Below are 115343 nucleotides of genomic sequence, written 5' to 3'. Positions count from 1 at the left end.
GAGGGCGGCGCTACGAAGGCCTGCGCCTCAGGGGCGGAGGGTGGGCGAACCGGGGTCTCGTTGGCCGTGGGCGCGGGAGCGAAGGGCGCGGGAAGCGGCGACGCGGGAGCGAGAGGCAGGGGAGGCAGGGGCGCGGGAATCGGAGGGGGAGCCGGAAGCTCAGGGGGCGCCGACGCGGGTATTCGTGCCTGATCCGGCGGAGGCTCGGTCGCACTCGGACGATCACTGCCGTCCGGCGAGGAACTCGTCGCGCCGCCTGTCGCCGGCCTTCCCACGGGACGAAGCGCGGCCAGCCGACTGCCTTCCGTTGCCTCTTGCTCGCCGCCCGGGGGCGTCTCCGGCTGCTTGTGCGGCTTGAACCAGCCGCCCCCGCCGCTGCCGCCGGAAGTGCCGTTGTCGGCCGACGTGGTGGTCGGAGCGTCCATGGTCTGCCTCGCCTCGAACATCTTTCGGTCGGTCTGCACACTTCCCCGGTCGGAATGTGCCCGCGTCCCCCGCTGACGGCTTACATTTCCCCGTTCGGCCCCCGTCCAATGCGGCCGCATTCAACCCGGATCACCACTCCGTACGGACGAGTAAGGCCAGAGTGTGACATTGCCCGCAGTGCTCTCACCGCAGCGTCCCACCGTGGACGAACGCCTCCACCGTGTAACCGGAAATGCGAGTCTTCGATCTCTCCGTCCCGTTAGGCTGCATTGCCCCGCTCTTGCCCCGTGCGCGAGATACGCACCCCCGATGCGGACAAGAACCGGAGTCGACCATACCGGCCGTCGCCACGCGCACAAGTCCGGCCCTTCCTCACCCGGGAAAGTACAAAGGGCGAGCCGTCGATTCTCTCAATTACCAGGCGCCGCACACCAATTCATAGGCATCCCACAAATCCCGCCCGGCGTAGGTGTGGGTCGCGAGGCCCGCCAGATGCCGGTCGGCGTTGACCGCCACGGAGACCGGCACGGCACCGAAGAGCTCCGCGTCGGAGAGCGAATCGCCGTACGCCACGCAGTCGCCGCGGGTGAGCCCGAACTGCCCGCAGAGCCGGTCCGCGATCTCCACCTTGGCCTTGGGCGTCAGGATTCCGGCGGGATCCAGCGACTCCATGAAGGGCACCGCGGGGAAGCGCGAGCCATGCGCCGCATGGGCGCCCCAGCCCCTCAGCCGTTCGACGAAGAACGACGGCGACAGAGAGACAACGGCGCAATACTCCCCTCGACTTCTGATCTCGGCCCATGTCTCCCTGATCCGCCGCAGCCAGGGCGCTCCCTCGAAGGCCGCATCCCCATGGGCAGGGGTCAGTTCCGCCCAGAGGAGATGTACCCGTCGGGCGTACTCCGCAGGCTCGACACGGCGTGTCACGAAGGCCCGTTCCAACTCGGCTATTTCGCGGTCGAGCCCCAGTTGCCGGGATATCTCGACGGGAGCAGCCGAGCCATACAGCAGTGTGCCATCGAGATCGAAGAGATGCAGTCGCGTCATGACTGCTGAGGCTAGGTCCTGTCGCCCGATGACCGATGCTCAGCGTTTCACGTGAAACATCTGTCCACGCGCTGCACGGACCGGCGCGACATGGCCGAATGAGTGTGCGTTCAACCGCAAACAGGTGGACGGCGGGGGTGTGGGTCGGACAGCCTGACCTGCGTGCCGACTCCTTCCCCTGCTGATCTACCCATCCGCCGTCTGACGCATCGCGACCTCGCCGCCTGCGCCGACCTGTCCGAAGACCGACGTTGGCCTCGTGAGGAGCACAAGTGGGGTCTCCTGCTCACGGCCGGGAAGGGCTATGGCATCGACGACCCCGGCGGCGGGCTGATCACCGCATGCGTCGTCACCGAGTACGGACCGTACGGAAACCCCGATTTGGGGGCCATCGGCATGGTGCTGGTCGCCGAGCGGCATGCCCGGCAGGGCGTCGGACGGCGGCTGATGCAGCACGTCGTCGCCGCGATGGGCACCACGCCCCTGACACTGCACGCGACTCCGAACGGCCGCCCGCTCTACGAAGAACTCGGCTTCAAGGTCACCGGCGGAGCTGAGATGGTGCGCGGACACTTCACGCCGCACGGCTTGGCGCCGAAGGTCGGAACGCGCGCGGCCACGGCCGAAGATCTCGCCGGGATCCTCCAGCTCGACGAGAAGGTGTTCGGCACCGACCGCACACACGTGATCACCCGGCTGCCCGCCTTCGCCGACCTGTTGCGCGTTGCCGAGGAGAACGGCCGGCTCATCGGCTACGCGGCAGCCTGGCCCAACATGGACACCCACGTCGTCGGTCCGCTGATCGCTCGTGACACGGAGACAGCGAAGGCGCTCCTCGCGTCTCTCGCCGCCCACAGCGACCGTCCGTTGCGCACGGACATCGATGTACGGCACGAGGAACTGCTGGCCTGGGTGAAGGAACACGGGCTGGCGCCGGTGGGCTTCAACGCGGTGATGACGTACGGGATGACCGAACTGCCAGGTGACTGGACACGACGGTTCGCGCCTCTGACCGTGGCCGCGGGCTGAAAGGGCTGCATTCGAGGGCCGGTCTCGGCGCGACGGCGATGACGGCAGCGGAGCGGGGCCATGCGGCCGATCTCGTCGTGGAGTCGGTGAACCTGCCCGCATAGGCTGTGATCATGGGAGATCTTGAGATACGCGCCGCGACGGCGGAAGACGTTCCCGCGATAGTCGGCATGCTCGCCGACGACCCGCTGGGCGCGCGGCGCGAATCACCGGACGACTTGACCCCGTACCTGACCGCGCTGGACCGTCTGGCCGCCGACCCGAACCAGCACCTGGTCGTCGCGGTCCGTGAGGGTCGCGTGGTAGGCACGCTCCAGCTCACGACGATTCCCGGACTGTCCCGCAAAGGGGCGACCCGGTCGATCATCGAGGGCGTACGGGTCCACGCCACCGAACGCGGCAGCGGCCTGGGCACTCGACTCATCGAGTGGGCCATCGCCATGTCACGCCGGGAGAACTGCCAGTTGATCCAGCTGACTTCGGACATCACCCGTACGGACGCCCACCGTTTCTATGAGCGGCTCGGATTCACGCCTTCACACGTGGGCTTCAAACTCCAGCTCTGAGCACTCCTGGAAGCGTCATGTTTCACGTGAAACATGACGCTTCGCCACGGCCAGCGACTACCTGATCCCGCGCCACCCTTCCGGATCCACCCCACCCGGTACAGACGCCCCCTCGTCGTACGGCTGACGCACGAAAACAAACGACCCGAGGTCCAGGTGGTCCACGGCTCCGTTCGGCCGCCGTACGGCCCGCAGAAGCTCTCCGGCGAAGTAACCGTCGAGGCCCGTCCAGGTGCCGTCACCGTTCGCCCTGAAGCGCGAGCGGCGGCCACTACCGGCCAGGGGCCCCAGTGAGACGCCCCCGTCGACCGACAACCGCAGGGCGTAGGAGGCGGTCCCCCAGTACCACGGGCCCGCCAACTCCAGTACGGACCGGTCGACTTCAGGCAACGGGCGCCACGGCTCGGGAATCCGGGGTTCGGCCTCCGCGACGATCTCCACAAGGTCGCCGGCGACTTCGGACACCAGCGGGCCAGAGGTGCAATTGGCCAGGACCACTGCCGCGAGGTCATCCGCCACACTGATGGTGAGGCTCGCCAGGAAGCCGGGCAGCGACCCCCCGTGTCCCACGAGCAGACGGCCGTCCCGGTACTGGACCTGCATACCGAGGCCGTACGCCGAGCCGGCAGCCACGTCATCCGGTTCGGCCGGAGCAGCCGGCATACGCATCTCCGCCACGGACGCAGCGCTCAGCACCCGGTCGTCCCCCTCGGTGAGGAAAGTGGCGAAGCGCGCCAAGTCTCCTGCGGTGGACCAGAGTTGACCGGCCGCCGCCATTCGTCCGAGGTCCTCGGCCGGCTCCGGCAACAGCACGTCGGCCCACGGATGCACCGCCCAGCCGCCCGCCTGTGGTGCCTGCGGCTGTCCGCTGGTCCGTTCCAGCCCCAGGGGTTCGAGCACCTCACGCCGCAGTACTTCCTCCCACGGAGCACCGCGCAGCTCCTCGACCAGCGCACCGAGGATGCTGTAGCCAGGGTTCGAATAGTGGTGGCGCCGGCCCACGGGATGCAGCAACGGCCGCTCTCCGAGTACGTCGGCCAGCTCGGGCCGCAGTGATCCAGGGGTCCGCTCCCACCACGGCGCGGGCGACTCTGCCGCCAACCCACCGGTGTGCGCGAGCAGTTCGGCGATGGTGGCCTCCCCCGCACCGGTACCCGGCAGGTATTTCTCCAGCGGATCGACGAGATCGAGAAGCCCTTCGTCGCGCAGCCGCATCACGAGTACGGCGGTGAAGGTCTTGGTGATCGACCCGATCCGGTACTGAACGTTCGCATCGGGCGCATGCCCGTCCACCGAGGTTCGCGCCCCCATCCACACCGTTTCACCGCCACGCACCACCGCCGCAACCAACGACGGCGCCCGCCCTTCACGCTGCGCGACAGCGATTCGATGCAGCAACGCTCGCCGCGTGCCGGGAAGAAGCTCGTCCTGAGGTGTTGTCATGAGACAAGTTCATCGGTCGGGCCGCGTTGAGTCGAGCGTGTTTCGGCTCCGGCATGGGCGCCGCCTCACGTCTGGGCCATGTCCACGAACCGCGAGTAGTGGCCCTGGAAGGCGACCGTGATCGTCGCCGTCGGGCCGTTTCGGTGCTTGCCGACGATGATGTCCGCCTCGCCCGCGCGCGGTGACTCCTTCTCGTAGGCGTCCTCGCGGTGCAGCAGAATCACCATGTCCGCGTCCTGCTCGATCGAGCCGGACTCTCGCAGGTCGGAGACCATGGGTTTCTTGTCCGTGCGCTGCTCGGGACCACGGTTCAGCTGCGACAGCGCGATCACCGGCAGCTCCAGCTCCTTGGCCAGGAGCTTCAAGTTTCGCGACATGTCGGAGACTTCCTGCTGGCGGCTCTCGGAGCGCTTGCCTCCGGACTGCATCAGCTGGAGGTAGTCGATGACCACGAGCTTGAGGTCCGCGCGCTGCTTGAGGCGGCGGCACTTGGCGCGGATCTCCATCATCGACAGGTTCGGAGAGTCGTCGATGTACAGCGGAGCTGCCGAGACATCCGGCATGCGGCGGGCGAGCCGGGTCCAGTCCTCGTCGGTCATCGTGCCGGAGCGCATGTGGTGAAGGGCCACGCGGGCCTCGGCGGACAGCAGACGCATGGCGATCTCGTTGCGGCCCATTTCGAGGGAGAAGATCACGCTGGGCATGTTGTGCTTGATGGAGCAGGCACGAGCGAAGTCAAGTGCCAGTGTCGACTTACCCATGGCAGGGCGCGCGGCGATGATGATCATCTGACCGGGGTGCAGACCGTTGGTGAGCTGGTCGAGGTCGGTGAACCCGGTCGGCACACCGGTCATCTCCCCCGAACGGGACCCGATCGCCTCGATCTCGTCTAGCGCACCCTCCATGATGTCGCCGAGCGGCAGATAGTCCTCCGTGGTGCGCTGCTCGGTGACCGCGTAGATCTCGGCCTGGGCGCTGTTGACGATCTCGTCCACATCGCCGTCGGCCGCGTATCCCATCTGGGTGATGCGGGTGCCGGCCTCGACCAGACGCCGCAGGACCGCGCGCTCGTGCACGATCTCCGCGTAGTACTCGGCGTTCGCCGCCGTCGGCACCGTCTGTACCAGCGCGTGCAGATAGGGTCCGCCGCCGACCTTGGTGATCTCGCCCCGTCTGGTGAGTTCGGCCGCCACCGTGATGGGGTCGGCCGGCTCGCCCTTCGCGTAGAGATCGAGGATCGCCCCGTAGATGATCTCGTGCGCGGGCCGGTAGAAGTCATGGCCCTTGAGTACCTCGACGACGTCGGCGATCGCGTCCTTGGACAGCAGCATGCCGCCGAGGACGGACTGCTCGGCGTCGAGGTCCTGCGGCGGCACTCGCTCGAAAGACGTGCCGTCGCTGTCCCACTCGCCGTTCTCTCGACCGCGGTCGTGCTGTTCGTCGCGACCCCGGCCCCCTTCGCGACGCTTTCGGGAGGGGGGCAGACGATCACTGGGACCGCTGTCGGCCCATGGATCGTCCAAGGGCTCGGAAATACTCACCGAGCCACCTCCTCCCGTCCGCCGAGCGGACCTCGCCGTGCCCCTCTTTTCTACGGCACGGCACTGACAAATAAGAGGCCCAACTCCGGTTCTGGAGCGTCCGTTTTGTGACGTTTCCGAGGCCGCAGAACAGAGTGGGCGTCGAACCACCGTAGGCCTGTCGGCACCGTCAGCCAATCTGGTTATCCACAGGCCATGTGGACGACGGCCCGGATGCTGTGGAGAACTCGGCAAAACCTGTGCACGACCCGGTGGACAGCCCTGTGAACAAGCTTTCGCGACTTCCCGTGCACCACCTCTGACCAGTACTTATCCCGTCCACCGGCTGTGCAGAAGAAAAACTTTCCCCATCCGGCCAAGATCTCCACGAGCGGCACGCGGAAGCATGCACGTCAAGGCGGGAAGTAATGGTCACATGCGCATTGCATCTCTTACCTGTGGAAGATTAGATTGGTGCTCATGACACAGGCTCCCGCTGGACTCAGGACGGCCCGGCGCCGGCACGACCGAGAGATCGTCGCGCTGGCCGTTCCCGCCTTCGGGGCGCTCGTCGCCGAGCCCCTCTTCGTCATGGCCGACAGCGCGATCATCGGCCACCTGGGCACAGCTCAACTGGCCGGACTCGGCATCGCCTCCGTCCTGCTGACCACAGCCGTCAGCGTCTTCGTATTCCTCGCGTACGCCACCACGGCCGCCGTCGCCCGACGCGTCGGCGCAGGCGATCTCCAAGCCGCCATCCGCCAAGGTGTGGACGGCATCTGGCTCGCCCTGCTGCTCGGCACCGTGGTCATCGCCGCCATCCTGCCCTCGGCACCCGGACTCGTGGGCCTCTTGGGTGCCTCGGACACCGCGGCCCCGTACGCAGCCACCTATCTGCGGATCTCGGCGCTCGGCATCCCGGCCATGCTCGTCGTCCTCGCCTCCACCGGCGTTCTGCGCGGCCTCCAGGACACCAGAACCCCGCTGTACGTCGCCATTGCGGGCTTCGTCGCCAACGCCGTCCTGAACGTGGCCTTCGTCTACGGAGCTGACCTCGGCATCGCGGGTTCCGCCTGGGGCACCGTCATCGCCCAGTGGGGCATGGCGGCGGCCTATCTCACGGTCGTCGTTCGCGGCGCGCGCCTGCACGGCGCCTCGCTGCGCCCCGATATCGCGGGAGTACGCGCGTCCGCCCAGGCGGGCGCGCCACTTCTCGTGCGTACGCTCTCCCTGCGCGCGATCCTGATGATCGCCACGGCTGTCGCCGCGCAGCTCGGAGACGCGGATGTCGCCGCACACCAGATCATCCTGTCCTTGTGGAGCCTGCTCGCCTTTGCCCTCGACGCGATCGCCATCGCCGGGCAGGCCATCATCGGGCGCTATCTCGGCGCGAACGACATCCGGGGTGCCCGAGAGGCCTGCCGCCGCATGGTCGAGTGGGGCATCGCCACCGGACTCTTGCTCGGCCTGCTGGTGATCGTCAGCCGTCCGCTTTTCCTGCCCCTGTTCACCAGTGACCTCGTGGTCAAGGACACCGCGTTGCCGGCCCTCTTCGTGGTCGCGTTGTCGCAACCGATCTGCGGGATCGTCTTCGTCCTCGATGGCGTACTGATGGGCGCAGGCGACGGCCCCTACCTTGCTTGGGCGATGCTGATCACCCTGGCCACGTTCGCACCGGTGGCCCTGCTGGTGCCGGCCTTCGGCGGCGGCCTCACCGCCCTCTGGGGAGCCATGGCACTCATGATGATCGTCCGCATGCTGACTCTGTGGCTGCGAGCCCGTTCGGGTCGCTGGCTGGTCCCAGGCGCGGTGCGCTGAATGCACTGGGTCCGTGGGCGTTCGCTACTCCCTCAGCTCTCCTCCTGTTTCACGTGAAACATCGACCAGATTTCTGCCGTTTCACGTGAAACCTCGCCCCGCCCCACGCAGAAGGGCCGCACCCCCGAGGATGCGGCCCTCAAACTGCTTCAGCGAGCGCAGCGCTTAGGCGGCGACGACCTCGATGTTGACCTTGGCGGCAACCTCGGGGTGCAGACGCACCGACGTCTCGTGGGCGCCGAGCGTCTTGATCGGCGCACCGAGCTCGATGCGGCGCTTGTCGACGTCGGGGCCACCAGAAGCCTTGATCGCCGTGGCGATGTCGGCCGGAGTGACGGAACCGAAGAGACGACCGGCGTCGCCGGAGCGGACGGCCAGACGGACCTTGACGCCTTCGAGGCGGGCCTTGATGTCGTTGGCCTGCTCGATGGTCTGGATCTCGTGGATCTTGCGAGCGCGACGAATCTGCTCGACGTCCTTCTCGCCACCCTTGGTCCAACGGATCGCAAAGTTCCGCGGGATCAGGTAGTTGCGAGCGTAGCCGTCCTTGACGTCGACGACGTCGCCCGCGGCACCGAGGCCAGAGACCTCGTGGGTGAGGATGATCTTCATTTTTCGGTCACCCTTCCCTTATCGCGCGGTGGAGGTGTAGGGCAGCAGCGCCATCTCACGGCTGTTCTTGACAGCCGTGGCGACGTCACGCTGGTGCTGCGTGCAGTTGCCGGTCACGCGGCGGGCACGGATCTTGCCGCGGTCGGAAATGAACTTCCGCAGCATGTTCGTGTCCTTGTAGTCCACGTACGTGACCTTGTCCTTGCAGAAAGCGCAGACCTTCTTCTTAGGCTTGCGCACAGGCGGCTTCGCCATGGTGTTTCTCCTGTGTGATCAAGAAGTGTGGGTAGGCCCCACCCCTCGGCCCGAGGGCCTAGAAGGGGGGCTCGTCCGAGTAGCCGCCGCCGGAGCCGCCGGAGTTTCCACCCCAGCCGCCCCCACCGCCACCGCCGCCGCCCTGATTGCCACCGGCGGGAGCGCCGGTCGCCCAGGGGTCGTCGGCCGGAGCGCCGCCGCCCTGCGGAGCGCCGCCGGAGTTTCCACCCCAGCTGCCGCCCTGCTGGCCGCCGCCGCCACTGCCGCCGCCGTAACCGCCCTGGCCACCTCGGCCTGCGGTCTTGGTGACCTTGGCCGTGGCGTTCTTCAAGCTGGCGCCGACTTCTTCGACGTCCAGCTCGTAGACCGTGCGCTTGACGCCCTCACGGTCCTCGTAGGACCGCTGCTTCAGTCGGCCCTGCACGATGACGCGCATGCCTCGCTGGAGCGACTCCGCGACGTTCTCCGCCGCCTGACGCCAGACCGAGCAGGTCAGGAACAGGCTCTCGCCGTCCTTCCACTCGTTCGTCTGACGGTCGAAGGTGCGGGGGGTGGACGCGACACGGAACTTCGCGACCGCCGCACCGGAGGGGGTGAAGCGCAGCTCGGGGTCGTCGACAAGATTGCCGACGACCGTGATGACGGTCTCGCCTGCCATGGGGGAACCTCTCGGCGGGTTTGCTGCTGGCTGCTTTTGTTGCTGCTACTCGAAATCCCGGGATCAGCTGAGCGGAAGGCTCAGTGGGTCTCGGGGCGGAGGACCTTGGTCCGGAGGATCGACTCGTTCAGGTTCATCTGGCGGTCGAGCTCCTTGACGACCGCAGGATCGGCCTGCAGGTCGATGACCGAGTAGATGCCCTCGGGCTTCTTCTTGATCTCGTACGAGAGACGACGACGGCCCCAGGTGTCGACCTTCTCGACCTTTCCGTTGCCCTCACGGACGACGGAGAGGAAGTTCTCGATCAGGGGGGCGACAGCGCGCTCCTCCAGATCGGGGTCGAGGATGACCATCACTTCGTAGTGACGCATGTGGAACCCACCTCCTTTGGACTCAGCGGCCACGGTCGTTCCGTGGCAGGAGGGTTGTTATGCGTACGCACGGTATCGGCGGGCACTGACAATCGGAGGTCCCCGAGGGGATTCCAGCCATGGCCTGGGCAGACACCAGTGCAGACGCTACAGACTACCCGCACAGCGGCTTCGGGTTGAAATCAGGCCCCGGTGAGCGTCAATCTGTACACGTCGGGTGTGTATGGCGCTACGATGCGCCGCCTTCCGCAGGAGGTGCCACATGGCACAGGCATTGCGACCCAATACCGCCGGTTCTCTCTTCGCCACCGACGGCAAACCCCATCCGCTCCAGGACCGCCTGCTCGCTGTGACACTGGTGCTCGGACTGACGGCCTTCGTCACGGCGATGTTCCACAGTCTGCATCTGCTCAGCTCCTGGACCGGCCTGGTGGGGATCCTCACCGGCGCGTACGGCCAGTTCGTCTCGGAGACGACCCGCGAACGCTTCGGACTGATCCTGGGCCTCGGAGCCTCAGCAGTCGGCTTCTTCCTCGGCATGGCGCACGGCGGCCTCTTCGGCGGCGTGATCGGCTGACGCGGACAGCCCCCTGGTGCCCCGGCCGGCGCGAGGCCGGGGCACAGGTGGCATACGGCCAGACGAGGCGCTCGCAGGGCGCAGTAGGCTTCGGCGCGAGAGCCGGAGCCCCTGTACCCATGGGGACACACCAGCCCGAGGAGCCCCCCGAATGAGCCTGACCCTGAGGACGATCAGCCGCGAGCAGCATCTGGCATACATCCAGAGCCTGCCGTCGGCGAGCCACATGCAGGTTCCGGCCTGGGCAGACGTCAAGGCGGAGTGGCGATCCGAGAGCCTCGGGTGGTTCGACGAGCGAACGGGCGACATGGTCGGCGCGGGCCTCGTGCTGTACCGCCAGTTGCCCAAGATCAAGCGGTATCTCGCGTATCTGCCCGAGGGTCCGGTCATCAACTGGTTCGCGCCGAATCTCGACGACTGGATCCAGCCGATGCTGGCGCACCTCAAGCAGCAGGGTGCCTTCTCCGTGAAGATGGGCCCGCCGGTGATCATCCGGCGCTGGGAGGCCACGTCCATCAAATCCGGCATCCAGAACCCGGACGTGAAGCGGCTGCGCGACATCGAGGCGGACTTCATCGAGCCGCGCGCCTTCGAGGTCGCCGACAAGCTGCGTCGTATGGGCTGGCAGCAGGGCGAGGACGGCGGGGCCGGCTTCGGCGACGTACAGCCTCGCTACGTCTACCAGGTGCCGCTCGCCAACCGCTCGCTGGAAGAAGTCCTCAAGAACTTCAACCAGTTGTGGCGCCGCAACATCAAGAAGGCCGAGAAGGCCGGGGTCGAGGTCGTCCAGGGCGGCTACCACGACCTGGAGGAGTGGCAGCGACTGTACGAGATCACGGCGGTGCGCGACCACTTCCGGCCCCGCCCGCTGTCGTACTTCCAGCGCATGTGGACGGCCCTCAACACCGAGGACCCCAACCGCATGCGGCTGTACTTCGCCCGCCACAACGGAGTGAACCTTTCGGCCGCGACGATGCTGATCGTCGGCGGGCACGTCTGGTACTCCTACGGCGCCTCGGACAACATCGGACGTGAGGTCCGCCCCTCGAACGCCATGCAGTGGCGGATGCTGCGTGACGCCTATGCGCTGGGCGCCACGGTCTACGACCTGCGCGGTATCTCCGACTCGCTGGACGAGACGGATCATCTCTTCGGCCTCATCCAGTTCAAGGTCGGCACGGGTGGGCAAGCTGCCGAGTACCTCGGTGAGTGGGACTTCCCGCTCAACAAGCTGCTCCACAAGGCGCTCGACATCTACATGTCCCGCCGCTGACGTACCGGATTTTCCGCTCATCCCTCTGAGGCAGCACAGCCACGAGAAAGGTTCCAGGTCCCGGCCATGGCGCTCACGCTCTACGTCGACACCGCGCGCTGGCGTGCGCACCACAAGCACGTGTCCGAGCAGTTCCCCGGGATCGTCCCGGTCTGCAAGGGAAACGGCTACGGCTTCGGGCACGAGCGGCTCGCGGAGGAGGCCACTCGGCTGGGCTCGGACATTCTGGCCGTCGGGACGACGTACGAGGCCGCGCGGACCAAGGACTGGTTCGGCGGTGACCTGCTGGTTCTGACGCCCTTCAGACGGGGCGAGGAGCCCGTCCCGCTGCCCGATCGCGTCATCCGCTCGGTGTCGTCGGTGGACGGGGTGCACGGGCTCGTCGGTGCCCGTGTCGTCATCGAGGTCATGTCCTCCATGAAGCGTCACGGGGTGACCGAGCAGGAACTGCCCCAGCTGCACGCCGCCATAGAGGACGTGCGGCTCGAAGGCTTCGCGATCCACCTGCCGCTGGACCGTACCGATGGTTCGGACGCCGTGGAGGAGGTCATCGGCTGGATGGACCGGCTGCGCGCGGCCCGGCTGCCCCTGCACACCATGTTCGTCAGCCATCTCAAGGCCGAGGACCTCGCGCGGCTTCAGCAGCAGTTCCCGCAGACCCGCTTCCGCGCCCGTATCGGCACGCGGCTGTGGCTGGGGGACCACGAGGCCACGGAGTACCGCGGCGCGGTATTGGACGTCACACGGGTGGCCAAGGGCGACCGCTTCGGCTACCGGCAGCAGAAGGCGGCCTCGGACGGCTACCTGGTGGTCGTGGCGGGTGGTACGTCGCACGGGGTGGGCCTGGAGGCCCCGAAGGCTCTCCACGGCGTCATGCCGCGTGCCAAGGGCGTCGCCCGCGCCGGCCTCGCCACGGTCAACCGGAATCTCGCCCCGTTCGTCTGGGCCGGCAAGCAGCGCTGGTTCGCCGAGCCGCCGCACATGCAGGTGTCGATCCTCTTCGTTCCCGCGGACGCCCCGGAGCCGAAGGTCGGCGAGGAGTTGGTGGCCCATCTGCGGCACACCACCACGCAGTTCGACCGGATCGTCGATCGCTGATCACGTAGCTGAGGTTGCGAAAGGCCGTACACGGGCTCCGTGTACGGCCTTTCGCATGACTCCTCACGCCGCGTTCGCTCAGAGCGAACGCCCGTCATCCTCGTGTGCCCGTCGGCTGCCCCACTCCACCGGCGGTCCGTCGAAGGGAGCGGCGTGCTGCGGGGGACGGGCCGCGGGGCCGAGTACGAATGCGTCTGGCGCACCGTCGAGCACACCCCCGGACGGGTCGTCGTCACCGGCCCGGCGCACCACGTCCTGCTCCGGCATGAGGATGTCCCGGACGACCACGGCACACAGGTACAGCGTGCCCACCAGGTGGGCGGCGATGGCGAATTGGTATCCCTCGGTGGGAAGGCCCTTGTGGGCGTCGCCACTGGTCGTGTAGGCGAGGTACATCCAGATCCCCAGGAAGTACGCGACTTCGCACGCCTGCCAGATCAGGAAGTCCCGCCATTTCGGGCGGGCCAGAACGGCGAGGGGAACCAGCCACAGGACGTACTGGGGTGAGTAGACCTTGTTGGTGACGATGAAGGCCGCGACGATCAGGAAGGCGAGCTGGGCGAAGCGCGGACGGCGCGGGGCGGTCAGCGTGAGTGCCGCGATGCCCGCGGCCAGGGCCAGCATCAGGAGCGTCGCGAAGGTGTTGACGGTGTCGGTGGTGAGCGGGTTGTCCGAGCGCTGGGCGAGGATCAGCCAGAAGGAGCCGAAGTCGACGCCCCGTTCCTGGCTGAAGGTGTAGAACTTCGACCAGCCGTCGAAGGCGAAGACCATCACCGGCAGGTTCACGGCGACCCAGGCGACGACGGCGCCTCCCAGTGCCATGCCGAACGGCCGCCATTTGCCCGCGCGCCAGCACAGCACGAACAGCGGGCCCAGCAACAGGAAGGGATAGAGCTTGGCGGCCGTGGCGAGCCCCAGCAGGACACCGAAGGCGAGAGTCCGCCCCCGGGACCACATCAGCATCGCCGCAGCTGTGAGAGCGACTGCCAGCAGATCCCAGTTGATGGTGGCGGTGAGGACGAAAGCGGGCGCCAGAGCGACCAGCAGGCCGTCCCAGGGACGCCGAGCGTGGGTACGCGACACGCATACGACGATGATCGCCGCGCACACCATCAGCATCCCGGCGTTGACGAACCAGTACCACTGCTCCTGGTGCTGGATGGTGCCGCTGCCGGGTGTGAGCCAGGCAGCCACCTCCATGAACACGCCGGTCAGCACCGGGTACTCGAGGTACTCCATGTCGCCGGAGATCTTGTCGAAGTACGGCACGAGTCCGTCGGCGAATCCGCGCCCCTGATAAAGGTGCGGAATGTCGGAGTAGCAGGCGTGCGTGTACTGCGTGCTGGCCCCGAAGAACCAGCCGCCGTTGTAGCAGGGCGCCTTCTGGACCAGGCCGAGGGCGAACATGCCGATCGCCACGAGCGCGACCACTCGTACCGGAGTCCACCAGGACGTCCCCAGCAGGGCACGTCGTCCGATGGGGCCGCCAATCAACTCACTGCCGGCCACGGCGATCTCGTCGTCCCTGGTCGGCCGTACCGGATCCGGCTCGCGCACGCTCGCTTGCGTCGTCTCTGCACTGGGCATGGGCCTCATCCTGCCGTACGCGCCGGGGATACGACGGGGGCCGCCGCACCTGGTCGGTGCGACGGCCCCATGTTTCACGTGAAACAGCGTGAATCGGATCGGTGTTTCACGTGAAACACACGCACCCGGCGCTGCTTCGGCCCAGCGATCGGTCAGCCGAAGATGCCTCCGTTGTCGGTACCAGGACCACCATCGCCACCGCCGTTGCCGTTCGCGTTGCCGTTGCTTTGCCCGTCGCTCTCTGTGGGACTTGGGCTGGATGTCACTCCGCCGTCGGTAGTGCCTGCGTCCGCGCCCCCCGTCGCGGTTCCGCCGGGGCCTTGGCAGTTGACGTTGAAGGGGCCGCAGGTATCACTCGGGGAGGGCGAGGGAGAGGGCTCGACCTCGGTCTCGGTGGGTGTCGGGCTCGGCGTCGGCGTCGCTTCCTCGCTCTCGGTGACAGAGGGGGTCGGACTCGGCAGCGGGTCCTCGTCGACCACCTCGCCGAAGGGCTCGGGAGTGGGGAAGGCCTCCGCCGGCTCGCCCTGGAGCGCCTGTTCCATGTAGTCGTGCCAGATCTCCGCCGGGAACGAGGCCCCGTGGATCTTCTCCTGACCGCCTGTGCCGTACATCTCCAGGAACTCGCGGTTCTTGTTGGTCTCGTCGTCGTCCATCCGGAACATGCTGATCGCGGTGGACAGCTGCGGGGTGTATCCGACGAACCAGGCCGACTTGTTGCCGTCGGTGGTACCGGTCTTTCCAGCCACGTCACGGCCGGTCAGCTGGGCCGCCGTACCCGTTCCCTTGTCGACCACGGTCTTGAGGACGTCGGTGACGTTGTCGGCGACTTGGGCGGTGAACATCCGCTTGGGCTTGGCGATCCGTGCGTGATCGAAGGTCGTGCCGGTCTTGTCGGTGACCTTCTCGACCGAATACGGGGTGTTCTGCTTGCCGCTGGCCGCGAAGGTCGCGTAGGCGCCGGCCATACGGATCGCGCTCGGGCTGGAAGTACCGATCGAGAACGACGGGAAGTCGGCGCTCGCCAGGCTGCTGTCGAGGATGCCCGCGTCGGTGGCGGACTCCCTGACCTTGTCCAGACCGACGTCCATGCCGAGCTGGACGTAGGCGGAGTTGGAGGAAACCCGCATCGCCTCACGCAGATCGATCCGGAAGCTGGGCGCGTTGTACGACTCGTCGCCGTCGTTGCGCTGCAGCCACTCCTTGTCGTCCTTGTCCTTCCAGACAGTGTTGTCGTAGTTCTTGATCTTCAGCTTGTTCTTGCCGCTGTAGATGCTTTCCGGGGAGACCTGGGTCCGCTCGTCCTGTGCCTGTTCCGGGCCCAGATCGGGGTTCCGTACGCCCCACTTCATCGCGGCGGCGAGTACGAAGGTCTTGAACGTCGATCCCACCTGGGCGCCCGTGGTGTCGGCGTTGTTCGTGAAGTGCTTGGTCGCGTCCTCACCGCCGTAGATGGCCTTGATCGCCCCGGTCGTCGGGTCCACGGAAGCGCCACCGAACTGGACGAACTTGTCGGTCTTCGGACGCTCGTCGGGCTTGATGTTCGCCCTCTCGACGTCCTTGACCGACTTCTCCAGCGCTGCGACCTTCTTCTTGTCGAAGGTCGTGTAGATCGAGTAGCCGCCCTGCTGAAGTGCGTCGGCGGTGATCCCGGTCTTGTCGGTGTTGTTGATGAGGTAGCCCTTGGCCAGGTCGACGAGGTAGCCGATCTGGCCGCTCAGCGCGGTGTTGGAACGCGGGTTCTGGATCTTCGGGAAGGCCGTGATCGTGTCGCGTTCGGCCTGGGTCATACGCCGGTCCTTGACCTCCTCGTCGAGGATCCACCTCCACCGCTCCACAGCCCGCTTGGTGTTCTTTTGCGGGGTGGCGTTGGCGGGGTCGACAGCCACGTTGCCGGCCGGGTCGTAGTACGTGGCGCCCTTCAGTACGGCGGCCAGGAACGCGCACTCGCTGGGGTTCAGGTCCTTGGCGTCCTTGTTGAAGTACGCGCGGGCGGCCGCCTGCATGCCGTAGGAGTCACGGCCGTAGTAGGCGGTGTTCAGGTAGCCGGCCATGATCTCCTTCTTGTCGACGTTGGTGCCGACCTTGATGGAGATGAACAGCTCCTTGAACTTCCGCGTGAGCGTCTGCGACTGGTCGCCCAGCCGGGCGTTCTTCACGTACTGCTGGGTGATCGTCGAACCACCCTGCGTCTGACCGCCCTTGGCCATGTTGAACAGGGCCCGGGCGATGCCCATCGGGTCCACACCGCTGTCGGTCTCGAAGGTCTTGTTCTCGGCCGACATCACGGCGTACCGCATCGACGGAGGAATCTGCTCGTAGCCGATGATCTGACGGTTCGTCTCACCACCGGTCGCCACCATCTGGCTGCCGTCGGCCCAGTAGTAGACGTTGTTCTGAGCATTGGCGGCCTTCGCGACGTCCGGCACGCCCACCAGGGCGTAGCCGATGCCGGCCACCGCCACCAGGCTGCCGACGAAGCCGATGAACAGTCCCGTCACCTGCCGCCACGACGGCATCCAGCGAGCCGCTCCGTACTTGCCCGCGCGCGGATAGTCGATGAAGCGCTCCTTGGGCGGGGGGCCGGCCGCGCGGCCTCTGCCGCGCCCGGGCCCGTTCGGGCCGTTGGGGCCGCCGCGGCGTCCACTGCCCGCGCCCTCGGCCACTCTGCGACGTCCGCCAGTACCTCTCTGGGCGGCGCGTCGGGCATCGGCCCGGCCTCCGGACTGGCGCTCTTCATCCTCTGCTCCGTAGGGACCCGACCCATAGGAACCCGATCCATAGGAGTCGGAAGGAGACTCGGTTGCGCCTCGCGGTGCCGCGCGGCGGCCGGAGGACGAGCCGGACTGGCCGCGTCGGCCCTCGGCACGTCCGCCTCCCTGCGGCTGCGGCGGTTTGCGACGGTGCTCGCTCATCGAACGATTACTCCTTGGGCAGGCGCACCCGTGCGCGCCTGGAAACGGCGGCTGGTTTCCGGTCCCCCCAAAGTACGGATGCGGCTGTGTTCGCATTCACCCGCACCGCACCAAGCACGACGACGTCCCCAAACGTCACTCGGTTCCCGGTGGACTGCATGGCCCACAGACTACGCACCGTCAAAACCTGTCTAGTCCCGAAGTTCACCCCAAATCAGGCAACTTGCTTCCTACGAATCGGTGATGTGATCCCGTTCACGACTTCCCCCCTTGTCCCATCCACAGCGCCGTTCTATCGTCTAGATGTATCGAGTCGATACATCAGCTCGGCATAAACAGTGCCGAAGACCGTCACGGTCGGACCGTGGGAGAAGGGAGGCGACGATGAGCCGACGCTCCGGAATCCTCGAGTTCGCCGTCCTCGGCCTGCTCCGCGAGTCCCCGATGCACGGCTATGAGCTGCGCAAACGACTCAATACGTCGCTCGGTGTGTTCCGCGCCTTCAGCTACGGCACGCTGTATCCCTGCCTCAAGACGCTGGTCGCGAGCGGCTGGTTGATCGAGGAGCCCGGGGATGCGCCCGAGGACGCGCTCGCCGCTCCGCTCACCGGGCGTCGCGCCAAGATCGTCTATCGGTTGACGGCGGAAGGTAAGGAGCACTTCGAGGAGCTGCTCTCACAGACGGGCCCTGACGCGTACGAGGACGAACACTTCGCCGCTCGGTTCGCCTTCTTCGGACAGACGTCCCGCGATGTACGCATGCGCGTGCTCGAGGGCCGCCGCGGCCGGCTGGAGGAGCGTCTGGAGAAAATGCGCGCTTCCTTGGCCCGGACGCGGGAGCGCCTCGACGACTACACCCTTGAGCTCCAGCGCCACGGAATGGAGTCCGTGGAGCGCGAAGTGCGCTGGCTGAACGAGCTCATCGAGAGCGAGCGGGCCGGACGGGACCTCAAGGGTGCCGTTTCCGGGGAACCCGACTCGCAGGACACCACATCTGGAGCGCCGGGCGGCCTGCCCCGGTCTCGGGAGGACGACTCCCGGACCGGTCCGTCCGACGACACCGCCACGTGAGGACCGCTCAGGTCCTCACTCGTACACACAGGGAGCAACCGAATGGGTTCCATTCGCGTAGCCGTCGTCGGCGTGGGCAACTGCGCCGCGTCGCTGGTGCAGGGAGTCGAGTACTACAAGGACGCCGATCCGGCGTCCAGGGTCCCGGGACTCATGCACGTGCAGTTCGGGGAGTACCACGTCCGTGACGTGGAGTTCGTCGCCGCGTTCGACGTCGACGCGAAGAAGGTCGGTCTCGACCTCGCGGACGCCATCGGCGCCTCCGAGAACAACACCATCAAGATCTGCGACGTCCCCTCGACGGGTGTGCAGGTCCAGCGCGGCCACACCCTCGACGGGCTCGGCAAGTACTACCGCGAGACCATCGAGGAGTCCGACCAGGACCCGGTCGACGTCGTCAAGATCCTCAAGGACAAGCAGGTCGACGTCCTCGTCTGCTACCTGCCCGTCGGTTCCGAGGCCGCGGCGAAGTTCTACGCCCAGTGCGCCATCGACGCCAAGGCCGCCTTCGTCAACGCTCTCCCGGTCTTCATCGCCGGCACCAAGGAGTGGGCGGACAAGTTCACCGAGGCGGGCGTCCCGATCGTCGGCGACGACATCAAGTCGCAGGTCGGCGCCACGATCACGCACCGCGTGATGGCGAAACTGTTCGAGGACCGGGGAGTGGTCCTCGACCGCACGATGCAGCTGAACGTCGGCGGCAACATGGACTTCAAAAACATGCTCGAGCGTGACCGCCTGGAGTCCAAGAAGATCTCCAAGACGCAGGCCGTCACCTCCCAGATCCGTGACCGCGAACTCGGCGCCGACAACGTCCACATCGGCCCGTCGGACTACGTGGCCTGGCTCGACGACCGCAAGTGGGCGTACGTCCGCCTGGAGGGTCGCGCGTTCGGCGACGTCCCGCTGAACCTCGAGTACAAGCTGGAGGTCTGGGACTCCCCGAACTCAGCCGGCGTCATCATCGACGCCGTGCGCGCCGCGAAGATCGCCAAGGACCGTGGCATCGGCGGCCCGATCCTCTCCGCGTCGAGCTACTTCATGAAGTCCCCGCCGGTCCAGTACTTCGACGACGAGGCACGGGAAAACGTCGAGAAGTTCATCAAGGGCGAAGTCGAGCGCTGAGAGGAGTCCAGCGCTGCTCAAGCCCCAACAGGCTTGTCGCTCCTGCCCGTCGAGGGTCCCCGGGTCATCCGCCCGGGGACCTTCCTCGTATGTGAGGCTTTGCCCCATGGCTGTCGCGCGTGACCTGCGGGTACTCCTGCGTCTGAGGAACTTCCGGCGCCTGCTCGTCGTGCGGCTGCTGTCCCAGGGCGCGGACGGTGTCTATCAGGTCGCGCTCGCCGCGTACGTCGTCTTCTCGCCGGAGAAGCAGACCTCGCCGGCCGCGATCGCCTCCGCGATGGCTGTCCTGCTTCTGCCGTACTCCCTGGTCGGCCCTTTCGCGGGCGTCCTGCTGGACCGCTGGCGACGCCGCCAGGTCTTCCTCTACGGCAACCTGCTGCGCGCCCTGCTGGCATGCGTGACGGCCGTCCTGATGCTGAGCCACGTACCGGACTGGCTCTTCTACGTATCCGCCCTCTGCGTCACCGCCGTCAACCGCTTCGTCCTGTCCGGGCTCTCGGCGTCCTTGCCACGAGTGGTTGACGACGACCGCCTGGTGATCGCCAACTCGCTCTCCCCGACAGCCGGCACGCTCGCCGCCACAGCGGGCGGCGGACTCGCGTTCGTCGTACGACTGGCGGCCTCCGGCTCCGACGCCGCCGTGGTCCTCCTGGGCGCGGCCCTGTATCTCTGCGCGTCGCTCTCCTCCCTCCGCCTCGACCCGGAGCTTCTCGGCCCCGACACCGAGTTGGTGCAGCCCCGACTGGGGGCGGCTCTCACCGGCACCGCTCGCGGCCTGGCCGCAGGTGTGCGGCATCTGGCCGAGCCCGGGCGCCGGGAGGCTGCCCGGTCGTTGGCCGCGATGACGCTGATGCGGTTCTGCTACGGCGCCCTGACGGTCATGGTGCTGATGCTCTGCCGGTACGCCTGGTCGGAGGACGGCTCGGACGACGGGCTGGCCCTGTTGGGCCTCGCCGTGGGCATCTCCGGGGCGGGCTTCTTCGTCGCGGCCGTCGTGACACCGGCTGCGGCCGGACGACTCGGTCCAGGCGGTTGGATCGTGGTCTGCGCCGCAGCGGCGGCGGTCCTGGTGCCCAGCCTCGGCCTGTCGTTCACCGAGGTGCCCATGCTGATCGCGGCGTTCGTGCTGGGCCTGGTCACCCAGGGATCGAAGATCGCCACGGACACGATCGTCCAGTCCTTGGTCGACGACGGCTTCCGCGGCCGGATCTTCTCCCTCTACGACGTCCTGTTCAACGTCGCCTTCGTCGGCGCGGCAGCGGTGGCGGCCCTGATGCTGCCTCCCGATGGCCGATCGGCGCCTCTCTTGGTCACGGTCGCCGTTATCTACGGAGCGATTGCAGCGACTATGGCCCGCTTTGAACGTCAGTAAGCGTCACATGAAGGCCACAGAGCCCCTTTGAGGTACAGAGTTGCCGGTGGGTCCCGGTAACTTACGGGCGTCTTACTTCACGCCAAGCGCACCCATATCCAAGGGGGACCCCAGAGTGACGACTCCGCCGCCGCAGGACCAGAACCCGGCACCCATCCAGTCGGCGGCGCCCCAGCAGCCGTACCCGCCGCATCAGGGTGCTCCGTTCCAGGGAGCCCCAGTCCCGCCGCCCGCGCAGGGAAGACCCTTCAGCAAGAAGCTGCTGCGCATAGGCGTGTTCATCGTCGTCGCGATAGCCGTCGGCGTGGGCAAGTGGTACTTCAACCAGAGTGACGCCGAGACGACGTCCGTGGGCGCCTGTATGCACAACGACGGTACGGACAGGGACGCCGACCTCAACGAGGTCGACTGCACTTCCAGTGACGCCCAGTACAAGGTCGTCAAGAAGTTCGACAACACGAGTGACGCCGACAAGTGCAAAGCCGTCACGGAGGCGACGATCTCCTACTACCAGCAGGGCGCCAGCCACGATGTCGTGCTCTGCCTCAAGGAAGTCTGAGCAGGGCACAGCACGCGCACAACAAAGGGCCGGTGTTTCACGTGAAACACCGGCCCTCTCTGTGTGTTCCGGTGCGATGTTTCACGTGAAACATCGCACCGGAACACACTCAGCCCTGCTCGGCCCACCACTCCTTGAGCGCCACCACTGCCGACTCCTGCTCCATCGGCCCGTTCTCCAGCCGCAACTCCAGCAGGAACTTGTACGCCTGCCCGATCGCCGGCCCGGGCCCGACGCCCAGGATCTCCATGATCTGGTTGCCGTCGAGATCAGGGCGGATCGAGTCCAGTTCCTCCTGCTCCTGGAGGGCGGCGATGCGCTCCTCCAGGCCGTCGTACGCCCGCGAGAGTGCCGTGGCCCTGCGCTTGTTCCGCGTGGTGCAGTCCGAGCGAGTCAGCTTGTGGAGGTGGCCGAGGAGGGGTCCCGCGTCCCGGACGTAGCGGCGGACCGCCGAGTCGGTCCATTCCCCGGTGCCGTAGCCATGGAAGCGCAGGTGGAGTTCAACCAGCTGCGACACGTCCTTCACCAGATCGTTGGAGTACTTGAGCGCCGCCATCCGCTTCTTGGTCATCTTCGCCCCGACCACCTCATGGTGGTGGAACGAGACCCGCCCGTCCTCCTCGAAGCGCCGCGTGCGCGGCTTGCCGATGTCGTGCAGCAGCGCGGCCAGCCGCAGAACGAGGTCAGGACCGTTCTGCTCCAGCTCGATCGCCTGCTCCAGAACGATCAACGTGTGCTCATAGACGTCCTTGTGCCGATGGTGCTCGTCACGCTCCAGGCGCAGCGCCGGCAACTCGGGCAGGACATGGTCGGCAAGGCCGGTGTCCACCAGCAGGGTCAGGCCCTTGCGCGGGTGCACGGAAAGGATCAGCTTGTTCAGCTCGTCCCGTACCCGCTCCGCCGAGACGATCTCGATGCGCCCGGCCATGTCGGTCATGGCCGATACGACCTCGGGCGCCACCTCGAAGTCGAGCTGGGCGGCGAACCGGGCGGCCCGCATCATCCGCAGCGGGTCGTCCGAGAAGGACTCCTCAGGCGTGCCCGGCGTGCGCAGTACCCGCCTCGCCAGGTCCACACGCCCACCGTGCGGATCGATGAACACCTTTTCCGGCAACGCCACGGCCATCGCGTTCACAGTGAAGTCGCGCCGTACGAGGTCCTCCTCGATGGAGTCGCCGTACGACACCTCGGGCTTGCGTGAGGTCCGGTCGTACGCCTCCGACCTATACGTCGTCACCTCGATCTGGAAGCCGTCCTTCTGTGCCCCCACCGTCCCGAAGGCGATCCCGACCTCCCACACGGCATCCGCCCAGGGCCGGACGATCTTCAGTACGTCCTCGGGGCGGGCGTCGGTCGTGAAGTCCAGGTCGTTGCCGAGCCTGCCCAGCAGCGCGTCCCGGACGGAGCCGCCGACCAGGGCGAGCGAGAACCCGGCCCCCTGGAAGAGGCGGGCAAGGTCGTCGGCGACCGGGGCCACCCGCAGCAGCTCACTCACGGCCTGGTGCTGCACCTGACTCAGGTCACTGGCATTGTCTTCGTTGGCGTTCGGCACAACAGAAAAGGGTACGTGGCCCTGGCGACGACCCGCGCCTCCATAAAACGTCCACGTATTCCGCCGGGGACTCCTCCATCAATACACGCACATAGAGGACACTCGACCGGTGTTCCACGATCTTGCGGAGCAGTCCGCGGCACTTCCCCTCAGCGCGCATCGTTACCATGCGTGGACGCACATTCCGACGACCACTGACGACTAGGGACGGGCGAACGCGTGGCCGAGGCGGCAGACTTCCCGGGGCTGACTCCCTCTCCCGCGCGCCGGTGGTTCCGGCGTGCCGGAGTGCTGCTCGCGGGGGCGCCCCTACTGGCCGGCCTGCTCCAGCTTCCCGCCTCAGAGCCCGCGTACGCCGCCGCCTCGGACCAGGTGGTCGTCTCCGTCGACTCCCTCACCCCCAGCGCCCCCACGGACGGGGACACCCTGACCGTGTCCGGCACGGTGCTGAACAAGGGCAAGCAAGCTGTCACGGCCGCCCATGTGGACCTGCGCGTGGGACAGAGGCTGACCACCCGCTCAGGGATCGACGACGTCGCCGCGCGCACCGACTACGAATCAGGCGCCGACGGCACAGCAGTCGGCGGCAACTACGTCGAGAAGTTCCCCAAGATCGCCCCGGGCGTCGCCCAGTCGTTCACCATCTCCGTACCGGTCGACAAGCTGGATCTCGGCCAGGACGGCGTCTACCAGATTGGCCTCTCGCTGTCCGGCGAGACCGCCGCAGTACCGTACGAGCGGGTGCTCGGGATCCAGCGGACGTTCCTGCCGTGGCAGCCGGAGGAAGCGGACACGAGGACGCGGACGACCTTCCTGTGGCCGCTGATCTCCACAGTCCACATGACGGCGGAGACCGGCCCCGGCGAGCTGCAGACGCCTGTCTTCCTCAACGAGGACCTCGCCGCGGAGATCTCCCCGGGCGGTCGCCTGGAGCAGATGGTCTCCCTGGGCAAGGACCTCGACATCACGTGGGTGATCGACCCCGATCTGCTGGCCTCCGTCGACGCGATGACCGGCAGCTACGGCATCCACAACGCGGACGACACCAACACCCCCGGCACAGGTCAGGCGGTCGCCAAGCACTGGCTCGCCGAACTCCAGGACGCCGTCGTGGGCAAGGAGGTCGTCGCCCTCCCGTTCGCCGACCCCGACCTCGCCTCCATCGCGCACAAGGGCAAGAACGTCACCGGCATCTTGAACCATCTCAAGAGCGCCACGGACGTCGCCGCCAGCACGGTGGCAACGATCCTCCACACCACGCCCAGTACCGACTTCGCATGGCCTGCGAGCGGTGCCGTCGATCCGTCGATCATCAAGATCGCCACCTCGGCGGGCGCTGACAAGGTGATCGTGCGCAGCGACAGCCTCAAGGAGACCGGCGACCTGCCGTACACGCCCTCCGCGGCCCGCCCCGTCGGCGGTGGCACCACGGCGGTGGTCGCGGACATGCGACTGTCCACGGCCTTCCAGGGCGACATGACGAATGCGGGCAGTTCCACGCTCTCGGTGCAGAAGTTCCTCGCCCAGAGCCTCACGGCCACCCTCCAGACCAAAAAGCAGCGCACCGTCGTCGTCGCCCCACAGCGCATGCCGTCCGCGAGCCAGGCCCAGACGATGGCGGAGGCGATCACCGACCTCCAGAACTCGAACTGGTCCCAGCCCCAGGACCTCACCGCGGCCGCTGACACCAAGCCGGACCCGGGCGCCAACACCAAGGTGCCGTCGGCGTCCTTGTATCCCTCCGCGCTAAAGCATCAGCAGCTCCCTGAGTCGGCCTTCACGGACATCGCGGCCACGCAGGAGACGCTCGACAAGTTCAAGATCATCCTGACCGACAAGACCCGCGTGGAGACCCCCTTCGGACGGGCCATCAACCGGGAGATGTCCACGTCCTGGCGCGGTTCCAGTGCGGCCAAGGGTTTCCGCGGAGGTGTGAGCTCGTACCTTGGCAACCTCACCCGGCAGGTCAAGCTGATCTACAAGTCCGAGACGAAGCTGTCCGGCGGCAGCGCCACGATTCCGGTGACCGTCCAGAACAACCTCGTTCAGCCCGTCGACAACCTCGTACTGCGGGTCACTTCGGGGAACCCGACCCGGCTCAAGATCGGCGACGACGACTATCAGGAGCAGTCCGTCGCGGTCTCCGGCGGACACAGCCAGTCGGTGAAGTTCGCCACGTCGTCCAACGCCAATGGCCCGATCACTGTGACCGCCCAGCTGTACACGAAGGACGGCCAGAAGTACGGAAAGGCGGTGTACTTCGAGGTACGGGTCACCGAGTTCACCGCCATGGCGATGCTGGTCATCGGCGGCGGCTTCCTGCTGCTCGTACTCGCCGGCCTGCGCATGTACACCCAGCGCAAGCGCGCCGCCGCCCGGCGCGCCGAGGAGCCCGGCAACGAGCAAGAGGACGAGGCCACGGAGGAGAACGCCGACCCCGGCAACCACGACGGCCCCGAGTGCCGTCCGCAGGGGGAATCGGACCCCGCGTCGCGGGCAGACGCCCCGGAGCAGCCGAGTGACCCGACGCCGGACACCGCTCCGGATAGCGCCGGCCCCTCCGGGACGGGTGAGAGAGTGGACCGTTGAGCGATGTCGTGCCGGTGGGCCCGGTGAACGATGAGGTGGGGTAACCATGAACGCGCCGTACGACGGTGACCGCGGCCAGGGCGCGGGCGACTCGGGCTACCCCGAGGGCCCGCCGCCCGAGCACGGCCAGGTGCCGGCGCAGCCACCCGCCGACGCGTATCTCCAGGACGCCTACGCCCAGGACCCCTACCGGGGACAGGACCTCTCCGCCCAGGACCCGGTGGCCGAGGCGCTCTACGACCGCGCCGCGCACCCCCCGCCGCCCCCCGGGTCGTATCGGCCGCAGGCCCCGCTCTACGGACAGCCCGCCCAGTCGCCGTACGCCCCCGATCCGCAGGTGTGGGCCCAGACCCCGGCCCCCGAGCCGGACGGAGCCACGCAATACCTGCCGTACGGGGACGACCCTCGCACGACTCAGTACGTGGGCGTCGACGCCCTGGTCTCCCAGGCCGGCGAGCAGCGGCACGAGCCGGACGCCTTCGCCCATCTCTTCCGGGACCAGCAGCAGGGCGGCGGACAGGGGCCCGTGGAGCCTCCGGCGGTGCCCGGCCCATCCCCCTCTCCCGCTCCGGGCCACGGCCCGGTCCCACCGCCCCAGGCGCCGGCGTCCGACGCCACGATGCAGCTCTCCCCCAAAGCGGCACCCCCAGCGGCACCGGCGGCCCCCAAGAAGGGCGGTCGGGCCGCGGGCCTCCTGAAGTCGAGCGCCGTCATGGCGGCGGGCACGATGGTCTCCCGCCTCACCGGCTTCGTCCGCTCGGCGCTGATCGTGTCGGCCCTCGGCATCGGCATGCTGGGTGACACTTTCCAGGTCGCCTATCAGTTGCCCACCATGATCTACATCCTGACCGTGGGCGGAGGACTCAACTCCGTCTTCGTCCCGCAGCTCGTGCGCGCCATGAAGGAGGACGACGACGGCGGCGAGGCGTTCGCCAACCGCCTCCTCACCCTCGTCATGGTGGCCCTCGGCGCGCTCACCGCACTCGCGGTCTTCGCGGCTCCCCTGCTGGTCCGCGCCCTGTCGGTGAAGATCGCCAACAATCCGGCGGCCAACGAGGTCGCCGTCACCTTCACCCGCTACTTCCTGCCCACGATCTTCTTCATGGGCATCCACGTCGTGATGGGGCAGATCCTCAACGCGCGCGGGAAGTTCGGCGCGATGATGTGGACACCGGTCCTGAACAACGTCGTCATCATCGTGACCCTGGGCATGTTCATCTGGGTGTACGGCAGCGCGGCGGACTCCGGCATGACGGTCACCACCATTCCGCCGGAGGGCCAGCGGCTTCTCGGAATCGGTGTGCTGCTCGGCCTCGTCGTCCAGGCCCTCGCGATGATCCCTTATCTGCGCGAGACCGGCTTCAAGATGCGGCTGCGCTTCGACTGGAGGGGACACGGCCTCGGCAAGGCCGCCATGCTCGCGAAGTGGACGGTCCTGTTCGTCCTCGCCAACCAGGCGGGCGCCCTCGTCGTCACCCAGCTGGCCACCGCCGCCGCCGGCGACAACCCGAAGATCGAAGGCACCGGCTTCGCGGCCTACGCCAACGCCCAGCTCGTCTGGGGCCTGCCCCAGGCCATCATCACGGTCTCCCTGATGGCCGCCCTGCTGCCGCGACTGGCACGCTCGGCCCATGAGGGCGACGCCGGAGCGGTCCGCGACGACATTTCCCAGGGTCTGCGCACCACCGCCGTCGCCATCGTGCCCATCGCCTTCGGCTTCATGGCCCTCGGCATCCCGATGTGCACCCTGATCTTCGGTTCCTCCGGCACCGCCGAGGCCACGAACATGGGCTTCATGCTGATGGCCTTCGCCCTCGGCCTGATTCCCTACTCCGTGCAGTACGTCGTCCTGCGCGCCTTCTACGCGTACGAGGACACCCGCACGCCCTTCTACAACACAGTGATCGTGGCCGCCGTCAACGCGACGGCCTCCGCCCTCTGCTTTTTCGTACTCCCGTCCCGCTGGGCCGTGGTCGGCATGGCCGCCTCCTACGGCCTCGCGTACGCGATCGGCGTCGGCGTCGCCTGGAACCGGCTGCGCAAGCGGCTGGACGGCGACCTCGACGGCACCCGCGTCCTGCGGACTTACGCCCGGCTGGGCATCGCCTCGGTACCGGCCGCACTGCTCAGCGGCGCCGCCTGCTACGGCATCGGCCACTCTCTGGGCCAGGGCGTCGGCGGCTCGTTCGTCTCCCTGATCGGCGGCGGTGCCGTCCTGCTCGTCGTCTTCTACGTCGCCGCCCGCCGTATGCGCATTGAAGAACTGAACTCGTTGGTGGGTATGGTGCGCGGGCGACTGGGACGGTAAGTCGAGGAAAGCGCACAACCATCGGCCCCCACCGCGTGTCGTGCAGAGCGACGGAGTGTGGGCACAATTGGGTTTGGCGTCGGAGAGCTCGCACAGGATGGGGAGGCAGGAGCGACGGTGGCGGAACGTAGCACGGCTGCCGTCGACGTGGCAGCCAACAGCGGCGACGAGCCGTTGACCGCGCAGGCGGACGAGTCCACGGCCGACGGCGTGGCCCAGAACCGGGAGCGGGACACGGAGAACGACGAGGCACAGGGGAGCGGCGGGACCGAGAGTCCCGGAAAGGCCTCACCGCCCGAACTGCACAGCGGCCACAAACTCGCCAAGCGCTACCGCCTGGAGGAGTGCGTCACCCGTCTGGACGGATTCAGCAGTTGGCGCGCGGTCGACGAGAAACTTCGTCGCGCCGTCGGCGTGCACATCCTGCCCGCGGAGCACTCACGGGCGCGTTCCGTGCTGGCCGCGGCCCGCTCCTCCGCGCTGCTCGGCGACCCCCGCTTCGTGCAGGTCCTCGACGCCGTCGAGGAGAACGACCTGGTGTACGTCGTCCACGAGTGGCTGCCCGACGCCACGGAGCTGACCGCGCTCCTGGCCGCCGGCCCGCTGGAGGCGCACGACGCCTACCAGATGGTCAGTCAGATCTCCTCCGCCATGGCCGCCGCACACCGCGAGGGTCTCGCGCATCTGCGCCTGACCCCGGGCACCATCCTGCGGAGCTCGTCCGGCCAGTGGCGTGTGCGCGGCCTCGCGGTCAACGCCGCGCTGCGCGGCATCACTTCGGACACACCGCAGCGCACCGACACGGAGGCGATCGGCGCCCTGCTGTACGCCGCCCTCACCCAGCGCTGGCCTTACGAGAACGACGCGTACGGCCTGTCCGGGCTGCCCAAGGGTGTCGGTCTCATCCCGCCCGACCAGGTGCGGGCCGGAGTCCACCGCGGCCTGTCCGAGCTGGCGATGCGCGCGCTCGCCAACGACGGTGCCACCGCCTCTCGCCACGAGTCCGCGTGCACGACGCCCGAGGAACTGGTCAAGGCGATCGGTGAGATGCCCCGCATCCGCCCGCCGGAGCCGGTGTTCACCGCCCCGCCCGACTACCAGCGCACGACGTACCAGCAGGGCTCATACGGCCGTCAGGCACCTCACCCAGGCGCCACGCAGCCCCTGCCCACCCCGCCGCCTCCGCTGCAGAGCCGTACCGGCAAGGCGCTGAAGTGGGCCGTGTCGGCGTTGCTGATCGCCGCACTGGGCCTGGGGAGTTGGCAACTCGCGGACGCGCTCATGGACGGCGGCGGCTCCGAGGACACCCACCAGACACAGACGCCGGACGACAACCACAAGGGCACCGACAAGGCCAAGCCGGTCACCGCGTTGAAGATCCAGGGTGCCGAGGAGTACGTCGCCAAGGGCAGCGCCCAGCACCCGGGAGACGTCGGCAATACGTACGACAGCGACAGCTCGACGTACTGGCGCACCGCGAGTTACAAAGACGGCCCGGACATGAACCCGGCGTACAAGCCCGGTGTGGGCATCGTCTACGACTTCGGTTCGGCCAAGGAGGTCTCAGCCGCTTCGATAGGGCTCCTCTTCGGCGGCGACCACACGACGGTCACGCTGTACTCGACGGATTCACCGAGTTCGTCGGTCCCTCTGACCTCGATGACGAAGCTCGGTACGGTGACGACCACGGGCACCACTGCGAAGGTGACTGTCTCCAAGCCGGTCAAGAGCCGGTACGTGCTGGTCTGGTTCACCGCTCTTCCGTACGCGGCTGGTGACTCGTTCAGCGATGCAGGCTACAAGCAGGCCATAACGGACCTGAAGTTCACCGGCTGACGATCCACCGAAGGGAAAGGGGCACATGGCGGAAGGCACCGCGTTCGACGGAGTGAGCGATCAGGACCTCCTCGCCCGCCATGTCGACGGTGACCCCGATGCCTTCGGTGAGATCGTGCGTCGGCACCGTGACCGCCTCTGGGCGGTGGCCCTGCGCACGCTGGGGGACCGCGAGGAGGCCGCTGACGCCGTCCAGGACGCCCTCGTCTCCGCCTACCGGGCCGCCCACACCTTCCGGGGCCAGTCGGCCGTCACGACCTGGTTGCACCGCATCACGGTGAACGCCTGCCTGGACCGCGCCCGCAAGGCCGCGTCCCGGAAGACCTCTCCGGTCGACGACACGGAACGGCTGGAGCAACTGCTCGAGCCGCACGAATCGGCGTCGGCCCCGGCCGAGCGCAACGACCTGCACCGCCAGCTCATCGAGGCCCTCGGCACTCTCCCCCCGGACCAGCGCGCCGCCCTCGTCCTCGTGGACATGCAGGGCTACCCGGTCGCGGAGGCCGCCCGTGTCCTCGACGTGCCCACGGGGACGGTGAAGAGCCGCTGCGCCCGAGGCAGAGCCAGACTGCTGCCGCTGCTCACCCATCTGCGGCCGGAGAAATCCGGCGACGGCAAGGAATCGAGCGACGGACGGAACCGGGCGGAGGGGACATCCGTCCCACCCGCAGCGGGACCAACGGATACAGGGCCAAGCGATTCAGCGGCTGTGAAGGGCGGAGGTGGGCGAGCGTGACATCCACGACTGACACGGCCGGGCACCCGGACGTCACGGAGATCTCCGACCTCACCGAAGGCCTGCTCACACCGTCCCGGACCGGGGACGTACGACGGCATCTGAACGAGTGCGTTCTCTGCGCCGGCGTGTACGCCTCCCTGGAGGAGATCCGCGGCCTCTTCGACTCCCTACCGAGCCCTGTACACATGCCCGACGACATCGCCAGCCGTATCGACGCCGCGCTTGCTGCCGAGGCTCCGGTGTCGATCGAGACCGCCGACGAGACCGTGGCCGATGTTTCACGTGAAACATCGACGCCCACCGACCGGCATACGAACCGCCCCACGGGTCACGCTCACGCGGCCACCGGGCCGGGACGAAAAGACGGCGCGCAACGCGGACGACGCCGGATCATCGTCCTGGGCACCGTCTTCACCGCCGCTGCGCTGGGCATCAGCTCCCTGCTGGTGTCCTCACTGGGAGACGACAACAAGCAGTCAGAGGCTGCGAGCACGTTCTCCGGGCAGAAGATCGAGAGCCAGGTCGCCGAACTCCTCGAGGGCAAATTCGTGGCGACGAGTCCTCGCGGTGGAGAGCCCTCCGCGGGCATCACGTCGCATTCCAGCGGGCCGAGGGCCAATGAGCACGACGGTCTCGTGAAGAGCCTTGAGACGTCGGTCCCCGACTGCGTCATGGAGGGCATCGGCCGGGCCGACACATCCGTCATCGGCGTCAAGCAGGGCACCTATGAGGGCACAGACGCATATCTCGTGGTGCTGCCCGCAGCGGGTGACAAGACTCGAGTTACCGCCTACGTCGTCGACTCGGCCTGTATGAACCAGCCGTCGACTCCTCCGGCACACGTTCTGCTGACGCGGTCCTACGCGCGTTCTTGAGCGTCGGCGCTTCGTGCTCCCGCCTCCTTGATGTCCCGTACCCAGTGGCGCCCCTGTGGGCCCGGACACAGCGGGAATGCGCGCCCCGTAGGATCCGTTGGGTGGGGTGAGAGTTCTGAGAGAGGCTCCCACCGGTCGTACGAAGCCGTCCAGAAACGAGGAAACACGCCGTGAGCGACGTCCGTAACGTGATCATCATCGGCTCAGGGCCCGCCGGCTATACGGCGGCGCTCTATACCGCACGCGCGTCGCTGAAGCCTCTGGTCTTCGAAGGCGCCGTGACCGCCGGTGGCGCGCTCATGAACACCACCGAGGTCGAGAACTTCCCCGGTTTCCAGGACGGCATCATGGGCCCCGACCTCATGGACAACATGCGCGCCCAGTCCGAGCGCTTCGGGGCCGAGCTCGTGGCGGACGACATCGTCTCCGTCGACCTGACGGGTGACATCAAGACCGTCACGGACACCGCGGGCACTGTGCACAAGGCAAAGGCCGTCATCGTCGCCACCGGCTCGCAGCACCGCAAGCTCGGCCTGCCGAACGAGGACGCCCTGTCCGGGCGCGGCGTCTCGTGGTGCGCGACGTGCGACGGCTTCTTCTTCAAGGACCAGGACATCGCCGTGATCGGCGGTGGCGACACCGCGATGGAGGAAGCGACCTTCCTCTCGCGCTTCGCCAAGTCCGTGACGATCGTCCACCGCCGGGACACCCTGCGCGCCTCCAAGACGATGCAGGAGCGCGCCTTCGCCGACCCGAAGATCAAGTTCATCTGGGACAGCGAGGTCGCCGAGATCCAGGGCGACCCGAAGCTCTCCGGACTGAAGCTGCGCAACCTCCAGACCGGCGAACTGTCCGACCTGGCCGTGACGGGCCTCTTCATCGCGGTCGGCCACGACCCGCGCACCGAGCTCTTCAAGGGTCAGCTGGACCTCGACGAAGAGGGCTACCTGAAGGTCGACGCGCCCTCGACCCGGACCAACCTGAGCGGTGTCTTCGGCGCCGGCGATGTGGTCGACCACACCTACCGGCAGGCGATCACTGCCTCCGGCACCGGCTGCGCCTCGGCCTTGGACGCCGAGCGCTTCCTCGCCGCCCTGGCGGACCACGAGGAGCAGGCCGAGCCCGAGAAGACCTCTGTCTGACCCCCATCCGCCCCACCGCAGCATCGAGTTAAGGAGCCCTCTGTGGCCGGCACCCTGAAGAACGTGACCGACGATTCCTTCGACGAGGACGTCCTCAAGAACGACAAGCCCGTCCTGGTGGACTTCTGGGCCGCCTGGTGCGGACCGTGCCGCCAGATCGCGCCCTCGCTCGAGGCGATCGCCGCCGAGTACGGCGACAAGATCGAGGTCGTCAAGCTCAACATCGACGAGAACCCGGGTATTGCCGCGAAGTACGGCGTGATGTCCATCCCGACCCTGAACGTCTACCAGGGTGGCGAGGTCGCCAAGACCATCGTCGGTGCCAAGCCGAAGGCCGCGATCGTGCGTGACCTTGAGGACTTCCTCACCGACTAGTCGACGCAGTGGGCGATGTTTCACGTGAAACATCGAGTGGGCCGGCCCGGAAGGGTCGGCCCACTTCTGTTTCCACCCCTAGAGCGGCCGGAGAGCCGGCTCCTTCTGCACTGCTCCCAGCAGCCGGTCGAGCGCCAACTCCACGTCTTCCTTCCAGGAGAGCGTCGTTCGCAGTTCCAGCCGAAGCCGGGGATGCACGGGATGGGGACGCACCGTCTTGAAGCCGACGGCCAGCAGATGGTCGGCGGGCAGGACGCAAGCCGGCTCCTTCCAACGGGCGTCCCCGAAGGCCTCGATCGCCTTGAACCCCCGGCGCAGAAGGTCCTTGGCAACCGTCTGGACCATCACGCGCCCCAGTCCCTGTCCCTGGTAGCCCGGCATGATGAAGGCGGTCATCAACTGGACCGCGTCCGGCGAGACCGGGCTCGTCGGGAACGCCGTGGACCGGGGAACGTAGGCCGGAGGGGCGTAGAGCACGAACCCCACCGGAGTGTCGTCGACATAGACGACGCGGCCGCAGGAGCCCCAGTCGAGCAGGACTGCCGAGATCCACGCTTCCTTCTCGAGCGCGGGTGTCCCCGCCTTTACCGCGGCTTCCCCGCTGACAGGATCCAGTTCCCAGAAGACACACGCGCGACAGCGCTGGGGAAGGTCCTGAACGTTGTCCAGCGTGAGCGGTACGAGCCGACGCCCCATGAACGCTGTTCCTCGCTTCCTTCGCCCGCGGCGTCGCGGGCGGCTGTCAGAGCACTCCGTTCCCTGAGCAGACTGCCGACGAACCCGCCGACGGCGCCCAGTCCCAGACCCGCGCTCACCAGTCCGGTGCGGCTCACCGTTCGCATGGCCCCCGCCTCCCCAATACCGAGGTGCTGCCAGGTGGATGCGCCATTCCCGAACGCATCGTATCCACGAAGCGATTGCATCGACACCGACTGAAAGCAAAGAGCGGGCCGTGTTCCCGCACCCACCGGAACACGGCCCGCTCTGGCAGCCGATCGAGCGGAAACCGCGCGGCCGGCCGAGGACTCACTCCTCCGAGTCCTCGGAGTCATCGTCCAGAAGGCTCTTCTGAAGAACCGGCCCCTCGCCCGGGGCGAGGGAGCTGAGGATGCGCTCGAGGTCTTCCATCGAGGCGAACTCGACGGTGATCTTGCCCTTCTTCTGCCCGAGGTCGACCTTCACCCGCGTCTCGAAGCGATCCGAGAGACGGCCGGCGAGATCGTTCAGTGCCGGAGACACCAGGGCACCGGCCCGCGGCCCCTTGGTCCTTGTAGCCGCCTTCGGCCGCGAGCCCATCAGGGTGACAATCTCCTCGACGGCCCGTACCGAAAGCCCCTCGGCCACGATCCGGTGAGCCAGCCGGTCCTGCTCCTCCGAATCGTCCACGGACAGAAGCGCCCGGGCATGCCCAGCGGAGAGAACTCCGGCGGCGACACGACGCTGCACCGCCGGCGAGAGCTTCAGCAGACGCAACGTGTTGGAGACCTGCGGACGGGAACGACCGATCCGGTCCGCCAGCTGATCGTGCGTGCAGTGGAAGTCCTTGAGCAACTGGTCGTAGGCCGCCGCCTCTTCCAGGGGGTTCAGCTGAGACCTGTGGAGGTTCTCCAGCAGTGCGTCCAGCAGAAGCTTGTCGTCGTCCGTGGCCCGCACGATCGCGGGGATCGCCTCCAAGCCCGCTTCACGGCAGGCCCGCCAGCGCCGCTCGCCCATGATGAGCTCGTAGCTCGCCGGACCCACCTGCCGCACGACGACGGGCTGGAGGAGACCTACCTCCTTGATGGAGGTGACCAGCTCCGCCAGCGCGTCCTCGTCGAACACGTCACGAGGCTGGCGGGGGTTCGGCGTGATGGAGTCGAGGGGAAGCTCGGCGAAGTGGGCTCCGATGGGAGGCGCCGGAACCTCCCCGAAGTCGTTCGCGTACGCATCCTCTGTTTCACGTGAAACAGAGGGCAGCGTAGCCACCCTTGCCGCAGCCACTCCACGCTCCGCCGTGAGTACCGGCACCGCAGCCGGTGAGGTGGAGGCCGTGCCTCCCATCGCCGGTGGCGTCGGCCTGTCTCCGGTCGGTGCCGCTGGGATCAGTGCGCCGAGACCACGGCCCAACCCCCTCCGTCGCTCGCTCACTGGATACCCTCCACGATGCTCTGTTCGCTCTGTGCGCCGATGTGGGCATGCTGCGCGTCATAGCTGACGCCGACACCCTTCAGCGCGATTTCTCGGGCCGCCTCAAGATAGGACAGGGCCCCACTCGATCCTGGATCGTAAGTGAGCACCGTCTGTCCATAGCTCGGTGCCTCCGAGATACGGACCGAGCGCGGAATGCTCGTCCGCAGCACCTCGTCGCCGAAGTGGTTGCGCACCTCGTCCGCGACCTGGGACGCGAGGCGCGTCCGGCCGTCGTACATGGTGAGCAGGATCGTCGTTACCTGCAGGTCGCGGTTGAGGTGCGCCCGCACCAGATCGACGTTGCGCAACAGCTGTCCCAGACCTTCCAGCGCGTAGTACTCACACTGGATCGGAATGAGCACCTCAGCACCGGCGACCAGTGCGTTGACCGTCAGCAGACCCAGCGAGGGTGGGCAGTCGATGAGGATGTAGTCCAGAGGCTGCTCATACGCCTGGATCGCGCGCTCAAGCCGGCTCTCTCGTGCCACCAGGGACACCAGCTCGATCTCCGCACCGGCGAGATCGATGGTGGCGGGTGCACAGAAGAGGCCCTCGACGTCGGGGACCGGCTGAACGACTTCCGAGAGTGGCCTGCTGTCGATCAACACGTCATAGATGGAAGGAACATCGGCGTGATGGTCGATCCCCAGCGCCGTGGAAGCGTTGCCCTGAGGGTCGAGGTCCACGACCAGGACGCGGGCCCCGTGCAGGGCCAGCGAGGCGGCGAGGTTGACGGTTGTCGTCGTCTTCCCCACTCCGCCCTTCTGGTTGGCGACCACCATGACACGGGTTCGCTCCGGCCGTGGCAGGCCTTCGCCGGCCCGCCCCAGAGCCTCCACCGCCATTTGGGCAGCACGACCGATGGGAGTGTCGTCCATCGGGGGCGGTGTTTCACGTGAAACATCCGCCCCGATCGACTCGGTTCGGGGACCGGGGACCGGATCGGTCATCGGTCCCGCGATGTTGGCGTTGGACCGCAAGGATTCACTCTCCTCGACTTCAGGCTCGCAATGAACAGAGCCTGCCATGCCTTCGGGGTCGTGAACCAGTGAGGCCTGGTGTTCTGTGGAGAAATCCACCTCTGTGGACAACTCCGTTACCTCTGCGGGTGAACCGAGAGGCTTTCGGTCGCGGGGAGCGGCCGCGGCCCGGCCGCGGCTGATGATGCCGTGCAGCAGTGAGCGACGTTTCACGTGAAACAAGATGCCCAGCTGTGAGCTACCTGGCCGCGCGACACTCCGAGATGCGTAGGTTTGACAGCTTGTGTGGAGTACGGCTCTTCGTCAGGACGGATCAACGAACCTGACGATCAGCGCCGCCGCCGCGCCCGTCCGACCCGGGCAGCCTTGGCCCGCTTGGCCGCGAACCGCACTCCGCCAGGGCTCTCGCCTACCTCGACCCGTACGACGGTGGACAGCGGGTCCACCACGCCCTCACCCACCTGGAGGATGGACGTCCCCACCGCCCCGAGCTTGCTCAGCGCGGTGGCCGAAGCCTTCAGCTCCTCCTCCGCGGTGTCTCCCTTGAGGGCGAGCATCTCCCCGTAAGGACGCAGCAAAGGAATGCCCCACGTGGCCAGACGGTCCAGGGGGGCCACGGCACGGGCCGTCACCACATGGACCGGCTGGAGCGTCCCCATGACCTCTTCCGCGCGGCCACGGATAACCGTCACATGGTCCAGGCCCAGCAGCTCCACGACTTCGCTGAGGAAATTGGTCCGCCGCAGCAGGGGTTCGAGCAGCGTGATCTTCAGGTCCTCCCGGACCAGCGCCAGCGGAATACCCGGCAGACCCGCGCCCGAGCCGACATCGCACACCGTCACGTTCTCCGGCACGACCTCGGAGAGCACCGCACAGTTCAACAGGTGCCGCTCCCAGAGGCGGGGTACTTCGCGCGGGCCGATCAGACCGCGCTGCACACCCGCCTCGGCAAGCAGTTCCGCGTACCGAACCGCGTCCGCGAAGCGATCGCCGAACACCTGACGCGCCTGCTCGGGCGCCGGGGGGAGCTCCGCTGCTTCCGTCACGGGGAACCGTCCTTCCGTACCGCATGAGCGCACTGGGCGCTGATCACCAGGACTATCAGGGACTGGAGCTGTCGAGGAACCGCAGGGGGAGGAGCAGGGGCCAACAGCTGCCGGGAACTACAGGCTGACAAAGTTCGGCCCCGTCTGCGCAACAGACGGGGCCGAGGGACCTACGTACCGGTCAGGCGGGAAGGACGACGACGAAGCGCTGCGGCTCCTCGCCCTCGGACTCGCTGCGCAGACCGGCGGCCTTGACCGCGTCGTGCACGACCTTGCGCTCGAACGGGGTCATCGGCTTCATCTTGACGGGCTCGCCGGAACTCTTGACCTCGGCCGCGGCCTTGGCGCCCAGTTCCGAGAGCTCCTCACGCTTCTTGGCTCGGTAGCCCGCGATGTCGAGCATCAGGCGGCTGCGGTCCCCGGTCTCCCGGTTCACGGCAAGGCGCGTGAGCTCCTGGAGGGCCTCCAGCACCTCGCCGTCCCGGCCGACCAGCTTCTGCAGGTCGCGGCTGCCCGCGTCGCTGATGATCGAGACAGCCGCGCGATCGGCCTCGACGTCCATGTCGATGTCGCCGTCGAGGTCGGCGATGTCCAGCAGACCCTCGAGGTAGTCCGCCGCGATCTCGCCCTCCTGCTCCAGGCGGGACAGGGTGTCGACACCCTCTGCTGCGGCGGAGGTGGTGGTGCCTTCCGTCACGGGATGGACTCCTTCTTACTTCTTGGACGGGGACTTGGGACGCTGCGGACCCTTGCGCTGTCCGGACTGGGCCTTGCTGCGGGTGCCGGGACCGGGCTGGGTGGCGGCCTGCTTGGCGGCCCCTCCGGCCGACTTGGCGTCCTCGGGCTCGTCGGACTTGATCAGCGACGTCGTGGGGGTGTCCGGCTCGGAACCGCCTGCGGGCTTGGCGCCCGACTGACGCTGGGACTTGCTCTGGCGCTTGGGCTGCTGACGCTTGGCGGTACCGGTGGCGGGCGTACCGTCCTCGGTCTCGGTGACCTCCGGGTTCACGCCCGTCGTCACCGTGCCGTCGGCCTGGGCCGTCAGGCCTGCCTTGTTCAGACCGTTGATGAACTTGCGCTCGAACTCGTTGCGGTCACGGCCCTTGGTGACGATGGCTTTCACGATGGCGCGCTCGCCGCGGCTGCGGGTCTTGCCGTGGTGCGTGACGTGCTTGAGGAGGCGCTCCAGGTAGGCGGCCTGAGCCTTGCTTCCCGGAGTCGGGTTGTTGCGGATGACGTACATCTGCTGGCCCATGGTCCACACGTTGGTGGTCAGCCAGTAGACGAGGACACCGACCGGGAAGTTGATGCCGAAGACGGCGAACATGACCGGGAAGACGTACATCAGCATCTTCTGCTGCTGCATGAACGGTGTCTTCACCGTGGTGTCGACGTTCTTCGTCATCAGCTGGCGCTGCGTGTAGAACTGCGACGCCGACATCAGGACGATCATGATCGCGGTGACGACGCGGACGTCGGTGATCGAGGCGCCGAGCGCCTCCACCTTCGCCGCGCTCTCGGTGAACTTCGCTGCCAGCGGAGCGCCGAAGATGTGCGCCTTCTGCGCACTCTCCAGCAGATCACCGTTGATGACGCCGATCTGCTCGTTCGACGCGATGCCGTTGAGCACGTGGTAGAGGGCGAAGAAGAACGGAGACTGCGCCAGGATGGGAAGGCACGAGGAGAGCGGGTTGGTGCCCGTCTCCTTGTACAGCTTCATCATCTCTTCGGACTGGCGCTGCTTGTCGTTCTTGAAGCGCTCCTGGATCTTCTTCATCTCGGGCTGCAGCGTCTGCATGGCCCGGGTCGCCTTGATCTGCTTCACGAAGAGCGGGATCAGGCAGATGCGGATCAGGATCACCAGGGACACGATGGACAAGCCCCAGGCCCAGCCGGTGTCGGGGCCGAAGATCGCGCCGTACACGCTGTGGAACTGGACGATGACCCAGGAAACGGGTGTCGTGATGAAGCTGAAAATGCTGGCAATCGTGTCCACTAATCATGCTCCTTGGACATGGGACGGGGTCTCGGCGGCCGGGCTCGGGGGGTTCTGCCCCTCGATGGCCGCGCCGGCGGCGGAGGTCCCGCCCTTGCGTGCACGCCAGGTGTTGCGCAGCATTTCGTGCCACCGCGGACGCTTGCGCGGGGGAACATGGTCCACACCACCCAGCGACCACGGATTGCACCGCAGGATGCGCCAACCGGTGAGTGCCGTTCCCTTGACCGCGCCGTGCCGGTCGATGGCCGTATAGCCGTAGTGGGAGCACGACGGGTAGTACTTGCACACAGGCCCGAGCAGCGGACTGATCGTCCACTGGTACAGCTTGATCAGGGCCAGCAGCGGGTACTTCATCGCGCGCCCCCTCCCAGCAGCCGCTGCAGAGCGGCGTCCAGGTCTCGGGCCAGCTGTGCATGGTCGGCGTCGCCCGCACCGGGCAGCGCTCGTACGACTACCAGGCTACCGGGGGGCAGCCCGGCGACCCGGTCGCGCATCAGATGGCGAAGCTGGCGCTTCACCCTGGTGCGGACGACCGCGCCGCCCACTGCCTTGCTGACAACGAAACCCGCACGCGTCGGGGGAGCGCTCTCCCCAGGCGCGTGCGGGTCCGTGGTACCGCTACGAAGATGGACGACGAGGAGCGGGCGACCAGCCCGGCGACCCCGTCGTACCGCGGTCGCGAAGTCCTCGCGCCGCCTCAGCCGATGCTCGGTAGGCAGCACGACGTCATGACCTGATCAGGATCAGGCGGACAGGCTCGCGCGACCCTTGCCACGGCGGTTCGCGAGAATCGCGCGACCGGCACGGGTACGCATCCGCAGGCGGAAGCCGTGGGTCTTCGCGCGGCGACGGTTGTTCGGCTGGAAGGTGCGCTTGCTCACTCGGGGGCTCCAGAAAGAATCGGTAGGTACCGGGGTGCCGTCTTGGCTGTCACCGTGCGCCCACGAGTAGCTCGCTTACGCCCGAGTGCACCGCTCGATCACTGGAAGGTGCCCTGGTAGGAGCACTGTTCGTGATCTATGCCCATCGGAGGCAGGCGGCAGCAGCCATCGACAACTCGACCTGGTCACGGTACGCGGGGCTACGCCATCCGGTCAAACCAGCGCCCAGGGCGAGACACTATCCACAGGCTGGGGACAACAACTTGAACCGCACCCGTCGCCCTGACTACCGTGGCCGGACTCCCATCCGCCTGTCCCACCCGAAGACATCCCGATACGTCCCAGAACCACACGTTCGTGGGACCCCGTGAGAGAGCGTGCCCTGTGGCTGACGTACCTGCCGATCTTGCCGCAGTGTGGCCACGAGTGCTGGAACATCTCCTCGGTGAGGGGCGTGGACAGGGCGTCGAGGTGAAGGACGAGCGCTGGATCAGGCGCTGCCAGCCGCTGGCCCTGGTCGCGGACACCGCACTGCTCGCCGTACCGAACGAATTCGCGAAAGGCGTCCTCGAAGGCCGCCTCGCACCGATCGTCAGCGAAACGCTCAGCCGCGAGTGCGGCCGCCCGATCCGCATCGCCATCACCGTGGACGACTCCGTCGGCGAGGCCATGCCGCCCGGCCCCTCCGTCCCGCAGCAGTCGCGCTACGAGGAACCCGACCTCCCGCCGGCCCGCGACCAGTACCAGGGGTACGGCCGCCACCGCGCCGACGACCACCCCCAGACGCGCGACGGCCAGCAGCCCTCCCACACGGACCAGCTCCCGACCGCCCGCCCCGCCTACCCCTCCGAGTACCAGCGCCCCGAGCCCGGCGCCTGGCCCCGGCCGACCCAGGACGACTACGGCTGGCAGCAGCCCCGCCTCGGCTTCCCGGAGCGCGACCCGTACGCGTCGCCGTCCTCGGACTACCGCCCGCAGCCACCGCGCGAGCGTTCGCCGTACGAGCAGCAGCGCTCCGAGTACGAGCAGCCGCGCTCGGACTACGAACAGCAGCGCGGCGACTACGGACAGCAGCGCGCGGAGTACGAGCAGCGCGACGGCCGCCGCGACCTTTCGGATTCCTCCTCGGCGGGCGGCCACGGACACCGCGGCGGCCCCGGGGGCGCCGTACGTCCCGGCGGCGGCTCACCCGGCTCGCCGGCGTCGAGGCAGACCCCGGCACCTGGTCCCGGCGAACCCACGGCACGCCTGAACCCCAAATACCTGTTCGACACCTTCGTCATCGGAGCGTCGAACCGTTTCGCCCACGCCGCCGCCGTCGCTGTCGCCGAGGCACCCGCGAAGGCGTACAACCCGCTCTTCATCTACGGGGAGTCGGGCCTCGGCAAGACCCACCTGCTGCATGCGATCGGGCACTACGCGCGCAGCCTCTACCCCGGCACGCGCGTGCGGTACGTGAGCTCGGAGGAGTTCACCAACGAGTTCATCAACTCCATCCGCGACGGCAAGGGCGACAGCTTCCGCAAGCGCTACCGCGAGATGGACATCCTGCTCGTCGACGACATCCAGTTCCTCGCGGACAAGGAGTCGACGCAGGAGGAGTTCTTCCACACCTTCAACACGCTCCACAACGCCAACAAGCAGATCGTGCTGTCCAGCGACCGGCCGCCGAAGCAGCTGGTCACGCTGGAGGACCGGCTGCGGAACCGTTTCGAGTGGGGCCTGATCACCGACGTCCAGCCGCCCGAGCTGGAGACGCGTATCGCCATCCTCCGTAAGAAGGCGGTCCAGGAGCAGCTCAACGCCCCGCCGGAGGTCCTCGAGTTCATCGCCTCCCGCATCTCGCGCAACATCCGCGAGCTGGAGGGGGCGCTGATCCGGGTGACGGCGTTCGCGTCGCTCAACCGGCAGCCGGTGGACCTCGGCCTCACGGAGATCGTCCTCAAGGACCTGATCCCGGGCGGCGAGGACTCGACCCCCGAGATCACCGCGCCGGCCATCATGGCGGCGACCGCCGACTACTTCGGCCTCACGGTCGAGGACCTGTGCGGCAGCTCACGCGGCCGCCAGCTGGTCACGGCCCGCCAGATCGCCATGTACCTGTGCCGGGAGCTCACGGACCTCTCGTTGCCCAAGATCGGTGCGCAGTTCGGCGGCCGCGACCACACCACCGTCATGCACGCCGACCGCAAGATCCGCGCGCTGATGGCCGAGCGCCGCTCCATCTACAACCAGGTCACCGAGCTGACCAACCGCATCAAGAACGGCTGACAGCAGCCGAGTTACGGCACGGAAGGCGCCCCGGGACGAGTCCCGAGGGCGCCTTCGCCGTTCTCCGGCACGCGTCGACCGTTGCCGGGCCGCAACCCACTGTTCGAATGCGGGTGAGGTTACGGCCACCCTCCACAGATTTGGTGACTTTCTCGCGTCCACACCCTGGGGACCGGGAAGTTGTCCAGACTGTGTCCACAGGCCGAGCTGGTGATAGATCATCAGACCAGGTCAGGTGGCTGTGGATCGGTGGACAAAAGATCTCCACAGGCTGTGGACAAAGAAATGATCCACAGGCTGTGCACGGAGTTGTCCACCGATGGCCCACAGGCTGGGACCCGTTGTCCCCAGCGATCACCGGCTTCTCCACACCTCTGTCCACTGTTCGGCAACCCAACGCGCCTCCTCACCGGGTCGAGTGAAAGGCGTCACACCAAGGGGTCTGGTTGGGCTGTGGGAAAGCTGGGTAAAGCTGGGGACGGCCCTGGGGAGAACTAGCCCCCACCTGTGCACGGGGTGTGCAGAACTTTCTGTTCTCCACAGAGAGGCCGTGTTATCCACCGGCTCCGCCCACAGGGTCGGTGGACAAAATTTGCGGCCTGAGCTGCGAAAACGGGGTTATCCACGGTATCCACAGCCCCTACTACTACTGACAACTAGAGAGAGCTGGGAATCCGTTTCGAAGTGGGTCCTGTGCACAACTCGCTCTCGGGAGCCCGACCGCCCCTCGTCACGACTTGACCCCGACAGGCACCTACTGTCAGTGCCGTGCGTCAGACTGTTCCCGGTGTCCTTCCCAGCACGGGGACCGACGACACCAGACAGACGACGAAGCCAGGCAGGCCGAGAAGCGCCGGCAACAGCAGGAGGCGGCAACAGTGAAGATCCGGGTGGAACGCGACGTACTCGCGGAGGCAGTTGCCTGGGCGGCGCGCAGCCTCCCGGCCCGTCCACCGGCCCCTGTCCTCGCCGGCCTCCTGCTGAAGGCCGAGGAAGGCCAGCTGAGCCTGTCGAGCTTCGACTACGAGGTCTCCGCGCGGGTCTCGGTGGAGGCCGAGGTCGAGGAGGTGGGCACGGTCCTGGTGTCCGGCCGGCTCCTCGCCGACATCTGCCGCGCCCTGCCCAACCGACCGGTGGAGATTTCCACAGACGGTGTACGGGCGACGGTGGTGTGCGGCTCCTCCCGCTTCACCCTCCACACCCTGCCTGTGGAGGAGTACCCGGCGCTGCCGCAGATGCCGACCGCGACCGGCACGGTGCCCGGTGAGGTCTTCGCGTCCGCCGCCGCCCAGGTGGCCATCGCGGCAGGCCGTGACGACACGCTGCCCGTCCTCACCGGTGTGCGCATCGAGATCGAGGGCGACACGGTGACGCTGGCGTCCACCGACCGCTATCGCTTCGCGGTCCGCGAGTTCCTGTGGAAGCCGGAGAACCCGGACGCGTCCGCGGTGGCCCTGGTGCCCGCCAAGACGCTCCTGGACACCGCCAAGGCGCTCACGAGCGGCGACAGCGTGATCCTGGCGCTGTCCGGTTCGGGCGCGGGCGAGGGCCTCATCGGTTTCGAGGGCGCCGGCCGTCGCACGACGACGCGGCTGCTGGAGGGCGACCTCCCGAAGTACCGCTCGCTCTTCCCGACGGAGTTCAACTCCATCGCCGTGATCGAGACCGCCCCCTTCGTGGAGGCCGTCAAGCGTGTGGCCCTGGTGGCCGAGCGCAACACCCCGGTGCGGCTCAGCTTCGAGCAGGGTGTGCTGATCCTGGAAGCCGGTTCCAGCGACGACGCACAGGCTGTGGAGAGGGTCGACGCCCACTTGGAGGGCGACGACGTCTCGATCGCCTTCAACCCGACGTTCCTGCTGGACGGCCTGAGCGCGATCGACTCCCCGGTGGCCCAGCTCTCCTTCACGACGTCCACGAAGCCCGCGCTGCTCAGCGGCAAGCCGGCCATGGACGCCGAGGCGGACGAGGCGTACAAGTACCTGATCATGCCGGTCCGCCTCAGCGGCTGAGCGATGCGAGCTGTCTGACTTTTTTCGAACAGCTGAGCGTCTCCGCCGAAACACCGCAGGTGGGGGGCATACGTCTGAGCGCGTATGCCCACAGATGTGCATGAGCGTCCGGGTTTAGGCTCGGACGTGGGCACGAGCAACAGGAGTGCCCCCATGCCACGTCGCAACCTAAGGAACAACTGATGGAGCTCGGTCTCGTCGGCCTCGGCAAGATGGGCGGCAACATGCGCGAGCGGATACGCCGCGCAGGTCTCACCGTCATCGGATACGACCGCAACCCGGACGTCGCCGATGTCCACAGCCTCAAGGAGCTTGTGGACGGGCTCAGCGCTCCGCGTGTGGTGTGGGTGATGGTCCCGGCCGGCGCCCCGACCCAGTCCACCGTCGACGAGCTCGCCGAGCTCCTGGAGCCCGGCGACGTCGTCGTGGACGGCGGCAACTCGCGCTGGACAGACGACGAGAAGCACGCCGAGCAACTGGCGGCCAAGGGCATCGGCTTCGTCGACTGCGGTGTCTCCGGTGGCGTCTGGGGCCTGGAGAACGGCTACGCGCTGATGTACGGCGGCGACGCCGAACACATAGCGAAGGTGGAGCCGGCTTCTCGAAGATGGTCCACAACGGCATCGAGTACGCCATGATGCAGGCCTACGCCGAGGGCTGGGAGCTGCTGGAGAAGGTCGACTCCGTCACGGACGTACGGGAGGTCTTCCGGTCCTGGCAGGAGGGCACCGTCATCCGTTCCTGGCTGCTCGACCTGGCGGTCAACGCCCTCGACGAGGACGAGCACCTGGAACGGCTGCGCGGGTTCGCGCAGGACTCCGGGGAGGGCCGCTGGACCGTGGAGGCCGCGATCGACCACTCCGTTCCGCTGCCCGCGATCACCGCGTCGCTGTTCGCGCGGTTCGCGTCCCGGCAGGACGACTCCCCGCAAATGAAGATGATCGCGGCGCTGCGCAACCAGTTCGGCGGCCACGCGGTCGAGGCGAAGTAATCCACAGGGCCGCTCAGCGGTCCACAAGTCCGGGGGAGGTCGGCGACGACCATGCACGTCACGCATCTGTCGCTGGCCGACTTCCGCTCGTACGCCCGGGTCGAGGTCCCGCTCGAACCGGGCGTCACCGCGTTCGTGGGCCCCAACGGGCAGGGCAAGACCAACCTCGTCGAGGCGGTCGGCTATCTCGCCACACTGGGCAGCCACCGGGTCTCCTCGGACGCCCCCCTGGTCCGCATGGGCGCCGACCGGGCGATCATCCGGGCGCAGGTCAAGCAGGGCGAGCGGCAGCAGCTGGTCGAGCTGGAACTGAACCCCGGCCGCGCGAACCGTGCCCGCATCAACAGGTCGTCGCAGGCCAGACCCCGAGACGTGCTGGGGATCGTCCGGACGGTGCTGTTCGCGCCCGAGGACCTCGCCCTGGTGAAGGGCGACCCGGGTGAGCGGCGGCGGTTCCTCGACGAGCTGATCACCGCGCGCTCCCCGCGCATGGCGGGCGTGCGCTCCGACTACGACCGGGTCCTCAAGCAGCGCAACACACTTCTGAAGTCGGCAGCGCTGGCCCGGCGGCACGGCGGTCGCACGATGGACCTCTCGACGCTCGACGTGTGGGACCAGCATCTCGCGAGCGTGGGGGCCGAGTTGCTGGCCCAGCGGCTCGACCTGATCGCCGCGATCCAGCCGCTGGCCGACAAGGCGTACGAGCAACTGGCGCCCGGCGGTGGTCCGCTGGCCCTGGAGTACAAGCCGTCGGCGCCGGGTGAGGCACACGCGCGTGAGGAGCTGTACGAGCAGCTGCTGGGCGCCCTGGCCGAGGTGCGCAAGCAGGAGATCGAACGGGGTGTCACCCTCGTGGGCCCGCACCGGGACGACCTGCATCTCAAGCTGGGTCAGCTGCCCGCGAAGGGGTACGCGTCCCACGGTGAGTCGTGGTCGTACGCGCTGGCGTTGCGGCTGGCCTCGTACGACCTGCTGCGGGCCGAGGGCAACGAGCCGGTGCTGGTGCTCGACGACGTGTTCGCGGAGCTGGACACCCGGCGCCGGGAGCGGCTGGCGGAGCTGGTGGCGCCCGGGGAGCAGGTGCTGGTGACGGCCGCGGTCGACGACGACGTACCGCACGTACTGGCGGGAACGCGGTTTTCGGTGTCGGACGGGACGGTGGAGCGCGCATGACGGCCGACCGGTCCGCGTCGGGGGAGAACCCTGGTAAGCCCCCTGAATCTCCCCTGCCGGTCCCTGAGCCCTCCGGGGTGGATCTCGCGCGGGTGGCGCTCAGGGCGGCGAAAGAGGCGGCACGCGCGCGTGGGGACGGAGCCCAGCAGAAGAGGCAGGCGCGGCGCGGGGGCGGTCTGCGTTCCGGCTCGGGGCGTGACAGGCGTGACCCCATGGCGCTCGGTGCGGCGATCAACCGGTTGGTGACGGAGCGCGGGTGGGAGGCGCCGGCCGCGGTGGGCGGGGTGATGGGCCGGTGGCCGGAGATCGTCGGTGAGGACCTGGCCAAGCACTGTGAGCCGGAGTCGTACGACGAGGACGAGCGGGTGCTGATCGTGCGCTGCGACTCCACGGCGTGGGCGACGAATGTGCGGCTGCTCGCGCCGCAGCTGGTCGCGCGGCTGAACGAGGACCTGGGGCAGGGCAGGGTGCGGTTCCTCAAGGTGCTCGGCCCCGCCGGTCCGGCCCGTCGGTTCGGCCCGTTGCGGGCGCCCGGGAGCACGGGTCCGGGTGACACCTACGGGTGAGGCCCCGCATTTCCGCGTGGGTGAGGTGTGTCACATCGAAAGCGGGCCGTGGGCGGGCGTGCGTCGGTGCGCGCGTCCGCGAATCCGTACGTGACTCCCCGGTAGCCAAGGGTTGACACCTGGAAGCGCTGAGTGCCTCTCCAAGCCTCTTGGAGCCCCGCTCCGCATATGGGGACTCGGGAGAGACCGGTTGAGGGCGGCACATGCGGACTCAGGTACCGGCAAACCCCCATCACCGTCGGCGCTACCGGTAGACTGGAGACAATCCCGCCCCATTGGAGGGGACCACCGGGAAATGGTGTGCACCGCTGACTAAGGCTTACCAACGCAACACGCCGCAGCCGCTCCGGCCACCTGCCGGGAGCTTGGCTAGTGCTGTGCCAGAAAGGGCGCTTCGTGGCCGATTCCGGCAACCCCAACGAGAACATCCCGTCCACCGAGGCCCCGGCCGGTACGGCCAAGGCCTCCGCGCCGGCGTACGACGCCAACGCCATCACCGTCCTCGAGGGTCTGGACGCGGTCCGCAAGCGACCCGGCATGTACATCGGCTCGACCGGTGAGCGTGGTCTGCACCACCTGGTGCAGGAGGTCGTCGACAACTCCGTCGACGAGGCGCTGGCCGGTCACGCGGACACCATCGACGTGACGATCCTCGCCGACGGCGGCGTGCGCGTCATCGACAACGGCCGAGGCATCCCGGTGGGCATCGTCCCGTCCGAGGGCAAACCGGCCCTCGAGGTCGTGCTGACCGTGCTGCACGCGGGCGGCAAGTTCGGCGGCGGCGGCTACGCGGTCTCCGGCGGTCTGCACGGCGTCGGTGTCTCCGTCGTGAACGCCCTGTCCAGCAGGGTCGCGGTAGAGGTCAGGACCGACGGCTACCGCTGGACGCAGGACTACAAGCTGGGCGTCCCGACGGCTCCGCTGGCCCAGCACGAGGCGACGACGGAGCACGGCACGTCGGTCACCTTCTGGGCCGACGGCGACATCTTCGAGACCACCGAGTACTCCTTCGAGACGCTCTCGCGGCGCTTCCAGGAGATGGCGTTCCTCAACAAGGGCCTGACGATCAACCTCACGGACGAGCGTGAGGTGGCGAAGGCCACGATCGGCGCGGACGAGGCGGGTGCCGACGAGAAGGACGAGGTCAGGACCGTCTCGTACCACTACGAGGGCGGCATCGTCGACTATGTGACGTACCTCAACTCCCGCAAGGGAGACGCGGTGCACCCGACCGTCATCGACCTGGAGGCGGAGGACAAGGACAAGAGCCTGTCCCTCGAGGTCGCGATGCAGTGGAACAGTGGTTACACCGAGGGTGTGTACTCCTTCGCCAACATCATCCACACGCATGAGGGCGGTACGCACGAGGAGGGCTTCCGGGCCGCGCTGACCTCGCTGATCAACAAGTACGCGCGCGACAAGAAGCTGCTTCGTGAGAAGGACGACAACCTCACGGGCGACGACATCCGTGAGGGTCTGACCGCGATCATCTCGGTCAAGCTGGCCGAGCCGCAGTTCGAGGGTCAGACGAAGACCAAGCTGGGCAACACGGAGGCGAAGACCTTCGTACAGAAGGCGGTCTACGAGCACCTCAACGACTGGCTGGACCGCAATCCGGTCGAGGCCTCGGACATCATCCGCAAGGGCATCCAGGCGGCCACCGCGCGCGTGGCGGCCCGTAAGGCCCGTGACCTGACGCGTCGCAAGGGTCTGCTGGAGACGGCGTCGCTGCCGGGCAAGCTGTCCGACTGCCAGTCGAACGACCCCATCAAGTGCGAGATCTTCATCGTCGAGGGTGACTCCGCCGGTGGTTCGGCCAAGTCCGGCCGTAACCCGCAGTACCAGGCGATCCTCCCGATCCGCGGCAAGATCCTGAACGTCGAGAAGGCGCGGATCGACAAGATTCTGCAGAACCAGGAGATCCAGGCGCTGATCTCGGCCTTCGGTACCGGGGTCCACGAGGACTTCGACATCGAGAAGCTGCGCTATCACAAGATCATCCTGATGGCGGACGCCGACGTCGACGGCCAGCACATCAACACCCTGCTGCTGACCTTCCTGTTCCGCTTCATGCGTCCGTTGGTCGAGGCCGGACACGTGTTCCTGTCCCGTCCCCCGCTGTACAAGATCAAGTGGGGCAGGGACGACTTCGAGTACGCGTACTCGGACCGCGAGCGCGACGCGCTGATCGAGCTGGGCCGGCAGAGCGGCAAGCGGGTCCGTGAGGACTCGATCCAGCGCTTCAAGGGCCTTGGCGAGATGAACGCCGAGGAACTGCGTGTCACGACGATGGACCAGGAGCACCGGGTCCTCGGTCAGGTCACGCTCGACGACGCCGCGCAGGCCGACGACCTGTTCTCGGTCCTGATGGGCGAGGACGTCGAGGCGCGCCGCGCGTTCATCCAGCGCAATGCCAAGGACGTCCGCTTCCTCGACATCTGAGTCGGTCTCAGCTGACCGCGTCAGAAAGGATCTTCACCAGCAATGACCGACGAGACACCCCTTTCCCCCACGGGTCCCGGCACTCCCGCAGAGGGTGAGATCACCCTGCGCGTCGAGCCCGTCGGGCTCGAGACCGAGATGCAGCGCTCGTACCTCGACTACGCGATGTCCGTCATCGTGTCGCGCGCGCTGCCCGACGTACGGGACGGTCTCAAGCCCGTCCACCGCCGCGTCCTGTACGCCATGTACGACGGCGGCTACCGGCCCGAGAAGGGCTTCTACAAGTGCGCCCGTGTCGTCGGCGACGTCATGGGTACCTACCACCCGCACGGCGACTCCTCGATCTACGACGCGCTGGTCCGTCTCGCGCAGCCGTGGTCGATGCGGATGCCGCTCGTGGACTCCAACGGCAACTTCGGTTCCCCGGGCAACGACCCGGCCGCCGCGATGCGGTACACCGAGTGCAAGCTGAAGCCGCTGTCCATGGAGATGGTCCGTGACATCGACGAGGAGACCGTCGACTTCACGGACAACTACGACGGCCGCAACCAGGAGCCGACGGTTCTGCCGGCCCGCTTCCCGAACCTGCTGATCAACGGCTCGGCGGGCATCGCGGTCGGTATGGCGACCAACATCCCGCCGCACAACCTCCGTGAGGTCGCGGCCGGCGCCCAGTGGTACCTGGAGAACCCCGAGGCCTCCCACGAGGAGCTGCTCGACGCCCTGATCGAGCGCATCAAGGGCCCCGACTTCCCCAGCGGCGCGCTGGTGGTGGGCCGTAAGGGCATCGAGGAGGCGTACCGCACCGGTCGTGGCTCCATCACGATGCGCGCGGTCGTCGACGTCGAGGAGATCCAGAACCGCCAGTGCCTGGTGGTCACCGAACTCCCCTACCAGGTCAACCCGGACAACCTCGCGCAGAAGATCGCCGACCTGGTCAAGGACGGCAAGATCGGCGGCATCGCGGACGTCCGCGACGAGACGTCGTCCCGTACGGGGCAGCGCCTGGTCATCGTCCTGAAGCGGGACGCGGTCGCCAAGGTCGTGCTGAACAACCTCTACAAGCACACCGACCTGCAGACGAACTTCGGCGCGAACATGCTGGCGCTCGTCGACGGCGTCCCGCGCACCCTCTCCCTGGACGCGTTCATCCGGCACTGGGTGACGCACCAGATCGAGGTCATCGTCCGGCGTACGCGGTTCAGGCTGCGCAAGGCCGAGGAGCGCGCGCACATCCTGCGTGGCCTGCTGAAGGCCCTGGACGCGATCGACGAGGTCATCGCGCTGATCAGGCGCAGTGACACCGTCGAGATCGCGCGCGAGGGCCTGATGGGCCTCCTGGAGATCGACGAGATCCAGGCCAACGCCATCCTCGAGATGCAGCTGCGCCGACTGGCGGCTCTGGAGCGCCAGAAGATCGTCGCCGAGCACGACGAACTCCAGGCGAAGATCCGCGAGTACAACGCGATCCTCGCCTCGCCCGTGCGGCAGCGGGGCATCATCAGCGAGGAACTCGCCGCGATCGTCGAGAAGTTCGGCGACGACCGGCGTTCCAAGCTGGTGCCGTTCGACGGTGACATGTCCATCGAGGACCTGATCGCCGAAGAGGACATCGTCGTCACCATCTCGCGCGGCGGCTACGTCAAGCGCACCAAGACGGAGGACTACCGCTCGCAGAAGCGCGGCGGCAAGGGCGTACGCGGCACGAAGCTCAAGGAAGACGACATCGTCGACCACTTCTTCGTGTCGACCACGCACCATTGGCTGCTGTTCTTCACCAACAAGGGCCGGGTCTACCGCGCGAAGGCGTACGAGCTGCCCGACGCCGGGCGGGACGCGCGTGGGCAGCATGTCGCCAACCTGCTGGCCTTCCAGCCGGACGAGGCGATCGCGGAGATCCTCGCGATCCGCGACTACGAGGCGGCGCCCTACCTGGTGCTGGCCACCAAGGGCGGTCTGGTGAAGAAGACGCCTCTGAAGGATTACGATTCCCCGCGTTCGGGCGGTGTCATCGCGATCAACCTCCGTGAGACGGAGGACGGTTCCGACGACGAACTGATCGGAGCCGAACTCGTTTCGTCCGAGGATGATCTGCTGTTGATCAGCAGGAAGGCACAGTCGATCAGGTTCACGGCGACTGACGACGCTCTGCGTCCGATGGGCCGGGCCACCTCGGGTGTCAAGGGCATGAGCTTCCGTGAGGGAGACCAGCTGCTCTCGATGAATGTTGTTCGACCCGGTACGTTCGTGTTCACTGCTACCGACGGCGGTTACGCGAAGCGGACCGCCGTCGACGAGTACCGCGTCCAGGGGCGCGGCGGCCTCGGTATCAAGGCCGCCAAGATCGTCGAGGACCGCGGATCCCTCGTCGGCGCGCTGGTGGTCGAGGAGACCGACGAGATCCTCGCCATCACGCTCTCCGGCGGCGTGATCCGGACGCGGGTCAATGAGGTCAGGGAGACGGGCCGTGACACCATGGGCGTCCAACTGATCAACCTGGGCAAGCGCGATGCCGTTGTCGGCATCGCACGTAACGCCGAGGCGGGACGTGAGGCCGAGGAGGTCGACGGCGACGACGCCGTGGACGAGCCGGCCGAGGGTGCCGCGAGCATCGGCACGGACGAGGGCGATCAGTCCTCGTCGGAGTAGCGCGAGGAGTGAGTCAACGTGAGCGGAGCCACGGACGCCGGTTCGTCCGGCAGTTCGTCCGGTCCCTCGACCGGTACGGGCAATGACGGCGGCGGTCGTGGCTCCGCCGCGCGGGCGACCGATGGGCAGGGTGCGAGGGACGCGCATAACGCGACAGATCCGCACACGACCAACCTGCAGGCCATCAAGCCGCGTACGAGCGGCAAGCGCCCGACCGACACACATGGATCCCAGGGGGGAACTGTGACGGACGCCAGAGGTCCGCAGACCCAGCAGTACGGGACCGGCGCGGGCCCCGCCGCCCAGAGTGCCGCCGCGCCGCCGCAGGCATCGCCGTTGCCCGGCGAGCGGCAGCCGCAGCAGCACGCGGGGCCCTATCACCCGCCGCAGGCCTACCCGTCGGCCCCTGCCGCGGGCGCCGCGGCCTCGGTGCCGGCGCCCGCTCAGGCGGGCGGCGCCGTACGGCGCCCGCGCACGGGGGCGACCACGCTGCCCCGCACGCGCAAGGCACGTCTGCGCGTGTCCAAGGCGGACCCGTGGTCGGTCATGAAGGTCAGCTTCCTGCTGTCGATCGCGCTGGGCATCTGCACGATCGTGGCGGCGGTGGTCCTGTGGATGGTCATGGACGCGATGGGCGTCTTCTCGACGGTCGGCGGCACGATCTCGGAGGCCACCGGTTCGAACGAGTCGAACGGCTTCGACCTCCAGTCCTTCCTGTCGCTCCCCCACGTCCTGATGTTCACGTCGGTCATCGCGGTCATCGACGTCGTCCTCGCGACGGCGCTGGCGACACTCGGCGCGTTCATCTACAACCTCTCAGCGGGCTTCGTGGGCGGCATCGAGCTGACGCTTGCCGAGGACGAGTGAGCTGGTGAAGTGCCGGTGAAGTGCGGGTAAGCCGCGGGTGAGGGCCTGCCCCAAACGTCGCCCGGCTATCGATTTTGGGACTGGCCGCGTCGTGCGCTAATCTTCAGAGGTCAGCGCGCGGGACATACACCGCAGAGCGCGGCGGGGCTATAGCTCAGTTGGTTAGAGCGCATCCCTGATAAGGATGAGGCCACAGGTTCAAATCCTGTTAGCCCCACAGTGAAAAGACCCCCAGCCAGTGATGGTTGGGGGTCTTTCGTTTGTCCTGGTGTGTTGGTTCTGGTGCTTCTCCGTGTGGCTTCGTACGCAAGTTCGCCGCTACAGGGGGAGGGGGGCGGGGGATCGCGCGAGGGGTCAGGAAAGCGGCTGTGCCGCCGTCTCCGCGTCCGGGGCTGTCTCCGGGCCGGCTTCCGTGTCCGTGTCGGCGGGTGAGCGGTGTCGGCAGCTCGGAGAGGAGCCGTGGGCCTCGGCTCCGATGCGCTGTTTCATCGTGGGGGGCAGGGACCGGGCGTAGGACCAGGCCCAGTCGGCTGTCGCGGGCAGCGCTGCTGGTGCGGTGCAGTTGCGCGCCGCGCGGCTCTCGGCTACCGCCGCGCCGGCGGTCGTCGTGATCAGACCGAGGGTCGTGCACAGCGCCAGGAAGGCGGTGACGATGGCGGTCCACAGCTTCATGACCTTGTTCTGGGCCATGGCCCCTCACTTTCGGGTTGGGCGATTTGCGTACTTTCCTCATGATGTGTATGGCGGCCGCGAAGTGGTGGACCTACGCCCATGGCGCGTCGATCTTCCGATGAACACCACTCGGATGGGTGCAAGAGGGAGAGAAAGGAGGGAAATGTGGGGGTCGGGGTGGAGTGCGGTGAAAAATAACGGTACGTGGAGATCTGATCACCCTCCGATCGGAGCGGTGTCGTCCGCTTCTACTGCGGTGCTCCGGGCGGGAGTTGGCGACCGGCGTAGGTCACCGATCGGTCTCGGCCGGAGGGTATAGTCGGGCGCCAGAGGTCCCCTACGTCAAGGAAAGACGAGGTCGCACGGTGAAGAAGCTTCTCCTGGTCGCACTGGCCGCCATCGGCGGGCTCCTCGTGTACCGCCAGATCCAGGCGGATCGCGCCGAGCAGGATCTGTGGACGGAGGCGACCGACTCCGTGCCCACGGGTTCGTGAGCATCGACAGCAGTCTGTGAACAGACCCCGGCCGCCGACGCGGTCGGGGTTTTGTGTTGTCCGCGGCGTCGCGTCGGGATGGGCTCGGGGGACGGTGGGTAGTTCGCGGTCGTGAAGGAAACCCTTGCTGGGGCAAATCGAAATGCCGCAAGGGCAGCTGTACCGGGCGTTCGTGCGAATTGTGCGGTGGCGGGGCGGCCGGAGGGGCAGGATGAGCGGCGGTTCGGGCAGAGACGGTGCCCGGCGGAGCGGGGTCGGCGGACGGTTCGGGCGGCGGGACAGGGCGAGGGGTGGCGCGTGATGGGGCGGCGCACGATGCGGGGCGGGGTCGTGGCGGCGGTGGTGTGCGTGGTGATGGGCGCGGGCAACGATGTTGGGGCGGTCGCCGCGCCGGATGCGTACACCTATGACTTCGCCAAGGGCGCCCGGACCGTGGAGGGGGCCGCGAGCACCACGGACGCCGTCGGGCTGGAGCCCGGCGGGGTCTACCGGAGCGCCCTCCCCGTCAACGGACGGCTCTACTTCCGGCTGGCACTGGACGCCACGTCGAACGCGTACGTCTCCGCCACCGCCGTCCCCCGGCAGGGCGCGACGGTGTCCTCCACCGACGGCGTCAAGGTGTCCGTAGAGGACAGCGACGCCCGTTCCTGCTCCTACGACAGCACACGCTTCGGGCCCTCCCGCAGCCCGCATCCCGTCGCCGCCTGGGCGTCGCGGGTGACCGACGGGGAGACGACGGCATGCCGGAGCGCCGGTACGTACTACGTCGTCGTGGAGCGCATCGACTCGCCGGGCTCGTCGTCCGATGACTGGGACCTGGAGCTGACGTACGTGTCGGAGCCGGGCCTTGTGAACAAGAGTTCGACTGTCGCGCCCGAGTCCCCCGAGTCGTGGAACTCCGCGTCGCCCGACCCCCTCACCGGCGACGCGGTCCGCCGCGCGGGCGGCGCTGGATTCGCCACGGCCGCCCCGGTGGGCACAGGCGTCTGGCGGGACGACATCACGCCCGGTCAGACGCTGTTCTACCGGGTGCCGGTCGACTGGGGGCAGCAGCTGAACGCGGTTGCCGAACTGGGCAGTTCCGGCGCCGGTTCCAACGGTGGGGGCCGGTACGTCAGCTCCGCGCTCGTGATGTCGCTCTACAACCCCGCGCGCGGGTACGTCGACGACAAGGGCCTCCTCTACGACGGCCGCCAGACCTCGGCCGCCCTCGATCCGCTGCCACCGGTCGCGTACGCCAACCGCTTCGGCGCCGGCGACCGCGCGAGCGGGATGCGGTTCGCCGGCTCGTACTACCTCGTCGTCCATCTCGGCGAGCAGCTGACGGAAGGATTCGGCCCGGGGCCGTACGGGCTGACGCTGCGGGTGCAGGTGACCGGTACGGCGCAGGACGCGCCCGCGTACCTGGGGCAGTCCGTGCCCCGGGACACGTTCGCGGTCACGGACCAGGACCGGGAGGCTGCCGCCGGGTGGGCGGGCGTCACGGGAGCGGACGAGAGCGTCACCGCGGGGAACGGCGGGGGTGGTGGCCATGGTGACGCCGCCGCTATGCGGGTGGTCGCGGTGAGCGGGATCGGGGCGGGCAGCGTGCTGTTGCTGGGGCTCGCGCTGTGGACGGTGGTCGCCCGGCGCCGGGCCGGCCGCGCATAGCTCAGATGCGGAACAGGGCCCAGAAACCCACGGCATAGCAGGCGACGGCGAGGAACAGGACCGGTATCGCCACCTTCGCGGACGGCCCCGGGCGACGCCGGCGTCGTCGGGCGCGGTGCTGTGGCACCGCCTGTGGGGAGGCCGGAGCCTGCGGGGACCGTGCGGCGTACGAAGGAGACGAGGTGTACGCGTCCTGGCGCCGTGTCGGAGCGGGAGCGGGAGCGGGAACGGGAGTCGGGGTCTGCGTCTGTATCTGAGTCTGCGTGGCGGTCCGGGGCGTGTGGGGCCGGTAGGACAGTACGGGCGTGGGCTCGAACGGCGGGGCTTCGAAGTCCTGTCCTGCGAAGGACGGGACTTCGAAGGGCGGCGGTACGTGGACCGCGGCCGGCGTCGGGAGCGGGGAGGCCGTGGGGGGAGTGGAGGGCCGCTCCGGCCGGTGCTGGGGTGATGCCGAGGGGGCGGTGAGCTGGGGCGGGGGCAGGTGGAAGCTGCCCGTGTCCGACATGCTGGACGGTTGGGGCGGGATCGCTGCCGGCGGGTGAGTGGGGCGCGGCGGCGCGGTGTCCGGCCGGGGCGGGATGCCGTTGCGCTGTGCAGGCTGTGCAGGCTGTGCAGGCTGTGCGGGGTGAGTCGGGTGGTGGCCCGGTTGACCTGGGTGGGCCCGCTGCGCCTGGTCGGAGGGGCTGGTGCCGTCCGGCATCGAGGGCCGGCTTGCTGCGGAGTCGGCTCCGGAGGGCTGCCAGGGCGGCTCGGCACCGGTGCCGGGGCTTGCGGGCGCCGGGGCGCCGGCCGGCCTGGACGGTATGACGCCCGTGCCTGGTCCGGCGGATGGGGAAACGTTTCCCGGGTTCGGCTCGGGATCCGGCATCGGACCGGGCCAGGGACCCGGCAGCGAACCCGGCATCGGACTGAGCCCCGGCCCCGTGTGCGTGCCGCCGGTCGCGCCGGTAGGTGTGCCCTCCGAGTGGGGTTCGCGGTACGGGTCGTATCGGCGCGCTGAGCCTGGGCCGGTGTGGGTGCCCGTGTGTGTGCCGCTGTGCATGGCGTCCGGCTCGCCGCGTCCGGCGCCGGTGGCCGGCCCGCTCTCCGCGCCGGTGCCCGTCGCCGCGCCGGTGCGGCCGCCGCTCGTGGTCACGTCGGGGGACCGTTTGAGGGGGCCGGTCGGGGCGAAGCCCTGTGGCAGGGGGCCGAGTTGGTCGAAGATCTCGATCAGCTCGTCGTCGGGGCCGGGCTCGGGCAGGAGTTCGGCGGCCTGGGCGAGGGCCTTGCGCGCGCCGGTGGCGGTGCGGAACCGCGCCTGCGGGTCCGGCTGCAGCAGCGTGGCCACGACCTGCCAGAGCGGCTCGGGTATGCCCTGTGGAGCAGTGGGCGTGCCGTGTTCCGTGAAGTACTCGATGAGGGCCTTGGCGTCCGGTTTTGCGCCCTCCAGGAGATAGAGGGCGACCAGACCCACGGCGAACAGGTCGGAGGGGAAGTCCGGGTCCGCGCCCAGCATCTGCTCGGGGGCAAAGTAACCAGGGGTGCCCACCACGTAGTCGGTCTCCGTCAGCCGGGGCTCGCCCAGCCGCATGGCGATACCGAAGTCGGACAGCCGTAGCCGGGGGCGGCCCGTACCGGTCGCCTCGAGCAGTACGTTGGCGGGCTTGATGTCGCGGTGGACGACGCCCTCGGCGTGTACGGCGGCCAGGCCCGAGAGGAGCTGGTCGAGGAGGGTGCAGACGAACGTGGGCGGCAGGGGGCCGTAGTCGGCGATCAGATGGACGAGCGAGCCCCCGGCGACCAGGTCCATGGTGAACAGGACCTTGTCGTCGTCGGCGGCCCAGCTGGCCGGGGCGAGGACATGCGGGTGGTCGATCCGCAGCGCCTGTTCGCGGACGAAGCGCAGCAGCGAGTGGGCGTCGCTCTGCTGCAGGACCTTGGCGGCCACGTACCGGCGGCGGCGGTGGTCCCAGGCGCGCCAGACGGCGCCGACTCCCCCGCGCCCGATCGGGTCGGCCAGTTCGTACCGGCCGGCGAAGACCTCACCCATGGCTCTGCGTCGATCCCCCTTCGGATCCCCGCTCCGTCGGTTCCGGACCGGCGGGCGGTACGGCTCCTCCTACCCCGCTCCGGAGCCCCGGTCACCCCGCTCACCCAGAACCTGTCTCCCTACCTGCTTCCCTGCCCGCCTTCCCTGCCTGGTCCTTACGTGTTTCCGGGCCCGGGCTGATGCCGGGCCCGCGTCCTTCGAGTTGCCCGAGCCTGTCGTGCTGTGCGCCTGCCCCCCTGTGCCCTGAGCCGTAGCCCGGCCGCCGAACCCCCGATCGGCGGCCGGGAGGCGGCTCAGTTCTGGTGGGACTGGTAGTGCGTCACGGCGTCGGACGTGCGGCCCGCGCCGTACACCCGGAGGAACTCTGCCAGTTCCGGATGGCTCGGGGCGAGAGAGTCAGCCGCGTCGATGATGTCCCCGGCCGCGGCCACCGAGCGCAGCAGCGACTGGATCTCGCGGACCACCCGCTTGACCGTGGGCGCCCCCGAACTCGTCGTCGACTGTGTGGTGTTGCTGAGCACCGACCCCCCCTGCGACTTCTTGATCTCGTCCATCCGCTCGGTCGCCTCGGCGGCGCTGACGCTGCCGTCCGCGACCTGACCGGCCAGATCCTGCAGCAACTGCACGCGCTGCACCACTGCCGGGTTGCCGATCTTGGCTCGTTGGCCGCTCATCAGCTGTGACAACATCGGCGCGGACAGCCCAAGTACCCCCGCGAGACGAGCCTGGTTGAGTCCAAGATCGTCGATGAGCTTACGGAAGAGCGCCCCCAGCGGCTCCCCGTACCAGTTCCGCTGAAGCTCCCGCGCTCTCGCGGTCGCTTCCTGCTGTGCGGCATCCATTGCGTCTCCCCATCGCTTCCCCAAATACCGCGGTTCGCTGTAGCGAACCACGACCAGCATCTTACGGAGAGTGGTCGTCCACGGGGAGCCCAATCCTTTTGCGAGATACCGGGGATCAACCGGTACTCTGGTCTGCGGCGCCCACCAGTATCTGGTTGTTCTGGGGGGATGCTTCCTGTTCGGGGCCTTAGCTCAGTTGGTAGAGCGCTGTCTTTGCATGGCAGATGTCAGGGGTTCGACTCCCCTAGGCTCCACTCCCAAAATGCCCTCTGAACTGCGGAAACGCAGTTCAGAGGGCATTCGGCTGTCGATCCGCCAGGCGCCCGACCTTGTCCGCGACCACACGCACGGTCTGGGAGACGTGGGAGCGGCTGGGCCATGAGCCCTGGCTGTCTCCTGGTCGTGTTTCACGTGAAACACCGGCCGGAGGAATGGGTGCCGCCGTGTCATGTTTCACGTGAAACATCGCTGTGGGGCGGGAGGCATGAAAGCCTCCCGCCCCACAGCGACCTCACCAACGGCGCCACACAAGAACCGTCAGCGACGGTCCTCGTCGTCGTCCGTCCCCGACTCGGCTTCCTTCGCCTGGACTTCGGGGTCCAGGACCGACTGGCCGGTGCCGTCCACCGACGTCAGGCGGCCCGTCTCCGGGACCTCGGTCGCGGCGGGCGGCTCAACCAGCCAGTCGGGGTTGGCCTGCTTGTCCCACCACTTCCACGCGGCGAAAGCACCGCCCGCCAGAATGCCCAGCGCGGCCAGCCCCTTGGCGAGCCGGCCCGCCCGCGCCCGCCGCTCGTGCTTACGCACCAGCTTCCTGATCTCCTTCGGAGTGACCTGACCGCGCAGCGCGGCCAGCGCGGCGACACCGCGTGCGGCGGCTTCCTCTCGTACAGGGCCGGCCGCCGCGACCGCTCGCTCCACACGCGGTGCGGTGAAGTCGGCGGCCTGCCGAGCGGCCTTGGCGGTACGGACGGCGGCTTCATGGGCGGCATGGTCGACCTTCGGCGGCACATGCGTACGGGCCTGCTCCAACCGCGGCGCGAGATGTGCGCCGTACTGGACACGGGCCTGTTCCGCAGCCTGGGACACCTTGGGCGCAAGCCGTACGCGTGCCTCGTGTGCGTACAGCGTGGCCCTGTCCTTGGCCGTGTCGGCGTAAGGCGCCACCACGTCCGCGGCGTGCAGGACGCTGTCCTTCGCCGAGCCGGTAGCGGCGCGCACGCTTTCAATGCGGGTCACGGGGTCCTCCTCCTCGGTGGCGTACGGTATTCGACTCTCCACCCTTTTACGGATCATGCCCGGCAATACGCCGCGAGGCATGTGAGGGCGGGCATCCGGGTCATGGACGGCCGGTCACACGAAGCTGACGGCACCGAACCGATCACATGCGACAGCGGATGACGATCACATGCAATAGCAATGAATACAGGGCAACAGGAGCTTGTTTCGACAATGCCACGGATCGCCGCGCCGCGCCCCTGTCCCGCGCCTACTCGACCGGTTTCCTATGAAACGGCTGCGCGCAAGAGAAAGCGTCGGATTTCCGTCCAGAGGAGGGTGCCGGGCGGTGCATGGCGTGGACCGTGCGAGGATCGGGGCGTCACAAGAGGACAACGGAAGGCAGATCGTGGCCGAGCAGCTTTACGCCACCCTGAAGACCAACCAAGGCGACATCGAAGTCCGGCTCCTGCCGAATCACGCGCCCAAGACGGTCCGGAACTTCGTGGAGCTCGCCACCGGCGAGCGTGAGTGGACCAACCCGGAGACGGGTGTGAAGTCCACGGACAAGCTCTACGACGGCACGGTCTTCCACCGGGTGATCAGCGGTTTCATGATTCAGGGCGGCGACCCCCTCGGCAACGGCACCGGTGGCCCCGGCTACCAGTTCGAGGACGAGTTCCACCCCGACCTCCGGTTCGACAAGCCGTACCTGCTGGCCATGGCCAACGCCGGCCCGGGCACCAACGGTTCGCAGTTCTTCATCACCGTCTCCCCGACGGCCTGGCTGAACCGCAAGCACACCATCTTCGGTGAGGTCACCGACGCGGCCAGCCAGAAGCTCGTGGACGCCATCGCGACCACGGCGACCAACCCGCGCACCGACCGCCCGGTCAACGACGTCGTCATCGAATCGGTCGTCGTCGAGACCCGTGAAGGCTGAGACCCCGGAGCCCTTCCCACAGGGAACCAAACGCCCCGCCCAACCGTAAGGATGGGCGGGGCGGTGCGTTGCATCGCACACAAAGACGGACAGATGGCATTACGGAACTAGGGGACGACATGGATCAGGCGCCAGGCAGCCCACAGGGCCCGCAGGACGCCCAGAGCCTGCCCACCTGCTACCGCCACCCGGACCGCGACACAGGCATCCGCTGCACCCGCTGCGAACGCCCGATCTGCCCCGAGTGCATGGTCAGCGCCTCCGTCGGCTTCCAGTGCCCGGAATGCGTGCGCAACGGCTCCGGCACAGGACACGCACCGAGCGCCACCACGCCCCGCACCCTGGCCGGCGGCACCATCCCGGCAGACCCGCGGCTCTTGACCAAGATCCTCATCGGGATCAATCTCGCGGTCTTCCTCGTCGGCCAGATCCGCCCGTCGTTCGTGGATCACCTGGTACTCGTCGGCAAGTGGCCCCCGGCACCGTTCGTCGCCACGGAGGGTGTCGCCGAGGGCCAGTGGTATCTGCTGTTCACCTCGATGTTCGCGCACCAGGCCATCTGGCACATCGGCTTCAACATGCTGAGCCTGTGGTGGCTCGGCGGCCCGCTGGAAGCCGCCCTCGGCCGGGTCCGTTTCCTGGCGCTCTACATCGTCTCGGGCCTCGCGGGCAGTGCCCTCACCTATGTGCTGGCAGCCCCGAGCAGCGGCTCGCTCGGCGCCTCAGGCGCCATCTTCGGCCTCTTCGGCGCGACCGCGGTCCTGATGCGCCGCCTCAACCGCGACATGCGGCCGATCATCGCCCTGCTGGTGATCAACCTCATCTTCACCTTCGGGATGAGCAACATCGCCTGGCAGGCCCATATCGGCGGACTTGTGGCCGGAGTCGTGATCGGCTACGCCATGGTCCATGCTCCGCGCGAGCGCCGGTCCCTGATCCAGTACGGCGTCTGCGCGGTGGTCCTGGTCGTGGTGGTCGTCATGACCCTGATCCGCACAAGCCAGCTCGTCTGAGGCGCGCGACCTGCCGTCCAGGGTCTCCGACCGGGCATGACCTGTCACTGAGTGCCTGTTGTCCACAGTCCGTGGCGCTACCTGTGCACAGTGTGCGTGAACAGCTGTGCCCCCTGTCACCGACCGGAGTTTTCCCAGGTCAGGCAGGGGGCGAACAGGCTTGCGATTAGTGGTGTGTCAGTCGTACCGGCGTCAACGCTCGGTGAGTTATCCACAGATCGTCGTCTTTTCCCCAGGTGGGGTGTGGAAAATCGGGTCCGTCTGTGGATAACTCAGCGAAAAGCCCTGGGTAGAGCCCTGAGAGGGGCTACTTCCACTGCGTGGAGACGCCGAATCCGGCGGCGATGAAGCCGAAGCCCACCACGATGTTCCAGTTGTCCAGTGAGTCGATCGGCAGCTTGCCGTCGGTCACGTAGAAGAGGACGATCCAGGCCAGACCGATGAGGAACATGGCCAGCATGACCGGTGCGACCCAGCTGCGGCTGTTCAGTTTGATGGCCGTCGCCTGCTTGGCGGGCGGCGGCGTGTAGTCGGCCTTCTTGCGGATACGTGACTTCGGCACGAGGGTCTCTCCTGTCGATGCGCTGCGTGGCCGCGCAGGGAACTGGGTGGGGCTCCGGGAAGAGTACAAGGGGACACGTAGCACTCCCCCGGGCGTCCGTTAGCGTAGTGCTTCCGCGGCGCCGAAGGAGATAAGGGTACGTTGAGCAATTCTGCCGACTCTCCCGGGACGGACTCCAGTCCTCCCAGTAACCGCCGTTTCCGCCCGGTCCGGCTGCTCACCCTGGGGGTCTTCGCCCTCGCCGGGCTGATCTTCTTCACGAGCTTCGACACCGCCAAGGGCACGAACATCCGCACGGACTCCTCCTTGCTGAAACTCTCGGACCTGATCCAGGAGCGCAGCCACAAGAACGGCCGGCTCGACGAGTCCAACGCGACCGTGCGCGACGAGGTCGAGGCGCTCGCCGAGCGCGACGACGGCAGCACCGAGGCCGAGGACGCGAGGCTGGCGGCGCTGGAGAAGGCCGCGGGCACCCAGAAGGTCAAGGGCCAGGCGCTCACGGTCACCCTCAACGACGCCCCGCCGAACGCCACCGCGAAACTCCCCGGCTACCCCGAGCCGCAGCCCGACTACCTGGTCATCCACCAGCAGGACCTGCAAGCCGTGGTGAACGCGCTGTGGCAGGGCGGGGCCAAGGGCATCAAGGTCATGGACCAGCGCCTGATCTCCACCAGTGCGGTCCGCTGCGTGGGCAACACCCTGATCCTCCAGGGACGCGTCTACTCGCCCCCGTACAAGATCACGGCGATCGGTGACCCGGAGAAGCTGAAGAGCTCGCTCGCGGCGTCCAAGGCGATCCAGAACTACATGGTGTACGTCAACGTCTACGGGCTCGGCTGGCAGGTCGACGAGGACGGGACGGTGACTCTGCCCGGCTACTCGGGCACAGTGGACCTGCACTACGCGAAGCCTGTGAAGTAGCTGGAACAGCCGGACAGCTGGCAGCACCGCTGGGGGGCCTGTGTCGGGGCGCGTGATCATCAGGACGGTCAGTGAACTGTGCGTCACGACGGGCACGTTGATCGTGCTCTTCGTCGTGTACGTGCTGTTCTGGACGGGCGTGACGGCCGACAGCGTCATGGACGACCAGATCCACCAGTTACAGGAGCAGTGGTCGAACGACACGGTGACGCAGGCGCCACCGCGGACGCCGGCCACCCCCGCGAGCACCATGCGCCCGACCGGCCCGATGCCCCCAGGGCCCTACACCTCGGGCAGACCCTTCGCGATCATGTACATCCCGCGGCTTGGTTTCACGTGGAACAAGCCCGTGCTCGAAGGCACGAAAACGAACACCTTGAAGAAGGGCCTCGGCCACTACGCCACCACCGCGCGGCTCGGCCAGGAGGGCAACTTCTCCGTCGCCGGCCACCGGCGTACGTACGGCGATCCGTTCAAGGACTTCCCGAGGCTGCGACGGGGGGACGCGGTGGTGCTGACGGACGGGACGACGTGGTTCACGTACAGGATCGACAAAGGCCCCTACAAAACCGTGCCCGCGGACGTTGAGGTGATCGATCCTGTGCCACGTAAGAGCGGGTACACGCGTTCGGGTCGTTACCTCACGCTGACCACGTGCGATCCGGAGTGGGGACACAGTCATCGGCTGATCGTCTGGGCGCACCTGGATTCCACACAGCCTGTGGAGGCCGGGAAACCTGCGGCGCTGCGCCGTTAATCTGGTGACGTACGGCGTGAGTCCGGTGCCGCGAGTCGGGTGCCGTGGGCGACGGAAGGGACGGCATGTACGGCTGGATCTGGCGGCATCTGCCAGGGAACGCGTGGGTGAAGGCACTGCTTTCCCTCGTGCTGGCGCTGGCGGTTGTCTACGTGCTCTTCCAGTACGTCTTCCCGTGGGCCGAGCCTCTCCTCCCCTTCAACGATGTGACGGTGAACGACCAGTGAGCGCACGGATTCTCGTCGTCGACAACTACGACAGCTTCGTTTTCAACCTGGTCCAGTACCTGTACCAGCTGGGCGCCGAGTGCGAGGTGCTGCGCAACGACGAGGTGTCGACCGCGCACGCGCAGGACGGCTTCGACGGTGTGCTGCTGTCGCCGGGTCCGGGTACGCCTGAGGAAGCCGGGGTCTGCATCGAGATGGTCCGCCACTGCGCGGCCACCGGGGTGCCGGTGTTCGGTGTCTGCCTGGGCATGCAGTCGATGCAGGTGGCGTACGGCGGTGTGGTGGACCGTGCGCCCGAGCTGCTGCACGGCAAGACGTCCCTCGTGGAACACGAGGGCAGGGGCGTGTTCGCCGGTCTGCCGAGCCCTTTCACGGCGACCCGCTACCACTCCCTGGCGGCGGAACCGGAGACGGTCCCGGCCGAGCTCGAGGTGACCGCCCGTACGCACGACGGCATCATCATGGGCCTCAGACACCGTGAGCTCCCGGTCGAGGGTGTGCAGTTCCACCCCGAGTCGGTGCTGACGGAGCACGGTCACCTGATGCTGGCCAACTGGCTGGCGGAGTGCGGTGACCAGGGCGCTGTGGCGAGGTCTGAGGGGCTCGCCCCGGTGGTGGGCAGGGCCACGGCGTGACCGCCCTGCGCCCCGAGCGCGAGTCCGGCTCCGGCTACGGAGACACCGGCGACCAGGGAACCTCGTACGGGCAGCAGCAGCCGTACGAGGCGCCTGGCGCGTTCGAGGCGGCGGTGGACGGGCTGGTGGACCCGCTGAGCGACCCGTTGCCGGCGCAGCGTAACGATCCGCCTGCGCCGCCGCCCCGCGCGCGGGGTCGGCGCAGGCGCAGTGGTCATGGGCGGCCCTACGACGCCTCGGCCGAGCGAGGGGCGGCGGAGCACCGGGATCCGGGACCGGAGTCGGGGTACGACGCGCGGGGGTACGCGCAGGACTGGCAGGTGGGGGTGTACGAGGAGCAGGCGCCGTACGCGCCGCCCGCGGCCCTTCTCGCGCCTCCCACCGTGGTTCTCCCGCCCGTCGACCAGGAGACCGTGGCGCTCCGGCTGAACGACCTGCCTCCCGATCTGCGTCCCGAGGCGCCGCGAATAGCCGACGACGGCCACGACGGCCCGCGTTCTGCCGCCTCGGCAGCCACAGGGGCCACAGGCGCCTCTGAGGGCGCTTCTGAGGGCGGAGGGCGTGCGGCGCGCAGGAAGGCCGCCAAGTCCCGCCACGGGCGCCCTGGGGGCCCGCAGGAGGCATCGGAGACGACCGCCGAGTCCGCGGCGGGCGGGGCGCCCCTCTCGCGCATGGCGGCCCGGCAGGCCGCCCGGGCGCAGAAGCCGGGCATGGGCGTGATGGCGAGCCGTGCGATCGGTGAGGTGTTCATCACCACCGGCGTGCTGATGCTGCTGTTCGTGACCTACCAGCTGTGGTGGACGAACGTACGGGCGCACGCGCAGGCCGGGAGCGAGACGACCAGCCTCCAGGACGACTGGGCGAGCGGGAAGCGCGCGCCGGGAGTGTTCGAGCCGGGGCAGGGCTTCGCCATTCTGGACATTCCCAAGCTGGACGTGGTGGTGCCGATCGCGGAGGGCACCAGCAAGAAGGACGTGCTGGACCGGGGCATGGTCGGCCACTACGCGGAGGGCGGCCTCACCACGGCGATGCCGTCCGCGGCGACCGGCAACTTCGGGCTCGCGGGCCACCGCAACACGCACGGCGAGCCGTTCCGGTACATCAACCGGCTGAACAAGGGCGACGCGATCGTCGTGGAGACGCAGGACAAGTACTACGTCTACAAGATGGAGTCGATCCTGCCGGTCACGTCGCCGAGCAACACGAGCGTCCTGAACCCGATTCCGAAAGGCTCGGGCTTCACCGGGCCCGGCCGCTACATCACCCTCACGACGTGTACGCCGGAATTCACCAGTAAGTACCGGATGATCGTGTGGGGCAAGATGGTCGAGGAACGGCCGCGCAGCAAGGGCAAGCCGGATGCCTTGCTGCAGTAGCGGCGACGGTGGCGGGCTTGTGCAGTAGCAGTTAGGGCAGATGAAGAGTGGCAGCGACGACGGACCACGACGAGCAGACCGCCGGCCCCGAGGTTTCCCCGTCGCAGGCCCGCCCGCGGCGCATGGGCCGCAAACTGGCCACCGCGGTGAGCCTCTTCGGTGAACTACTCATCACGGCGGGCCTGGTGCTCGGCCTGTTCGTCGCGTACTCCCTCTGGTGGACGAACGTCGTCGCGGACCGTGAGGCGAACAAACAGGGCGACCAGGTCCGCGACCACTGGGCCGACGGTGATGAGGTCGACACGGGCCCCGGCGCGCTGGACACCAAGGACGGCATCGGCTTCCTGCACGTCCCGGCGATGAGGAACGGCGAGGTCCTGGTCAAGAAGGGCACGTCGTCGAAGGTCCTGAACGACGGGGTCGCCGGCTACTACGTGGACCCGGTCAAGTCGGCGCTTCCGCAGGCGAAGCAGGGCAACTTCGCACTGGCGGCACACCGGGACGGCCACGGAGCCAAGTTCCACAACATCGACAAGCTGAAGAAGGGCGACCCGATCGTCTTCGAGACGAAGAACGAGTGGTACGTCTACAAGGTCTACGCCACCCTCCCGGAGACCTCGAAGTACAACGTCCAGGTGCTGTCGGCGGTACCGAAGGAGTCGGGGAAGCGGAAGGCGGGACGGTACATCACGCTGACCACCTGCACCCCGGTGTTCACCTCGGAGTACCGGTACATCGTGTGGGGGGAGCTGGTGCGGGTGGAGAAGGTGGACAGCGACCGGACACCACCGAAGGAACTGGGATGAAGAAACCGGCTCCTTGGTAAGAAGGCTGCGGGAAAAAGCGGGCCCCGGCACTCATCTCGAGTGCCGGGGCCCGTCTCACGTGACAAACGGTCAGCCGAAGACACCGCCGCCGTTGTTGTTGTCGCCGTTTCCACCGTTGTTGCCGCCGCCGAAGTTGACCGTCTGGAGCGTGATCTGGGTGTTGCCCGGATCCTCGACCTCGTTGCCGTTGCCGCCCTGCGGATCCTGGGCGATGACGAACGCGGCGTCGCTCTGGTCGCTGCCGTTGGCGAACTGGATGTTGTTGAAGCCGGCCGCCTGGAGGATCTGCTTGGCCTCGCCGACGGTCTTCTGGGTGACGTTCGGGACCGGGGTCTTCTTGACCTCGGCCTTCTTGCCGATCTGGATGGTCACCGTGGAGCCCGGGTCGGCCTCGGTGTTGGCCTGCGGTGAGGTCGCGATGACCTTGCCGACCTGGTTGTCGTCCGTGGTCTCGATCTCCGTGCAGTTGCCGACGAGGCCGTTGGCCTGCATCTGCTGCTTGGCGGCGTCACAGTCCTGACCGATGACCGCCGGGACCGTCGACTTCTTTTCTTCCTTGGCGACGGTGAGGGTGATCGTCGTGCCCTTTTCCACCTCGGTGCCGACGTCCAGGGACTGTTCCAGGACCTTCCCCGGGGTCTCGGGAGACTCCTTGGTCTCCGTCTTGACGTCGAACAGGTACTTGTCGTCCGCGAGTTTCTTCGTGGCCTCGTCGATGTCGTCGCCGAGCACGCTCGGCACGACCACCTTCGGCGCCCCGGTGGACACCACCAGCGCGATGATGTCGTTCTTCTTGACCTTGACCCCGGCCTTCGGGGCCTGCTCGCAGATGTTGCCCTTGGGCTCGTTCTCGCAGGGCTTCTCGGTGAACGTCAGTTTCAGGTCGACGTTCACCGCCGCCCTCTCGGCGTCCTTCTTGGTCTGGCTGACGAAGTTCGGGTTCGTGATGGCGGCGTCGTTCACACCCTTCCCGTCGAACACGTACTTGCCGATCAGGATCGCGCCCACCAGCACCAGTACGCCCGCCACGGCCAGCAGGATCGTCGAGGTGTTCGACTTCTTCTGCTGGCGGCGTCGGGGGTGGTCGTCGTAGCCGTAGCCGCCGTCGTCCGGGCTCATCGGGGGGAGCATGGTGGTGGCGCCGGCGTCGGAGCGCAGGGCGGTGGTCGCCTGGTCGTCGGGGTAGCCGTAGGCGCCGTAGCCGACCGAGCCCATGGCCGCGGCGGCCGCGACGGGCTGGCCATCGAGGCAGGCCTCGATGTCGATGCGCATCTCGTCGGCGGACTGGTAACGGTAGTCCGGGTCCTTGACCAGGGCCTTCAGGACGATGGCGTCCATCTCGGGCGTGATCTCGGGGTCGAACACCGACGGGGGCTGCGGTTCTTCCCGTACGTGCTGGTACGCCACCGCGACCGGGGAGTCCCCGATGAACGGCGGGCGGACCGTCAGGAGTTCGTAGAGCAGGCAGCCGGAGGAGTACAGGTCGGACCGCGCGTCGACCTGCTCTCCCTTCGCCTGTTCCGGCGAGAGGTACTGGGCCGTTCCTATGACCGCGGACGTCTGCGTCATCGTCATGCCGGAGTCGCCCATCGCGCGGGCGATGCCGAAGTCCATGACCTTGACCTGGCCGTTGCGCGTGAGCATCACGTTGGCGGGCTTGATGTCGCGGTGGACGATGCCGCTTCTGTGGGAGTACTCCAACGCCTGGAGGATCCCGATGGTCATCTCCAGCGTCCGCTCGGGCAGTAGCTTGCGGCCCGAGTGGAGGAGCTCACGGAGGGTGGAGCCGTCCACGTACTCCATGACGATGTACGGGATGGACGTCCCGTCGATGTAGTCCTCGCCGGTGTCGTACACGGCGACGATCGCGGGATGGTTGAGCGAGGCGGCCGACTGGGCCTCCCGGCGGAACCGGGCCTGGAAGGAAGGGTCGCGCGCGAGGTCGGCGCGCAACGTCTTCACTGCCACGGTGCGGCCCAGGCGGGTGTCATGTGCGAGGTAGACCTCGGCCATGCCACCACGGCCGAGCACGTGACCCAGCTCGTACCGGCCGCCGAGGCGACGCGGCTCTTCCATAGCTTCCTACCAGCCCTCTCCGTCGGTCCCGACCGCACCTGTGTGTGGTCCGGCTGTGCCGTCCGGGCATACGGTACCCGGGTTCATTTGTGTGACCTGGCCAAGCCCGTCAGCCGATACCGGACCGGTATCGCAACGTGCACCGATGTGAAGGGGGCGTGACGGGGCTCTCACTGCTTGCTCTGGATGACCGCCTCCATCACGCTCTTGGCGATGGGCGCGGCCAGACCGCCGCCCGAGATGTTGTCGCGGACGGCGCCGTCGTCCTCGACGACGACCGCCACGGCGACGGGTGAGCTGCCGTCGGCGAGTTTGGCGTAGGAGATGAACCAGGCGTACGGCTTCTCGCTGTTGTCGACGCCGTGCTGGGCGGTGCCGGTCTTACCGCCGACGGTCACGCCGCTGATCTGCGCCTTCTTGCCGGTGCCGTCCTTGACGACCGTCTCCATCATCGACTGGAGGGTCTGGGCGTTCTTGGAGGACAGGGGCTGGCTCATCTCCTCGGGCTCCGTCTGCTGGAGCACGTCGATGTTGGGGGCCTGGAGCTTGTCGACCATGTACGGCTTCATCAGCTTGCCGTCATTGGCGACCGCGGAGGCGACCATGGCCATCTGCAGCGGGGTCGTCGCCGTCTCGAACTGGCCGATGGAGCTGAGGGCGGTCTGCGGCTTGTCCATCTTCTCGGGGAAGTTGGAGGCGGCGGAGCGGACCGGGATGAACTGCTCGGAGTTGAAGCCGAACTTCTTGGCCTCCTCGAGCATCTTGTCCCTACCGAGGTCGGCGCCGATCTTGCCGAACACGGTGTTGCAGGAGAACTGCAGCGCGACGCGCATGGTCGCGTTCTTGCAGGGGATGGTCCCCTCGTTCTTCAGCGGGGTCGAGGTGGTGGGCAGGTTGTAGGGGAGCGGCGAGTCCGTCTTCTCGTCGGCGTCCGTGTAGAGGCCGTTCTCGAGGGCGGCGGCCGCCGTCACGACCTTGAAGGTGGAGCCGGGCGGGTAGATGTCGCGCAGGGCCCGGTTGAGCATGGGGTCGTTGGGGTCGGCCTTCTTCTGGAGCTTCTGCCAGGCCTTCGCGTCGTCGTTCGAGTTCCCGGCGAACGTCGAGGGGTCGTACGAGGGGAACGACGCCAGGGCCAGGATCGCGCCGGTCGACGGGTCGATCGCGGCCACGGCGCCCTTGCCGCGCTCCTTGAGGCCGTCGTACGCGGCCTTCTGGGCGGCGGCGTTGAGGGTGGTGACGACGTTGCCGCCCTGCTTCTTCTTGCCCGTGATCATGTCGAGGGTGTTGCGGAAGAAGAGCCGGTCGTCGTTGCCGGTGAGGATGCCGTCGTCGATGGACTCGAGCTGCGTCGCGCCGAACGCCTGCGAGGCGTAGCCCGTGACGGGGGCCCACATGGGGCCGTCCTTGTAGGTGCGCTTGTACTCGAAGTCGCTGCTCTTGGACGTGGTGGAGCCGGTGATCGCCTCTCCGTCGACGATGATGTTGCCGCGGGGGGTGGCGTACCGCTCGATGGCGACACGACGGTTGTACTTGTCGTCCTTGAGCTCGTCCGCCCGGACGTACTGGATCCAGTTGTCGCGGACAAGCAGGGCGAGCACGAGGAGGCCGCAGAAGAGCGCGATCCGGCGCAGGGGCTTGTTCACGGTCGGACCACCTGGGTCATCTCGGCGTCGGGGCTGGGGGCCGGGGCGGGCGCGGGACGGCGCGCGGTGTCGCTGATTCTGAGCAGGATGCCGATGAGGGCCCAGTTGGCCATGACGGAGGAACCGCCGTACGCCAGGAACGGCATCGTCATACCGGTCAGCGGGATCAGGCCCATGACGCCGCCGGCGACAACGAAGACCTGGATCGCGAAAGCGCCTGAGAGGCCGATGGCGAGGAGCTTGCCGAAGGGGTCGCGAGCGGCGAGGGCGGTGCGAATGCCGCGTTCCACGATCAGGCCGTAGATGAGCAGGATCGCCATGACGCCGGCCAGGCCGAGTTCCTCGCCGAAGGTGGCGAGGATGAAGTCGGAGTTGGCGGCGAAGCCGATGAGGTCGGAGTTGCCCTGGCCGAGCCCGGTGCCGAGGGTGCCGCCGGAGCCGAAGGCCCACAGGGCCTGCATGGACTGCATGGTGTGACCCCCGACGCCCTTCAGGCTGAGGAGGTATTCGTTCTTCGGGTCGAGCCAGGCTTGGACGCGCTGCTGGACGTGCGATTCGAAGCTGGCGACGCCGACCGCGCCGACCGCCGACATCAGCAGACCGAAGACGATCCAGCTGGTCCGCTCGGTGGCCACGTACAGCATGATGATGAACATTCCGAAGAACAGCAGCGAGGTACCGAGGTCGGTCTCGAAGACCAGGATCAGGATCGAGATGATCCAGACCACGATGATCGGACCGAGGTCGCGGCCCCGGGGCAGGTACAGGCCCATGAAGCGGCGGCTGGCGAGGGCGAGCGCGTCGCGTTTCACCATCAGGTAGCCGGCGAAGAAGACAGCGAGGGCGATCTTCGCGAACTCACCGGGCTGGACGCTTCCCAGGCCGGGGATCTTGATCCAGATCTTGGCGCCGAAGTTGTCGAAGCCGAGGCCCGGGACCAGCGGCAGGACCAGCAGGACCACGGCTCCGGCCATGGAGATGTACGTGTAGCGCTGGAGGATGCGGTGATCCTTGAGGAGCATCAGCACCGCCACGAACAGGGCGACGCCCAGTGCCGAGTTCAGCAGCTGGCGGGGGGCCGCTTCGACGTAGTTGGGAAGCCGCTGGAGCTTCGGGGACTGGTCCAGCCGCCAGATGACCACCAGTCCGACACCGTTGAGCAGCGTGGCCAGGGGCAGCAACAGTGGGTCGGCGTACGGGGCGAACTTGCGTACGACGAGGTGGCCGATGCCGGCGATCAGGCCGAGGCCGACGCCGTAAGCGAGTAGCCCGGCCGGGATCTTGTCGTTGATGGCCAGGCCCACGTTGATGTAGGCGAACACCGGGATGACGACGGCGAACACCAGGAGTGCCAGTTCGGTGTTGCGTCGGCTCGGGGTGCCGATCGCGCCGATCGTGGACGTGTGGTGCTGCGAAGCGTTGGTTGTACTGCTCATCGTATGAAGTGGCCCCTCACGGCTTGCCTACTGCTTACCGCACAGCGAGACCAGCTTCTGCTCTTCCTCGGAGAGGCTGGGGCCGGGTGTGGGAGTGGGTGCGGTTGTGGACGGGGACGGCGACGCCGATCCGGGCGGCGTCGTCGGGCTCGGCGTTGCCTTGGACGTGGCGGCGGTACGGGTGGTTCCCGTGGTGCCGCCGGCCTCGCCCTCGCCGGTCTTGGCGTTGTTCGCGTTGTCGGCCGCGCGCCGTGCTTCCTGCTTCTTGCAGGCGGAGGCCTGGGTGGCCAGCTCGGAGATCTTCGACTGGGCGTCCTTGAGGCCGCCCTCCGTGATGGTGCCCTCGACCTGCTTCTGCTGATAGGCGGGCAGGTACTTGAGTTCGATCTCGGGGTGGTCCGTCTCGACCTTCGAGAGCGAGATCCAGGCCAGGTCCTGGTTGATGCCCCGATACAGCGCGACGTGCTTGTCGCTGGCGCCGACGTAGTACTGGGTCTGCGTCCAGCGGTAGCCGCCGTACAGGCCGCCGCCGATGACGGCGAGGGCGAGGGTGATGTAGAGGGTTCTCTTGAACCACCTGCGGCCGGCGCCGGGTTTGACGAAGTCCTCGTCGCTGTAGCCGCCGAAGCCGCCGCCGGTCTGGACGTATCCGGTGGTGTCGCCGGAGCCGGGCGGGCCGAACTCGCCGCCACCGCCGTCGTGCGCGGGCCGCTGCCGGCCGAGCCCGGAGGCGCGTCCGGCGGGCGTCTGCATGGCGCCGCCGTCGTGCAGGTGGTGCTGGTTGTGCTGGTTCTCAGCGACCGCGCCGACCACCACGGGCACGTCGGACAGCTGCCCGGCGAGGGTGTCCCCGGTGTCGAGGTCCAGGACGTCGGCGATGATCACGGTGATGTTGTCGGGGCCGCCACCGCGCAGCGCCAGCTCGATGAGCTGCTGCACGGTCTCCTGGGGGCCCTGGTAGCTGGCGAGCGTGTCCTCCATGGTCTGGTGGGACACGACCCCGCTCAGCCCGTCGGAGCAGATCAGGTACCGGTCGCCGGCCCGGACCTCACGGATCGAGAGGTCGGGTTCGACGTGGTCGCCGCTGCCCAGCGCGCGCATGAGGAGTGAGCGCTGCGGGTGGGTGGTGGCCTCTTCCTCGGTGATGCGCCCCTCGTCGACGAGGCGCTGCACCCAGGTGTGGTCCTGCGTGATCTGGGTGAGGACGCCGTCGCGGAGGAGGTATGCACGCGAGTCGCCCACGTGTACGAGGCCGAGGCGCTGGCCCGTCCACAGGAGGGCGGTGAGCGTGGTGCCCATGCCCTCCAGCTGGGGGTCTTCCTCGACCATCATCCGGAGCTGGTCGTTGGCCCGCTGCACGGCGGTGCCGAGCGAGGTGAGGATGTCGGAGCCGGGAACGTCGTCGTCGAGGGCGACGATCGTGGAGATCACCTCGGAGGAGGCGACCTCACCGGCCGCCTGGCCGCCCATGCCGTCGGCGATCGCGAGGAGGCGGGGGCCGGCGTAGCCGGAGTCCTCGTTGCCCTCGCGGATCATGCCTTTGTGCGATCCGGCGGCGAAGCGCAGTGACAGACTCATGCGCACCTCGCCCGTCGGCTCCGGGTACATCCGCACGGTGCCCACCCTCCGGTCGGGAGCGCGCCGGGGCCCGTCGCGTGGACCGCCGCCGCGTGCTCGCTCCGCTCGCGCCTATTCATGATGCAGCACTACTTCCGCAGCTCGATGACGGTCTTGCCGATGCGGATCGGCGCGCCCAGCGGAATCGGTGTCGGAGTCGTCAGCCGGGTCCGGTCGAGATAGGTGCCGTTGGTGGACCCGAGATCCTCGACGATCCACTGGCCGTCCCGGTCCGGGTAGATCCTGGCATGCCTGCTGGAGGCGTAGTCGTCGTCCAGCACGATGGTCGAGTCGTGGGCCCGGCCGAGCGTGACCGTCTGTCCCTGGAGGGCGACGGTGGTGCCCGTGAGGGTGCCTTCGGAGACGACCAGTTTGCTGGGGGCGCCCCTGCGCTGCCTGCCGCCGCCTGACGGCTGCTGCTGGCGCTGCTGTGGGGGCGCTGCTGTCTGTCGGGCGGTCGCCTGCTGCTGGCGGCCGCTTTCACGCCGCGACCCGCGCTGGGTGACACGCGTACCGAACAGATCGCTGCGGATGACCTGCACGGCCACGATCACGAACAGCCACAGTACGGCCAGGAAACCCAGCCGCATGACCGTGAGGGTCAGCTCTGACATTGCCCCCGCTTCACCCTTCGGCTTGCCGGTAAATGATGGTGGTGCTGCCCACGACGATTCGCGAGCCGTCGCGGAGCGTAGCGCGGGTGGTGTGCGTCCCGTCCACCACGATGCCGTTGGTGGACCCGAGGTCCTGGATCGTCGGGGGCGTTCCTGGCCGGATCTCGCAGTGCCGGCGCGAGACGCCGGGGTCGTCGATCCGTACGTCGGCCTCGGTGCTGCGGCCCAGGACCAGGGTCGGGCCGGAGATCTGGTGGCGGGCGCCGTTGATCTCGACCCAGGACCGCATCCGGCCCGCGCCGGCCGTGGGGCGCTGCCCCATGGGCGGGGCCGTCGGGGCGGCGCCGGGGCGTCCGCCGGGCGGCGGTGCGGCCGGCATGGGGGGTGGTGCGGCGGGCGGATAGCCGTATCCGCCCGCTCCGGGCCTGCCTCGGGGCGGGGCCGCGGGTGCGGCGGCGCCCGGGCCTGCGGGGGCCTGCTGGTTGGTGGAGGAGGCGAGCGTACGGCTGCGGACCCGGTACAGACCGGTGTCGAGGTCGTCGGCCTTCTCCAGGTGCACCCTGACGTCGCCCATGAAGGTGTACCGCTGCTGCTTGGCGTAGTCCCGCACCATCCCGGCGAGCTCGTCGCCGAGCTGTCCGGAGTAGGGGCTGAGGCGCTCGAAGTCCGGTGCGCTCAGCTCCACGATGAAGTCGTTGGGTACGACGGTCCGGTCGCGGTTCCAGATGGTCGCGTTGTTGTCGCACTCGCGCTGCAGCGCGCCCGCGATCTCCACGGGCTGGACCTCGGACTTGAACACTTTGGCGAAGGTGCCGTTGACCAGACCTTCGAGACGCTGCTCGAACTTCTTCAGGACTCCCATGGGGCACCTCCTCCTGGTTGCTGCTCTGTCTGAGTCGTGCGTGCCGTGCCTGTGCTGCCTGTACTGCTTACTGATCGTATCCACGCGCGGGGAAATCGGCTGGTTCCCCCTGTCAGCCCGCTCGACGGGTGTCGACGCCTGACGAAGTTCCCTGTGAAGCTCTCCTTCGAACTCCTCGGGCCGTACCCAGATCGTAGAGGCGGCGCCAAACCAGTGTCCCGCACCTGACTGTGCACCTTGCCCGCCTCCTTGGGAGATGTGCTGGACCGGTACGAGGTTGATACGTGAACAGGCACGTGTTGAGACGTAGTAGCAGCCGGTCCGGCTCTGTCGGGGCGGGTGCGGGGCGGTTGCGGGGCAAGGGAAAGGGATGTGAACCCACCACTTCCAGCGTGCTAATCTTCTCGATGTCGGAAGGCCCCAGCACCGCTGGGAGCAGGGCCTGAGGACAAAAACAATGCGCGAGTGGCGGAATGGCAGACGCGCTGGATTCAGGTTCCAGTGCCCGCAAGGGCGTGGGGGTTCAACTCCCCCCTCGCGCACAATGGGACACCGACGGAAGGTGTCCAGCAGCACCGACGAAACGGGCTCATCGTGATCACGATGAGCCCGTTTCGCTGTGTCTGGGCAGGCCAGGTGCGGTGTGACAGTGCTTACATGCATGACTGCCCGGCGGCTGGCGAGCCGCCGGGCAGTTGACGTTTGTGGTTGTTGATCTTTAGTGGGCTGTTGAAGTGTGGGCAGTCTCACTCATCGGGCTCGATCTTTTCCGGCTTGGTGACGTAGCCCTTGGGGGGCCAGGTGCCCAGTGGCTTGGTCTTGCGGCGGCGGGTGGGCCGACGGTGGGGTCGGTCGCCGTGGAGGGCGATGGCGTTCGCCCAGGCGGTGAGTTTGCGGCAGTTGGCATGCGCGAGCTGGAAGGCCAGCAGAAGCGTCTGGGCGGCGATGCCGCGGATGCGGCGGGTGCCGGCGTCTTCGAGGCGTTCGTAGAGGGGGTCCTTGGCGTAGCCGTTGATGCCTTCGACGCTGTTGCGGAGCCGGAAGTACACGCGCTGCCGGGCTTCGGAGCCGTACTGGAGGGGCGGCCAGAGGTTGGCGCCGGATTCCGGTGGGACCGTGACCGTCTTCTGGCTGCAGCACAGAGGTGAGCCCGTGGGGCTGGGGGTGGGGTCTACGAGGGGCAGGTGGATGCCGCGTCCGAGGGTGTGCTTCTTGGGTGGGCACTGGGTGCGGCCTGCCTCGGCGGGACACATCACGCGACGGTGACCTTCGGCATCGGGGCGCTGCTTGGGCATGAAGAGATAGTTGGCGCGGGCGCGGATACGGTCGATCCAGGTCTGTTTGTCGATCTTCTCGGCGGTGAGGTCCTTGGTGGCTTCCTTGAGGGTCTGGGGCATTGAGGGGCAGTACCAGTTGACCTCGACAAGTTGCGCGCCGGCGAAGCCGGCAGCTGGTCCTTGGCGTAGTCGTAGACGGGCTCGTAGCCCATAGCGCGGACGGGCAGCTGGAAGTTCTCCGGTTTCTGGCCGTTGTAGGCGCGGTCGCCGGCGAGATAACCACGCGGCAGGTTGTCGTCGATCTGCTGGAGGGCTTCGACGGCCACCTGGCCGGGGCGGTGGCTGGGCTTGTCGACGGAGAAGGCGATGACCAGCGGGGAACGACGTCGGGGTTGGCCGAGCCGTCGGGCAGAGGGAGGCCGTCGTGGTCGGGGGCGCGGGCGATGACGAGGGAGGCGTCGTAGCCGTACAGGCGCTTCTTGATGCGGTCCGTCTTCTTCTGGAGCTTGGCGCCGTTCTTGTCCTACGACCACCTGAGAGCCTGTGCTCTGGGGCCGTCGGAAACTGGCATCGCGCAGATCAGCAGGAGCTACGTACTTGAGCGCGCCCAGCGCCGTCCTGCACGCCATCGGCCTCTCCGACGTGTGCTGGAGGAAGAGCTCCTACAGCGGGGGGCGCGAATGACTGTGTTGAGGTTGCCCAGGTCATGGGAACGGCGTCTGCCGAGGTCGCGATCCGCGCCGTAAGTGTCCTCGGGGTGGCGTGCTGCTCGTTGGCCGGTCCTCGTTCGTAGTGTTCGTGAAGGGGATTCGCCACCGCTGATGGTTACAGCGATGTGATGCATATGCGCCCGAACCGCGCATCAAATGACGTACCTGCGAAACAGCCGGGTCCGGGAAAACCGGACCGATTACGGTCACATGATGACAACGGACGGGAAGATCGTCGTCGCGGGGGTGTACGGAGGAAGCGACAGTGTCGGCAGTCACGTGAAGCGCCAATTTGGATGATCGGTGAAGTAAGCGTTGGCAAACGGCCCCGATGTGACCGGACGGACCTTGTCGAGTCTGGGGGATCGCCGATCACTCGGCAAGCCCAAGTGGTCACATGACGTACCAAACAAGGCGGCCAATTCGGTTTAAATAACCTGATGTTCGGCCCGATCTTGGCGGATACCCGCCTGGTGTCAACACATGCCCCTTGGGTAGCGTTGGTTCGCTTGAGCTATCCCCCACCCCAGCGGGAGTCCAGAGTGAACCGCCCCGCCCGGCTTGTGACAGCCGTGCTCACCGCATCCGCGGCCCTGCTGCTGACCGCCTGCGGCTCCGGAGGGGGCGACGACGCGTCCTCGGACAAGATCAAGGGGGCGGCCGTCGGCGGTGGGAATGCGTCGGCGAGCCCCTCCGCGTCGGCCTCGCAGGACGGCGTCAAGCGCCCCGAGATCACCCTTCCCGGTGAGTTCCAGGCGGACTTCGAGAGCTGGACGAACAGCGACGCGAAGCTCCAGACGATCCTGGACGACGGCAAGCAGCAGCTCCTCGGTTCCTACTCCGCGATCATCGAAGCCGATCCGGAATCGGACGCCCTGACCTTCTACAACACGGGCACCGCCCTGACCACGGGCAAGGAATGGGTCAGCGGGTTCGTGACGAAGGACATCACCCTGGTCGGCAAGACCCGGGCGTACAACCCGCAGACACGCATCAGCGCGGACGGCTCAGGAACCCTCTTCTACTGCGTGGACGAGAGCAAGGCTTCCACGAAGAACCGCAAGACCGGCGAGATCACCGAAACTCCGGCCGACACAGCTCAGGTCCTGTATCAGACCAAGCTCAGCAAGAACGACGACGGTGTCTGGCAGACCACCGCGGTCACGACCACCCAGGGCGGCTGCAAGTGAGAACAGGCGCTCGCTCCGTTCTCGGACTGACCGCAGCAGCGTTGGTCATCACCTTTCTCGCCCCCTCTTCGGCCCTGGCAATCGGCGGGGACGACGGCTGGAACCCGTCCAAGCCGAGCGGCTCCCAGAGCGGGGGCACGTCCGGCAGGCAGCTCACGGCCAAGGTCAGCCAGTCCAGCATCGTCATCACGCGGTCGGGCGGAAGCGGAACCGCGAAGCCTTCCACCGGGACCCTCGCCTCCGTCGACCCCAACTGGGAGCCTCCGGCCTGCTGGTACGAGCCCGTTCTGACGCCCGCGCAACTCAAGGCCGGAGTGGAGGAGTTGGAGGGCACCGACACGCTCGCCCCCGTCAATTCGCACCTCTTCTGGGCCCACGAGCTGCTCGTCAACTACTACGACAAGGGCCAGGAGGGCGGCTACACGAACTACAACCTCGGCAAGGACGGGATGTTCTGGCGCGACGTGGTCCGTGCCGGGCACGAGGACGACCTCGCCGCGTGGGACTGCAGTGAGATCATGTTCTGGCAGGGTACCGGCACCGTCCCTGACGATCCCAACGCGCCCACACCGAAGGTTCTGGCCGCGTACGCATACGACAAGATCGAGGTCCCGCAGACCGCGATCGAGCTGAAGCCGGCGGCCAACTCCACGGTGAATCTGCCCACTTGGGTATGGCTGGACAAGGGCACCTTCAACGAGGTCAAGGTCCGCGCCACGCTGCCGAACACCGGTCTGTGGGCGGAGGCGACGGCCAAACCGGTGGCCCTAAACCTGGAGCCCGGCACGGAGGACGCCGAGACCTACCCGGTCTCCGGCGGCTGCGAGATCAACGACGACGGCTCGATCGGCACCCCGTACACCAAGGGCGATGCGAGCAAGGCCCCGCCCTGCGGCATCACTTATCTACGCGCGAGCAGTGGCCAGCCGTACGAGCTGAAGGCGTCGATCACCTGGGCGATCTCGTGGGAGGGCTCCGGCGGTGCGCGGGGCGACCTGCCGGACGGCACCTTCGAGACCACCCAGGATATGGCCGTCCAGGAGATCCAGTCCGTCAACCGCTGACGGGCGAACCACGAGGGGTGAGGAGCGAGCATGTCGAAGGGATCCGATCTCCAGGTCGACTACGACCTGCTGGCGACGAGTGCCAAGCAACTTGCCCAGATCCGCCGCGAGTTCAAGGGTCTGGAGGACTGGAAGCAGGACATCGAGTCGCTGCTCGGCGACAGCCGTGTCCAGGCCGCCATGGGCGACTTCGTGGACAACTGGGACAAGAACCGGGGGCGGCTGGTCGAGGAGATCGAGAAGGTCGGGAAGCAGGTCAAGACGACCAGCGACGCCTTCAAGGGACTCGACGACCAGTTGGCGAAGGCCAACAAGGGGAAGAAGTAGCGCCTTGGGCGTAGACGGACTGACGGCTCTTCGCAGGGGGAACATCCATGGCTCGGCCGGCTGACTGGGCGCCGCTCGCAGAGACCGACCCCGTTCCGGGGGATCCGGACGGGATCCGGGGCGAGGTCACGCACATGAAGAGGATCGCCGAGAAGCTGCGCACGCAGGCCGCTGCCATGCAGGCGATCGCCGAGTGCGACGGTCTGAAGGGCGAGTACGCCGACAAGCTGGGCGACAACGCGCGCGGGCTCGGCCGGAGGCTGGACCTTGCTGAGGACCGCTACCGCAAGGTGAAGGGGCACCTCAACGGCTGGGCGGACGACATGGAGGACGCCCAGAAGAGGGCGGGCCATGCCCTCGACGATGCCAAGGACGCCCAGCGGATCATCGACCAGCACAAGCCGGACGGTGCCAGTAAGAGTTCTGACAAGGGCACCGACAAGGACACAGGCAAGGACAAGCCGGACGAGGACCCCGCCGTGAAGCGCGCCCGGGAAGATCTTGAGGCCGCCCGTACGAAGCTGCAGTCGGCTGTCACCTTCTACGGTGAGCGCGCGGACCACTACGCCGGCAAGATCCGGTCGTCGATCGACGACGACATGGAGGACAGCTGGTGGAACGACTTCAAGGCGTGGGTGGGCGACGCTGACTGGCTGGGGACACTGGCCGAGGTCCTGAGCAACGTCACCACCCTGCTCACCTTCGCCGCGATCTTCTTCCCCGCCCTCGGCGTGCTGGCCGGAATCCTCACCGGAATCGTCTTCGGCATCCACCTCATCATGGCCCTGACCGGCAACGGCTCCTGGTTCGATGTGGTCACCGACATTGCAGCGTTCAAGATGGCCAAGAACGGCGTCAAGGCTGCCAAGGCGGTCAAGGCGCTGCAGAAGGAAGGGCGAGGCATCTCGAAGGGCCTCGCGGAGCAGCAGGCAAAGCGAGTGGCCAGAATGAACCGTGCCGCCGGCGGACGGGGTGGCAGTGGACGCCTGGGCCGACTCCGCAGAACCGCGGACAACCAGCAGGGTCGAGCCGCGGGTGTGAAGACCCGGGACGAGGCCATGCCGGTGGCGACGCGGAAGGAGACCTACAAGGCCCTCGGCGACAAGCGCATGGCGGAGCAGGTGAAGGACGTCGAACGCATGAGCGGCAGGTACCCGGACAGTCAGCGACTGAGCGAAATCGCCTCGGAAGCAGCCCGCCATAAGGGCGTATCCCAAGCCTACTGGGGGACGAGTACAGTACTCGACCTCGGCGGACGGGCCGGAGACGCATGGTCCCCTACCTATGTGAATGCCAAGGGAGACATGACAGCGCCGGCAGTCGGGTTCGGGTCGCAATGGTGAGGCCCAAGCCGGAGAAGCGGAGAAGCGGCCTCACGGAGAGCGCTCGTACCCGGCAGGCGCGCCAAGCTCAAGAGCGCGTCCGTGCAGAAGCGGATCAAGACCTTCACGGGTCTGTGCGGCCTCCCCGTGGAGCGGAAGACCATCCCGGGACCGATGCCGCCGACTCCGGAACACACGCGTCCGGCCCAGGAGACGAGAGGTTCCTCAAGCGGGCAGCCCAGGTGCGCTACGCGCTGCTCGCCATCGCCCTCGTCATGCTGCTGTGGTTCATCGTCGCGATGCAGGACCACACGACATGGGGGCTGGAACTGCCCATGCCCACCTGGGCGTTGGACATCGCCGCACTCAGCCCTCTGCTGGTGCTGATCCGGTTCTGGAACCCGGAGACCAGGAGGAAGAGCGACACCCTGGAATTCGACCTGCGGGTCATCAGCGGTCTCTATTTCCTCATGGCCCTCCTGGGAGCCGCGCTCGGCGGATACTGGCAGCTGTGGCCCGGGGTCGCGATCAGCGCCGCGGTGCACGCGGGCATCTGGTACACGAACAGTCGGCCCCGCAGGCATGGCTGATCCCGTGACCGAACCTGCCTCACCACCTACTGGCTACGGGTTTCTTCTGCCCGAGGACTGGGTGCAGATCCCACTCCGGCGGGGAGACGCGGAGGACGCCGTACGTTCCCTCGTCACGTCCGCCTTCGCACGCGTGCCGGCGGACGTGCCGCGCGACAAGCTGATGCCTCTCCGGCTGGAGTTGGAGCGCAGACTGCGGGCAGCCGTTGCCGAGGCTCGCAGGGCCAAGGCGCTGGAGATGTATCTGCCGGTGAAGCTGGCGGGGGAGGTGAACCTCGGGGCGTCGTTCACCGTCTCCAACGCGCGACTTCCGGCGCGTTCCGGGCCCGACGGTGTCCCGAGTGAGGTGTCCGACCCTGCGGAGATCGCCGTGCAACTGCTCTCCGCCGACGGTACGGCAAGTGCCTCGGAGATGGACCTGAGCAGCGGCGAGATCGACGGAGCCCTTGCGGTTCGCCGAGAGCGCGTCGTGCCTGCGGCCCCGGAGCGCAGTGCGGAGCTTGCCAGCCGCAGGGTGGAGTATCTCGTGGCGGTACCCGGTGACCCCGGTCAGTGGCTCGTGGCCGCTTTCTCGACGATCGGAGCCGGTAACCCCCGGGACGACCTGGCTGATGCGATGGTCGAGTGGTTCGACGCCCTGATGACGACCTTCCGGTGGAGCTGGACATGACCGAGCCCCTGGTCGAGCTGGAGCACGAATTCAGCCTCGACATCGACTACGACCCGGGCCGATGGCTGGAGCTTCCTCCGCGCTGGGACACCGAGGAGTGGCAGGACATCGACGCCTGGACGCGCTCGTGCGCCGAACTGCTCTGGCGGTCGTACGGACAGGATCCAGGCGAGTCAGGTATCGCCTTCCTCGCGGGTGTGCTGCGCCGCTTCGCGGAAGCCTTCGCGCCGGAGCCCTTCGACACGCGGGTACTGCTGCGTATGTGGGAACCGACGAGCATGCCTCTCCAGGTCTTCAGCATGGTCAAGCCTGCGCAAGGTGACCGCGAGGAGACGCTGCGCTTCCTGGTCGGAGCCGAGGACCCTGACGCTGTCGAGCCCCCGGTCGTCGAGTCCTTCCACACGGAACATCTCGGGGAGGGGCTGCGGACATTCCGCTATCTCCGGCAGGAAGACACCCCCGAAGTGATCGCCGCACTCCGCTACGCCTGGCGCGACGAGGAAGTCGGCGCTGACGTGGTGCTGTGGACTGCAGCCGACGACACCGCACGGGTCATCCGGGCCGCCCAGGACATCGAAGAGCTGGCGCAAAAGGTGAGCGTGGCGGTCTGGGATCTCGAACCGGAGGAGGGCGCCTCGCCGGAGGCGCCGGCCTAGTCACTTCCACCTCACGTTCGCCATGCCCCTTGCCGAAAACCCGAGCCACGAACTGGGACTCCGTACGACATGACGTTCATCCCTCCGCGAGCGCTGACCGAAGGCGTCTATCGCGGCGTGCTGTTCTTCTATGGCGGCCTGGCTGCCGCAATCGGGACGGGGATCTCGATCACCTCCTCGTGGGACGGCTCGACGGTGCTCGGAGCATGTGTCGCCGCGACAGGGCTGATTGTGCTGAGGCGTTGGTGGCAGCTACGGCCTGAACTGACGGGGCGGGCGGGTCAGCTACAGCTGCGTGGGGCGGTCCTGGCTCTGGTCAGTGCGGGGCTGATCGCGCAGAGCGTGGGGCTGTTCTTCAACACGACGGAGCCCGGCGACCCGCTCGCCGCGTTCGTCCCCACCCTGATCCTCGGCGGGCTGGGCATCGCTTGTTGGGTGGCGAGGATCGCAGTGGGGTTTCAGACACGCCGCGCCACCAGGACGTCAGTCCCGGTATGGCGCAGGCAAGACGCATCGGGGCCGGCTGGCCGTCGGCTTCGTGACCGGACGCGATGAGCCTGCCCTACGGCTCCATTCCACTGGCCCGGGCGATGCTTTCGACCTCTCGCCGGTCGTTCTCCAGTCCAGCGCCATGGTTCAGGCTCCGCCGGTGTCGACACCGAACCGTTTTGAGATGACCTTCGACGGCCGTGCCTACGCCGTCGCCGTGGACGGACGTGACGTGAGCGACCAGGTCGCAGCAGTCGATGTGCACGCCGATCCGCATGATCTACCGCGCGTCGTGCTGCACCTCCGGCCGACCGGGACCTGGCCGACCGAACTGGACGCGCTGGCGCGGGTGGAGGTCGGCGTGCCCGCCGAGCCGGGAGCGGCTGCTGCCGTGTTCCTCGACGCGTTGGACCCGCTGGAGGTAGAGCGTGCCGCGCTCGCGCGGGCGGACCTGGAGAACGTGCCGGGCGGTGGGACGGCCGCCGTGTTGGGGCAGTTGGCGGAGTGGGCCCGTGGCGCTTGATCTCTCCGGTGTGCGCCGGGTCGTGGAGGGGATGCTCGACGACCAGCTGGAGGTGTGGCGGGATCCTGGCGGCCGTACGGACGATGTGCTCGACGAGGACACGGGTGAGCTGAAGTCCGCTGAGGCGGATGGCGCTCTCGTGTGGGCGGGGTCCGGTGCCATCGTGCCCCTCGGGCAGCCCGCGATCACGGCCCCGCTGGACAGCTCGGTGGCCGTGCTTCCGGCAGCTACCGCGTATCAGGCGCTGCTGCCGCTTGACGCTCCGTAGACCCTGGACGACGACGTGATCGTGGTTCGCGGTTCGACCCGGGATACCCAGCTCGTCGGGCGCCGCTTCCAGGTGGCGGACGCGAATGTCGGGACCTTCGCCGTGGTGCGGGTTGTGCGGCTCCAGGTGGTGGACTGATGGCAGCGAATCCGCATCCGAATGCTCACCTGGACGCCGCAGCGTTCCGGGATCCGATCGAGCTGGCCGCCGCGCTTACACGGATGGGGCCGGCAGTACGTTCCCGGACGCGGGCGATCACGCGGCATCACGCCATGTTGCTGAGGGTCCGCATCCAGAAGAACGCCTCAGGGCGGCCGAGACGCCGCCTTCTCCGCCGTCAGCCGGGCGATCAACGCGTCCTGGTCCTCCGGGTGCTCTTCTCGTTGATCCCCAGGTCCTCCGCGCCCTCGGGGACCGGCTTCCCGGTCTCCGTCACGATGCGTCGAACCTCCGTCGGGCTCTGACCAGAGCTGGCGATGCGCTGTCACATCCGTTCCCTCCGCAGCCCTGTCCTCCTCATGAGCACGGAGCGGAATTCGTCCTGTTCACAGTGTTACGCCCCTAGGGGGTGGCCTGATCTGTCTGTCGGCGTTGCTCGATTCCGGCCCGCACGTTGCGCTGTCTGGCCCAGACGCTCTTCCTATACTTGCGACATGGACCAGGAGCTGGAACGAGCCGCCCTCGTCGCACTCCTGCGACGTGGCGATCGTCCTTGGCCCGAACTCACCGACCAGATCGAGACCGTCGGAAGCGCACGCGACGTACTTGAGAACGCGCTCGATGCCTCTGGGCAGGGCGCCCTCTTCAATACCGAACCCGCCCCAGACCTTGAGTCTGTCGCCGCCGAGATCGCTGCCTGGGAGCGCGAGGGCATGCGGCTGGTGACGATCCTGGACGATGACTATCCGCTTTATCTACGGCTGGTCCACCAGCGGCCGCCCTTCCTGTTCCTGCGCGGGACGTCCGTCAGCGACGATCTGAGGGTCGCGGTCGTCGGCACCCGCACCCCCACTCCGGGGGGCATCGCACACGCCCGTGCCATCGCGGGAGGGCTCGCCGAGCGCGGCGTCACAGTGGTCAGCGGCCTTGCCGCCGGGATCGACAGTGCCGCGCACGGAACCGCTCTCGCCGTCGGCGGTCGGACCGTCGCCGTCATCGGCACCGGTCTGCGGCGCTCCTACCCGGCGCAGAACGCCCGGCTCCAGCAGGAGATCGCCGAGCGGGGGATGCTGATCTCCCAGTTCTGGCCGGACGCTCCGCCCTCGAAGATCTCGTTCCCCATGCGTAACGCTGTGATGAGTGGATACAGTCTCGCCACTGTCGTGGTCGAGGCGGCGTACCGCAGCGGGGCCCGCATGCAGGCCCGTCTCGCTCTGGAGCACGGGCGACGGGTCTTCCTCATGCGCTCTCTCATGACCCACGAATGGGCACGGGAGTACGCGACCAGGCCCAACACAACCGTCATCGACGGCCCTGACGACGTCTTCGAGGAACTCGGCTCTCTCGTCCCCGCCACGGGCGAGCTCACCTGGGCGTAACAGGCGGACCCGGGTGGCAACCGTCGTTGGTCTGTCCGACCACTACGCCAACTTCCTCGTGCACCCCCTGCTGCCCGGCCCGGGCGTCTGCCAGATCTGCCGAGGCCCGGCGAAGGCCAGCTATCCGACCTGCTGGCAGTGCCAGCAGGCCAACAGCACCCTCGGCCTGGGCATCGCCGACGCCGTGGTTCCGGTGAGCCTGGCCCTCAAAGGCGAGCAGTACGCCAACGAGTTGTGGCGTTACAAGAACGCCGCAGGCCCTCAGCAGCAGTACTTCCGCATGGGGCTCGCAGCCGTTCTGTGGCGCTTTCTTGCCCTGCACGAAGCCTGCATCGCAGCCCACTGCGCGGTAACCGGCTTCGACACCATCACCACGGTCCCGAGCACCAGCGGCCGAACGGACCATCCCCTCCGCACCCTGGTCGCCGACGTGGTCGGTGCCACCCGCAGCCGCCACCGTGACCTACTCACGCCGGCGCCGGGCGCGGCCGAGCTCGGCCGCAACGTCTCAGCCGAGCGTTACACATCCTCAGCACTCTGGGGCGGGAACGTCCTCCTCATCGACGACACCTGGACCACCGGCAGCCATGCCCAGTCTGCAGCTGCGGCTCTGAAAGCCGCCGGTGCGGCGAGCGTGGCCATCCTGGTCCTTGGACGCCACCTCAACACCAGCTACGGCGACACCGCAGCGCATGTCGAGCAGGCGCGACTTCGCCGCTTCGCCTGGGATGTATGTGTGCTTCGGCCGTGGAGCCACGCCTGAGTCGCGTGCAAGGGCTCTGTCTATGGTGACCGTCATGCAGTTCGATAATTTGGATTGAATAAACGAATCACCTGGTCAGCGCTTTACCTCTTGATCACTCAAGTCGGTGAACCATCCCATGAGCCAGGAACGTGATCGCGGTGACGGAGTTCTTTTCTGTCGAAATACATTCTTCGCCAGAATGGGATTATTCATGGTCGCGCTGTATCGATCCAGGCTTTTCGTGACCTTTGCTGCCGCGTGCGCTCTCGTGCTGACGAGTTCCTCGGTGGCGTAGGCAGGTGCTGTCGGGTCGACTCCCGTCCAGACCTTCGCGTACAGCGTTGGCGGCATGACGATGAAGATTCCGACCGGCTGCCTGTTCACACACATCATCCGAGGTGGCGGGGAGAAGATCACCTACCAGAATGCGGATGTCGACTGCGCCTTTGTCGGCGCGCTGAGCAGCGGGTTTTGCACCTGGCGGATCGACTTCACGTACGCCAACGCCAACAGCAAGACCTATCGGACATCCCGAGGGCGAACGCATGAAGAGTGCGAGATCGATCCGATGAGGAACAACTCTCCCCAGGCGATACCTCGTTACGGAAAGGCGTGTGCGCATCTCTACGCCAATAGGGTACGGCGTGCGAGTCAGTGTCACACATCACGAAGTGAGCCGTTCATGAACGATCAGCAGCAAGGGCGGGAACAACCCGGGGAGACGCTGGGCTTCCGCACGTCATCGACTGGGGGGCGATCGTCGTCGCCGTCCTGTGTAGGAGCGCTCACCCGATGGATCTGTCGGTCCCGGATGGGAAAGAGGAGCAAAGAGAGCAAGTGAGTTTGGGCATAGGGGCGCGGGCCGCCAAAGGCTCTCCGAGGTCACCGACCGCGGACGCCTTGCGGGTGCTGGTCGCTCGGGGTCTCGACGCCCCTGGCCTGCGTCGTGGGAAATCTGCCGCGACAGCGCGGGAAACGATCTCCAGGGGTACCCATGTTGGCCCTGACCAGCGAGTTCCGTCGGTGCCCCACAATGAACGGCCCTCATCGGGATCCCGATGAGGGCCGTTTCTCGTTGTCTCACGCGTCTCGCTCTCGCCGTCCTCGCCGTCGCGAAGATGTGAGCTCTCTCTCATATGAGGTGTGTCCCACGAGGGCGCCCGACTTATCCACAGGGTCTGACCTGATGCGGTGTGTGGCGGTACGGTCGTCGCGAGTTGATGTTGGCGGCGGTGTGTGGAGCGGGGGAGGCGGTCGTGATGACCGAGGTCGGTACGGAGTTGGCGGAGGCTGCGGGGGCGCGGAGTCGGGCGCGGGAGCTTCCTCAGGTGCGCGGGTTCGCCCGGTGGCCGGCGGAGGATTCCCCCAAGGAGGAGGGGAAGGCGTTGCGCCGGCAGGTTCCGCGCAGCGCGCACGCCTCCTTCGAGACCGGCGCGGACGGTTCGCGTCCGGACGCGGAGACGGCGGTCAGGGAGTCCAATCGTGGTCGTATCCCCGAGCTGACCCCGATAAGGGTGGGCAGGATGGCGGCCACCCCGTTCGCCTTCCTGCGCGGTTCGGCGGGCCTGATGGCGTACGACCTGGCCCGTACGCCGATGACCAGGATCAGCGCCCAGATCTGTGGCGACGCCCATGCGGGCAACTTCGGTCTCTACGGTGACGCGCGCGGCGGCCTGGTCATCGATCTGAACGACTTCGACGAAACCGTGCAGGGTCCCTGGGAGTGGGACCTCAAGCGGCTCGCGGCCTCGCTGGTGCTCGCGGGGCGGGAGGCGGGCGCGGACGAGGACATCTGCCGCAAGGCGGCGCACGACGCAGTCGGGGCGTACCGGCGGACGATGCGGCTGCTCGCGAAGCTTTCGGTGCTGGACGCGTGGAACGCCATCGCGGACGAGGAACTTGTCTCCTACACGGACGCCCATGACCTGATCGGGACGCTGGAGCGGGTGTCCGAGAAGGCGCGGGGCAACACCAGCGGGCGCTTCGCGGCCAAGTCGACGGAGGTCACCGAGGACGGCGGGCGGCGCTTCGTCGAGGCTCCTCCGGTGCTGCGGTGGGTGCCGGACGCGGAGGCCGCGGCGGTGGCGGCGTCCCTGGAGGAGTACGTGGGCACGCTGTCGGAGGACCGTCTCCCGCTGCTGGAGCGCCATTCGGTGCACGACGTGGCATTCCGCATCGTCGGCACGGGGAGTGTGGGCGCGCGGTCGTACGTCGTCCTGCTCCTGGACCACAAGGGGGAGCCTCTCGTCCTCCAGGTGAAGGAGGCCCGTCCTTCGGCGCTGGTCCCGCATCTGGCCACCGCAGGCTGGGATCCGGTTGAGGCGGCGGGCGCGGTGCACGAGGGGCGCCGGGTCGTGCTCGGGCAGAAGCGCATGCAGGTCGTCAGCGACATCCTGCTCGGCTGGACGACGGTCGGCGGACGGCCTTTCCAGGTACGGCAGTTCCGCAACCGCAAGGGCAGCGTCGACCCGGTCGCCCTGTCCGCCGACCAGATCGACGACTACGGCCGGATGACGGGCGCCCTCCTGGCCCGTGCCCACGCCCACAGCGCCGACCCTCGGCTGATCGCCGGGTACTGCGGCAAGAGCGACGAGCTGGACGAGGCGATGGCGACGTTCGCGACGGCCTACGCCGACCGTACGGAGGCGGATCACGCCGGTCTCGTGGAGGCGGTGCGAGCGGGGAGGATCGCCGCGGAGATGGGCGTGTGACGGTGGTGAGGGGGCTGGAGTGTGACGCATACGGGGTCGCTTCGGGGTCTGTTCGGTGACCCTGGGTGGGCGCGTGAGCCGTGGCCTAGGCTTGGACGGGTGACGACCCCGGAAGCTGAGCAGTCCTCGTCCGTGCCCGAAGCCGAAGGGCCACGGGAGCCTCTTGACGCGCAGGCGGCGTCCGGCGCGTCCGATCAGGCCGGGGGTGCTCGGCCCGAGGAGCGGCTGGAGCGGGCTGTGCGGGTCGCCGAGCAGGCGCTCATCGAGTACGAGATCGCCGTCGAGACCTTCCGTATCGAGGTCGAGAACTTCTCCCGGCTGCACCACCAGAAGCTCGGCCCGATGTACGCGCGCCTCGACGAGCTCGACGCCGAGATCGCCGAGGCGAAGGCGGCGCGCACCGGCGACCCCGAGGACGTACGAGCAGCGCGGGAGGCCAGGGCGCGGGTCATGCCGATGCCCGGGGTCGAGGAGCTGTTCCACGGCTGGATGGACTCGGAGGGACTGTTCCCGGAGGCCGCGGCGATGCTCACCGAACAGCCGGTGCGGCCCCCGCAGCGGGTCCGGCCGAGCGACGAGGCCCGCAAGGCCTACCGGGAACTGGTCCGCAAGGCCCACCCGGACCTGGCGCAGGACGAGCGGGAGCGGGCGCGGCGCGACGAGTTCATCGCCCGGGTCAACTCCGCCTACGGGCGGGGCGACGAGGCGTTGCTGCGGGAGCTGGCCGAGGAGTGGGCGGCCGGCCCGGCGCCCGCCGAGTGGCAGCCGAGTCACAGCGAGGAGCTCTATGCCCGCCTCGAATGGCTCGCCCAGCGCAAGGAGCTGCTCACGCTGGTCGCCAGTGAGCTGGAGGAGGGTGCGATCGGCGCGATGCTGAAGCTCGCTCCGGACGACCCGGACCGGTTCCTCGAGGAGATCGCCGAGCAGCTGCTGGCCCAGGTCGCGCAGCGCGAGGCGGAACTCGCGGCACTGCTCGGGCTGTGACCTGGGTATCGTCGGGGGCATGAGTTTCGGTTCTGGTGTGCCCACGGTCGAGGTCGCGGACCTCAAGGACGACGACTTCCTGCTGGACGTCCGTGAGGATGAGGAGTGGCAGGCGGGGCATGCCGAGGGGGCGTTGCACATCCCGATGAGCGAGTTCGTCGCCCGTTTCGGCGAGCTGACCGAGGCGGCGCCGCAGGACGGTCGGGTGAACGTGGTCTGCCGTTCCGGCGGCCGGTCGGCGCAGGTCACGAACTATCTGGTCCAGCAGGGCATCGACGCCGTGAATGTCGGCGGCGGTATGCAGGTGTGGGAGGCGGCGGGCCGCCCGGTCGTCACCGACGAGGGTGCGCCGGGCTTCGTCGCCTGAACCCCGGGTGGGTGTGACGGCTTGGCGCCGGGTTCAGCCCAGTTGGTGCGCTGCCAGCAGGTCGCCCAGGGCCTCTTCGTGTGCCGCCGCCGGGCCGAGGGACAGCTCCAGGTGTTTGGCCCAGGCGTGGTACCGGTGCAGCGGATAGTCGGTGTCGGCGCCGAAACCGCCGTGCAGGTGCTGTGCGGTCTGCACGACCCGGCGTACCCCCTCGGAGGCCCAGATCTTGGCGACGGCCACGTCCCCGGAGGCGGGCAGCGCGCCGCCCGCTCCGGTGCTGGTCCGCCACGCCGCCTGCCAGAGGGTGGCCTCCATCGCGCGCAGGTCGATGTAGCGGTCGGCGGTCTGGACGGCGACTGCCTGGAACGTCGCCAGTGGGTACCCGAACTGCTCCCGCTTGCCGGTGTAGTCGCTGGTCATGTCCAGTACGGCGGTACCCAGCCCGAGGGCCAGCGCGCAGGTGCCGACGGTCAGCAGATCGCGCAGCCACGGCCAGGCGCCGTCGCTGTCGAGGACGTAGCGGTCCGGCAGCCGCACGGAATCCAGGCGTAGTTCGCCGAGCCGCTCGCCGGCGGTGGAGATCTGCTCGGCGAGTGCGACGCCCTCGAGCGGGGCATCTTCGTGGGCGCGGGGGACCAGGGCGAGCACGGTCCGGTCGGTGTTCGTGTGGGCGGGTACGAGGACGAAGTCGGCGTTGTGCGCCCAGGGCACCGCCGTCTGCACTCCGTCGAGCACCCATTGGTCGCCGTCCCGGTTCGCGGTCACGGCGAGTTCGGCGGCGTCGTGGCCGGTGCGGCCGTGTGCGGCGACGGTGAGGACGAGGTCGCCGCTCCCGGCCCGGCGCAGCACCTCGCCCCGCAGCTCCTGGTCGCCGTACGCCTGTACGGCCGCCGCGGCGGCGCAGCTCTCCAGCAGGGGCACCCTGGCCAGTACCTTCGCGGATTCGCGCAGTACGAGGCACAGGGCGATGGCGTCGAGGCCGGCGCCGCCGACCTCCTCGTCGAGGAGCAGGCTCAGCAGATCCGCGCCGGCGAGCCTCTTCCACAGTGCCCGGTCGAAGTCGTCCGCGACTGCGCCCGGGACGAGCGACGGGCTGATCACCCCGTCCGGCGCGACCCCGGCGAACACCGCCCGGGCCGCCTCGACGGCCGCCTGCTGCTCCTCGCTGAACCTGAAGTCCACGGTGCTGTCCTCTCGGCCCGGGGGCGGGTGACCTGACGGGGCGTCAAGATAGAACAGGTTCTAGAAGAAGGGAACGGACGGGACCGGAGGGTCCGTGACGGCGACCGGTTGTTCGATTTGTTCGAATCGATGCTCCCGCGGTGGGCCGTAGGGTGTCAGCGGGCTGCCGGAGCGCCGTGCAACGGTCGTGTGGGTGTGCGCGGGGGGCTGTGCTGGGCGGGCGGCCCTGAGTACCGTGCCCGTGCGCACGCCGTAGGTGCGATGGGACCGGGTTTCGGGAGACGGGGCGCAATGGACGCGTACGAGGCAGGCTCGACCTCCCGGCATGGGCGGGACGAGCCCGGCGAGGCCGAGGGCTCCCCGCCCGACGGCCCCCAGCCGCCGCCCGGGTCCGGGCCGCCGGACGACGGCGCCCCACCGCACCCCACCTCCCAGGAAGCCCCGCGCCCGTCTCTGGCCGCCCTCTCCCTCCCGTACCAGCTGGGCGTCGCCCTCGCCGTCGCGGTCGTCGCCGTTGCCGCGTGTGTCCACCTCGGGATGGTCTTTCTGCACGTCGCGCCCTCGAACACGGTCACCAAGGAGCACAGCCGGGCGATCGACGACTGGATCTACCCGGAGTTCGAACAGAACTGGAAGCTCTTCGCCCCCAACCCGCTGCAGCAGAACATCGCCGTCGAGGTCCGCGCCGATGTCCGTACCGCCGACGGCGGGGCCCGGACGACCGGCTGGTACGACCTCACCGCGCTGGACGGCGAGGCCATCCACGGCAATCCGGTGCCGAGCCACACCCAGCAGAACGAGCTGCGCCGGGCCTGGGACTTCCTCGTCGGCTCGCACGACGCCCAGAACCGCCCCTCGGGCCTGCGCGGTGCTCTCGCCGAGCAGTATCTGCGCCGCATCGTCGTCCTGCGCCTCGACCGCGAGGACGCGGCCGGACCCGGCGGCACGATCGACCGCGTCCAGATCCGCTCCCGCAGCACGAACGTCCGACCCCCCGAGTGGAGCCAGGAGCAGGTGCCCGAGAAGCCCGCCTACCGTGTACTGCCCTGGTGGCCCGTCCCCGACGACGAGACGCTCCGGGCGGCGGGCACGGCCGACGCGACGAAGACGAAGGGGGACGGCTCGTGACCCGCCTCGCCCCCACGGCCTCCCGGAGGATCTCCCAGGGCATAGGCCGCATCACCGAGGCCGCCCTTGGCCCTTACCAGACGGCCGTCGTGCGGATCGGCTTCTCGGCGACCTGGCTGCTGTTCCTGCTGCGCGAGTTCCCGCACCGGCAGGAGCTGTACGGGCCCGACGGCCCCTGGAGCTGGGGTCTCGCCCAGCAGCTCGTCGCGGACAACGGCGCCTTCACGGTGCTCATGTGGTCCGGCAGCCGGATCTGGTTCGAACTCGTCTACGTGCTCGCGGTTCTCGCCAGTCTTCTTCTCCTGCTCGGCTGGCGCACCCGCACGCTGTCCGTGGTCTTCATGGTCGGCGTGCTCTCGCTCCAGAACCGCAGCATCTTCGTGGGCGACGGCGGCGACAACGTCCTGCACCTGATGTCCCTCTACCTGGTGTTCACGCGCTGCGGCCAGGTGTGGTCCCTGGACGCCCGCCGCGCCCGCAGGGCACGCGCACGCGTGCTCTTCGACGCCGCCCCCGACCGGGTGGGTCCCGTGCTGTGGGCCGTCCTCGGGACGCTCCTCGGCGCCGGTACCGCAGCCGGCAAGCTCGACGGAGACCTGCGGGTCCCGGGGATCCTGTGGGGGATGTGGCTGGCGCAGGGCGTGTGGTGGGCCGTGGCGCGCCGTGAGCGGGGCGGCGAGCCACGGATGCTGCTCGACATCGTCGGCAACGTCGTGCACAACGCGGCCCTGTTCGTGATCATGGCCGAGGCTTGTCTGATCTACGCGACGGCCGGCTGGTACAAGATCCAGGGCTCGCGCTGGCAGGACGGCACCGCCGTCTACTACCCGCTCCACCTCGACTACTTCTCCCCGTGGCCCGCCCTCTCCGACCTGATGTCGTCGAGCGGCACCATGGTGATGCTGGTGACGTACGGGACGGTGGTCGTGCAGGTCGCCTTCCCCTTCACGCTCTTCAACCGGCGGGTCAAGAACGTCCTGCTGGCCGTGATGATGACCGAGCACGCGGTGATCGCCGTCGTCCTCGGACTGCCCTTCTTCTCCCTCGCGATGATCGCCGCGGACGCCGTGTTCCTGCCGACCTCCTTCCTGCGCCGCCTCGGCGAGTGGGCGGCACGCGCGCGTGTGCGTCTTCTCGTCCGGCTGCCGGGCAGCGCACGTGCCCTGCCGGGCCCGCCGACCTCCGGTGCGGCCGACGAGACAGCGGCGGACGAGACGGCGCACACGCGCACGTAGGCTTCCAGGCATGACGGACGCAGCAACGGGGCCAGCAATCGCCGCGGTGACCGACTGGCACCGGCTCGCGGGCACTTCCGTCCTGCTCGACGGCTTCCACGCCCTCAAGCACGCCGTCCGCTTCGGCGCGCGGATCCCGGTGGCCGTGACCACCGACCGACGGGCGACCCTCGATCTCGCCGCCGAACTGGCCCCCGACGTACGGGACGCGCTGGACGCCCTCTTGGCCGAGGTGCCGGAGACGACGTACACGTCCCTCGTGCCGCGCGCGCATCCCACCGGGGTGGCCGCCCTGGCCGTACGACCCGCGCGCGGCGCCAACCTGGAGGCGCTCGCGCGCATGCCCCGCGGCGCGCCCGTCGTCGTCCTCGACGACCCGCGCAATCTCGGCAACGCCGGGGCCGTGATCCGCCTCGCGGCCGGTTTCGGCGCGACCGGGGTCGTCACCACCGGGACGGTCGACCCCTGGCACCCGACCGTCGTACGCGGTGGGGCGGGGCTGCATTTCGCGACCGCCGTGGAGCGGCTGACGGTGGCCGAGCTGCCGCCCGGGCCGGTGTTCGCGCTCGATCCGGAGGGCGAGGACATCCGGGGGCTGAAGCTCCCGGACGACGCCGTACTCGCCTTCGGCTCCGAGCGCAGCGGGCTGTCACCCGCACTGCGCGCGCGTGCCGACCGCCTGGTGTCCCTGCCGATGCGCCCCCAGGTCTCCAGCTACAACCTCGCGACCAGCGTGGCCATGACGCTGTACCACTGGAGCGTCACCGGTAACGGAACTTTTTAGGTCTGTCCGGCTCAGGCCTCCCGGCGCACTTCCACCACCCGGAACCGGTTCGCCACGAACGCCCCGTCGCACAGTGCCGCGTTCGCGGCCGGGTTGCCGCCCGAGCCGTGGAAGTCGGAGAAGGCGGCCGTCTGGTTGACGTACACCCCGCCGGTCAGGTTCAGCGACAGCTGGGCGCACTCCTCCAGGCAGGCCTCCTGGACGGCCTGTTCGAACTCCGGGTCGGTCGTGTACGCGCCGACCGTCATCGCGCCCTTGTCCCGAACCGTCCGCCGCAGCAGCTCCACCGCGTCCGCCGCCGAGTCGACCGCGACGGCGAAGGAGACGGGGCCGAAGCACTCGCTCAGGTAGGCGGCCTCGGAGTCCGCTCCGTCCCAGTATTTCCGCGCGCCGTCGAGCTTCACGACGACCGGCGTACGGACCACCGCTTCGGGGAAGTCGGGGTTCGCGATCTCCCGTGAGGCCAGGGCGACTTCGCCGAGGCCGGCCGCCGCCTCCAGCCGTGCCTTCACGTCGGGGTTGACGATCGCGCCCAGCAGCCCGTTCGCGCGCGCGTCGTCGCCCAGGAGGCCGCCGACGGCCGCGGCGAGGCCGGAGACCACCTCGTCGTACGACTTGTGGCCCTCCTCCGTACGGATGCCGTCGCGGGGGATGAGGAGGTTCTGCGGGGTGGTGCACATCTGGCCGCTGTACAGGGAGAGGGCGAAGGCGAGGTTCGACAGCATGCCCTTGTAGTCGCCGGTCGACTCCACGATCACCGTGTTGACGCCGGCCTTCTCCGTGTAGACCTGCGCCTGGCGGGCGTGGGCCTCCAGCCAGTCGCCGAACGACGTCGAGCCCGTGTAGTCGATGATCCGGATCTCCGGGCGGGTCGCCAGGGTCTTCGCGATGCCCTCGCCGGGGTGCTCGGCCGCCAGCGCCACCAGGTTCGGGTCGAAGCCGGCCTCCGTCAGGACCTCGCGCGCGACGGCGACCGTCAGCGCGAGCGGCAGTACCGCGCGCGGGTGGGGCTTCACGAGGACCGCGTTGCCCGTGGCCAGGGAGGCGAACAGGCCCGGGTAGCCGTTCCACGTGGGGAAGGTGTTGCAGCCGATGAGGAGGGCGATGCCGCGCGGGACCGGCGTGAACTCCTTGGTCAGGGCCAGCGGGTCGCGCTTGCCCTGGGGCTTGGTCCACTCCGCGGTGCCGGGCGTGCGGACCTGCTCCGCGTACGCGTAAGCCACCGCCTCCAGGCCGCGGTCCTGGGCGTGCGGGCCGCCTGCCTGGAACGCCATCATGAAGGCCTGGCCGCTGGTGTGCATGACCGCGTGCGCGAACTCGTGCGTCCGGCCGCTGATCCGCCGGAGGATCTCCAGACAGACCATCGCGCGGACCTCCGCGCCCGCGTCGCGCCACACCCGCTGGCCGGCCTTCATGGCGGGCAGCAGCACGTCGACGTCCGCGTGCGGGTAGGTGACGCCCAGCTCGATGCCGTACGGCGACACCTCGCCGCCCACCCAGTCGTCCGTGCCGGGCTGGTCCAGGTCGAGGCGGGTGTTCAGGACGGCGTCGAAGGCGGCCTTGCCCGCGGCCAGGTCCAGGGTGCCGTCCTGCCCGTAGGCCTTGGGGTGTTCGGGGTGCGGGGACCAGTACGCGCGGGTGCGGATCGCTTCCAGCGCCTGGTCGAGGGTGGGCCGGTGCTGGGCGATCAGCTGGTGCGTGGTGAGTTCGGCGGCCATCAGGGACCAACTCCTCGTCTCAAGAGCACTTCGTCGAGCTCATGAACTGGGACATGAACTGGTGCATGACCCGGGCATGAACTGGGACATGACCTGGGCAGAAAAGGGACGACAGAGTTAGAGTAACCGAACGATCGGTCGGGACAAGGGGGTCCGCCGCATCTGTGGACAACCTCGTGCGGGAGGATCGCGCACATGACAGCACTCGACCTCAGCAGCCCCGTGGCCGTCGTCGGCACCGGCACCATGGGCCAGGGCATCGCCCAGGTCGCGCTGACCGCCGGTCATCACGTACGGCTGTTCGATTCCGCGCCAGGGCGGGCCCAGGACGCCGTCCACGCGATCGGCGCGCGCCTCGACCGGCTCGTGGAGAAGGACCGGCTCCAAGCGGCCGACCGGGACGCCGCGCGAGGCCGGCTGCACGCCGCCGGGAGCCTCGCCGAACTCGCCGACTGCTCCCTCGTCGTCGAGGCCGTCCTCGAACGGCTCGACGTGAAGCAGGAGCTGATGCGCGCCCTGGAGGACGTGGTCGACGACGACTGCCTCCTCGCCACCAACACCTCCTCCCTGTCGGTCACCGCCATCGGGGGCGCCCTGCGCAACCCCGGGCGGTTCGTGGGGCTGCACTTCTTCAACCCGGCGCCGCTGCTGCCCCTCGTGGAGGTCGTCTCCGGGTTCGCCACCGACGTCACGTCGGCCACGCGCGCGTACGAGATGGCCCGCGCCTGGGGCAAGACACCGGTCGCCTGCGCCGACACCCCCGGGTTCATCGTCAACCGCCTCGCCCGGCCCTTCTACGCGGAGGCCTTCGCGGCGTACGAGGCGCAGTCCGCAGACCCCGCCACCATCGACGCGGTGCTGCGCGAGTGCGGCGGGTTCAAGATGGGCGCCTTCGAACTGACCGACCTCATCGGGCAGGACGTCAACGAGTCCGTCACCCACTCCGTGTGGCAGGCCTTCTTCCACGACGTGCGGTTCACGCCCTCACTCGCCCAGCGGCGGCTCGTCGAGTCGGGCCGGCTCGGCCGCAAGACCGGGCAGGGCTGGTACGACTACGGGGACGACGCCGAGCGCGCCGAACCGCACACCGCGGAAGCGGCCCAGCCGCCCGCGTACGTCGTCGCCGAGGGTGACCTGGGCCCCGCGGCCGACCTCCTCGCGCTGATCCGCGAGGCGGGCATTCCCGTCCGTGAGGACGAGGAGGACCACGGCACCCGGCTGGTCCTGCCCAGCGGCGGTCAGCTGGTCCTCGCCGACGGGCAGACCAGCGTCGAGTTCCGCGACGTCGTCTACTTCGACCTCGCCCTCGACTACCGGCGGGCCACCCGCGTCGCCCTGTCCGCCTCCCAGGACACCCAGCCGCAGACCCTCTCCGAGGCCATTGGCCTCTTCCAGGCGCTCGGCAAGGACGTCAGCGTCCTCGGGGACGCCCCCGGCATGATCGTCGCCCGTACGGTGGCCCGGATCATCGACCTCGCGCACGACGCCGTCGCCAAGGGCGTCGCCACCGAGGAGGACGTCGACACGGCGATGCGTCTCGGCGTCAACTACCCTCTCGGACCCTTCGAATGGAGCCGCAGGCTCGGCCGGAGCTGGGCGCACGAGATCCTCGACGAACTCCACCAGCGCGACCCGAGCGGACGGTACGCGCCGTCCCTCGCGCTCTACCGCCACGCGTACGCCACCGACAAGCGGGAGGGCACCCCATGACCACCGCCAAGCGCGACACGTACACCCCGCAGACGCTGCTCCAGGTCGCCGTCCAGGTGTTCAACGAGCGTGGCTACGACGGCACCTCCATGGAGCACCTCTCCAAGGCCGCGGGCATCTCCAAGTCGTCGATCTACCACCACGTCACCGGCAAGGAGGAGCTGCTGCGGCTGGCCGTCAGCCGGGCGCTGGACGGGCTCTTCGGGATCCTCGACGAGGAGCACGCGTGCGTGGGGCCCGCCGCCGGACGGCTGGAGTACGTCGTACGGCGCATGGTCGAGGTGCTCATCGCCGAACTGCCGTACGTGACGCTGCTGCTGCGGGTGCGCGGCAACACCCACACCGAGCGCCAGGCTCTGGAGCGGCGCCGCGACTTCGACCACCGGGTGGCCGAGCTGCTCAAGGCCGCCGCCGCCGAAGGGGACATACGCGGTGACGTGGAGGTGCGGCTCGCCACGCGGCTCGTCTTCGGGATGATCAACTCGGTCGTGGAGTGGTACCGGCCCGACGGTCGCGGCATGGGCGAGCGGGAGGTCGCCGACGCGGTGGCGCTGCTGGTCTTCGGGGGGCTGCGCAGACCGGAGTGAGTCCCCCCGTAGGGGCGCCTCGGAGAGGTCAGCCCTCCAGGCCGATGTCCTCCTCCTCGAACACCAGCAGGGTGCGCGTGCTGAGCACCTCCGGCATCGCCTGCAGGCGCATCAGCACCAGCTCGCGCAGCGCCTTGTTGTCGGGGGTGTGGACCAGCAGGAGCACGTCGAAGTCGCCGCCCACCAGGGCGATGTGGTCCGCCCCCGGGAGCTGCCTCAGGTGTTCGCGGACCGTGCGCCAGGAGTTCTGGACGATCTTCAGTGTGATGTAGGCCGACGTGCCCTGCCCGGCGCGTTCATGGTCCACGCGGGCGCCGAAACCGCGGATCACACCGTCCTCCAGGAGGCGGTTGATGCGCGCGTAGGCGTTGGCCCGCGAGACATGGACGCGTTCGGCCACGGAACGGATCGAGGCGCGGCCGTCCGCCTGGAGCATCTGCAGGATGTCCTGATCAATGGCGTCCAGCGGCCGTGGGGGTGGCAGGGTGGCGCCGCCTTCCGCGTGCTCGGCCATTTGTTCAGGTGCCATGCGCCCCCGCCTCCCTGCCATGGACGTCCTGCGTCCATCTCAGGCTGTGGAGAACCGTTTGTCCACAGCCTGGCGGCGCCTGTAGCCAAAATGTGCCGGCGACCGAACAATCGGTAGGTGAGGCGAGTCACATCCGTGGCGCGTCCGGAGCCGTCTCCCACGAGGAGGTGCCGTCATGACGGTCATGGATCAGCGGGGTGCGTACCGCCCCACTCCGCCGCCCGCCTGGCAGCCCCGTACCGACCCCGCGCCGCTGCTGCCCGACGCGGCTCCGTACCGCGTCCTCGGTACCGAGGCGGCGACGCGGGCGGACCCCGGGCTGCTGCGCCGGCTGTACGCGCAGCTGGTGCGTGGGCGCCGGTACAACGCGCAGGCCACCGCCCTCACCAAGCAGGGCCGGCTCGCCGTGTACCCCTCCAGCGTCGGCCAGGAGGCCTGCGAGGTGGCCGCCGCGCTCGTCCTGGAGGACCGTGACTGGCTCTTCCCCAGCTACCGGGACACGCTCGCCGTGGTCGCCCGGGGCGTGGACCCCGTACAGGCGCTGACGCTGCTGCGCGGCGACTGGCACACCGGGTACAACCCGCGTGAACACCGGGTGGCGCCGCTGTGCACCCCGCTCGCGACGCAGCTGCCGCACGCTGTCGGGCTCGCCCACGCCGCCCGCCTCAAGGGCGACGACGTGGTCGCGCTGGCCATGGTCGGTGACGGCGGCACCAGTGAGGGCGACTTCCACGAGGCGCTGAACTTCGCCGCCGTGTGGCAGGCGCCGGTGGTCTTCCTGGTCCAGAACAACGGCTTCGCGATCTCCGTGCCCCTCGCCAAGCAGACCGCAGCGCCCTCGCTGGCCCACAAGGCGGTGGGCTACGGGATGCCGGGCCGCCTCGTCGACGGCAACGACGCCGTCGCCATGTACGACGTGCTCAGCGAGGCCGTACGGCACGCGCGCGCGGGTGGTGGTCCGACTCTCATCGAGGCGGTGACCTACCGCATGGAGGCGCACACCAACGCCGACGACGACAAGCGCTACCGGGCCGACTCCGAGGTCACCGCCTGGCGCGAGCACGACCCGATCGACCTCCTGGAACGGGAGCTCACCGCGCGCGGGCTGCTCGACGAGGACGGCATCAGGGCCGCGCGCGAGGACGCCGAGGCACTCGCCGCCGACCTGCGCGCGCGGATGAACCAGGACCCGGCGCTCGACCCCATGGACCTGTTCCCCCAGGTGTACGCCGAGCCCACCCCCCAACTGCGCGAGCAGCGGACCCAGCTGCGGGCCGAGCTCGAGGCCGAGGCCGAGGGCGGGACCGAGGGGGCGCACCGATGACCACCGTCGCCCTCAAACCCGCCACCATGGCGCAGGCCCTCACGCGCGCGATGCGCGACGCCATGGCGTGCGACCCCACCGTGCACGTCCTGGGTGAGGACGTCGGCACCCTCGGCGGGGTCTTCCGGGTCACCGACGGGCTCGCCCGGGAGTTCGGCGAGGACCGCTGCACGGACACCCCGCTGGCCGAGGCGGGCATCCTCGGGGCGGCCGTCGGCATGGCCATGTACGGTCTGCGTCCGGTCGTCGAGATGCAGTTCGACGCGTTCGCCTACCCCGCGTTCGAGCAGCTGATCTCGCACGTCTCCCGGATGCGCAACCGCACGCGCGGGGCCATGCCCCTGCCGATCACCGTCCGGGTGCCCTACGGCGGCGGCATCGGCGGCGTCGAACACCACAGCGACTCCTCCGAGGCGTACTACATGGCGACCCCGGGTCTGCACGTCGTCACGCCCGCCACGGTGGCCGACGCGTACGGCCTGCTGCGGGCCGCCATCGCCTCCGACGACCCGGTGGTCTTCCTGGAGCCCAAGCGCCTGTACTGGTCGAAGGACTCCTGGAACCCGGACGAGCCGGCGGCCGTTGAACCGATCGGACGCGCGGTGGTGCGGCGCCCCGGCCGCAGCGCCACGATCATCACGTACGGGCCGTCCCTGCCCGTCTGCCTGGAGGCGGCGAAGGCGGCCGAGGCGGAGGGCTGGGACCTGGAGGTGGTCGACCTGCGTTCCCTGGTCCCGTTCGACGACGAGACGGTGTGCGCCTCGGTACGGCGGACCGGCCGGGCCCTGGTCGTCCACGAGTCGGGCGGCTTCGGCGGCCCCGGCGGAGAGATCGCCGCCCGCGTCACGGAGCGCTGCTTCCACCACCTGGAGGCGCCGGTGCTGCGTGTCGCCGGGTTCGACATCCCGTACCCGCCGCCGATGCTCGAGCGGCACCACCTGCCCGGCGTCGACCGTGTCCTGGACGCCGTGGGACGGCTGCAGTGGGAGGCGGGACGCTGATGGCACAGGTACTGGAGTTCAGGCTCCCCGACCTCGGCGAGGGACTCACCGAGGCGCTGATCGTGCGCTGGCTGGTCGAGGTCGGCGAGGTCGTCGCCGTGGACCAGCCGGTCGTCGAGGTCGAGACGGCCAAGGCGATGGTCGACGTGCCCTGTCCCTACGGGGGTGTCGTCACCGCCCGCTTCGGCGAGGAGGGCACCGAACTGCCCGTCGGCTCACCCCTGGTGACGGTCGCGGTCGGCACCCCGGCCCACCCCGACCCGGCCGGTGACACGGCCGAGGGCTCCGGCAACGTGCTCGTCGGATACGGCACCTCCGAGGCGCCCGCGCGGCGGCGGAGGGTGCGGCGGGAACAGGCGGTGCCCGCCGCTCCGGTCGCCCCCGAGGGCGCGGACGGGCAGGCCTTCGCCGCCACCCGGGTCGACGGTCCCGTTCCGGTCATCTCGCCGCTCGTTCGCAGGCTCGCCCGCGAGAACGGCCTGGATCTGCGGCAGTTGGCGGGCTCGGGGCCCGACGGACTGATCCTGCGCGCCGACGTGGAGCGCGCCCTGCACGCCGGCGCCACGCATACGGAGGCCCCGGCCCCGCTCCCGGTCGCGGTGCCTGGGGACGGCCCCGCCCCTGCCGAGGGCACGCGCCTCCCCCTCAAGGGCATCCGGGGTGTCGTCGCCGACAAGCTCTCCCGCAGCCGGCGCGAGATCCCGGACGCGACCTGCTGGGTGGACGCCGACGCGACGGAACTGATGCACGCGCGCGTGCTCATGAACGGGGGCGGGAGCGGGGGCGGGGGCGGGGGCGCCAAGATCTCCCTCCTGGCCCTGCTCGCCCGGATCTGCACGGCCGCCCTCGCCCGCTACCCCGATCTGAACTCCACGGTCGACCTGGAGGCCAGGGAGATCGTCCGGCTCGACCGCGTCCACCTCGGGTTCGCCGCCCAGACCGAACGCGGGCTCGTCGTCCCCGTCGTCCGGGACGCACACACCAGGAACGCCGAGTCGATCGGCGCGGAGATCACGCGGCTGACCGAGGCGGCCAGGGCCGGCACCCTCACGCCCGCCGAACTCACCGGCGGAACCTTCACGTTGAACAACTACGGAGTGTTCGGCGTCGACGGCTCCACGCCGATCATCAACCACCCCGAGGCGGCCATGCTCGGCGTCGGCCGGATCGTCCCCAAACCGTGGGTTCACGAGGGCGAACTGGCCGTGCGCCAGGTCGTCCAGCTGTCGCTCACCTTCGACCACCGGGTGTGCGACGGTGGCACAGCGGGCGGTTTCCTGCGCTATGTGGCGGACTGCGTCGAGCAACCGGCGGTGCTGCTGCGCACGCTGTGATCAGGGCGGCGCGCACACGTTTCCCGTGATCGGCGGCCGCCCGCATACTCGGAGGGTGACCGCCTACGACCCCCAGCCCTCAGGGACCCCCGGCGCCGACGGCTACGACGCCGTGGTGCTCGCGGGCGGGGCCGCCCGGCGGCTCGGCGGCGCGGACAAGCCCGGCGTACGGGTGGGCGGGCGCGCGCTGCTCGACCGGGTGCTCGCCGTCTGCGCCGACGCCGGCACCACCGTGGTCGTCGCCGGGCCTCGGCCCACCGCGCGGCCCGTGACCTGGGCCCACGAGGACCCACCGGGCAGCGGGCCCGTCGCCGCGCTCGACGCGGGTCTGCGACACACCGGGGCCGAGCACGTCGTCGTCCTCTCCGCCGATCTTCCTTTCCTGGGACCGGCGACGCTACGGCGTCTTCTCGGCGCCCTGCGGACGAGCGGCGCCGAGGGCGCGCTGCTCACCGACACCGGCGGCCGGGACCAGCCGCTCGTGGCCGCGTACCGGGCGTCGGCGCTGCGCCGGGAGCTGGGCGCGCTCACCCTCGAACCCGGCGGCCTCGTCGGCCTGCCGTTGCGTCGGCTGACCGCCGCGCTGGAACTCACCCGCGTGTCCGATCCCGTCGCGTCCTTCGACTGCGACACCTGGGACGACATCGCCGCCGCCAGAGCACGCATCAGGGAGCATGGGCACGTGTTGGACGAATGGATTTCCGCAGTCAAGGACGAACTGGGCATCGACCTGGACGTTGACACCCACCTCCTCCTCGACCTCGCCCGCGACGCCGCGCATGGTGTGGCCAGGCCGGCCGCCCCGCTGACGACGTTCCTCGTCGGGTACGTGGCGGGCCGGGCCGGGGGAGGCCCCGAGGCCGTCGCTGAGGCCAGCCGCAAGGCCGTCGCCCTCGCCCTGCGCTGGGCCGAGGAGGCCGCGGCCGCCGACGCCGAGCCCGGTGCGGGCAAGGCCCCCGACAGCCCGGACGCCGGATGACCGCCTACAGCGACCTGGACGACCTCGGCGCCGAGGAGGCGCTCGCCCTCGTGAACGAAGGAAACGGCGGCGGCAACCAGGGCGAGAGGCCCACCTCCGGGGGCGCCGGAGCACCGGCCCCCGCAGGGGACGGCGTCTACGACGTGGAGGCCGACCAGCCGGTCCCCGGCACCGGCGGCGGCCTCACCCCCGAGCCCGCGCCCGCCTCCGCCCCCGCCCGCCCCCGGGCCACCCCGTGGCCCCATGCCCGCGCCGTAGCCGAGCGCGCCGCCCGCCAGGTCCCCCGTACCGCCTGGGCCCCTGTCTCCGTCCCCCTCGACGCCGCCCTCGGCCTGGTCCTCGCCGCGCCTCTCGCGGCCCTCACCGACCTCCCCTCCTTCGACACCTCCGCGATGGACGGCTGGGCGGTGGCGGGCCCCGGTCCCTGGGACGTGCGCGAGGCCGGTGTGCTCGCCGGGCACGCGCAGCCCGAGCCGCTCACCGACGGCGAGGCGGTACAGATCGCAACGGGTGCCCGTATCCCGTACGACACGACCGCCGTACTGCGCAGCGAGCACGGCCGCACGGACGACAAGGGCCGGCTGTACGCGACCCGGGAGATCAGCCACGGCCAGGACATCCGTCCGCGCGGCCAGGAGTGCCGCCTGGGCGACCAGCTGCTGCCCACCGGCACCTTCGTGACCCCGGCCGTGCTCGGGCTCGCGGCGGGCGCCGGGTACGACACCCTTGCCGTGGTCCCCCGGCCCCGCGCCGAAGTCCTTGTCCTGGGCGACGAACTGCTCAGCGAGGGGCTGCCGCACGACGGCCTGATCCGGGACGCACTCGGCCCGATGCTGCCGCCGTGGCTGCGCTCGCTGGGCGCCGACGTCATCGCCGTACGCAGGCTCGGGGACGACGCCGAGGCGCTCTACCAGGCCCTGAAGAACTCCCCCGCCGAGATCGTCGTCACCACCGGGGGCACCGCCGCCGGACCCGTCGACCACGTCCACCCCACCCTGCGCCGCCTCGGTGCCGAACTGCTCGTCAACGGGGTCCAGGTGCGCCCCGGGCACCCCATGCTGCTGGCCAGGACGAAGGACAACCAGCACCTCGTCGGGCTGCCCGGCAATCCGCTGGCCGCCGTCTCCGGACTGCTCACCCTCGCCGAACCCCTGCTGCGGACCCTCGCGGGACGGGCGGCGCCGGAGCCGTACACGCTGCCGCTCAGGGACGAGGTGCACGGGCACCCGCACGACACCCGGCTCGTTCCCGTCGCCCTGCGCGGCGACCGAGCCGTACCGCTGCATTACAACGGGCCGGCCATGCTGCGTGGCATCGCGGCTGCCGAGGCCCTCGCGGTCGTCCCGCCCGGCGGAGCCCGCGCCGGGCAGGAACTGGAACTGCTCGAACTGCCCTGGTCGGCAGCCACCGAGGCCGGGGTGTGTTTCACGTGAAACATTCGGATCGCAACGGCGCCCGCCGCCGCAGCAGTGGAGGATGTTTCACGTGAAACTGCCGGGCCATGACGCCATAGCCCGCCAGGCGGACGAGCATCTGGTGACCCATCGGGTGAAACTTCCCCGGACCGTGGTGGAACGGCCGATCCGGCAGGTCGTCAAGCGCGTCGCCATGGCCCTGCTGGTGCTGGTCGCAACCGCGCTCATCGTCTACGCCGACCACGACGGCTACCACGACAACGCCGACGATTCCGTCAGCCTCCTCGACGCCTTCTACTACGCCACCGTCACCCTCTCCACCACCGGATACGGCGACATCGCGCCCGTCAGTGACGCCGCCCGGTTCACCAACATCTTCGTCATCACACCGCTGCGCGTGCTCTTCCTGATCATCCTGGTCGGCACGACTCTCGAAGTCCTCACGGAACGCACCCGGGAGGAGTGGCGCCAGAACCGCTGGAGGGCGGCCTTGCGAGAGCACACCGTTGTCATCGGGTTCGGGACCAAGGGACGGTCGGCCGTACAGACCGTCTGTGTCACCGGCCTGAAGAAGGAACAGGTCGTGGTCGTCGACCCCAGTTCCAAGGCCGTGGACGCCGCCACCGCCGAGGGATACGCCGGAGTGATCGGCGACGCCACGCGCAGTGACGTACTGCTGCAGGCCGAGCTGCCGAGGGCGCGGCAGATCATCATCGCCACCCAGCGCGACGACACGGCCGTCCTCGTCACCTTGACGGCCCGGCAGCTCAACCGCACGGCGAAGATCGTGGTCGCCGTGCGCGAGGAGGAGAACGCGCCGCTGCTCAAGCAGTCCGGTGCCGATGCCGTCATCACGAGTGCGAGCGCGGCCGGGCGGCTGCTCGGGCTGTCGGTGCTCAGTCCCGCCGCCGGCATGGTCATGGAGGACCTCATCCAGCAGGGCAGCGGGCTCGACATCATCGAACGGCCGGTCATAAAGGCCGAGGTGGGCAAGGGGCCGCGGGAGACGGACGACCTGGTGGTGAGCGTCGTACGCGGGCATCGGGTGCTGGGGTACGACGATCCGTCGATCGGGGAGCTTCAGGTGGCGGACCGGCTCATCACCATCGTGCGGGCGACGCCGGGCGCGCAGGTGGCGCCCGACGTCCGTCCGATCCGCGACAACTGATGCCCCGCTGATCCCTTGCCGCCTGGTTACTTGCGGTTGTAGAGCCGCATCGTGACCGGTCCGAAGACCAGCACCAGCAGGCCCGCCCACCCCAGCGACCAGGCGATCTCGGCGGCCGGCCACTCGCCGGCCATCAGCTCCCGTACCGCCGAGGACACATGGGTGATCGGGCTGTTGTTGACGAAGGCCTGGAGCCAGCCGGGCATGGTGCTCGGGTCGACGAAGACATTCGACAGGAAGGTCAGCGGGAAGATCACCATCATGCTGACGCCCATCACCGACTTCTCCGTGCGCAGCAGTAGCCCGAACATCGTCCAGATCCACGAGAAGGCGAAGGAGAAGACGAGGAGCAGGGCGATGCCGGCGGCCACGCCCACCACTCCGCCGTCGGGGCGGTAGCCCAGGATCACGCCGACCGTCAGCATCACCACGGACGCCATGGTGTACCGCAGGGCGTCACCGAGGAGATAGCCGACCATCACCGCCGGCCGCCAGATCGGCAGCGTACGGAAGCGGTCGAAGACGCCCTTCTCGATGTCCGTGTTGACCGAGACGCCCGTGTACATCGTGATCATCACGACCGACATCACCAGGATGCCCGGCAGCAGGAACTGGATGTACTCGCGCGGGGAGCCGGCCAGCGCGCCCCCGAACAGGTACGTGTACATCAGGACCATCATGATCGGGAACGCGGTGACGTCGAAGAGCTGTTCGGGGACGTGCTTGATCTTGAGGATCGCGCGCCAGCCGAAGGTGAGGGACGCCGAGAGCGCGCTGGGGCGCGGCGGCCGGTCCTTGGTGACGAGCAGCGCGGTGAGCGACTCGGTGCTGACAGGGGCGAGTTCCCTGTTCTCGGTGGTGGTCGCGGTGCTCATGCCGCCGCCTCGCCTTCGATGGAGCCGGCCCTGGAGTCGGCTTGGGTGTCGTGTCCGGTGAGGGCGAGGAAGACCTCGTCGAGGCTGGGCTGTCCCAGGGAGAAGTTGTCGACGGTGATGCCGAGACGGGCGAGTTCGGCGAGGGCGCGGGCCGCCTGTTCGGCAGCGGTGTCACCGACCGACGTACCGACGCGGGCCGTCAGGGCCACCGGATCGGGTTCGCGCTTGACGGACGCGTCGAGGGTCCGCCGCAGCACCTCCTCCGCCTGTGGCCGCTGGGACGGATCGCGCAGCCGCAGATGGACGGACCCGGCGCCGACGGACGCCTTCAGCTCGCCCTTGGTGCCCTCGGCGATCACCTTGCCCCTGTCGATGACGGCGATCCGTGACGCCAGCTGGTCGGCCTCGTCCAGATACTGCGTGGTCAGCAGTACCGTCGTGCCCTGGGCGACCACCGCGCGCACGATGTCCCACACCTGGTTGCGGCTGCGCGGGTCGAGACCGGTGGTCGGTTCGTCGAGAAAGAGCAGGTCGGGTGTGTTGAGGATGGACGCGGCGATGTCGATCCGCCGCCGCATACCGCCCGAGTAGTGCTTGACCTGCTTCGCCGCCGCGTCCGTGAGACCGAAGGCCTCCAGGAGCTGGGCGGCGCGCTCGCGGGAGGTCCGCTTGTGGTGGCCGAGGAGCCTGCCGAGCAGCACCAGGTTCTCGGTGCCGGTGAGGTCCTCGTCCACGGACGCGTACTGGCCGGTGAGGCTCACCCTGCCGCGTACCGCGTCGGCGTCTCGCACCACGTCGTGGCCGAAGACATGTGCCTCGCCGCCGTCCGGCCTGAGCAGGGTGGCCAGCATCTTCACGGTGGTCGTCTTGCCGGCGCCGTTCGGCCCGAGGACCCCGTAGACCGTGCCGGTGGGCACGGCGAGGTCGACGCCGTCGACGGCCCGGGTCTCACCGAACGTCTTCACCAGCCCCGCGGTCTCGATCGCGAGATCGGGCACCTCGGCCGCCCGGCCCGCCCTGGCTGCTGCCTGTGGGCTCATGTCTCGGGTCCTTCCGGAGTCCTTGCGTATACGGGGTGACACAGAGGGAGACCGTCGGCCGGCCGCAAACTCATCGCTCGCGCGACCGCACGTCCGTCCACGGTCTCTCCGCCGGACCGGAAGCGCACCCCAATATCGCCGGGGCGAGGAGTAGCGTCCCCTCATGCTTGCGATCACGATTCCTGAACCCGGAGGGCCCGAGGCGCTGGTGTGGGCCGAGGTCCCCGATCCCGTGCCCGGCGAGGGCGAGGTGCTGGTCGAGGTGGTGGCCGGCGCCGTCAACCGTGCCGACCTGCTGCAACGCCAGGGCTTCTACAACCCACCCACCGGTGCCTCCCCGTACCCCGGACTGGAGTGCTCCGGCCGGATCGCCGAGATCGGGCCCGGAGTCTCCGGCTGGTCCGTCGGCGACGAGGTGTGCGCGCTGCTCTCGGGCGGCGGTTACGCGCAGAAGGTGGCCGTCCCGGTCGGGCAGCTGCTGCCCGTGCCCGAGGGCATCGACCTGAAGCGCGCGGCGGCGCTGCCCGAGGTGGCCTGTACGGTCTGGTCGAACGTCTTCATGATCTCCCAACTCCGCCCTGGCGAGACCCTTCTCGTGCACGGCGGCTCCAGCGGCATCGGCACCATGGCCATCCAGCTCGCCAAGGCGGTCGGGGCCAGGGTCGCCGTGACGGCGGGGACGAAGGAGAAGCTCGACCAGTGCGCCGAGCTGGGCGCCGACATCCTCATCAACTACCGCGAGCAGGACTTCGTCGAGGAGCTCGCGGGGGCCACCGGCGGCAGCGGCGCCGACGTCATCCTCGACAACATGGGCGCCAAGTACCTGGACCGCAACGTCCGTGCCCTCGCCGTCAACGGACGGCTCGCGATCATCGGTATGCAGGGCGGCGTCAAGGCCGAACTGAACATCGGCACGCTCCTCTTCAAGCGGGCCGCGATCAGCGCGACCTCGCTGCGCACCCGCCCGCCGGCCGAGAAGGCGGCGATCGTGGCCGCCGTACGCGAGCACGTCTGGCCGCTGCTCGAGGCCGGTCAGGTCCGGCCGGTCGTCGACCGCGAGTTCCCGATGAGCGACGCCGCGGCGGCCCACCGGCTCGTGGAGGAGAGCGGGCACGTGGGGAAGGTGCTGCTGGTCGTCCCGTAGCGGAACGTCCCAGGTCACGCCTCCGTACGTGTCCCGGGTCATGTCCTCCGTACGCGCATCCGCAGCGCCAGGCGGGCGAGGCCCAGGCCGAGGCCGATCAGGACCAGTCCGCTGCCGAGCGGCAGTATCCGCAGCACCGGTGCGGAGACCGCGCCGGGCAGGCCGGTGGTGTCTTCCGGCTCGTCCGGCTCATCCGGGACGGACGTGGGCACGGGGACGGGGGCGGGGACGGCCGCCTCGTCCCCCTCGTCCGCCGCGTCGTCGGGCGGCGCGGACTCCCGCCGCCCGGGACGCTCCCGCCCCTCGCCCGCCAGGCTGCCGGCCCGGGAGGCGTCGGGGGCGGGCCGTACGCCGTGCGCGACACCGCCGTACGGCGGTGTCGCGCCGTGAGGGGAAGCGGCGATCGTGGGGGCTGCCAGGGCCAGCAGGGTGGCGCAGGTACGCAGGACGCGGAGCCATGGAGTCATGTCGGTGACACCTCCCGCTGCGGAGTCGCCGGTCGCGGGTCACCCCGTCACCGGGGTTCGACGCAACCAGCCTCACACGCACCTGCCCGTCTGGCATTTCGGACGGAGTGCCGGCCCGGACCCACCGGCCGCGGCCGCGGCCAGGTACGAGAGAATGGACGCATGGAGATGCCGAGGAACGAAAGGTCGCCGGAGAACCCCCAGATCCTGGTCGTTGGCCAGGACGGGATGGCTCTTGGTGGTGGCGGTGACGACGACTCCCGAGAGATCCCGGTGACGGACATGGTGGAGCAGCCCGCCAAGGTCATGAGGATCGGCAGCATGATCAAGCAGCTGCTCGAGGAGGTGCGCGCGGCCCCTCTCGACGAGGCGAGCCGGGTCCGGCTCAAGGAGATCCACGCCAGCTCGGTGAAGGAGCTGGAGGACGGTCTGGCGCCGGAGCTCGTCGACGAGCTGGAGCGCCTGTCGCTGCCGTTCACGGACGAGGCGATTCCCAGCGACGCCGAACTGCGGATCGCGCAGGCCCAGCTGGTGGGCTGGCTGGAAGGCCTCTTCCACGGGATCCAGACCGCCCTGTTCGCCCAGCAGATGGCCGCGCGGGCCCAGCTGGAGCAGATGCGCCGCGCACTGCCGCCGGGAGTCGGCGGCCACGAGGGCGACGAGGACCTGCGGACGGGTGGACGCACGGGCGGCCCGTACCTCTAGCCTCCAGCCCCCCAGATCTCATGGAGTGGGGCCCGGCCGCCGACCGACCGGCTGCCGGGCCCCACTCCATGAACGACCGTCCGCTCAGGACGGATAGCCCGTCGACACGTTCAGTTCGATCACCGGCATGTCCGTCGGATCGGCGTCCGCGTCCGCGGAGGGGAACTGGTCCATGACCGTGTCCTTGCCGTACGTGTTGTCGGGAACCCGCGTGACCTTCATCCGCCAGCCGGCCGCCTGGAAACACAACTTGACCGAGGCCAGGTTCTTGTAGCGGAAGTCGGGCACCCGGATCTTGTCCGGGTCGGTGTACGACTCCGGCGCCTCCGAGCACTCCTCCGCGTCGATCTTCTTGTCCAGGTCCGGCCCCTTGTACCCCGAGGCCGATCCCGATCCGGATCCCGAGCCTGATCCGGATCCTGACTCCGGCGTCTGCGGGGCCGAGGCGCGCGGGGTGCTGCCGCCGGTCCCGCCACCGTTGGCGCTGTCGTTCCCGCCAAGGTCCAGCGCGAGGAGCAGCCCGCCGACGGCGACGAGCGAGACGACGATCGAGCCCACGATCACCGGGGTGTTGCTCTTCCGTCCCCCTCCGGAGGCGGGCGGGGGCGTGTGCTGCGGGGCGTACGCGCCGGGCGTCTGGTACGAGGCCTGCTGCGGATAGCCGTACGCCGGAGCCGGGGTCTGCGGGGGCGTGTGCGCCGCGGGCGTGTACGCCGGGGGCGGGGTGGCGGCGTACGGATTCGCGTGCTGCGGGTGCGGGGTCGGCTGATACGGGGTCTGTACGGGGCCAGGCGTCGGCCCGGTCGCCTGGTCGACCGGCGGGAACACCGCTGAGGCCACGCCCGTGCCGCTCGCCGCCGGGGCGCCCGGGACGATGTTCGGGGCGGCCGGCTGGAGAGAGGCGGCCACCCGCAGGCACTCGTCGCGCATGGCGACGGCGCTCGGGAAACGCTCGTTCGGGTTCTTCTTCAGCGCGCGGGCGACCAGCGCGTCCACCGCCTGGGGCAGCGCGCGGTTGACCGAGGAGGGGGCGACCGGCTCCTCCTGGACGTGCGCGTACGCGATCGCGAGCGCCGAGTCGGCGTTGAACGGCAGTCGCCCGGTGACCAGCTGGAACAGCATGATGCCGACCGAGTAGAGGTCGGAGCGGGCGTCCACGCCCCGGCCCAGCGCCTGCTCGGGGGAGAGGTACTGCGGGGTGCCGACGACCATGCCGGTCTGCGTCATCGACGTGACGCCCGACTGCATGGCACGGGCGATGCCGAAGTCCATGACCTTGACGACGCCACGCTTGGTCGTCATCACGTTGCCCGGCTTGATGTCCCGGTGGACCAGGCCCATCTCGTGGCTGATCTCCAGCGCCGCCAGCACGTCCGCGGTGATCTTCAGCGCCTTGTCGGCGGGCATCGCCCCGAACTGCCGTACGTCCGCGTCCAGAACGGAGCCGAGCGGCTGCCCCTCCACGTACTCCATGACGATGTACGGGGTCATCGTCCCCGCCACGTCGTCCTCGCCGGTGTCGAAGACCGAGACGATGTTCGTGTGCGCGAGCTTGGCCACCGCCTGGGCCTCACGGCGGAAGCGTTCGCGGAACGCCTGTTCGCGGCCCAGCTCGGTGTGCAGCGTCTTGATCGCGACCTGCCGGTCCAGGACCGAGTCGTAGGCGAGGTGCACCGAGGCCATGCCGCCCTCGCCGAGGAGGTCGCGCAGCTGGTAGCGCCCGCCGGCGAGCGCGTGCCCCGAATACCGGCCGTGTGCGCCGTCCTGGCTCATGTCTCAGCGTCCCCCGAGGTTCTCCACAGCCACACATGATCGATTGGCTGATTCCGGACCAAGTCTGCCGGAGGCCGCAGGCACGTCAAGCGCGGTGCCCGTTCCGTGACCGTACGGGAGCCAAGCGTCGCGTAAGCGTTACAGGGCCTGCGCGGACCAGGTGCGGAATTTGCACGACGGTACCCGCAACCGGTTTGATGGCCGGTCCGCCCGGGACCCGCATCCGGGTTCTTTCCGGAGCCCCTCCGGGACCGCCTCCCGGACCGGAGGCTTGCGTGGAGGCTGTAGCGTGGCCGACGGAGACCGTAACAACACCGCGCGCACCGCGGGCAGAAACGACGGCGAGGACTGATGGCACAGCAGCGCGCTCAGGGCCCGTCCGACCCCGAGGCGGCAGGCGGCGGTATGTCAGACGCGCCTGAGTTGTGGGGTAAGGGCGGACTGGTCGGGGACGGCCGTTACCGGCTCACCCACAGACTTGGCCGGGGCGGCATGGCGGAGGTGTTCGCCGCCGAGGACGTGCGGCTCGGGCGGACCGTGGCGGTCAAGCTGCTGCGCGCCGACCTCGCCGAGGACCCGATCTCCAAGGCCCGCTTCACGCGCGAGGCCCAGTCGGTGGCCGGGCTCAACCATCACTCGATCGTCGCCGTGTACGACTCCGGCGAGGACTTCGTCGGCGGCCAGTCGGTCCCGTACATCGTGATGGAGATCGTCGAGGGGCGCACGATCCGCGACCTCCTCCTCAACGCCGAGGCGCCGGGGCCCGAGCAGGCCCTGATCATCGTCTCCGGGGTGCTGGAAGCGCTTGCCTATTCGCACCAGCACGGCATCGTGCACCGCGACATCAAGCCGGCCAACGTGATCATCACGCACGGCGGCGCCGTCAAGGTGATGGACTTCGGCATCGCCCGCGCGCTGCACGGGGCGTCGACGACGATGACGCAAACCGGCATGGTCATGGGCACGCCCCAGTACCTCTCCCCGGAGCAGGCCCTCGGCAAGGCCGTCGACCACCGCTCCGACCTGTACGCCACCGGCTGTCTGCTGTACGAACTCCTCGCGCTGCGGCCCCCGTTCACCGGCGAGACCCCGCTGTCCGTGGTCTACCAGCACGTCCAGGACATTCCGGTGCCGCCGTCCCAGGTCGCGGAGGCCGCGCCGCCGGAACTCGACGGACTCGTCATGCGTTCCCTCGCCAAGGAGCCGGACGACCGCTTCCAGACGGCCGAGGAGATGCGCGGGCTGATCCAGTACGGCCTGCAGATGCTGTACGACCAGGGCAGCCACACCGGCACCTGGAACACCGGGCCCGTCGACCTGCCCGACGGCCGGAACACCTCCTCGGGCGGCTTCGCGGGCACCGCGGTGATGAACCAATCCGGTGATCACGCCGGCACCACCCAGATCCCCCAGCAGATCCTGCCCAGCGGGTACGGCGGCGGTGACGACGGCGGCTTCGAGGGACGCGGCAACCGGGGAAGCGGCCGGGGCAAGCTGTGGATACTGGCGTTCTTCGCCGTGATCGCGGTCGCGGCGGGCGTCGCCCTCGCCCTCCAGAAGGGCAAGGGCACCCCCGAGCACCCCGGCACCACGAAGTCGCCGGCCGTCACCCAGTCCGCGAAGACCGAGGACCCCACGGCGACACCGAGCGAGGAGCAGTCCGAGGAGCCGTCGAGCACCGTCACGGACGACGGCACCGGCTCGGGGGCGGGGGGCTCCCAGTGGACGCCGTCGTACACACCGTCGTACACCCCGACCCCGACCCCGTCCAGCGAGCCGTCGAGCACACCGTCGGACGTGGAGTCGACCCCGGCGCCCTCGGAAACCGTGTCCGAGCCGGCGGAGCCGCCGACGCCGTCGCCGGAACCGTCGGGCGACGTCGGCGTGGTGGGCGGCGGTACGACGGAGGGTGGCGGCACCACCCCCTGACCGGCCGACCGCCCCTCCGGGTGAACGAACCGCCGGCCGGTTGACAAAAAGCAGCCTCCACGCGCGCGTGCGGCCCGAACAGGGCTTCACGCGCGCGTGCCGTTTCCGGCCGGACGTCAGGCCACGAACGCCTCGCACACCGCGTCGTACTCCCGCGTCCACCACACCGCGAGCGCCGAGGCGGCCGGGAACTGGGAGTCGGCGCGGGTGTCGCCCCGCTCGTAGTGCCACCGGAGCATCCAGAAGTCGTTCAGACGCTCCCACCACACCCGGTGCACGGCGGCGGCCAGCTCGGAGGGCGTGGCCCCCGCCGTACGCCGGTACGCGCGCGCGTAGGCCCGTGCCTTGGGCAGGTCGAGTGTGCCGGCGGGCCGTACGAAGAAGATCGCGGCGGCGCGTACGGCCTCCTCGGCGCGGGGCCGCACACCGAGCCGGTCCCAGTCGACGATCGCGGCCGGGACGTCCCCCTTGTAGAGCAGGTTGAACGGGTGGAAGTCCCCGTGCACCCAGCCCACCGAGCCGCCCGGTGGGGGTCGCCGGTCGGCGTGCTGCTCGAGCAGCGCCCGCCGTTCGAGGAGCCGGTGGCGGGCCAGTTCGTCGAAGGCGTCGGTGGGGCGGCGGCGATGGACGTGGGCCAGGAGGTCGTCGATGAGGGCGAAGGTGCCGGCGGGGTCGGCGGAGGGGGCGGTGGAG

101 protein-coding genes, 3 tRNA genes and 2 pseudogenes (1 of these 106 running past the window's edge) are annotated in these 115343 nt (G+C 68.6%); 66 read left to right on the top strand and 40 right to left on the bottom strand.

The genetic code is table 11. From position 1 onward, the window contains the following. On the bottom strand, positions 1-446 hold the beginning of the coding sequence (locus tag ADL01_RS34705; protein WP_078960933.1) for a globin domain-containing protein. Its footprint begins 1219 nt before the window's first position; 446 of the gene's 1665 nt are visible here — the first part of the coding sequence; the start codon lies at positions 444-446; its stop codon lies off the left edge, out of view. A 394-nt stretch (positions 447-840) separates the two neighbouring features. Continuing rightward, the gene (locus ADL01_RS34700) at positions 841-1473 is read right to left on the bottom strand and encodes an HAD family hydrolase (protein WP_053746025.1); all 633 of its coding nucleotides are present in this window, start codon (positions 1471-1473) and stop codon (positions 841-843) included. Positions 1474-1635: 162 nt separating this feature from the next. Between ADL01_RS34700 and ADL01_RS34695 the strand changes: the two genes are divergently transcribed. Then, positions 1636-2502, top strand: a complete 867-nt coding sequence (locus tag ADL01_RS34695) for a GNAT family N-acetyltransferase (protein WP_053746024.1) — start codon at positions 1636-1638, stop codon at positions 2500-2502. 113 nt (positions 2503-2615) lie between these two features. Further along, positions 2616-3068 carry a GNAT family N-acetyltransferase gene (locus ADL01_RS34690; RefSeq protein WP_053746079.1) on the top strand — a complete coding sequence of 151 codons (453 nt, stop codon included), beginning with the start codon at positions 2616-2618 and terminating at the stop codon, positions 3066-3068. Between the two features lie 57 nt (positions 3069-3125). Here the strand turns inward: ADL01_RS34690 and ADL01_RS34685 are convergent, their stop codons facing one another. Together ADL01_RS34685 and dnaB are read right to left on the bottom strand one after the other, a co-directional pair. Then, on the bottom strand, positions 3126-4511 hold the full coding sequence (locus ADL01_RS34685; RefSeq protein WP_053746023.1) for a serine hydrolase domain-containing protein: 1386 nt from the start codon (positions 4509-4511) through the stop codon (positions 3126-3128). A 65-nt stretch (positions 4512-4576) separates the two neighbouring features. Continuing rightward, positions 4577-6052, bottom strand: a complete 1476-nt coding sequence (gene dnaB / locus ADL01_RS34680) for a replicative DNA helicase (protein WP_078960927.1) — start codon at positions 6050-6052, stop codon at positions 4577-4579. A gap of 459 nt (positions 6053-6511) precedes the next feature. Between dnaB and ADL01_RS34675 the strand changes: the two genes are divergently transcribed. Next, positions 6512-7849, top strand: a complete 1338-nt coding sequence (locus ADL01_RS34675) for an MATE family efflux transporter (protein ID WP_053746078.1) — start codon at positions 6512-6514, stop codon at positions 7847-7849. A gap of 165 nt (positions 7850-8014) precedes the next feature. Here ADL01_RS34675 and rplI read toward each other — a convergent pair whose 3' ends face one another. From rplI to rpsF, 4 genes are all read right to left on the bottom strand, one after another. Next, a complete protein-coding gene (rplI, locus tag ADL01_RS34670; protein WP_053746021.1) occupies positions 8015-8461 on the bottom strand; it encodes a 50S ribosomal protein L9 in 447 nt (148 codons plus the stop codon). A gap of 18 nt (positions 8462-8479) precedes the next feature. Next, on the bottom strand, positions 8480-8716 hold the full coding sequence (gene rpsR, locus ADL01_RS34665; RefSeq protein ID WP_003949403.1) for a 30S ribosomal protein S18: 237 nt from the start codon (positions 8714-8716) through the stop codon (positions 8480-8482). 58 nt (positions 8717-8774) lie between these two features. After that, positions 8775-9374 (bottom strand): single-stranded DNA-binding protein, encoded by a 600-nt coding sequence (locus ADL01_RS34660; protein ID WP_053746020.1) that lies wholly within the window; start codon positions 9372-9374, stop codon positions 8775-8777. Between the two features lie 80 nt (positions 9375-9454). After that, complete coding sequence (gene rpsF, locus ADL01_RS34655; protein ID WP_053746019.1) at positions 9455-9745, bottom strand: 30S ribosomal protein S6; 291 nt, start codon at positions 9743-9745, stop codon at positions 9455-9457. A gap of 262 nt (positions 9746-10007) precedes the next feature. On the opposite strand from rpsF, the gene ADL01_RS34650 reads away from it, so the two are divergent. The 3 genes from ADL01_RS34650 (at position 10008) to ADL01_RS34640 (ending at position 12693) form a co-directional block, all read left to right on the top strand. Next, positions 10008-10322 (top strand): hypothetical protein, encoded by a 315-nt coding sequence (locus ADL01_RS34650; RefSeq protein WP_053746018.1) that lies wholly within the window; start codon positions 10008-10010, stop codon positions 10320-10322. A gap of 151 nt (positions 10323-10473) precedes the next feature. Further along, on the top strand, positions 10474-11595 hold the full coding sequence (femX, locus tag ADL01_RS34645) for a peptidoglycan bridge formation glycyltransferase FemX (RefSeq protein WP_053746017.1): 1122 nt from the start codon (positions 10474-10476) through the stop codon (positions 11593-11595). Positions 11596-11661: 66 nt separating this feature from the next. Further along, the gene (locus ADL01_RS34640; RefSeq protein WP_053746016.1) at positions 11662-12693 is read left to right on the top strand and encodes an alanine racemase; all 1032 of its coding nucleotides are present in this window, start codon (positions 11662-11664) and stop codon (positions 12691-12693) included. 78 nt (positions 12694-12771) lie between these two features. Here ADL01_RS34640 and ADL01_RS34635 read toward each other — a convergent pair whose 3' ends face one another. Then, entirely contained in the window at positions 12772-14280 is a 1509-nt protein-coding gene (locus ADL01_RS34635; protein WP_053746015.1) for a glycosyltransferase family 87 protein, read from the bottom strand. A 152-nt stretch (positions 14281-14432) separates the two neighbouring features. Further along, a complete protein-coding gene (locus ADL01_RS34630; RefSeq protein ID WP_078960924.1) occupies positions 14433-17192 on the bottom strand; it encodes a transglycosylase domain-containing protein in 2760 nt (919 codons plus the stop codon). A gap of 384 nt (positions 17193-17576) precedes the next feature. On the opposite strand from ADL01_RS34630, the gene ADL01_RS34625 reads away from it, so the two are divergent. The 4 genes from ADL01_RS34625 to ADL01_RS34610 all read left to right on the top strand — a co-directional run bounded on the left by ADL01_RS34625 (position 17577) and on the right by ADL01_RS34610 (position 21319). Beyond that, positions 17577-18263 (top strand): PadR family transcriptional regulator, encoded by a 687-nt coding sequence (locus ADL01_RS34625; protein ID WP_053746014.1) that lies wholly within the window; start codon positions 17577-17579, stop codon positions 18261-18263. A gap of 42 nt (positions 18264-18305) precedes the next feature. Next, positions 18306-19388, top strand: coding sequence for an inositol-3-phosphate synthase (locus tag ADL01_RS34620; protein ID WP_053746013.1), 1083 nt, complete (start codon positions 18306-18308; stop codon positions 19386-19388). A 106-nt stretch (positions 19389-19494) separates the two neighbouring features. Beyond that, positions 19495-20760, top strand: a complete 1266-nt coding sequence (locus ADL01_RS34615; RefSeq protein ID WP_053746012.1) for an MFS transporter — start codon at positions 19495-19497, stop codon at positions 20758-20760. Between the two features lie 115 nt (positions 20761-20875). Further along, positions 20876-21319 carry an LppU/SCO3897 family protein gene (locus tag ADL01_RS34610; RefSeq protein ID WP_053746011.1) on the top strand — a complete coding sequence of 148 codons (444 nt, stop codon included), beginning with the start codon at positions 20876-20878 and terminating at the stop codon, positions 21317-21319. Between the two features lie 109 nt (positions 21320-21428). On the opposite strand, the gene ADL01_RS34605 is transcribed toward ADL01_RS34610, so the two are convergent. Continuing rightward, the gene (locus tag ADL01_RS34605; RefSeq protein ID WP_053746010.1) at positions 21429-22871 is read right to left on the bottom strand and encodes a CCA tRNA nucleotidyltransferase; all 1443 of its coding nucleotides are present in this window, start codon (positions 22869-22871) and stop codon (positions 21429-21431) included. Between the two features lie 219 nt (positions 22872-23090). Here ADL01_RS34605 and ADL01_RS34600 point away from each other — a divergent pair, with 219 nt between their 5' ends. The 7 genes from ADL01_RS34600 to trxA all read left to right on the top strand — a co-directional run bounded on the left by ADL01_RS34600 (position 23091) and on the right by trxA (position 32735). Further along, positions 23091-25460 carry a DUF6049 family protein gene (locus tag ADL01_RS34600; RefSeq protein WP_053746009.1) on the top strand — a complete coding sequence of 790 codons (2370 nt, stop codon included), beginning with the start codon at positions 23091-23093 and terminating at the stop codon, positions 25458-25460. A 46-nt stretch (positions 25461-25506) separates the two neighbouring features. Next, positions 25507-27768 (top strand): murein biosynthesis integral membrane protein MurJ, encoded by a 2262-nt coding sequence (murJ, locus tag ADL01_RS34595; protein WP_053746008.1) that lies wholly within the window; start codon positions 25507-25509, stop codon positions 27766-27768. Positions 27769-27885: 117 nt separating this feature from the next. After that, positions 27886-29604, top strand: a complete 1719-nt coding sequence (locus tag ADL01_RS34590) for a protein kinase family protein (RefSeq protein WP_053746007.1) — start codon at positions 27886-27888, stop codon at positions 29602-29604. A gap of 25 nt (positions 29605-29629) precedes the next feature. Beyond that, positions 29630-30340, top strand: a complete 711-nt coding sequence (gene sigM, locus ADL01_RS34585; RefSeq protein ID WP_053746006.1) for an RNA polymerase sigma factor SigM — start codon at positions 29630-29632, stop codon at positions 30338-30340. Continuing rightward, positions 30337-31218 (top strand): anti-sigma factor family protein, encoded by an 882-nt coding sequence (locus tag ADL01_RS34580; protein WP_053746005.1) that lies wholly within the window; start codon positions 30337-30339, stop codon positions 31216-31218. Before sigM ends, ADL01_RS34580 begins: the two co-directional genes overlap by 4 nt. Positions 31219-31388: 170 nt before the next feature. After that, on the top strand, positions 31389-32360 hold the full coding sequence (trxB, locus tag ADL01_RS34575; RefSeq protein WP_053746004.1) for a thioredoxin-disulfide reductase: 972 nt from the start codon (positions 31389-31391) through the stop codon (positions 32358-32360). A 42-nt stretch (positions 32361-32402) separates the two neighbouring features. Continuing rightward, on the top strand, positions 32403-32735 hold the full coding sequence (trxA, locus tag ADL01_RS34570; RefSeq protein ID WP_053746003.1) for a thioredoxin: 333 nt from the start codon (positions 32403-32405) through the stop codon (positions 32733-32735). A gap of 78 nt (positions 32736-32813) precedes the next feature. Here the strand turns inward: trxA and ADL01_RS34565 are convergent, their stop codons facing one another. The 9 genes from ADL01_RS34565 to rpmH all read right to left on the bottom strand — a co-directional run bounded on the left by ADL01_RS34565 (position 32814) and on the right by rpmH (position 39810). Continuing rightward, the gene (locus tag ADL01_RS34565; protein WP_053746002.1) at positions 32814-33431 is read right to left on the bottom strand and encodes a GNAT family N-acetyltransferase; all 618 of its coding nucleotides are present in this window, start codon (positions 33429-33431) and stop codon (positions 32814-32816) included. A 330-nt stretch (positions 33432-33761) separates the two neighbouring features. Beyond that, complete coding sequence (locus ADL01_RS34560; protein ID WP_053746001.1) at positions 33762-34862, bottom strand: ParB/RepB/Spo0J family partition protein; 1101 nt, start codon at positions 34860-34862, stop codon at positions 33762-33764. Then, positions 34859-35932 (bottom strand): AAA family ATPase, encoded by a 1074-nt coding sequence (locus ADL01_RS34555; protein ID WP_078960932.1) that lies wholly within the window; start codon positions 35930-35932, stop codon positions 34859-34861. Before ADL01_RS34555 ends, ADL01_RS34560 begins: the two co-directional genes overlap by 4 nt. A 281-nt stretch (positions 35933-36213) precedes the next feature. Next, entirely contained in the window at positions 36214-36930 is a 717-nt protein-coding gene (rsmG, locus tag ADL01_RS34550; RefSeq protein WP_053745999.1) for a 16S rRNA (guanine(527)-N(7))-methyltransferase RsmG, read from the bottom strand. Positions 36931-37111: 181 nt separating this feature from the next. After that, on the bottom strand, positions 37112-37627 hold the full coding sequence (locus ADL01_RS34545; protein ID WP_053745998.1) for a protein jag: 516 nt from the start codon (positions 37625-37627) through the stop codon (positions 37112-37114). Positions 37628-37642: 15 nt separating this feature from the next. After that, entirely contained in the window at positions 37643-38926 is a 1284-nt protein-coding gene (yidC, locus tag ADL01_RS34540; RefSeq protein WP_053745997.1) for a membrane protein insertase YidC, read from the bottom strand. A gap of 3 nt (positions 38927-38929) precedes the next feature. Then, entirely contained in the window at positions 38930-39283 is a 354-nt protein-coding gene (gene yidD, locus ADL01_RS34535) for a membrane protein insertion efficiency factor YidD (protein ID WP_053745996.1), read from the bottom strand. Beyond that, positions 39280-39651 (bottom strand): ribonuclease P protein component, encoded by a 372-nt coding sequence (gene rnpA / locus ADL01_RS43030; protein ID WP_078960923.1) that lies wholly within the window; start codon positions 39649-39651, stop codon positions 39280-39282. The genes yidD and rnpA overlap by 4 nt, the downstream gene beginning before the upstream one ends. A gap of 21 nt (positions 39652-39672) precedes the next feature. Beyond that, a complete protein-coding gene (gene rpmH / locus ADL01_RS34525; RefSeq protein ID WP_006381191.1) occupies positions 39673-39810 on the bottom strand; it encodes a 50S ribosomal protein L34 in 138 nt (45 codons plus the stop codon). Between the two features lie 384 nt (positions 39811-40194). Between rpmH and dnaA the strand changes: the two genes are divergently transcribed. The 9 genes and pseudogenes from dnaA to ADL01_RS34480 all read left to right on the top strand — a co-directional run bounded on the left by dnaA (position 40195) and on the right by ADL01_RS34480 (position 52995). Continuing rightward, a complete protein-coding gene (gene dnaA / locus ADL01_RS34520) occupies positions 40195-42081 on the top strand; it encodes a chromosomal replication initiator protein DnaA (RefSeq protein WP_053745994.1) in 1887 nt (628 codons plus the stop codon). Between the two features lie 878 nt (positions 42082-42959). Further along, complete coding sequence (dnaN, locus tag ADL01_RS34515) at positions 42960-44090, top strand: DNA polymerase III subunit beta (RefSeq protein WP_053745993.1); 1131 nt, start codon at positions 42960-42962, stop codon at positions 44088-44090. A 182-nt stretch (positions 44091-44272) separates the two neighbouring features. Then, positions 44273-45081, top strand: a pseudogene (locus tag ADL01_RS34510) (NADP(+)-dependent, decarboxylating phosphogluconate dehydrogenase). Positions 45082-45132: 51 nt separating this feature from the next. After that, positions 45133-46254, top strand: coding sequence for a DNA replication/repair protein RecF (gene recF / locus ADL01_RS34505; protein WP_053745992.1), 1122 nt, complete (start codon positions 45133-45135; stop codon positions 46252-46254). Continuing rightward, positions 46251-46820, top strand: coding sequence for a DUF721 domain-containing protein (locus ADL01_RS34500; RefSeq protein WP_234354892.1), 570 nt, complete (start codon positions 46251-46253; stop codon positions 46818-46820). The genes recF and ADL01_RS34500 overlap by 4 nt, the downstream gene beginning before the upstream one ends. 372 nt (positions 46821-47192) lie before the next feature. Further along, entirely contained in the window at positions 47193-49262 is a 2070-nt protein-coding gene (gene gyrB, locus ADL01_RS34495; protein ID WP_053745991.1) for a DNA topoisomerase (ATP-hydrolyzing) subunit B, read from the top strand. Positions 49263-49304: 42 nt separating this feature from the next. Further along, positions 49305-51911 carry a DNA gyrase subunit A gene (gene gyrA / locus ADL01_RS34490; RefSeq protein WP_053745990.1) on the top strand — a complete coding sequence of 869 codons (2607 nt, stop codon included), beginning with the start codon at positions 49305-49307 and terminating at the stop codon, positions 51909-51911. 18 nt (positions 51912-51929) lie between these two features. Further along, entirely contained in the window at positions 51930-52778 is an 849-nt protein-coding gene (locus ADL01_RS34485; protein WP_053745989.1) for a DUF3566 domain-containing protein, read from the top strand. Between the two features lie 143 nt (positions 52779-52921). Beyond that, positions 52922-52995, top strand: a tRNA-Ile gene (locus ADL01_RS34480). 137 nt (positions 52996-53132) lie between these two features. On the opposite strand, the gene ADL01_RS34475 is transcribed toward ADL01_RS34480, so the two are convergent. After that, a complete protein-coding gene (locus ADL01_RS34475; RefSeq protein WP_053745988.1) occupies positions 53133-53468 on the bottom strand; it encodes a DUF6344 domain-containing protein in 336 nt (111 codons plus the stop codon). A 347-nt stretch (positions 53469-53815) separates the two neighbouring features. On the opposite strand from ADL01_RS34475, the gene ADL01_RS46895 reads away from it, so the two are divergent. Together ADL01_RS46895 and ADL01_RS34470 are read left to right on the top strand one after the other, a co-directional pair. After that, positions 53816-53944 carry a DLW-39 family protein gene (locus tag ADL01_RS46895; protein WP_003999697.1) on the top strand — a complete coding sequence of 43 codons (129 nt, stop codon included), beginning with the start codon at positions 53816-53818 and terminating at the stop codon, positions 53942-53944. Positions 53945-54244: 300 nt separating this feature from the next. Beyond that, positions 54245-55594 carry a hypothetical protein gene (locus ADL01_RS34470; RefSeq protein WP_234354891.1) on the top strand — a complete coding sequence of 450 codons (1350 nt, stop codon included), beginning with the start codon at positions 54245-54247 and terminating at the stop codon, positions 55592-55594. A gap of 1 nt (position 55595) precedes the next feature. Here ADL01_RS34470 and ADL01_RS34465 read toward each other — a convergent pair whose 3' ends face one another. After that, on the bottom strand, positions 55596-57623 hold the full coding sequence (locus ADL01_RS34465; protein WP_053745986.1) for a serine/threonine-protein kinase: 2028 nt from the start codon (positions 57621-57623) through the stop codon (positions 55596-55598). Between the two features lie 293 nt (positions 57624-57916). Next, positions 57917-58465: a helix-turn-helix domain-containing protein gene (locus ADL01_RS34460; RefSeq protein ID WP_053745985.1), complete on the bottom strand. Its 549-nt coding sequence runs from the start codon at positions 58463-58465 to the stop codon at positions 57917-57919. Positions 58466-58646: 181 nt separating this feature from the next. Between ADL01_RS34460 and ADL01_RS34455 the strand changes: the two genes are divergently transcribed. Next, positions 58647-58719 (top strand) — tRNA-Ala (locus ADL01_RS34455). A gap of 283 nt (positions 58720-59002) precedes the next feature. On the opposite strand, the gene ADL01_RS34450 is transcribed toward ADL01_RS34455, so the two are convergent. Continuing rightward, positions 59003-59704, bottom strand: a complete 702-nt coding sequence (locus ADL01_RS34450; RefSeq protein ID WP_053745984.1) for a DUF5324 family protein — start codon at positions 59702-59704, stop codon at positions 59003-59005. Between the two features lie 388 nt (positions 59705-60092). Between ADL01_RS34450 and ADL01_RS34445 the strand changes: the two genes are divergently transcribed. Beyond that, a complete protein-coding gene (locus ADL01_RS34445; RefSeq protein ID WP_053745983.1) occupies positions 60093-60626 on the top strand; it encodes a peptidylprolyl isomerase in 534 nt (177 codons plus the stop codon). 119 nt (positions 60627-60745) lie between these two features. Next, the gene (locus tag ADL01_RS34440; RefSeq protein ID WP_053745982.1) at positions 60746-61639 is read left to right on the top strand and encodes a rhomboid family intramembrane serine protease; all 894 of its coding nucleotides are present in this window, start codon (positions 60746-60748) and stop codon (positions 61637-61639) included. Positions 61640-61946: 307 nt separating this feature from the next. Here ADL01_RS34440 and crgA read toward each other — a convergent pair whose 3' ends face one another. Then, complete coding sequence (gene crgA, locus ADL01_RS34435) at positions 61947-62201, bottom strand: cell division protein CrgA (RefSeq protein WP_053745981.1); 255 nt, start codon at positions 62199-62201, stop codon at positions 61947-61949. Positions 62202-62342: 141 nt separating this feature from the next. On the opposite strand from crgA, the gene ADL01_RS34430 reads away from it, so the two are divergent. The 5 genes from ADL01_RS34430 (at position 62343) to ADL01_RS34410 (ending at position 66923) form a co-directional block, all read left to right on the top strand. Further along, positions 62343-63122 (top strand): DUF881 domain-containing protein, encoded by a 780-nt coding sequence (locus ADL01_RS34430; protein ID WP_053745980.1) that lies wholly within the window; start codon positions 62343-62345, stop codon positions 63120-63122. 40 nt (positions 63123-63162) lie between these two features. Further along, positions 63163-63879 carry a class E sortase gene (locus ADL01_RS34425; protein WP_053745979.1) on the top strand — a complete coding sequence of 239 codons (717 nt, stop codon included), beginning with the start codon at positions 63163-63165 and terminating at the stop codon, positions 63877-63879. Positions 63880-64102: 223 nt separating this feature from the next. Next, positions 64103-64741, top strand: a complete 639-nt coding sequence (locus tag ADL01_RS34420; protein WP_053745978.1) for an aminodeoxychorismate/anthranilate synthase component II — start codon at positions 64103-64105, stop codon at positions 64739-64741. Next, positions 64738-66117 carry a class E sortase gene (locus ADL01_RS34415; RefSeq protein WP_053745977.1) on the top strand — a complete coding sequence of 460 codons (1380 nt, stop codon included), beginning with the start codon at positions 64738-64740 and terminating at the stop codon, positions 66115-66117. Before ADL01_RS34420 ends, ADL01_RS34415 begins: the two co-directional genes overlap by 4 nt. A gap of 47 nt (positions 66118-66164) precedes the next feature. Continuing rightward, positions 66165-66923, top strand: a complete 759-nt coding sequence (locus ADL01_RS34410) for a class E sortase (RefSeq protein ID WP_053745976.1) — start codon at positions 66165-66167, stop codon at positions 66921-66923. Between the two features lie 90 nt (positions 66924-67013). On the opposite strand, the gene pknB is transcribed toward ADL01_RS34410, so the two are convergent. The 6 genes from pknB to ADL01_RS34380 all read right to left on the bottom strand — a co-directional run bounded on the left by pknB (position 67014) and on the right by ADL01_RS34380 (position 75192). Then, positions 67014-69020: a Stk1 family PASTA domain-containing Ser/Thr kinase gene (gene pknB, locus ADL01_RS34405; RefSeq protein ID WP_053745975.1), complete on the bottom strand. Its 2007-nt coding sequence runs from the start codon at positions 69018-69020 to the stop codon at positions 67014-67016. 170 nt (positions 69021-69190) lie between these two features. Beyond that, positions 69191-70663 carry a peptidoglycan D,D-transpeptidase FtsI family protein gene (locus ADL01_RS34400; RefSeq protein WP_053745974.1) on the bottom strand — a complete coding sequence of 491 codons (1473 nt, stop codon included), beginning with the start codon at positions 70661-70663 and terminating at the stop codon, positions 69191-69193. Beyond that, on the bottom strand, positions 70660-72099 hold the full coding sequence (locus tag ADL01_RS34395; RefSeq protein WP_053745973.1) for an FtsW/RodA/SpoVE family cell cycle protein: 1440 nt from the start codon (positions 72097-72099) through the stop codon (positions 70660-70662). Before ADL01_RS34395 ends, ADL01_RS34400 begins: the two co-directional genes overlap by 4 nt. A gap of 27 nt (positions 72100-72126) precedes the next feature. Next, positions 72127-73707 carry a Stp1/IreP family PP2C-type Ser/Thr phosphatase gene (locus tag ADL01_RS34390; protein WP_199835003.1) on the bottom strand — a complete coding sequence of 527 codons (1581 nt, stop codon included), beginning with the start codon at positions 73705-73707 and terminating at the stop codon, positions 72127-72129. Between the two features lie 98 nt (positions 73708-73805). Beyond that, complete coding sequence (locus ADL01_RS34385; RefSeq protein ID WP_053745971.1) at positions 73806-74330, bottom strand: FHA domain-containing protein FhaB/FipA; 525 nt, start codon at positions 74328-74330, stop codon at positions 73806-73808. A 10-nt stretch (positions 74331-74340) separates the two neighbouring features. Then, positions 74341-75192, bottom strand: coding sequence for an FhaA domain-containing protein (locus ADL01_RS34380; RefSeq protein WP_053745970.1), 852 nt, complete (start codon positions 75190-75192; stop codon positions 74341-74343). Positions 75193-75651: 459 nt separating this feature from the next. On the opposite strand from ADL01_RS34380, the gene ADL01_RS34375 reads away from it, so the two are divergent. Then, a tRNA-Leu gene (locus ADL01_RS34375) sits at positions 75652-75734 on the top strand. A 204-nt stretch (positions 75735-75938) separates the two neighbouring features. Here ADL01_RS34375 and ADL01_RS34370 read toward each other — a convergent pair. Then, positions 75939-76589 (bottom strand): hypothetical protein, encoded by a 651-nt coding sequence (locus ADL01_RS34370; protein WP_053745969.1) that lies wholly within the window; start codon positions 76587-76589, stop codon positions 75939-75941. 1132 nt (positions 76590-77721) lie between these two features. Between ADL01_RS34370 and ADL01_RS34365 the strand changes: the two genes are divergently transcribed. The 15 genes and pseudogenes from ADL01_RS34365 (at position 77722) to ADL01_RS34295 (ending at position 90623) form a co-directional block, all read left to right on the top strand. Then, positions 77722-78369, top strand: a complete 648-nt coding sequence (locus ADL01_RS34365; RefSeq protein WP_053745968.1) for a hypothetical protein — start codon at positions 77722-77724, stop codon at positions 78367-78369. A gap of 41 nt (positions 78370-78410) precedes the next feature. Beyond that, positions 78411-79433 carry a hypothetical protein gene (locus ADL01_RS34360; RefSeq protein WP_420719769.1) on the top strand — a complete coding sequence of 341 codons (1023 nt, stop codon included), beginning with the start codon at positions 78411-78413 and terminating at the stop codon, positions 79431-79433. A gap of 30 nt (positions 79434-79463) precedes the next feature. After that, positions 79464-79760: a hypothetical protein gene (locus tag ADL01_RS34355; protein ID WP_053745966.1), complete on the top strand. Its 297-nt coding sequence runs from the start codon at positions 79464-79466 to the stop codon at positions 79758-79760. Between the two features lie 47 nt (positions 79761-79807). Continuing rightward, positions 79808-81103, top strand: a complete 1296-nt coding sequence (locus ADL01_RS34350) for a hypothetical protein (RefSeq protein ID WP_063783621.1) — start codon at positions 79808-79810, stop codon at positions 81101-81103. Positions 81104-81324: 221 nt separating this feature from the next. Then, positions 81325-81672, top strand: coding sequence for a hypothetical protein (locus ADL01_RS34345; RefSeq protein WP_053745965.1), 348 nt, complete (start codon positions 81325-81327; stop codon positions 81670-81672). A 61-nt stretch (positions 81673-81733) separates the two neighbouring features. Next, positions 81734-82342 (top strand): hypothetical protein, encoded by a 609-nt coding sequence (locus tag ADL01_RS34340; RefSeq protein WP_234354890.1) that lies wholly within the window; start codon positions 81734-81736, stop codon positions 82340-82342. Further along, a complete protein-coding gene (locus ADL01_RS34335) occupies positions 82339-82998 on the top strand; it encodes a hypothetical protein (protein ID WP_063783624.1) in 660 nt (219 codons plus the stop codon). The genes ADL01_RS34340 and ADL01_RS34335 overlap by 4 nt, the downstream gene beginning before the upstream one ends. A gap of 69 nt (positions 82999-83067) precedes the next feature. Then, positions 83068-83553: a hypothetical protein gene (locus tag ADL01_RS34330; RefSeq protein WP_053745962.1), complete on the top strand. Its 486-nt coding sequence runs from the start codon at positions 83068-83070 to the stop codon at positions 83551-83553. Positions 83554-83671: 118 nt separating this feature from the next. Then, entirely contained in the window at positions 83672-84010 is a 339-nt protein-coding gene (locus ADL01_RS34325) for a hypothetical protein (protein ID WP_053745961.1), read from the top strand. Further along, positions 83916-84416 (top strand): annotated as a pseudogene (locus tag ADL01_RS46890) (DUF6093 family protein). Before ADL01_RS34325 ends, ADL01_RS46890 begins: the two are co-directional and overlap by 95 nt. A gap of 515 nt (positions 84417-84931) precedes the next feature. Next, complete coding sequence (locus tag ADL01_RS34315) at positions 84932-85816, top strand: DNA-processing protein DprA (protein ID WP_053745959.1); 885 nt, start codon at positions 84932-84934, stop codon at positions 85814-85816. A gap of 13 nt (positions 85817-85829) precedes the next feature. Then, entirely contained in the window at positions 85830-86579 is a 750-nt protein-coding gene (locus ADL01_RS34310) for a hypothetical protein (RefSeq protein WP_053745958.1), read from the top strand. 1241 nt (positions 86580-87820) lie between these two features. Next, positions 87821-89272 (top strand): DUF2252 domain-containing protein, encoded by a 1452-nt coding sequence (locus ADL01_RS34305; protein WP_053745957.1) that lies wholly within the window; start codon positions 87821-87823, stop codon positions 89270-89272. 99 nt (positions 89273-89371) lie between these two features. Beyond that, complete coding sequence (locus tag ADL01_RS34300) at positions 89372-90256, top strand: J domain-containing protein (RefSeq protein WP_053745956.1); 885 nt, start codon at positions 89372-89374, stop codon at positions 90254-90256. Between the two features lie 37 nt (positions 90257-90293). After that, complete coding sequence (locus ADL01_RS34295; RefSeq protein ID WP_053745955.1) at positions 90294-90623, top strand: rhodanese-like domain-containing protein; 330 nt, start codon at positions 90294-90296, stop codon at positions 90621-90623. A gap of 33 nt (positions 90624-90656) precedes the next feature. Here ADL01_RS34295 and ADL01_RS34290 read toward each other — a convergent pair whose 3' ends face one another. After that, on the bottom strand, positions 90657-91805 hold the full coding sequence (locus tag ADL01_RS34290; RefSeq protein WP_053745954.1) for an acyl-CoA dehydrogenase family protein: 1149 nt from the start codon (positions 91803-91805) through the stop codon (positions 90657-90659). A 291-nt stretch (positions 91806-92096) separates the two neighbouring features. Here ADL01_RS34290 and ADL01_RS34285 point away from each other — a divergent pair, with 291 nt between their 5' ends. From ADL01_RS34285 to ADL01_RS34275, 3 genes are read left to right on the top strand one after another with little or no spacing between them, the layout of a single operon-like run. Next, positions 92097-92933: a DUF5819 family protein gene (locus tag ADL01_RS34285; RefSeq protein WP_053745953.1), complete on the top strand. Its 837-nt coding sequence runs from the start codon at positions 92097-92099 to the stop codon at positions 92931-92933. After that, positions 92930-94168 (top strand): HTTM domain-containing protein, encoded by a 1239-nt coding sequence (locus ADL01_RS34280; RefSeq protein ID WP_078960921.1) that lies wholly within the window; start codon positions 92930-92932, stop codon positions 94166-94168. Before ADL01_RS34285 ends, ADL01_RS34280 begins: the two co-directional genes overlap by 4 nt. Before the next feature lie 10 nt (positions 94169-94178). Next, a complete protein-coding gene (locus tag ADL01_RS34275) occupies positions 94179-94952 on the top strand; it encodes a TrmH family RNA methyltransferase (RefSeq protein WP_053745952.1) in 774 nt (257 codons plus the stop codon). An 11-nt stretch (positions 94953-94963) separates the two neighbouring features. Here the strand turns inward: ADL01_RS34275 and paaN are convergent, their stop codons facing one another. After that, positions 94964-96670 carry a phenylacetic acid degradation protein PaaN gene (gene paaN / locus ADL01_RS34270; RefSeq protein WP_053745951.1) on the bottom strand — a complete coding sequence of 569 codons (1707 nt, stop codon included), beginning with the start codon at positions 96668-96670 and terminating at the stop codon, positions 94964-94966. A 195-nt stretch (positions 96671-96865) separates the two neighbouring features. Between paaN and ADL01_RS34265 the strand changes: the two genes are divergently transcribed. Beyond that, a complete protein-coding gene (locus ADL01_RS34265) occupies positions 96866-98380 on the top strand; it encodes a 3-hydroxyacyl-CoA dehydrogenase (protein ID WP_053745950.1) in 1515 nt (504 codons plus the stop codon). After that, positions 98377-98967 (top strand): TetR/AcrR family transcriptional regulator, encoded by a 591-nt coding sequence (locus tag ADL01_RS34260; protein WP_053745949.1) that lies wholly within the window; start codon positions 98377-98379, stop codon positions 98965-98967. The genes ADL01_RS34265 and ADL01_RS34260 overlap by 4 nt, the downstream gene beginning before the upstream one ends. Positions 98968-98995: 28 nt before the next feature. On the opposite strand, the gene ADL01_RS34255 is transcribed toward ADL01_RS34260, so the two are convergent. Next, positions 98996-99496: an Lrp/AsnC family transcriptional regulator gene (locus ADL01_RS34255; protein WP_420719768.1), complete on the bottom strand. Its 501-nt coding sequence runs from the start codon at positions 99494-99496 to the stop codon at positions 98996-98998. A 175-nt stretch (positions 99497-99671) separates the two neighbouring features. On the opposite strand from ADL01_RS34255, the gene pdhA reads away from it, so the two are divergent. The 6 genes from pdhA to ADL01_RS34225 are packed head-to-tail and all read left to right on the top strand — an operon-like array spanning position 99672 to position 106717. After that, a complete protein-coding gene (pdhA, locus tag ADL01_RS34250) occupies positions 99672-100820 on the top strand; it encodes a pyruvate dehydrogenase (acetyl-transferring) E1 component subunit alpha (protein WP_053745947.1) in 1149 nt (382 codons plus the stop codon). After that, positions 100817-101821 (top strand): alpha-ketoacid dehydrogenase subunit beta, encoded by a 1005-nt coding sequence (locus ADL01_RS34245; protein WP_053745946.1) that lies wholly within the window; start codon positions 100817-100819, stop codon positions 101819-101821. The genes pdhA and ADL01_RS34245 overlap by 4 nt, the downstream gene beginning before the upstream one ends. Further along, entirely contained in the window at positions 101821-103155 is a 1335-nt protein-coding gene (locus tag ADL01_RS34240) for a dihydrolipoamide acetyltransferase family protein (RefSeq protein WP_053746074.1), read from the top strand. Before ADL01_RS34245 ends, ADL01_RS34240 begins: the two co-directional genes overlap by 1 nt. A 55-nt stretch (positions 103156-103210) precedes the next feature. After that, entirely contained in the window at positions 103211-104134 is a 924-nt protein-coding gene (locus ADL01_RS34235; RefSeq protein ID WP_053745945.1) for an NTP transferase domain-containing protein, read from the top strand. Then, the gene (locus ADL01_RS34230) at positions 104131-105567 is read left to right on the top strand and encodes a molybdopterin molybdotransferase MoeA (protein WP_053745944.1); all 1437 of its coding nucleotides are present in this window, start codon (positions 104131-104133) and stop codon (positions 105565-105567) included. Before ADL01_RS34235 ends, ADL01_RS34230 begins: the two co-directional genes overlap by 4 nt. A gap of 43 nt (positions 105568-105610) precedes the next feature. After that, positions 105611-106717: a potassium channel family protein gene (locus ADL01_RS34225; protein WP_199834998.1), complete on the top strand. Its 1107-nt coding sequence runs from the start codon at positions 105611-105613 to the stop codon at positions 106715-106717. A gap of 26 nt (positions 106718-106743) precedes the next feature. Here the strand turns inward: ADL01_RS34225 and ADL01_RS34220 are convergent, their stop codons facing one another. Next, positions 106744-107592, bottom strand: a complete 849-nt coding sequence (locus ADL01_RS34220; protein ID WP_053745942.1) for an ABC transporter permease — start codon at positions 107590-107592, stop codon at positions 106744-106746. Next, on the bottom strand, positions 107589-108632 hold the full coding sequence (locus ADL01_RS34215) for an ATP-binding cassette domain-containing protein (RefSeq protein WP_053745941.1): 1044 nt from the start codon (positions 108630-108632) through the stop codon (positions 107589-107591). The genes ADL01_RS34220 and ADL01_RS34215 overlap by 4 nt, the downstream gene beginning before the upstream one ends. 163 nt (positions 108633-108795) lie before the next feature. Between ADL01_RS34215 and ADL01_RS34210 the strand changes: the two genes are divergently transcribed. Then, a complete protein-coding gene (locus ADL01_RS34210) occupies positions 108796-109776 on the top strand; it encodes an NAD(P)H-quinone oxidoreductase (RefSeq protein ID WP_053745940.1) in 981 nt (326 codons plus the stop codon). 38 nt (positions 109777-109814) lie between these two features. Here the strand turns inward: ADL01_RS34210 and ADL01_RS34205 are convergent, their stop codons facing one another. Beyond that, a complete protein-coding gene (locus tag ADL01_RS34205; protein ID WP_053745939.1) occupies positions 109815-110243 on the bottom strand; it encodes a hypothetical protein in 429 nt (142 codons plus the stop codon). A gap of 162 nt (positions 110244-110405) precedes the next feature. Between ADL01_RS34205 and ADL01_RS34200 the strand changes: the two genes are divergently transcribed. Then, positions 110406-110948 (top strand): bacterial proteasome activator family protein, encoded by a 543-nt coding sequence (locus ADL01_RS34200; protein ID WP_053745938.1) that lies wholly within the window; start codon positions 110406-110408, stop codon positions 110946-110948. Between the two features lie 84 nt (positions 110949-111032). Here the strand turns inward: ADL01_RS34200 and ADL01_RS34195 are convergent, their stop codons facing one another. After that, positions 111033-112721, bottom strand: a complete 1689-nt coding sequence (locus ADL01_RS34195) for a protein kinase domain-containing protein (RefSeq protein ID WP_053745937.1) — start codon at positions 112719-112721, stop codon at positions 111033-111035. Between the two features lie 351 nt (positions 112722-113072). Between ADL01_RS34195 and ADL01_RS34190 the strand changes: the two genes are divergently transcribed. Then, complete coding sequence (locus ADL01_RS34190) at positions 113073-114650, top strand: protein kinase domain-containing protein (protein ID WP_053745936.1); 1578 nt, start codon at positions 113073-113075, stop codon at positions 114648-114650. A 116-nt stretch (positions 114651-114766) separates the two neighbouring features. Here the strand turns inward: ADL01_RS34190 and ADL01_RS34185 are convergent. Continuing rightward, on the bottom strand, positions 114767-115343 hold a 577-nt coding region (locus tag ADL01_RS34185; RefSeq protein ID WP_159049715.1), incomplete at its 5' end, for a phosphotransferase.

Origin of the sequence: Streptomyces sp. NRRL WC-3618 (genome assembly GCF_001280005.1) — a bacterium.
Lineage (GTDB): Bacteria > Actinomycetota > Actinomycetes > Streptomycetales > Streptomycetaceae > Streptomyces.
The sequence above is the reverse complement of the archived record's forward strand: the minus strand, read 5'-3'. Positions and strand labels throughout refer to the sequence as shown.

Bases quoted from the DNA above. Each gene is read 5' to 3' on its own strand.
- ADL01_RS34700 (WP_053746025.1), bottom strand. From the start codon at position 1,473: ATGACGCGACTGCATCTCTTCGATCTCGATGGCACACTGCTGTATGGC.
- ADL01_RS34690 (WP_053746079.1), top strand. From the start codon at position 2,616: ATGGGAGATCTTGAGATACGCGCCGCGACGGCGGAAGACGTTCCCGCG.
- ADL01_RS34685 (WP_053746023.1), bottom strand. From the start codon at position 4,511: ATGACAACACCTCAGGACGAGCTTCTTCCCGGCACGCGGCGAGCGTTG.
- ADL01_RS34675 (WP_053746078.1), top strand. From the start codon at position 6,512: ATGACACAGGCTCCCGCTGGACTCAGGACGGCCCGGCGCCGGCACGAC.
- rplI (WP_053746021.1), bottom strand. From the start codon at position 8,461: ATGAAGATCATCCTCACCCACGAGGTCTCTGGCCTCGGTGCCGCGGGC.
- rpsR (WP_003949403.1), bottom strand. From the start codon at position 8,716: ATGGCGAAGCCGCCTGTGCGCAAGCCTAAGAAGAAGGTCTGCGCTTTC.
- ADL01_RS34660 (WP_053746020.1), bottom strand. From the start codon at position 9,374: ATGGCAGGCGAGACCGTCATCACGGTCGTCGGCAATCTTGTCGACGAC.
- rpsF (WP_053746019.1), bottom strand. From the start codon at position 9,745: ATGCGTCACTACGAAGTGATGGTCATCCTCGACCCCGATCTGGAGGAG.
- ADL01_RS34650 (WP_053746018.1), top strand. From the start codon at position 10,008: ATGGCACAGGCATTGCGACCCAATACCGCCGGTTCTCTCTTCGCCACC.
- femX (WP_053746017.1), top strand. From the start codon at position 10,474: ATGAGCCTGACCCTGAGGACGATCAGCCGCGAGCAGCATCTGGCATAC.
- ADL01_RS34640 (WP_053746016.1), top strand. From the start codon at position 11,662: ATGGCGCTCACGCTCTACGTCGACACCGCGCGCTGGCGTGCGCACCAC.
- ADL01_RS34635 (WP_053746015.1), bottom strand. From the start codon at position 14,280: ATGCCCAGTGCAGAGACGACGCAAGCGAGCGTGCGCGAGCCGGATCCG.
- ADL01_RS34630 (WP_078960924.1), bottom strand. From the start codon at position 17,192: ATGAGCGAGCACCGTCGCAAACCGCCGCAGCCGCAGGGAGGCGGACGT.
- ADL01_RS34625 (WP_053746014.1), top strand. From the start codon at position 17,577: ATGAGCCGACGCTCCGGAATCCTCGAGTTCGCCGTCCTCGGCCTGCTC.
- ADL01_RS34620 (WP_053746013.1), top strand. From the start codon at position 18,306: ATGGGTTCCATTCGCGTAGCCGTCGTCGGCGTGGGCAACTGCGCCGCG.
- ADL01_RS34615 (WP_053746012.1), top strand. From the start codon at position 19,495: ATGGCTGTCGCGCGTGACCTGCGGGTACTCCTGCGTCTGAGGAACTTC.
- murJ (WP_053746008.1), top strand. From the start codon at position 25,507: ATGAACGCGCCGTACGACGGTGACCGCGGCCAGGGCGCGGGCGACTCG.
- sigM (WP_053746006.1), top strand. From the start codon at position 29,630: ATGGCGGAAGGCACCGCGTTCGACGGAGTGAGCGATCAGGACCTCCTC.
- ADL01_RS34565 (WP_053746002.1), bottom strand. From the start codon at position 33,431: ATGGGGCGTCGGCTCGTACCGCTCACGCTGGACAACGTTCAGGACCTT.
- ADL01_RS34555 (WP_078960932.1), bottom strand. From the start codon at position 35,932: ATGGCAGGCTCTGTTCATTGCGAGCCTGAAGTCGAGGAGAGTGAATCC.
- yidD (WP_053745996.1), bottom strand. From the start codon at position 39,283: ATGAAGTACCCGCTGCTGGCCCTGATCAAGCTGTACCAGTGGACGATC.
- recF (WP_053745992.1), top strand. From the start codon at position 45,133: ATGCACGTCACGCATCTGTCGCTGGCCGACTTCCGCTCGTACGCCCGG.
- ADL01_RS34500 (WP_234354892.1), top strand. From the start codon at position 46,251: ATGACGGCCGACCGGTCCGCGTCGGGGGAGAACCCTGGTAAGCCCCCT.
- gyrA (WP_053745990.1), top strand. From the start codon at position 49,305: ATGACCGACGAGACACCCCTTTCCCCCACGGGTCCCGGCACTCCCGCA.
- ADL01_RS34475 (WP_053745988.1), bottom strand. From the start codon at position 53,468: ATGGCCCAGAACAAGGTCATGAAGCTGTGGACCGCCATCGTCACCGCC.
- ADL01_RS34470 (WP_234354891.1), top strand. From the start codon at position 54,245: ATGGGGCGGCGCACGATGCGGGGCGGGGTCGTGGCGGCGGTGGTGTGC.
- ADL01_RS34465 (WP_053745986.1), bottom strand. From the start codon at position 57,623: ATGGGTGAGGTCTTCGCCGGCCGGTACGAACTGGCCGACCCGATCGGG.
- ADL01_RS34460 (WP_053745985.1), bottom strand. From the start codon at position 58,465: ATGGATGCCGCACAGCAGGAAGCGACCGCGAGAGCGCGGGAGCTTCAG.
- ADL01_RS34440 (WP_053745982.1), top strand. From the start codon at position 60,746: ATGGATCAGGCGCCAGGCAGCCCACAGGGCCCGCAGGACGCCCAGAGC.
- pknB (WP_053745975.1), bottom strand. From the start codon at position 69,020: ATGGAAGAGCCGCGTCGCCTCGGCGGCCGGTACGAGCTGGGTCACGTG.
- ADL01_RS34395 (WP_053745973.1), bottom strand. From the start codon at position 72,099: ATGAGCAGTACAACCAACGCTTCGCAGCACCACACGTCCACGATCGGC.
- ADL01_RS34390 (WP_199835003.1), bottom strand. From the start codon at position 73,707: ATGTACCCGGAGCCGACGGGCGAGGTGCGCATGAGTCTGTCACTGCGC.
- ADL01_RS34385 (WP_053745971.1), bottom strand. From the start codon at position 74,330: ATGTCAGAGCTGACCCTCACGGTCATGCGGCTGGGTTTCCTGGCCGTA.
- ADL01_RS34380 (WP_053745970.1), bottom strand. From the start codon at position 75,192: ATGGGAGTCCTGAAGAAGTTCGAGCAGCGTCTCGAAGGTCTGGTCAAC.
- ADL01_RS34370 (WP_053745969.1), bottom strand. From the start codon at position 76,589: ATGCCCCAGACCCTCAAGGAAGCCACCAAGGACCTCACCGCCGAGAAG.
- ADL01_RS34355 (WP_053745966.1), top strand. From the start codon at position 79,464: ATGTCGAAGGGATCCGATCTCCAGGTCGACTACGACCTGCTGGCGACG.
- ADL01_RS34350 (WP_063783621.1), top strand. From the start codon at position 79,808: ATGGCTCGGCCGGCTGACTGGGCGCCGCTCGCAGAGACCGACCCCGTT.
- ADL01_RS34335 (WP_063783624.1), top strand. From the start codon at position 82,339: ATGACCGAGCCCCTGGTCGAGCTGGAGCACGAATTCAGCCTCGACATC.
- ADL01_RS34330 (WP_053745962.1), top strand. From the start codon at position 83,068: ATGACGTTCATCCCTCCGCGAGCGCTGACCGAAGGCGTCTATCGCGGC.
- ADL01_RS34325 (WP_053745961.1), top strand. From the start codon at position 83,672: ATGACCTTCGACGGCCGTGCCTACGCCGTCGCCGTGGACGGACGTGAC.
- ADL01_RS34315 (WP_053745959.1), top strand. From the start codon at position 84,932: ATGGACCAGGAGCTGGAACGAGCCGCCCTCGTCGCACTCCTGCGACGT.
- ADL01_RS34305 (WP_053745957.1), top strand. From the start codon at position 87,821: ATGACCGAGGTCGGTACGGAGTTGGCGGAGGCTGCGGGGGCGCGGAGT.
- ADL01_RS34285 (WP_053745953.1), top strand. From the start codon at position 92,097: ATGGACGCGTACGAGGCAGGCTCGACCTCCCGGCATGGGCGGGACGAG.
- ADL01_RS34275 (WP_053745952.1), top strand. From the start codon at position 94,179: ATGACGGACGCAGCAACGGGGCCAGCAATCGCCGCGGTGACCGACTGG.
- paaN (WP_053745951.1), bottom strand. From the start codon at position 96,670: ATGGCCGCCGAACTCACCACGCACCAGCTGATCGCCCAGCACCGGCCC.
- ADL01_RS34265 (WP_053745950.1), top strand. From the start codon at position 96,866: ATGACAGCACTCGACCTCAGCAGCCCCGTGGCCGTCGTCGGCACCGGC.
- ADL01_RS34260 (WP_053745949.1), top strand. From the start codon at position 98,377: ATGACCACCGCCAAGCGCGACACGTACACCCCGCAGACGCTGCTCCAG.
- ADL01_RS34255 (WP_420719768.1), bottom strand. From the start codon at position 99,496: ATGGCACCTGAACAAATGGCCGAGCACGCGGAAGGCGGCGCCACCCTG.
- pdhA (WP_053745947.1), top strand. From the start codon at position 99,672: ATGACGGTCATGGATCAGCGGGGTGCGTACCGCCCCACTCCGCCGCCC.
- ADL01_RS34245 (WP_053745946.1), top strand. From the start codon at position 100,817: ATGACCACCGTCGCCCTCAAACCCGCCACCATGGCGCAGGCCCTCACG.
- ADL01_RS34240 (WP_053746074.1), top strand. From the start codon at position 101,821: ATGGCACAGGTACTGGAGTTCAGGCTCCCCGACCTCGGCGAGGGACTC.
- ADL01_RS34230 (WP_053745944.1), top strand. From the start codon at position 104,131: ATGACCGCCTACAGCGACCTGGACGACCTCGGCGCCGAGGAGGCGCTC.
- ADL01_RS34225 (WP_199834998.1), top strand. From the start codon at position 105,611: ATGTTTCACGTGAAACTGCCGGGCCATGACGCCATAGCCCGCCAGGCG.
- ADL01_RS34220 (WP_053745942.1), bottom strand. From the start codon at position 107,592: ATGAGCACCGCGACCACCACCGAGAACAGGGAACTCGCCCCTGTCAGC.
- ADL01_RS34215 (WP_053745941.1), bottom strand. From the start codon at position 108,632: ATGAGCCCACAGGCAGCAGCCAGGGCGGGCCGGGCGGCCGAGGTGCCC.
- ADL01_RS34210 (WP_053745940.1), top strand. From the start codon at position 108,796: ATGCTTGCGATCACGATTCCTGAACCCGGAGGGCCCGAGGCGCTGGTG.
- ADL01_RS34205 (WP_053745939.1), bottom strand. From the start codon at position 110,243: ATGACTCCATGGCTCCGCGTCCTGCGTACCTGCGCCACCCTGCTGGCC.
- ADL01_RS34200 (WP_053745938.1), top strand. From the start codon at position 110,406: ATGGAGATGCCGAGGAACGAAAGGTCGCCGGAGAACCCCCAGATCCTG.
- ADL01_RS34195 (WP_053745937.1), bottom strand. From the start codon at position 112,721: ATGAGCCAGGACGGCGCACACGGCCGGTATTCGGGGCACGCGCTCGCC.
- ADL01_RS34190 (WP_053745936.1), top strand. From the start codon at position 113,073: ATGGCACAGCAGCGCGCTCAGGGCCCGTCCGACCCCGAGGCGGCAGGC.